The organism is Evansella sp. AB-rgal1, from assembly GCF_041820985.1.
Lineage (GTDB): Bacteria > Bacillota > Bacilli > Bacillales > Salisediminibacteriaceae > Evansella.
On the sequence record NZ_JBGUAU010000004.1, the window covers coordinates 1 to 115,343 of the forward strand.

Below are 115,343 nucleotides of genomic sequence, written 5' to 3' on the forward strand. Positions count from 1 at the left end.
TGCAAAGAGTTGTGTGTAGTTACATAGTAAAAGCGAGTGTCAGTAGGACCAACAAGGTTGAGGATACAAGGGTTAGAGACCCGGAATCGGCTATGCCCATGAGAATCGAGGAAGTACTGGAGACGAAGAGATTCCCAGGTCATCGTGATCCGAGTCTGAACAAGGAAGTTAAACTCGAACGCTAATGTCAAGGTTCATGGGTTCACAAGAGAATAGTGTAGCAGTAGAAATGCATTCATGAAGGTCTTATGAAGCCCCAACTCCGTTTATATTTGGAAGTTCGGTAACCATGAAAGTGTTAAAGTGACCGAACTTCGAGAAGAAGAGAAAAGAAAAGAAAGTTCAGCAAGATGAAGGTGTTAAAGTGACCGAACGGGAAAAAAAGGGGAAGTTGGGTAACATTGAAGGTGTTAAAGTGACCGAACGTGTAAGAAAAAGCGAAGTTGGGTAACAATGAAGGTGTTAAAGTGACCGAACGGGAAAAAAAGGGGAAGTTGGGTAACATTGAAGGTGTTAAAGTGACCGAACGTGTAAGAAAAGGTGAAGTTGGGTAACAATGAAGGTGTTAAAGTGACCGAACGGGGAAAAAAAGGGTAAGTTGGGTAACAATGAAGGTGTTAAAGTGACCGAACGGGGAAAAAAAAGGTGAAGTTGGGTAACATTGAAGGTGTTAAAGTGACCGAACGGGGAAAAAAAGGGGAAGTTGGGTAACAATGAAGGTGTTAAAGTGACCGAACAAGGAAGAAAAAGCGAAGTTCGGTAACAATGAAGGTGTTAAAGTGACCGAACGTGTAAGAAAAAGCGAAGTTGGGTAACAATGAAGGTGTTAAAGTGACCGAACGGGGAAAAAAAGGTGAAGTTGGGTAACATTGAAGGTGTTAAAGTGACCGAACGGGGAAAAAAAGGTGAAGTTGGGTAACAATGAAGGTGTTAAAGTGACCGAACAAGGAAGAAAAAGCGAAGTTCGGTAACAATGAAGGTGTTAAAGTGACCGAACGGGGAAAAAAGGTGAAGTTGGGTAACAATGAAAGTGTTAAAGTGACCGAACAAAGAAGAAAAGGAGAAATTGGAGATCCATGAAGCGTTCAGTAGCCCCAACGTAGATATAAATGAAGCAAGGCACTTAATTATAAGAGCTTCAGGATGTTCCAGATCTTTATTCTTTCTATTAAAACTGCAATCATACCTGATTTTATTTTATGCCAAACCTTATTTGTATGTCTAAAATTAGAGGGGGATTTTTGATTTAATAGACTCCTACAATTAATTTTTCATAGGCAAACAAGTTTCTTCTATCTCAAAAGAGGGTAAAATACCTTTTAGAATACCGTTATAGTTTTCCAAAGGAAATGCATATCTTATATATCCCACAAAAATCCGAATTAAGACTATTTGTCTTGGCTATACTGTGAAAAGTAGTATAGTTGCACATACACAAAACTACATATATAAAATTCCCTGGTGTTCTACTATAAGAAACTTATCTAACTGATTAGTATAAGATAAACTTGGTTTTTGCCATTATGGATTTTGTGGTAAGCCAAGTTTACCTAAATAAGATTTTTTCGCTTTTTTTCAAGTGTAAAGTGTTGCAGTAAGAAAAAAAATGGATATAATATAATTAAAGTCAAAGATAGTCAAAGTCAAAGTCAAAGTCAAAGTCAAAGTGAGTAAAATTTTGCGCCTTTTCATGAAAAATGTAGAGGGGGTATGGCATGAGAAATATATCTGATGTAATAGAAAGTTATTTAAAAGAAATTATTGATCGTAGCAACAGTGAGATCATTGAAATTAAGAGAAGTGAGCTTGCAGATCGTTTTGAATGTGTACCTTCACAAATTAATTATGTGATTAGTACACGGTTTACTGTGGAAAAAGGGTTTATGGTAGAAAGTAAACGTGGTGGTGGAGGGTATATACGTATTATTAAGGTGAAGCCGAATGACCAATTAGAATTGTTTGATCAAATAATAGCACTAATTGATGAAGGTATAGCTCAAAACTCGGCCATAAGTATCATATCTCGTTTATATGAAGAAGAAGCCATTTCTAAAAGAGAAGCAAATCTAATGCTAAGTGTCATTGATAGGTCAATCATTGGTCTAAAGTTGCCTTATCGAGATGAATTAAGAGCAAGGATGTTAAAGGCTATGATTACTACATTGAAATATAAAGATTCAAGGGAAAAAGATTAAAGGAGGGGAATATGATGCTCTGTCAGGAATGTCAACAGCGTCAAGCGACGTTGCATTTCACAAAAATAATTAATGGTGAAAAGACGGAATTTCATATATGTGAGACATGCGCGAAAGAAAAAGGAGAGTACATCCCTGGATCAAATAGTTTTTCAATTCACCAATTGCTTTCAGGCTTGTTAGATGTAGAACAGTCTATAAAGCCATCTTCTGAAGGGCTTATGCGTCCCAAAAAAGAGTTAAAATGTGAACATTGTGGACTGACATATCAGCAATTTGCTGAAATTGGACGTTTCGGTTGTTCCTCTTGTTATAAAACATTTAATGAGAAACTGGATCCTATTTTAAAGAGAATTCATAGCGGAAATGCCAATCATGGAGGGAAAATCCCGGTAAGAAAAGGGAAGGATCTCCATGTTCATAAAGAAATAGCAAGACTAAAGGAGAATATGCAGCAATATATTAGTGAAGAAGAGTTTGAACAAGCTGCAGAAGTCCGGGATAAAATTCGCTCCTTAGAGAAGAGCTTAAATGATAAAAAGGAGGGGTGAACATGTCACTTCAAAATTTTATTAGTAAAGCCATTAGTCCATGGATGAATAATGAAGGACCGGATTCTGACATTGTACTAAGTAGTCGTGTGCGGTTAGCAAGAAATATAAGTGATGCACCATTTCCAATCACAGCATCGAAAGAAAAACTAGAAGAAATCATTTCTCTTGTAAATACAACATTTGCAAAGAAGAATCATGAAAAATTTGGTGAATTAGAATTATTAAAAATGGAGGACATGAAACAAAATGAAAAACGTGTTCTTGTAGAAAAGCATTTAATAAGTCCTAATCTATCAGATGAGTCAAAAGCAGGTGCAGTTTTACTAAGTGAAGATGAATCTTTAAGTATTATGATTAATGAAGAGGACCATTTTCGCATACAAGTATTATTATCGGGTTTTCAATTGAGTGAAGGTTTAAAGTGTGCAAATGAAATTGATGACTGGATGGAAGACAAAGTTGATTTTGCTTTTGAAGAAAAAAGAGGATATTTAACAAGTTGTCCTACAAATGTAGGAACGGGCTTACGGGCATCCGTGATGATGCACCTTCCAGCATTAGTTATAACAAGACAAATGAACCGAATTCTACCAGCTATTAATCAATTAGGTTTAGTTGTTAGAGGAATTTACGGGGAAGGTAGCGAAGCTTTAGGTAACCTATTTCAAATATCTAACCAAATGACGTTAGGTAAATCGGAAGAGGATATTGTGGAAGACTTACGTAGTGTCGTTTCTCAACTGATCCAGCAAGAAAGAGCAGCTAGAGAAAGTTTGCTTGAACATTCCAAGCTTCAAATGGAGGATAGGGTGTATCGATCCTTTGGTATTCTTTCTTATAGCCGCAATATGGAATCAAAAGAAGCAACGCAACGTCTATCAGATGTGAGATTAGGAATAGACATGGGTTTGATAGATGACGTAAGTGGAAATATTTTAAACGAACTAATGATATTAACACAACCAGGATTTTTACAACAGTATGCAGGAGAAATTCTTTCAGCTGAAAAAAGAGATCAACGAAGAGCTACATTAATACGAGAGAGACTAATGTTAGAGAAAAAAAGGTAGAAACATTTCGGAGGTGGAGCTATTATGATGTTCGGTCGTTTTACAGAAAGAGCGCAAAAGGTATTAGCTTTAGCACAAGAAGAGGCTATGAGATTAGGCCACAATAATATAGGTACAGAGCACATTTTACTTGGATTAGTTCGAGAAGGGGAAGGAATAGCTGCAAAGGCACTTTCTGCTCTAGGATTAAGCCCAGAAAAAATACAAACAGAAGTAGAAAATTTAATAGGACGTGGAGAAGAAAAAACGAAACAAATTCATTACACTCCCCGTGCAAAAAAAGTAATTGAGTTGTCCATGGATGAAGCAAGAAAGTTAGGTCACTCTTATGTAGGAACCGAGCATATCCTTCTAGGGTTAATTCGTGAAGGGGAAGGTGTAGCAGCGAGAGTGCTAAACAATGTTGGTGTGAGTCTAAATAAAGCAAGACAGCAAGTACTCCAATTGTTAGGAAGTAATGAATCATCCAATAATCAACAGCAAACGACTGGTGGAGCTGGTAGTAATGTGAATACACCAACTTTAGATAGCTTAGCTCGTGATTTGACTGCGATTGCCAAGGAAGAACAAATTGATCCTGTTATTGGTAGATCCAAAGAAATTGAACGTGTAATTCAGGTCTTGAGTCGTCGCACAAAAAATAATCCAGTGCTTATTGGGGAGCCAGGTGTTGGTAAAACGGCTATTGCGGAAGGATTAGCACAACAAATCGTAAACAATGAAGTACCAGAAACATTACGTAACAAAAGAGTAATGACATTAGATATGGGAACAGTTGTTGCAGGTACAAAATATCGTGGTGAATTTGAGGACCGTTTGAAAAAGGTAATGGAGGAGATTCGTCAAGCAGGTAATGTTATCTTGTTTATTGATGAATTACACACATTAATCGGTGCAGGTGGTGCGGAAGGTGCGATTGATGCCTCTAATATCTTGAAGCCATCCTTAGCACGTGGAGAACTTCAATGTATCGGTGCAACTACTCTAGATGAGTATCGTAAATATATTGAGAAGGACGCAGCACTTGAAAGAAGGTTCCAACCAATTCAAGTAGACGAACCAACGACAGATGAATCTATCTTAATATTAAAAGGGTTACGAGATCGTTATGAGGCACACCATCGCGTAGAAATCACAGATGACGCTATCGAAGCAGCTGTAAAACTATCAGACCGTTATATTTCCGATAGATTTTTACCAGATAAAGCGATTGATTTAATAGATGAAGCTGCGTCAAAAGTTAGGTTACGTTCTTACACAGCCCCTCCAAACTTAAAAGAGATGGAGCAAAAGCTGGAAGAGACGAGAAAAGAAAAAGATGCAGCAGTACAAAGTCAAGAATTCGAAAAAGCTGCGTCATTACGAGATAGTGAGCAACGTGTACGTGAAGAACTTGAGGCAATGAAGAAAGAATGGAAAGAGAAACAGGGACAGGAAAATTCAGAGGTTACTACCGAGGATATTGCACAAGTTGTAGGAAGCTGGACTGGAATACCCGTTAGCAAATTAGAAGAAGAAGAAACAGATCGACTTTTACGTATGGAAGAAATTCTTCATGATCGTGTAATTGGTCAAGACGAAGCTGTAAAGGCTGTATCAAAGGCAATTCGTAGAGCTCGGGCTGGTTTGAAAGATCCAAAACGTCCTATAGGATCCTTTATTTTCTTAGGACCTACAGGTGTTGGGAAAACGGAACTTGCAAGAGCTGTCGCGGAATCTCTGTTTGGAGATGAAGATGCAATTATCCGAATCGATATGTCTGAGTATATGGAAAAGCACAATACATCTCGACTTGTTGGATCACCTCCAGGATATGTGGGTCATGAAGAAGGTGGACAATTAACAGAGAAAGTACGTAGAAAACCATATTCTGTTATCTTATTAGATGAAATTGAAAAAGCACATCCAGAAGTATTTAATATATTATTACAAGTGCTAGAAGACGGATTCTTAACAGACTCAAAAGGACGTCGTGTTGACTTTAGAAATACTGCTATCATCATGACTTCTAATGTTGGTGCTAGTGTCCTCCGTCAATCAAAGACCTTAGGATTTACAGCACAATTAGATGGTCAAGAGTATAAGGATATGAAAGGGAAAGTGATGGCTGAGTTGAAAAAAGCTTTCCGTCCAGAATTCTTGAACAGAATTGATGAAACTATTGTATTCCATTCCTTAGAAAAAGAGCATATTAAACAAATTGTTTCCCTTATGGCAAACGAATTAACAAAACGTTTGTCCGAACAGGGAATTGAGTTTAAGTTAACGGATGAGGCAATGGCAAAAATCGCAGATGAAGGATTTGATCCTGAGTATGGAGCAAGGCCACTTCGTCGAGCACTACAAAAAGAAGTAGAAGATCGATTATCAGAAGAGCTACTACGAGGATCCATTGTCAAAGGACAAAATGTAGTAATGGATGTAAAAGACGGCGATTATACTGTCTCTTCTAAATAAATAGAAGTACAAAATTGCTAAGTAAGATGCCGGAATAAGTCCATACTAGGACTATTCCGGTTTTTCTCATATTACTTTTTAAAAACTCGAAACATGGTAAAATAAAGAATAGAGTGAGATTCGGGGAGAGTGTTTACATGGTGAAGCGGAAGACGAAATTTGTTTGTCAAGATTGTGGGTATGAGTCTACAAAATGGATGGGAAAATGTCCAGGTTGTCAGAATTGGAATACGATGGTGGAGGAGTTTGAGGCAGCGCCATCAAAAAAAGAAAGAGGTTTTGTTACTTCGTCTTCTACTAGTGTCGCTAAACCCCAACCTATTACAAAGATTGAGAGCAAGGAAGAGGATCGTTACGATACATATATTACTGAGTTAAATCGTGTTCTAGGTGGAGGAATTGTCCCAGGTTCCTTAGTTCTCGTCGGCGGTGACCCCGGTATAGGAAAGTCCACACTCCTTCTTCAAGTTTCAGGAGAAATTGCAAAAAGAGAACATCGAGTTTTATATATTTCAGGCGAAGAATCTGTAAAACAAACGAAACTCCGAGCAGATCGGTTAAACATTGGAGCAGACGAATTATTTGTTTTAGCAGAAACAGATGTTGAGATTATAGAGAAAATGATATCCGAAATCCAGCCAACATTAGTTGTAATTGATTCCATTCAAACTGTTTATCTTGATAGTGTAACAAGCGCACCAGGAAGCGTTTCTCAAGTTAGAGAGTCCACTGCTGCTTTTATGAGGATTGCAAAGACAAAAGGAATAGCTATTTTTATCGTAGGTCATGTAACAAAACAAGGAGCAATAGCAGGTCCAAGGTTGTTAGAGCATATGGTAGACTGTGTGCTTTATTTTGAAGGAGAGCGTCACCACACGTTTCGGATATTGCGAGCTGTAAAAAACAGGTTTGGGTCAACCAATGAAATAGGTATATTTGAAATGAAGGAAGTTGGTCTAGAAGAAGTATTGAACCCTTCCGAAATTTTCCTAGAAGAACGAACAGAAGGCGCAGCTGGATCCGCAGTGGTGGCATCGATGGAAGGTACGAGGACAGTTCTCGTTGAAATTCAATCGCTCATTTCTCCTACAAGCTTTGGTAATCCTAGAAGGATGGCAACGGGAATTGATCATAATCGTATATCCTTAATCATGGCAGTACTTGAAAAGAGGGTAGGGATGATGCTTCAAAACCAAGACGCATATATTAAAGTTGCAGGTGGAGTAAAACTCGATGAACCATCGATAGATTTAGCAATTGCAGTTGCTATTGCATCTAGTTTTCGAGATGCCGCAACTCCACCTACAGATGTCATTATTGGAGAAGTAGGTTTGACTGGAGAAGTGCGACGAGTGTCTAGAGTAGAACAGCGCGTCATAGAGGCGAGTAAACTTGGTTTTAAAAGAGTTATTTTACCGGAGAAAAACCTTGGTGGTTGGACTGTTCCAAAAGGAATTGAAGTTATTGGAGTAAATACAGTTAATGAGGCATTGGAAGTAACGTTAGGAGGTACGACTAGTGGAGCACCACGATTCGAATTATGATTCTACTTTCATTAGTGAGGTTTTACAGCTAGTATCACCTGGGACCCCTTTGCGTGAAGGTATAGACAATGTTTTACGCGCAAAAACCGGAGGGCTAATCGTTCTAGGTTACAGCAACAATATGATGGATATTGTTGATGGTGGATTTTTTATTAATTGTGATTTTTCACCTGCATATTTATATGAATTAGCAAAAATGGACGGAGCTATTATTTTAAGTGAAACAGGTGATCGTATTTTATATGCTAACACACAGTTAGTACCAAATAATGCAATAGAATCAACAGAAACAGGTATTAGACATCGTACTGCTCAGCGTGTTGCAAGGCAGACAGGAAATCTTGTTATCTCTATTTCACAACGAAGAAATGTCATTACCTTATATCAGGGAGAATACAGATATGCTTTAAAGGATATTGGTGTTATATTGACGAAAGCCAATCAAGCGATTCAGACATTAGATAAATACAAGTCTGTATTGGACCAAGGTGTAACCAACCTAGGAGCGTTAGAATTTGAAGAACTTGTTACCTTTCAAGAGGTTTCACAAGTAATGCATCGAATCGAAATGGTTTTACGGATTAAAACGGAAATATTGAATTATGTAAACGAACTAGGAAATGAAGGTCGCTTAATCTCTATGCAATTAGAAGAATTAGTATCGAACACAGAGAAAGAAGCAGTTTTACTCATTAAGGATTATATGAAGGATGGTAATCAAGATCCTAAACAATTACTTAGAAAATTAAAGCGTTTGTCTAATGAAGAATTACTTGATGATCAAGTGATTGTAAAACTATTAGGTTATAGTAAAACAACCAATCTAGCGGAATTCGCAGTTTGTCCTAGAGGGTTCCGAATCTTGAATAAAATCCCGAGAATACCGCCATTAGTTGTCGAAAATTTAATACAAAAATTTGAAGACCTCCCTCAAATTATGAGGGCCACTACAGAGGAATTAGATGAGGTAGATGGTATTGGAGAAGCAAGAGCTAGAAAAATAAAGGAAGGGTTGACTAGAATACAAGAACAGCTTTTCATTGACAGACATATATAGTTTGTCAAATAAACTCAACCCTTGACGAAGAGACTTGTTTAAAGTTATAATAGTAAATTTGCTTCAATTGACATTGGGAAATACCTCTGATAAGGTGTTATTATTCCTTTAAAATCACAAAAAGTGTGTAACTTTTTGTGATTTATCTAGAAGTATGTTTGAATTCCGTACAGTTGTCTATAATTAATAAAGGAGGTGAAGTAGATGCTTCGAAGAATAGTACAATTATTTATCTTGTTGGTTGGCGGAACTCTTGGATTTTTATATTTACCATATTTAATTGACTTATTGAATTTTGGAAGTATCCCTAGTTGGTTAGCGAGCTCCTACGCAGGAGTATTTATAGGTGCACTTATTTTATTTTTATCTACTTTTTGGTTAGTGGATAATATCGTAGGGTTGATCCGTTTAGTAGAGGAAACGTTAGTAAAAGCACCTGTCACAGATTTATTATTTGGAACGATGGGTTTAGGGATAGGGTTACTATTAGCATATCTAATAGGTCTACCTCTAGAAGCTGTAGCGATCCCTGTTTTTAGTACGATATTACCACTATTTTTAACGATATTATTAGGATATTTAGGATTCCAAGTTGGATTTAAAAAACGTGATGAATTAGTAAATCTATTTCCTATGGGAAATCGTTCTATGAAGGACAAAAAACAAGATTCGCTGGAGGAAGAAGAACGCGGCTCACTTAAGATTTTAGACACAAGCGTTATTATCGATGGACGTATTGCTGATATATGTCAAACGGGATTCTTAGAAGGAACGTTAATGATTCCAGAATTTGTACTAGAAGAATTACAACATATTGCAGATTCTTCCGACGTTTTAAAACGTAATAGAGGTAGACGTGGTCTAGATATTTTGAATAAGATCCAAAAGGAGTTACCTGTAAATGTAGAAATATATGAAGGTGACTTTGAAGAGATACAAGAAGTAGACAGTAAGCTTGTAAAATTGGCAAAGGTATTAAACGGATATGTTGTAACAAATGATTTTAATTTAAATAAAGTTTGTGATTTACAAGGTGTTTCTGTTTTAAACATTAATGATTTGGCTAACGCAGTAAAACCGGTAGTTCTTCCAGGGGAAGAAATGGCCGTTCAGGTTATAAAAGACGGGAAAGAACAAAATCAAGGTATTGCATATCTGGATGATGGAACAATGATTGTCGTTGAAGAAGGAAGAAATTATATTGGTAAAAATATAGAAGTCGTTGTTACGAGTGTTTTACAAACATCTGCAGGTAGAATGATTTTTGCAAAACCTAAACTATTAGAAAAAGCACTTTAATTTATAATATAAAGAAATAATAGTTTTTTATATAGTCTTAATTAAAGTGAGAGTGCGCAAATGGTTATGTTTGTGAACGAAAAGCAATGATGGGTAAAGAGGCCGTAATAAAAGACCCATTATATAAAGGAACGGTATTCTTATGGAAAATTACTATGTCGTAATACCAGCAGCAGGCCAAGGAAAACGAATGAAGGCTGGGATAAATAAACAATTTTTATTAATGGATAAAACCCCCCTCCTCATACACACGCTCCGTGTGTTTGAGGAGGATCTTCTTTGTATTTCTATCATTTTAGTCGTCAACAAGGACGAAAAAGAGATAGTACAAGCTTTAGTAGCTAAATACAATATTTCAAAAGTAGATCATGTTGTTGAGGGTGGAGCGGAAAGACAGCAGAGTGTATTTGAAGGATTAAAGGTGTTGAAAGGAAACCCGATTGTATTAGTTCATGATGGAGCAAGACCTTTCATCAATCAATCTAGTATTCATACGCTTGTAACCTCTGTTTTAACAAAAGGATCTTCCATAATAGCTACACCTGTGAAAGATACAATAAAGCAAGTTATCAATGGAGTAGTTGCAGAAACGGTTGATCGTAGCAGCTTGTGGGCGGTCCAAACTCCACAGGCTTTTCGTCTTGAAACTTTATTATACGCTCACAGACAGGCGGAACTTACAAGTTATTTAGGAACGGACGACGCATCTTTACTAGAATATGTTGGTGAAATGGTTCATGTTGTGGAGGGTGATTATGAAAATATTAAAATAACCACTCCTGAAGATATGTTGTTTGGTGAAGCAATTTTACAGAAAAGAAGGGATGGAAAGTCATGATTAGAATTGGACAAGGATTCGATGTACATCAGCTTGTTGAAGGTCGACCACTAATCATGGGTGGAATTAATATCCCTTATGAGAAAGGGTTATTAGGCCATTCAGATGCAGATGTTTTATTACATACCATTGCTGATGCATGCTTAGGTGCTATCGGTGAAGGTGATATAGGAAAACACTTTCCTGACACAGATGAAGCATATAGAGGTGCTGATTCGGCAGAATTACTAAAGCATGTTTGGAAGCTTGTTCAGGAGAGAGGATTTACATTAGGGAATATTGATTGTACTATTATGGCTCAAAAGCCAAAAATGGCACCATACATAAGTGAGATGAATCATAGGATTGCAGAACTTTTAGGAGCGGAAGTAAGTCAAGTGAATGTGAAAGCAACTACTACGGAAAAACTAGGTTTTACGGGAAGAGAAGAAGGAATAGCTTCAATGGCTGTCGTTTTATTAGTACAAGAATAAAAGGGTAGTCTCCCATGTATAATGAATAATAACCAACAAAGTTAGTATTACAATATAGTGCTGGTAGTCGTATTTTCAGAGGATAGACGTCTAATTCAGTAATAGTAATCCTGGAAAACTTGACCACAAGTGTACGAATGATAAAATAATGAGAAATGAACAAAAGATTGGAAGGTGTCATAAAATGACTCAAGAAGTTCGTGTAAGATTTGCACCTAGCCCAACAGGGCACTTGCACATAGGTGGAGCGCGTTCCGCGTTATTTAATTATTTATTTGCAAGAAATCGAAATGGTAAATTTATCGTTCGAATTGAAGATACAGACCAAGCAAGAAATGTGGAAACTGCAACAGAAAAGCTACTTGATAGCTTAAAATGGTTAGGAATTGAATGGGATGAAAGTGTCGATATTGGCGGACCACATGCTCCATATCAAAGCATGGAACGTTTAGATATTTATAAAAAATATATTGACGAGCTAATTGAAAATGGTAAAGCATATTACTGTTATATGTCGGAAGAAGAACTGGAAGCAGAGCGAGAAGAACAAAGATCCCGAGGTTTGACTCCGAAATATAGTGGTAGAGATCGTAATTTAACAAAAGAACAAAGGGATGCATATGAAAAAGAAGGGCGTAAACCTGTCGTGCGATTTTTAGTTCCTGAGTACCAATCCGTTGTTGTGGATGATATTGTCCGTGGTAAAGTAACATTCGATACGGATGGTATTGGTGATTTCGTTATTGCACGTAAAGACGGTATTCCCACATATAATTTTGCAGTAGTTATTGACGATTACCTAATGCAAATTAGCCATGTTATTCGTGGAGAAGAACATCTATCTAATGCACCTCGACAAGTTCTTTTGTTTGAGGCATTTGGATGGGAAACTCCAACATTTGCTCACGCATCTCTCATACTGAATGAGGATCATAAAAAAATGAGTAAACGGGATGAGTCTATCATTCAGTTTGTTGAGCAGTATCGGGATTTAGGTTACTTGCCAGAAGCCATTGTTAATTTTATTTCCTTATTAGGATGGTCTCCAGGTGGGGAAGAAGAAATCCTTTCTATGGATCAATTAATTGAGCAGTTTAGTCTTGAGCGAGTAATTAAAGCACCTGCTGTTTTTGATACAAAAAAATTAGCTTGGATGAACAATCAATATATGAAAGAAGCCAGTGTAGATAAAGCTGTGGATGTGGCTCTCCCTCATTTAATAAAGGCTGGGCGGTTACCAGTGGATATGGATGGGATGGAGCGGCAGTGGGCGCAAGCTCTCATCGCGCTTCATCAAGAAAAAATGAGCTATGGTGCAGAGATAGTTGAGTTAACAGAGTTGTTCTTTATGGATGAAATAGATTATAATGAAGAAGCGAAAGAAGTGCTAGCGGAAGAGCAAGTACCAGAAGTCCTAACTTCATTTAAAGAAATAGTAGAAGGGCTTGCAACTTTCTCTTCAGAGGAAATAAAAAAAGCAATGAAAGACGTTCAAAAAGCTACTGGACATAAAGGTAAAAAGTTGTTTATGCCAATTCGTGTAGCAGTAACAGGCCAGACTCATGGACCGGATCTTCCTCAAGCGATTACACTTATTGGGAAAGAAACAGTAGCGAGCCGTATCGATAAATTACTAAAATAAGTCAATATAAAGAAAACGAAGATGAGGAAAAGTAAGAAGGTTTTATTCCTAGATAGAGAGAGCTGCCATCGGCTGAAAGCAGCTTGAGGATACTCTTCTGAAAATGCACCTCTGAGTTTCTTTCTGAACACTTTTTAAATAAGTTAGTAGGTAAGGACGGATAAGAAGCCGTTATTTTCTTTTGAGTGGAGCAATGGATATAGTTGCTCAAACAGGGTGGAACCACGTGTAGGCGTCTCTGTGTCGTAAAGGCACAGAGACGCTTTTTCTAATGAGAGGAGGCAGTACTATGTTTCGAACATTAAAAAATGATATTGACGTTGTGTTAGAACAAGATCCAGCAGCTCGGAATAGGTTAGAAGTCTTTATAACTTATTCAGGTGTTCATGCTATATGGAATCATCGATTCGCTCATTGGTTATGGAAAAAACGGTTTTATTTTATAGCAAGATTTATTTCACAAGTAAGTCGTTTTTTTACTGGAATTGAAATCCACCCAGGAGCAAAAATTGGGCAAAGATTGTTCATCGACCACGGGATGGGTGTTGTTATCGGAGAAACATGTGAAATTGGTGATAATGTTACTATTTTTCAAGGAGTAACGCTCGGTGGAACGGGAAAAGAAAAAGGTAAACGTCATCCAACAATAGAAGATAATGTTCTTATTGCGACTGGTGCAAAGGTATTAGGTTCCATGCGTATTGGGAAAAATTCTCGTATAGGGGCTGGATCGGTTGTATTGAAAGAGGTGCCACCAAACTCCACTGTTGTTGGTATTCCAGGGAGAGTGGTCATTCAAGATGGTGTAAAAGTAGGGCATGATCTAGATCATATAAATTTGCCAGATCCAATTGCGGATAAGTTCCGGGAGTTAGAAGGAGAGCTACTCCGTTTGAAAAAAGAAATCTCCGAATTGAAAAAAGAGAAAGTAAAATAGATCCTTATAAATGTAAATTACAGGAGGGAAAAAAGAGATGAGTATTAAACTTTATAATACACTAAATAGAAAAATAGAGCCCTTTGTTCCATTAGAAGAAGGAAAAGTTAAGATGTATGTATGCGGACCAACTGTATACAACTACATTCATATAGGCAATGCAAGACCTGCAGTGGTATTTGATATGGTAAGACGTTATCTGGAATATCGAGGATACGAAGTTACTTATGTCTCTAATTTTACAGATGTAGACGATAAGATAATTAAAGCTGCCGAGGAAATGGGTGAGGACGTACAAACACTTGCGGAGCGCTTTATTGAAGCTTATCACGAAGATACAGGAAAATTAGGGGTGAAAAAGGCAGATGTTCACCCAAGGGTGACAGATACAATGCCAGAAATTATCTCTTTTATTGAGCGACTTGTTGAAAAAGGTTTTGCATATGAAGCGGAAGGAGATGTATATTTCCGAACAAGGAAATTTGATGATTATGGAAAACTGTCTCATCAGTCAATAGATGATTTACAATTAGGAACGCGTATCCAAGTAGGAGAGAAAAAAGAGGACGCCCTCGATTTTGTTCTATGGAAAAGTGCGAAACCAGGTGAAATTTATTGGGATAGCCCTTGGGGAAATGGACGTCCGGGATGGCATATTGAATGCTCTGCAATGGTAAAGAAGTATTTAGGGAACACAATTGATATTCATGCAGGTGGTCAAGATTTGTCATTTCCACATCATGAAAATGAAATAGCTCAATCAGAAGCATTAAATGAGAAGCAAATGGCTAACTATTGGATTCACAATGGGTATATTAATATCGATAATGAGAAAATGTCAAAGTCCTTAGGTAATTTTATTCTAGTACATGACATAATAAAAAAATTCGACCCGGAAGTAGTTCGTTTCTTTATTGTTAATGCTCATTATAGAAGCCCAATTAATTTCAGTGACGACCAGTTAACTAGTGCAGCGAGTGGTCTTGAAAGAATGAGAACAACGTATAAAAATCTTCAACACAGATTACAGGAAACTGTTAATTTAGCGGAAGATAATGATAAATGGGTTAAAGATATTAAAAAGTATCACGACGAGTTTATTGAAGCGATGGACGATGATTTTAATAGTGCGAACGCAGTAGCGGTAATGTTTGAGCTTGTTAAGCTTGGAAATATCTATTTAAGAGAAAAGCATACAAATAAAGAAGTTTTACAGTACTTTTTAAAACAACTAGATGAAATGTCTCTCGTATTAGGAATTCATCTAAAAGAAGTGGCCACACTTCTTGATGAAGAGATTGAAACGCTCATTCAGGAAAGAATTGATGCAAGGAAAAATCGTGACTTCCATCGTGCAGATGAAATAAGAGACACACTCAAGGATAAGGGTATAATCCTTGAAGATACACCTCAAGGTACTCGCTGGAAGAGGGTGTAGATGTGAAACTCAATATGTTAGTGAATGAACCAGAGCAGTTAAATGCTTTAGCTCTAGCGTATATGGGGGATGCGGTATTGGAAACCTATGTCCGATACCGCCTCATATCAAAAGGTCAAGTAAGACCGAATAAACTTCATAAAGAAGCAACAAATTATGTTTCGGCTAAATCGCAAGCAAAAGTTCTGCATATCTTCTTCGAAACAGACCGTTTAACTAAAGAGGAAAAGTCAGTTGCATTAAGAGGGCGAAATGCAAAATCGGGTACTATTCCTAAGAATACTGACCATGCTACTTACAGATATAGTACTGCTTTAGAGGCCTTATTTGGCTATTTGTATCTTACAGATCAACATAATCGATTAGACGAACTAATTCAAGAAACCTTTGATATTGTAGAAGGAAGGGAGGGTGAAAAATGAGTAATGAGTTTGAATTTATTTATGGGAAAAATCCAATCATAGAAGCATTAAAAGGAGAGCGACCTATAAACAAAATCTGGATTGCAGAAGGTTCTCAAAAGGGGCAAATGTCATCTGTAACACAGCTAGCCAAACAGGCACAAGTGAATGTTCAAATAGCTCCTAGAAAAAAGCTCGATCAATTAGTTGATACTCAGAATCATCAAGGAGTAGTAGCACAAATTGCTGCTTATGAATATCAGGATTTATCTGTTTTATTCCAAAGAGCAGAAGAAAGAAACGAGGCCCCATTTTTCTTACTACTGGACGAGTTAGAGGATCCTCATAATTTAGGATCGATATTACGAACTGCCGATGCAGTAGGTGCTCACGGAGTTATCGTTCCGAAAAGAAGACAAGTAGGTTTAACTTATACAGTAGCTAAAGCATCAGCTGGTGCTATGGAACATATACCAGTAACAAGAGTGACGAATTTGGCAAGAACAATGGACGAGCTAAAAAAAGAAGGTCTTTGGTTTATTGGAACTGATGCAAAAGGTTCACAAGATTATCGCGAAGTAGACCTCGATATGCCCTTAGTACTTGTAATCGGTAGTGAAGGTAAAGGAATAAGCCGTTTGGTAAAAGAAAAATGTGATTTTCTTGTTAGCATTCCGCTTGCGGGGAAAGTGACTTCACTCAATGCTTCTGTAGCGGCAAGTTTACTTATGTATGAAGTATACAGAAAACGAAAACCTCAAGGAAGAGGTTAATATGCGTCGGGTTCTATTGGTTGATGGGTACAACATGATTGGGGATTGGCCAGAACTAAGGACTCTTCAATTAACAGATCTAGAAAATGCAAGGGACCTGCTTATTGAGAAGATGGCTGAGTATCAAGCATATACAGGAATAGAAGTAATGATCATTTTTGACGCACATATGGTACCAGGACTTGGTAAGAAATATCATAACTTTCGAATGAATATAGTATATACTCGCGAAAAGGAAACTGCTGATGAACGAATTGAGCGTCTAGTGAAAGAGTTAAAGCGAGTGGATACACAAATATATGTGGCAACATCTGATTTTGTTGAACAGAGAGTAATTTTTGCGAGTGGAGCATATCGTAAATCAGCTAGAGAGTTACGAAATGAAGTAATTACTATTGAAAAAGGTATAAAGAAGGAAGTAAATGAAAGAATTAATAAAAAAGTAAAAACGAAATTGCCAATTACAGATGAAATGGCAGAACTATTCGAAAAATGGCGTCGAGGAAAAGAATAGCATCTTGACGCTTTTTATTGATTTCCTGTATACTATTTCTATATTTAGACAATTCCATTTGTATAAAAAAAACGTAAAATAAAATCTATAGAGTGATTCTTAAAATAACTCTATTAATGGAGAAAAAAGTCAGGGGCGGAGGGATCGCATGACTTTAGACCTTATCGAGATAGCTAAATATGAAGGTATTGAAGATGAAAATCTCGTAGAATACGTACGTGAAGGGGATAGTTCTGCTCTTGAATACTTAATTACTAAGTACAAAAATTTTGTTCGTGCAAAAGCGCGATCCTACTTTTTAATTGGGGCAGACCATGAAGATATCGTACAAGAAGGAATGATTGGTCTATACAAAGCGATTCGTGATTTTAAAGGAGACAAGCTTTCATCCTTTAAAGCATTTGCTGAGCTGTGTATTACAAGACAAATTATTACAGCAATTAAGACTGCGACACGGCAGAAGCATATACCGTTAAATTCGTATGTGTCGCTCGATAAGCCTATCTATGATGAAGAATCAGATCGTACACTTTTAGATGTAATAATTGGTACTAAAGTAAGTGATCCAGAAGAATTATTAATAAATCAGGAAGAATTTGATGATATAGAATTGAAAATGGGCGAGATTTTAAGTGATCTAGAACGGAAGGTCTTAATGCTCTATTTGGATGGACGTAGTTATCAAGAAATTTCTGGTGATTTAAATAGACATGTAAAATCTATAGATAATGCATTACAACGAGTAAAAAGAAAACTTGAGAGATACGTAGAATTAAAAGGCGTAAAGCTATAAAACAGGGAGAACCCCTGTTTTATTTTATCTCTAAAAAAGTTGTCTGATTTGTGAAAAACAGTGAGCATACTTCTTATTCTAGAAAGCTTATGAATCAATTTGTAAGCGCATTTACAGGCGACTTTAGTTTAACTTTTGGTGATATCAAAAAAAGTACTTATGAAAATAGGGAAATTCGTCTACAATGAAGATGGCTAGCAGTGATTGACACTTCCCAATCCCTATGATAAGTTTTAACAGTGTGTATTGTTTTTTAGTGAAAAGGAGTTTGGTTATGTCACAAAAAGCGGTTCTCTCATGTGACGTATGTAAATCTAGAAATTATTCTACTACCAAAACAGAGCAAAATAGGACAACCCGCTTACAAATGAATAAATTTTGTAAAACGTGCGGAAAGCATACAGCCCATGTAGAAACAAAGTGATGTTAAATAGATAATTTAGAGGATTAATGATGGAGGTGCAAATCATGGCTAGTGCGATCAAAAACACGACGAAGTTTTTAAAAGATGTATCTACGGAAATGAAGCGAGTATCTTGGCCAAAACGTAAAGAACTTACAAGGTATACAATTGTGGTTGTAGCAACAGTATTATTTATTGCAGTTTTCTTTGCGATTGTTGATTCTGGAATTTCTGCTCTTATCCGCGGAATTTTAAATTAATATATTAGGATCAAAAACAGTTATAATTCTTATGAATGTTTAGCTTAAGGCTCTGTCTAGAGACCTGTGCTTTTCTATTTTGAGTGAAAATCTAGTTTTGCAAGAGGAGGGAAAGGACAAACTTGTCCCATATGTAATGGAAAAAAATTGGTACGTTGTTCACACTTATTCTGGTTATGAGAATAAAGTGAAGACAAATTTGGAAAAACGTGTAGAATCAATGGACATGACAGATAAAATTTTTCGTGTTCTTGTTCCAGTTGAAGAAGAAACAGAAATCAAAAATGGAAAAAGTAAACAAGTTACAAAGAAAGTTTTTCCAGGGTATGTTATCGTAGAAATGGTGATGACGGATGATTCGTGGTATGTAGTTCGTAATACTCCCGGTGTGACTGGTTTTGTAGGTTCAGCAGGTGCAGGTTCTAAACCGACTGCACTATTACCTGAAGAGGTAGATAACATTTTGAAACAAATGGGAGTAGAAGCTCCAAGAGCAGAAATTGATTTTGAACTGAAGGAATCTGTCAAGGTTAAAGAAGGACCATTTGCCAATTTTATCGGAACGGTAGAAGATATTTATACGGATAAACATAAGATTAAAGTTCATGTAAATATGTTTGGTCGTGAAACTCCTGTAGAATTAGATTTTACTCAAGTAGAAAAATTATGATTATCTAATTTGAAAAAAACTTGCTATCTTATTGGCGAAGTGATAAAATCTTAATGTTGTTAATGTACGTGAACACTTCGTTCACGTTTTTTCCTGCAAAAATGCAGATATTGAGTGGGAGAGCAATTAAAACTAATAAATTGCTCGGTTTACCACATCACGGACTTAAGGAGGTGTGTCGCGTGGCTAAAAAGGTCATTAAAGTTGTAAAATTGCAAATTCCTGCTGGTAAAGCTAATCCAGCACCGCCGGTAGGTCCAGCATTGGGTCAAGCTGGTGTTAATATCATGGGATTCTGTAAAGAATTTAACGCTCGTACACAAGAACAAGCGGGCTTAATTATTCCAGTAGAGATCACGGTATTTGAAGACCGTTCATTTACATTTATCACTAAAACTCCACCTGCAGCAGTTCTTTTAAAGAAAGCAGCTGGAATTGAAACAGCATCCGGTGAACCTAATACTAAAAAGGTTGCAACACTGAAGCGTGATAAAGTTCGAGAAATCGCAGAAACAAAAATGCCAGACCTTAACGCAGCTGATGTAGAAGCAGCGATGCGTATGGTTGAAGGTACTGCACGTAGCATGGGTATTGTTATTGAAGACTAATACACATGTGTATAACGAGGTTGCGAGAAAAGGATAATATCCTACCTACTTTTTGTAGGTTCGCAACCTTTATTAGTGGGAGGTATAACCGCTAAAACCACAATGAGGAGGAAATGAAATGGCTAAGAAGGGTAAAAAATACGTTGACGCGTTAAAACTCGTTGATCGTGAAAAAGTATATGAAGTTTCTGAAGCTGTTGAATTAGTGAAAAAAACAGCTACAGCTAAATTTGATGAAACAGTAGAATTCGCTGCTAGATTAGGTGTTGATCCTAAGAAAGCGGATCAACAAATCCGTGGAGCGGTAGTTCTTCCAAATGGTACTGGTAAAACTCAAAAAGTACTTGTTTTTGCTAAGGGAGATAAAGCGAAAGAAGCTGAAGCTGCAGGTGCAGATTTTGTTGGGGAAGAGGACTTAATCAACAAAGTAAGTCAAGGTTGGTTTGACTTTGACGTTGTTGTTGCTACTCCTGACATGATGGCGCAAGTAGGTAAATTAGGTCGTACACTTGGACCAAAAGGCTTAATGCCAAACCCTAAAACAGGAACAGTAACATTTGATGTTACAAAAGCTGTTAATGAAATCAAAGCTGGTAAAGTAGAATACCGCGTTGATAAATCTGGTAATATTCATGTGCCAATTGGAAAAGTTTCTTTTGATGAGCAAAAACTTGTTGAAAACTTCAATACTATCGTTGAGACATTACTAAAAGCTAAACCAGCTGCTGCTAAAGGTACTTATATGAGAAACGTAGCAATCGCATCTACTATGGGTCCTGGTATGAAGGTAAATGTTTCCGGTATTAAACTTTAATAAATAGTTGACTTCAATAATTTGAAGTTATATACTAATGATTGTAAATTTTATATAACTCATACCGTAGACAGTAGGAGCAAGGAATTGCTTAATTCCCTACCGAGGTTCGTAATGTAATGAAACCTATTTTGATATAATAGGTACTATATATTACTGCCTTCATGTCTTGCATGAAGGCATTTATTATGCCAACGGTATGTTTAACCATTTAACAGGAGGTGTCAAAATGGGTGCAGTAATTGAAAAGAAAAAACAAGTTGTACACGAAATTGCAGAAAAATTACAAGCTAGCCAATCAACAATTGTTGTTGACTACCGTGGACTTGATGTTGCTGAGGTAACTGAACTTCGTAAGCAACTACGTGAAGCAGGCGTAGACTTCAAAGTTTATAAAAATACATTAGCTCGTCGTGCCACTGAAATAGCTGGTCTTACAGACCTTGATGCAAATTTAGTTGGTCCAACTGCAATTGCATTCAGTAACGAAGATGTTATTGCTCCAGCAAAAGTACTAGCTGGATTCGCAAAAAAACATGATGCTTTAGAAATTAAAGCTGGTGTTATTGAAGGTAAAGTAGTTTCTGTTGATGAAGTTAAAGCTATTGCTGATCTTCCATCACGCGAAGGATTACTATCTATGCTACTCAGCGTTTTACAAGCTCCAATCCGAAACTTTGCATTGGCTACAAAAGCTGTTGCAGATCAAAAGGAAGAGCAAGGAGCATAAGAGTTCCAAGCATTTTTTCAAACATAGCCTAATGGCTAACACTTAAAAAACCAATAATGGGAGGAAACATAAAATGACTAAAGAGCAAATTATTGAAGCTGTAAAAGAAATGACTGTTTTAGAATTAAACGATCTTGTAAAAGCAATTGAGGAAGAGTTTGGCGTAACTGCTGCTGCACCTGTTGCTGTAGCTGGTGGCGGAGCTGCTGAAGCTGTAGAAGAAAAAACTGAGTTTGACGTAGTTCTTGCATCTGCTGGTGGTTCTAAAATCAACGTAATCAAAGTGGTTCGTGAGATCACTGGTTTAGGATTAAAAGATGCAAAAGCTCTTGTTGATGGTGCTCCTGCTGCAGTTAAAGAAGGCGTATCTAAAGATGAAGCTGAAGAAATGAAAGCTAAACTTGAAGAAGCTGGTGCTTCTGTAGAAGTTAAGTAATTTTGACAAAAACCTCCAAAACTCGCTTTGTTAGCAAAGCGAGTTTTTTGCACTATCTATAAATAAGTTTTTCACACAAAACGATCATAAGAGAAAATAAAAATTTATAAATAAAGAATGGAACTAGTAAAACTTGGTAATGCTGTTAAGGTGTTTTCAGAAATGCATTTGTGAGACTGTTTCATTATAAGTAAGAGGGTGTTGTGTATATGGGGGATCATTACTATAATGAGAAGCCGACAGTAGAAAGTGATCGTAAAAAAATCACGGAGACAATAGCAGGAGAAACTTTACATTTTACAGTAGATTCAGGTGTTTTCTCAAAGAAGGGTATAGACTATGGTTCGAAACTATTAGTGGAATCCTTTCAATTTCATGGATTGGAAGGTTCATTATGTGATGTTGGTTGCGGTTGGGGTCCTATTGGACTAACGTTAGCAAAAAAATATCCTTCTAAAAAAGTTTCGATGATAGATATTAATGAAAGAGCAGTAGAGTTGACCAAGTTGAATGCACAGCGTAATAACATTAATAATGTATCAGTCTTCCAAAATGATCTGTTAAAAGGTCAAAAAGAGGAAAGTTTCGCAGTTATTCTAACAAACCCTCCAATTCGAGCAGGGAAAGAAGTTATTTTTCATCTGTACGAACAAGCTTTTCGTTGTCTTAAGCCCGATGGAGAGTTGTGGATTGTTATTCAAAAGAAACAAGGGGCGCCATCTACAATTAATAAATTAGAGACTATAGGCTTAGATACGGAAATAGTAAAAAAGTCAAAGGGATATTTTATTCTAAAAGGAAAAAAATGTTGACTCTGTTTATGTGTTGTGTTAATGTTATTTAATGCGTATGAACTGTTAAAATGAAAATAGGGTTAATATGCTTAAAATATAGGAGATGTGTATAAAAAGGGTAATTTTGGACAAACTAGTTAACGTCTTTTATGCCTTTCTGATGGTACGAGGCTTTATGCCCTTTTTTTATTTTTAAAAAAGGAAGTGTTTTTTTATACTTATATCTCTATTAGAAGTAAATCTGTAGGAACGTATTATTAAAATGTCTGTCAAAGAGTTGTTTTATACAATTCTTATGATGATAAAAACGCTAGTTTTGAGGGGTGAAGCAGTTGACAGGTCAACTAGTTCAGTATGGACGCCACCGCCAGAGAAGAAGTTATGCCAGAATCAGTGAAGTATTGGACCTTCCAAACTTGATTGAAATTCAAACAGCTTCTTATCAATGGTTTCTTGATGAGGGAATACGTGAGATGTTTCAGGATATCTCTCCAATTGAAGATTTCACTGGTAATTTGGTACTTGAGTTTATTGATTATAGCTTAGGTGAACCAAAATATTCAGTAGAAGAATCGAAGGAACGCGATGTAACATATTCTGCACCACTTCGTGTAAAAGTCCGTCTAATTAATAAGGAGACGGGGGAAGTGAAGGAACAAGAAGTTTTCATGGGAGACTTCCCATTGATGACTGATACAGGTACCTTTGTTATTAACGGTGCTGAACGTGTTATTGTATCACAGTTAGTTCGTTCTCCAAGTGTGTATTACAGCCAGAAGATGGATAAAAACGGTAAAAAAGGATTTACCGCTACTGTTATCCCTAATCGTGGTGCATGGTTGGAACTTGAAACGGATGCCAAGGATATTGTGTATGTAAGAATAGATCGTACACGTAAAATCCCAGTAACCGTTCTTTTACGTGCTCTTGGCTTTGGAACTGATCAAGAGATCATTGAGCTCTTAGGGGAAGATGAATATCTCCGCAATACGCTCGAAAAAGATAATACAGATAGTAGCGAAAAAGCATTGCTAGAAATTTATGAGCGTTTACGACCAGGAGAACCTCCAACGGTTGATAATGCGAAAAGTTTGTTAGAGTCTCGTTTTTTTGACCCGAAACGTTATGATTTAGCAAATGTGGGTCGTTATAAAATGAATAAAAAGCTTCATATAAAAGATCGATTATTTAACCAACGATTAGCAGAGACTCTAGTAGATCCTGAGACAGGGGAAGTGCTTGCTGAAGAAGGTGCACTCATTGACCGACGTTTGTTAGATCGATTAATTCCATACTTAGAAAACAATGTAGGGTTTAAACACTACACGTTACATGGTGGAGTTATAGAAGAAGAAGATGTAGAGTTACAATCTATTTTAATAAATGATCCAACTGCTCCGAATGATCAACCAATTCGTGTACTAGGTAACGGAATAGTAGAAAAAGCGGTGAAAAATATTACACCAGCAGATATTATTGCATCCATTAACTATTTCTTTAACTTGTTACATGGAGTAGGAAACACGGATGATATTGATCACTTAGGTAATCGACGCCTTCGTTCTGTTGGGGAATTACTTCAAAATCAATTCCGAATCGGATTATCAAGAATGGAACGTGTTGTGCGAGAGCGTATGTCTATTCAAGATGCTAACGTGATTACACCACAAGCCTTGATTAACATTCGACCGGTTATTGCGTCGATTAAAGAGTTCTTTGGATCCTCTCAGCTTTCACAATTTATGGACCAAACGAATCCATTGGCGGAACTTACACATAAACGTCGTTTATCAGCTCTTGGGCCAGGTGGATTGACACGTGAACGTGCGGGGTTTGAAGTGCGAGACGTTCACTACTCTCACTATGGTCGTATGTGTCCGATTGAAACTCCAGAGGGGCCGAACATTGGGTTAATTAACTCATTATCTAGTTTTGCGAAGGTAAATGAATTTGGATTCATGGAAACACCTTATCGTAAGGTAGATCATGAAACTGGACGAGTGAGTGCACAATTTGATTACTTAACAGCAGATGAAGAGGATAATTACGTTGTGGCACAGGCTAATGCTAGATTAGATGAAGACGGTGGATTTATTGATGAGAATATAATTTGTCGTTTCCGTGGTGAAAACATTATTGTGTCGAGAGATCGTGTAGACTACATGGACGTATCTCCAAAACAAGTAGTTTCTGCGGCAACTGCATGTATTCCATTCTTAGAAAATGATGACTCTAACCGTGCATTAATGGGAGCGAACATGCAACGTCAAGCTGTTCCATTACTTCAACCAGAATCACCACTTGTAGGTACTGGTATGGAGTATGTTTCTGCAAAAGATTCTGGTGCGGCAGTAGTTTCAAAACATAATGGACGCGTCGAAAGAGTAACAGCTAAATACGTTGAGATACGTTTAATAGAAGAGATTGACGGGAAACCGGTTGAAGGAGATAAAGTTCGATACAACCTTCAAAAGTTTGAACGATCTAACCAGGGAACTTGCTATAACCAACGCCCAATTGTTAGTGAAGGTAATATAGTTAAAAAAGGTGAAATTCTAGCAGACGGACCTTCTATGGAAGTAGGGGAGATGGCTCTAGGTCGAAACGTAATGGTTGGCTTTATGACATGGGAAGGTTATAACTATGAAGATGCGATTATCTTAAGTGAAAGACTTGTGAAAGATGATGTTTATACATCTGTTCATATTGAAGAATATGAGTCTGAAGCTCGTGATACCAAACTAGGACCTGAAGAAATAACAAGAGACATACCTAATGTTGGTGAAGATGCACTGAAGAACCTTGATGAGCGTGGAATTATCCGAGTTGGTGCGGAAGTAAAAGACGGTGATATTCTTGTAGGAAAAGTAACCCCTAAGGGTGTTACAGAGCTTACTGCAGAAGAACGTTTATTACATGCTATCTTTGGTGAGAAAGCTCGTGAAGTTCGAGACACATCTTTACGTGCACCACATGGTGGTGATGGAATTGTCCTAGATGTTAAAGTGTTCAACCGTGAAGATGGGGATGAATTGCCACCAGGAGTGAATCAACTTGTACGTGTTTATATCGTTCAAAAGAGAAAGATTCACGAAGGAGATAAAATGGCAGGTCGTCACGGTAACAAGGGTGTAATTTCTCGAATTCTCCCTGAAGAAGATATGCCATATTTACCAGATGGAACTCCTATTGATATCATGTTAAATCCATTAGGTGTACCGTCTCGTATGAACATCGGTCAAGTTTTAGAGTTGCATTTAGGTATGGCAGCTAGAAAATTAGGCATTCATGTAGCGAGTCCGGTATTTGACGGCGCCCGAGAAGAAGATGTTTGGGGTACTCTTGCAGAAGCAGGTATGGCCCGTGATGGGAAGACGGTTCTATATGATGGAAGAACGGGAGAACCGTTTGATAACCGAGTTTCTGTTGGTATTATGTATATGATCAAATTAGCTCACATGGTAGATGACAAATTGCACGCTAGATCTACAGGACCTTACTCCTTAGTTACACAACAACCGCTAGGTGGTAAAGCTCAATTTGGAGGACAACGATTTGGTGAGATGGAGGTTTGGGCGCTAGAAGCATATGGTGCTGCATATACACTTCAGGAAATTCTAACTGTAAAATCGGATGACGTTGTTGGACGTGTAAAAACATACGAAGCCATTGTTAAAGGTGAAAATGTGCCTGAACCAGGTGTTCCTGAGTCTTTCAAAGTACTAATTAAAGAACTTCAAAGCTTAGGTATGGACGTTAAAATGCTCTCCAGTAATGAGGAAGAGATTGAAATGCTCGAATTAGATGATGACGAAGAGCAAGGAAACGACAAATTAAACCTAAACTTAGAGTCAAGTGAATCTAACGTATAATGGCTGAACATGAATGCTGAAAGGGAGGTTAGCCCCTTGATAGATGTTAATAATTTTGAATATATGAAAATTGGTTTGGCATCACCAGATAAAATTCGTTCATGGTCTCGCGGAGAAGTGAAAAAACCTGAAACGATTAACTATCGTACGTTAAAGCCTGAAAAAGATGGTTTATTCTGTGAGCGAATCTTTGGTCCAACGAAAGACTGGGAATGTCATTGTGGTAAATACAAACGAGTTCGCTACAAAGGTGTCGTTTGTGACCGTTGTGGAGTAGAAGTAACAAGAGCAAAAGTACGTCGTGAGCGTATGGGGCATATTGAGTTAGCTGCCCCTGTCTCTCACATATGGTACTTCAAAGGTATCCCAAGTAGAATGGGTCTTGTTCTAGACATGTCGCCTAGATCATTAGAAGAAGTAATTTACTTTGCATCCTATGTTGTAACGGAGACGGGAGAAACTCCGTTAGAATTAAAGCAACTTCTCTCTGAAAAAGAGTATCGTACGTACCGAGAAAAATATGGACGTTCGTTTACAGCGCAGATGGGTGCAGAAGCTATTCGTAAATTATTACAAGATATAGATTTAGACAAAGAAGTTAATATGCTAAAAGAAGAGCTTTTAACTGCTCAAGGACAGCGACGCACAAGAGCTATTAAAAGATTAGAAGTACTCGAAGCTTTCCGTCACTCAGGGAACAGCCCTGCATGGATGATACTAGATGTACTTCCAGTAATTCCACCTGAGCTAAGACCGATGGTTCAACTTGATGGTGGTCGTTTTGCAACATCTGATTTAAATGATTTGTATCGTCGTGTTATTAATCGAAATAATCGTTTAAAGCGTTTATTAGATCTTGGAGCTCCTAACATTATTGTTCAAAACGAGAAACGTATGCTACAAGAAGCTGTTGATGCACTAATTGATAATGGGCGCCGTGGTCGACCTGTTACAGGTCCAGGAAACCGTCCATTAAAATCTCTTTCTCATATGTTAAAAGGGAAGCAAGGTCGTTTCCGTCAAAACTTATTAGGTAAACGTGTGGATTATTCTGGGCGTTCCGTTATCGTAGTAGGTCCACATTTAAAGATGTATCAATGTGGTTTACCAAAGGAAATGGCGTTAGAGCTATTTAAACCTTTCGTTATGAAAGAACTTGTTAGCCGAGGGCTTGCGCACAATATTAAAAGTGCAAAGCGTAAAGTTGAACGAGTTCAACCAGAGGTATGGGATGTATTAGAAGAAGTAATTAGAGAGCACCCAGTTCTATTGAACCGTGCACCTACATTGCACAGACTAGGTATTCAAGCATTTGAGCCTACTTTAGTAGAGGGTCGTGCTATTAAGCTTCATCCACTTGTTTGTACTGCATATAACGCAGACTTTGATGGAGACCAAATGGCAGTTCACGTTCCTCTATCTGCGGAAGCACAAGCAGAATCACGTCTATTAATGCTTGCTGCTCAAAATATCTTGAATCCGAAAGATGGTAAACCGGTTGTTACTCCTTCACAAGATATGGTTTTAGGTAACTATTACTTAACTCTTGAACGAGAGGGAGCTGTTGGTGAAGGGAATATATATAAAGATCCAAACGAAGCTCTTACTGCATACCGTTGTGGATATGTTCATCTTCACACGAGAATTGCGATTCCTGTTTCATCACTTAATAAAACCAACTTTAAACCGGAACACGAAGGTAAATTAATTTTAACTTCAGTAGGGAAAGTTATTTTCAACGAGATATTACCAGAATCGTTCCCGTATATGAACGAACCATCTATTGAGAATTTAGAAGTAGCAACACCAGATAAATATATTGTCCCTATGACAACAAATATTAAAGAAGAGTTCAAAAAGAGAGATGTCGTACTTCCATTTAAGAAAGGCTTCTTAGGGGACATCATAGCAGAAGTGTTTAAGAAATTTAAAGTTTCTGAAACATCTGTCATGCTTGATAAAATGAAAGACCTTGGTTTCCATTATTCAACGAAAGCAGGTATTACCATTGGTGTAGCTGACATCGTTGTATTAAAGGAGAAAAAGGAAATTCTAGAAGAAGCAGATTTAAAGGTTGAACGTATCTTGAAACAATTCCGCCGTGGTTTAATTACGGAAGAAGAGCGTTATGACAAAGTAATCGAAGTTTGGAGCTCCTCCAAAGACGTTATTCAAAATAAATTAATGGGAACATTAGAGAAATTAAATCCAATCTTTATGATGAGTGACTCTGGTGCCCGTGGTAATGCTTCGAACTTTACCCAGCTAGCTGGTATGCGTGGTTTGATGGCCAATCCTTCTGGACGTATCATTGAACTTCCTATTAAATCTAGCTTCCGTGAAGGTTTAACAGTATTAGAGTACTTTATTTCTACTCACGGTGCCCGTAAAGGTCTTGCAGATACTGCTCTAAAAACTGCCGATTCAGGATACTTAACTCGTCGATTAGTAGACGTGGCACAAGATGTAATTGTCCGTCAAGATGATTGTGGAACTGATCGCGGCCTAAAGGTTGCTGCAATTAAAGAAGGAAATGAAGTAATTGAACCATTATTTGATCGCTTAGTTGGTCGTGTCGTTCATGAAACAATCTATCATCCAGAAACGAATGATGTATTGGTTGCTAGAAATGAGCAAATTAATGAAGACATGGCTAAAGTCATCGAAGATTTAGGTATTCAAACTGTAGTTATTCGTTCCGCTTTCACATGTGATACGAAACACGGTGTATGCAAAGCATGTTATGGTAGAAACCTTGCAACAGGTGCTGAGGTTGAGGTGGGTGAAGCAGTGGGTATTATTGCTGCACAATCTATCGGTGAACCAGGTACTCAGTTAACGATGCGTACTTTCCATACAGGTGGGGTAGCCGGAGATGATATTACTCAAGGTTTACCTCGTATCCAAGAACTTTTTGAAGCCCGTAATCCAAAAGGTCAAGCAGTTATTTCAGAAATTGAAGGTACTGTCTCCGATATTAAAGAAGTGAATGAAAAGAAAGAAATTGTCGTTCAAGGTGTAATAGAGTCAAGAAATTATGTAGCTCCTTATGGATCAAGACTAAAAGTCGAGATTGGTGAAAATGTTCGCCCGGGGCAAGAATTGACCGAAGGCTCTATTGATCCTAAAGAATTGCTCACGGTTTCTGGTGTTCAAGGAGTTCAAGAATACTTACTACGTGAAGTACAAAAAGTATACCGTATGCAAGGGGTAGAAATTGGTGATAAACACGTTGAGGTAATGGTTCGTCAAATGCTTCGGAAAATTCGCGTTATTGACGCTGGAGATACTGAAGTATTACCTGGATCACTTGTGGAAGTTCATCAATTTAATGACGCAAATCGTGATATTTTATTACGTGGTGGAATGCCAGCTTCTGGTAGACCGGTATTGTTGGGTATTACGAAAGCTTCTCTTGAAACAGATTCATTCTTATCTGCAGCATCTTTCCAAGAAACTACTCGAGTTTTAACAGATGCAGCAATTAAAGGTAAGAAAGATGAACTTGTGGGGCTAAAAGAGAATGTTATTATCGGAAAGCTTGTACCAGCTGGTACGGGAATGCAACGATATAGACAGATGTCTCCTGCTGGACAAAATCAAGAGGAACATGATGAGGTTATCTTAGAAGAAGCCACTGTACAAGATTAATTTATTTGTGAATAATGGCACTGTAAAGCACCTTCTATATCAGATTGTATTATGATAAGAATTTGTGAAACTTCAGTGGATTGGTGAAATAGGAAGTCTTTACAGAATACATTGTAAGGATTTCCTTAACCAACACGAAGATTGAGTACATTCACAAGCTATACCCATTATTAAAACAAACACTTTTAAAAAGGTGTTGACACGAGTTATTCATGGTGGTAATATATCTAAGTGTGCCAAATACCTGTTGCTTTGGAGGATGAAGAATGTCTTATGAAAAAGTAGTCCAGGCGACAAATAAAGTCGTGGGCACGAAACAGACGCTTAAAGCACTGGAAGATGAGCAGGTCGAAGAGATTATTGTAGCAGCAGATGCAGATCCAAAAGTAATCCAAAAGATTATAATCCAAGCTGAAAAACATAGTGTGTTACTTACTAAAGTAGATTCTATGAAGAAGTTAGGTAAGGCTTGTGGTATAGAAGTGAGTGCAGCTACTGTGGCAATTAAAAAGTAAAAATAGTTTTTGTCGATGGCTTGCCCAGATGGCAAAAACTTTCCTTTTACAGTTTTATGAACCACCTGGACCAGTGGACTTACACATTGTTGATATAGAAAGGAGGAAAACCATGCCTACTATTAACCAATTAGTACGTAAAGGTCGTGAATCTAAGATTCAAAAATCAGATTCACCAGCATTAAATAAAGGTTACAACAGTTTCATTAAATCTCAGACTAATCAAAGTTCACCGCAAAAACGTGGAGTTTGTACTCGTGTAGGAACTATGACACCGAAAAAACCAAACTCAGCATTACGTAAGTATGCGCGTGTACGTTTGACAAATGGTATTGAGGTAACAGCTTATATTCCTGGTATTGGACACAACCTTCAAGAACACAGTGTTGTCTTGATTCGTGGTGGACGAGTAAAAGACTTACCAGGGGTACGTTATCACATTGTTCGTGGTGCGTTAGATACAGCTGGTGTTGATGGTCGTATGCAAGGTCGTTCTAAATACGGAACAAAGAGACCTAAAGCAGCAAAAAAATAAAATTGCGTTGGTAACAACGTTTCGTATATTTTTAGAAAGGAGGAAAACTGATGCCTCGTAAAGGACCTGTACCTCGCAGAGATGTATTACCTGATCCAATTTACAATTCTAAGCTTGTAACTCGTTTAATCAACCGCATCATGATTGATGGAAAAAGAGGGGTTGCACAAACGATTTTATATAGAGCGTTTGAATTAGTTCAAGAGCGTAGTGGTAATGACCCACAAGAAGTTTTTGAACAAGCGTTAAAGAACATCATGCCAGTTCTTGAAGTTAAAGCTCGTCGTGTTGGTGGTGCAAACTATCAAGTGCCGATCGAAGTTAAACCTGAACGTCGTACTACTTTAGGACTTCGTTGGTTAGTAAGCTATGCTCGTCTTCGTGGAGAAAAAACAATGGAAGAGCGTTTAGCTAACGAAATCTTAGACGCAGCGAACAACACTGGTGCTGCTGTTAAAAAGCGTGAAGACACTCACCGTATGGCTGAAGCAAATAAAGCATTTGCTCACTATCGTTGGTAGAATTTTCACAACCAATGTAGCTTAATGCTAATAATTGGATAAGATATAACTGGGATTACAGTCTTTGGAAGAATTCTTCCGGGACTGTAGGCCAAAACACATAAATCACTTAAAGTATAGGAAGGAGAAAGACCAATGGGAAGAGAATTCTCCTTAGAAAATACTCGTAATATTGGTATCATGGCTCATATTGATGCTGGTAAAACAACAACAACTGAACGAGTACTTTTCTATACAGGGCGTATTCATAAAATTGGTGAAACTCACGAAGGTGCTTCACAGATGGACTGGATGGAGCAAGAGCAAGAGCGTGGGATCACAATTACGTCCGCAGCAACAACTGCACAATGGAAAGGACATCGAGTAAATATTATCGATACTCCTGGACACGTAGACTTTACTGTTGAGGTTGAACGTTCTTTACGTGTACTTGACGGTGCCGTTGCAGTATTAGACGCACAATCTGGTGTTGAACCTCAAACAGAAACTGTATGGCGTCAAGCAACAACATACGGAGTACCAAGAGTTGTATTCGTAAATAAGATGGATAAAATTGGTGCTGACTTCATTTATTCTTTAGGAACTTTACATGATCGTCTAGGGGCTAATGCTCACGCAATTCAATTACCAATCGGTGCTGAAGACGAGTTCGAGGGTATCATTGACCTTGTTGAAATGAAAGCATACTTCTATGAAGATGATCTTGGAACTCGTACTGATGCACGTGAGATTCCTGAAGAGTATAAAGCTCAAGCAGAAGAGTATCACGATAAGCTTGTTGAAGCAGTATCTGAATTAGATGAAGAATTAACAATGAAGTATCTTGAAGGTGAAGAGATTACAGTGGAAGAACTAAAAGCTGGAATCCGTAAAGGTACAATCAATGTTGAATTCTACCCAGTAATATGTGGATCTGCTTTCAAAAACAAAGGGGTACAATTAATGTTAGATGCTGTTATTGATTACCTACCAGCTCCAACAGATGTACCTTCAATAAAAGGTATTTTACCTGATTCTGAAGAAGAAGTTATCCGTCGTTCAAGTGACGATGAGCCTTTTTCTGCTCTTGCTTTCAAAGTTATGACAGATCCGTTCGTAGGTAAACTTACATTCTTCCGTGTTTACTCCGGTACTGTAAACTCAGGTTCCTATGTACAAAACTCAAGTAAAGGTAAGCGTGAGCGTATGGGGCGTATCCTTCAAATGCATGCAAACCACCGTGAAGAGATTTCAACTGTTTATGCAGGTGATATCGCAGCAGGTGTTGGTCTGAAGGAAACAACTACAGGGGACACAATTTGTGATGAAAAGAATCTTGTAATTCTTGAATCTATGGAATTCCCTGAGCCAGTTATCTCATTATCTGTTGAGCCTAAATCTAAGGCTGACCAAGATAAGATGGGTATGGCATTAGCGAAGCTTGCAGAAGAAGACCCTACTTTCCGTACACATACTGATGAAGAAACTGGTCAAACGATTATCGCAGGAATGGGTGAACTTCACCTTGATATCCTAGTAGATCGTATGAAACGTGAATTCAAAGTAGAAGCAAACGTAGGTGCTCCTCAAGTATCTTACCGTGAAACAATTCGTGAAGCTGCGAAATGTGAAGGTAAGTTTGTACGTCAATCTGGTGGTCGTGGACAATACGGACACGTATGGATTGAATTTGCTCCAAATGAAGAGGGAGCAGGTTTTGAATTCGAAGATGCGGTAGTCGGTGGTGTAGTTCCTCGTGAATATATCGGTTCCGTTAAAGCTGGTTTAGAGGATTCATTAGATAATGGTCTTCTTGCTGGATTCCCATTAATCGATATCAAGGCTAAATTATACGATGGATCATATCACGATGTTGACTCCAACGAAATGGCTTTTAAAATTGCAGCGTCAATGGCATTAAAGGCAGCTAAGAATAAGTGTAAGCCTGTTATTCTTGAGCCACTTATGCGTGTAGAAGTTGTAATTCCAGAAGAATACATGGGAGATATCATGGGTGATATCACTTCTCGTCGTGGACGTGTAGAAGGTATGGATGCTCGTGGTAATGCTCAAATCGTAAAAGCGATGGTGCCTTTAGCTGAAATGTTCGGTTATGCAACATCATTACGTTCTAATACACAAGGACGTGGACAATATACAATGCACTTTGATCACTATGAAGAAGTACCAAAGAGTATTTCTGAAGAAATCGCGAAAAAACACGGTGGTCAGTAGTCTAAAACATTGTGTAACAAACGATTTTATTGTAAGCTAAGAAAGGTGAAAAGGACGAGGTTGTTCCAGAGCCTTTCTTCTAAAATAATTATAAAAAAACTTTTTTCTCAAATTAAGGAGGAATTCAACATGGGTAAAGAAAAATTTGACCGTTCCAAGACGCATGCCAATATTGGTACAATTGGACACGTTGACCATGGTAAAACTACATTAACTGCAGCAATTTCTACTGTATTACACAAGAAATCTGGTAAAGGTACTGCAATGGCATATGACCAAATTGACGGTGCTCCAGAAGAGCGTGAGCGTGGAATTACAATTTCTACAGCACACGTTGAGTATGAAACAGATGCACGTCACTATGCACACGTTGACTGCCCAGGACATGCTGACTATGTTAAAAACATGATTACTGGTGCTGCACAAATGGACGGAGCTATCTTAGTAGTATCTGCTGCTGATGGCCCTATGCCACAAACTCGTGAGCACATTCTTCTTTCTCGTCAAGTAGGTGTACCATACATCGTTGTTTTCTTAAACAAAGTAGACATGGTAGACGACGAAGAGCTTTTAGAATTAGTAGAAATGGAAGTGCGTGACCTTCTATCTGAGTACGACTTCCCAGGAGACGACATTCCAGTTATCTCTGGTTCTGCTCTTAGAGCTTTAGAAGGTGACGCTGATTATGAAGCAAAAATCTTTGAATTAATGGATGCTGTTGATAGCTATATCCCAACTCCAGAACGTGACAAAGATAAGCCTTTCATGATGCCTGTTGAGGATGTATTCTCAATCACTGGTCGTGGAACAGTTGCAACTGGTCGTGTTGAGCGTGGACAATTAAACGTTGGTGACGAAATTGCTATCATTGGTTTAACTGAAGAACCAAAGAAATCTACTGTTACAGGTGTTGAAATGTTCCGTAAGCTTCTTGACTATGCAGAAGCTGGAGACAACATTGGTGCATTATTACGTGGTATTTCTCGTGATGACATCAACCGTGGTCAAGTACTTGCTAAGCCAGGTACTATCACTCCACATACAAAATTCAAAGCGGAAGTTTATGTTCTTTCTAAAGAAGAGGGTGGACGTCACACTCCATTCTTCACTAACTACCGCCCACAATTCTATTTCCGTACAACGGACGTAACTGGTATTTGCCAACTTCCTGAAGGTGTGGAAATGGTTATGCCTGGAGACAACGTTGAGATGACTGTAGAATTAATCGCTCCAATCGCAATCGAAGAAGGTACTAAGTTCTCTATCCGTGAAGGTGGACGTACTGTAGGTGCTGGAGTAGTTGCTACTATTCAAGAGTAGTAAGTACTTATTAAAATAAAAGTGCTTTAGGATCATCCTAAGGCACTTTTTTACATGTCAGTACGTTGCAACTGACGGTTATATTATGAGTATGTAACTACGAATATATATATGCTTACCAATACACATATATAATAGAAGAAACATGTCATTTTTTATTCAAAGATAAACTAAAATAAGTGTATTTTCGAATAGAATATAGAAACGAATATATAATAAAAAATTAATGTTTCCAAAAATCTTTAATTTCTACTATTCTTATATAACAATGTTAGGTTATATAACATAAAAAAATAGTATGTAAATGGGATATTTAAGTGTAGCTACCAAATTATAACTTAAGTAAAAAACTATTCTTTTTGTTAAAGATTAGTCCAATCGGGAAAATCTTACAATCAATACAATAATTTATAAAAAAAATGTTGAATTATGTATAAATTTTACTTGAAAACTACATTGATGTAACTTAATATAGTAATTAGTTCGTAAAACGAATAAATAATATTCAAAATATTGTTGATTTACAAGGTAATTCGAAGATATATCGTGTTCTGATCCGACGAAATATTCTGTAAACAGATAGGTTTAACATTATATTAAAAAATATTTATAGTTGCTTTTCACGGAAGGTTCACTTATAATTACAAATTAGTGGCACGTCTAATTGGGGATAGATAAAAGCAATAAAAATTCATCCCATAAAGTTTTAAGAATTTACTACTATTATTTATTCAATAATAGAAAATATATGAATATTGTTTCACAAAGTAATATCAGTATAACTTCAAATGTCTAATTATTTCCACATTTGAAATATTCAGATAAATCGGAATAAATTCTTAAAAGTTTACAAGGATCTTATGAGATTATCAGAAGTGAGTGAAATAGAATTCTCACAAATAACTTCTATGTCTTATGTTTAAATTTAGAACAATATTCAAATTACTATCAAGAACTAACTTTTATATAAAATTCTTCTTTGTAAGGGTGATTATTTTGACTGAAGAGTTATTAAAAATAAAAAATCTTAAAACATCTTTTAGAATTAAAGATGACTATTATGCGGCAGTGGACGATGTGACCCTTACCGTTAATAAAAATGAAGTATTAGCAATCGTTGGTGAATCTGGTTCAGGAAAAAGTGCTTTTGCCTTCTCCCTTATGGGTTTGCACAATAGAGCAAAAATTGAAGGTGAAATCATTTTTAAAGGTGAGAATATCGCAAATGCGTCACCTGCGAAGTTAAGTAAATTAAGAGGGAAAGAAATGGGTATGATCTTCCAAGATTCTCTCTCTGCTTTAAATCCTCTTATGGTAGTAGGCTCGCAAATAGACGAAACAATCTTCCTTCATAATCCTAAGATTTCAGTGAAGGAAAGAAGGGCAAGAGTTATTGATCTATTAAATAAAGTTGGTATTCCTAGACCAGAAAAAGTATACAATCAATATCCTCATGAACTTTCAGGAGGAATGAGACAACGTGTTGTTATTGCAATTGCAATTGCAAATCAACCAGAGTTATTAATTGCAGACGAGCCTACAACAGCGCTGGACGTTACAATTCAATCGCAAATTTTAGACTTATTAGGACAACTTAAGGATGATATGCGTGCTGGAATTATTTTAATAACCCACGATCTTGGTGTAGTTGCGGAAATGGCGGATAGAGTTGCAGTTATGTATGCAGGACAAATTGTAGAGGTTGCGGATGTTTATTCACTAATAGAAAATCCTCAGCATCCTTATACAAGATCTTTGTTAAATTCAGTACCATCGCAAGCGGAAAAAGGTTCTAAGCTACATGTAATTCAAGGAGTAGTACCAGCTTTACAAAACCTTCCTCGTGAAGGGTGTCGATTTAAAACAAGGATTCCATGGATTGATGAGTCAGCTCACGAGGAGAATCCAACATTACATGAAATTAAACCAGGGCATTTTGTCCGTTGTACATGCTATAAGCATTTTGACTTCCCTGATAAAAGCAAGGAGGTATAGGAGTCATGTCGCTACTAGAAGTTAATGATTTAAAAGTATACTTCCCCATACGTGGCGGAATATTACGAAGAGTACAGGAACATGTAAAAGCAGTAGATGGTGTTTCCTTATCGATAGAAGCTGGTCAAACTTATGGTTTAGTTGGTGAATCTGGATCTGGAAAAACTACTACAGGGAGAGCGATTATTGGATTAAATGAAATCACTTCTGGAGATGTAATATTTAATGGTAATAACATTGCAAAATCTGGAAGGAAATCATTCTTGGATGCTCGTAGAGATATTCAAATGATATTTCAAGATCCATATTCTTCATTAAATCCTAAGAAACGTGTTGTTGATATTGTTGCAGAACCATTACGTAATTTTGAAAAACTTTCTGCAAAAGAAGAAAGAAGAAAAGTACAGGAGCTAATGGATTTTGTAGGATTGAGTCCGGAAGCTATTCTTAAATATCCACATGAGTTTTCAGGTGGACAACGTCAACGAATTGGAATTGCAAGAGCGATCGCTTTAAAGCCGAAATTAATCATTGCGGACGAGCCGGTATCTGCACTTGACGTATCAGTCCAAGCCCAGGTATTGAACTTTATGCAAGATATACAAAAAGAACTAAATTTGACTTATTTATTTATTAGTCATGATTTAGGGATAATTAGACATGTTTGTGACAAAATTGGGATCATGTATAAAGGTCGCTATGTCGAGGAAGGTACAACTGAAGATATATTTGAAAATCCTCAGCATATTTACACAAAACGACTTATTTCAGCGATACCTGATATTAATCCAAGGCAAAGAGAGGTACTTATTGAGAACCGTCGCAAAGTAAAAGAACAATTCGATGGTCTTTCGAAAGATTACTTCGATGATGAAGGTCTAGCCTACCCTTTAAAACCAATTTCCGAGACACATCAAGTGGCTTTGCCTGAGAGAGGTTGAATGATATGTGGAAATTAATTGTAAGAAGAATCATGATAATGATTCCTCAAATATTTATATTAAGTATTTTTGTATTCTTATTAGCAAAAGCAATGCCTGGTGATGCGCTATCTGGTTTGATTGATCCGAACTTAGATCCTGCTGCTATAGAAGCAATGCGAGATCGTCTTGGGTTAAATAATCCTTGGTATATACAATATCGTGATTGGATTTATGGTGTTGCTCAAGGAGATTTTGGTAGATCTTTTAGATACAAGATGGATGTTACTGAGTTAATTGGACAGCGTATGACAAATACGGTATATTTATCAGCTTTAACATTAATCTTTACTTATGCAATCGCAATTCCTTTAGGTATCACAAGTGGTCGTTTTAATGACACATGGCTTGATCGTACAATTACGGGGTACACTTATTTAGGTTTTGCGGCACCATTATTCATTTTCGCTTTATTAATGTTATGGGTGTTCGGTTTCCAGTTAGGCTGGTTTCCTACAAGTGGTAGTGTAAGACCAGGTTTATCTCCAGGATCATTAGACTATGTTATTAGTAAATTATACCACTTGATATTACCGTCACTCTCTATGGCACTAATAACAACCGTTGGTACTGTACAGTATTTACGAAGTGAAATCATTGATACAAAACAGAAAGATTTCATCATTACAGCAAGAGCAAAGGGCGCATCTGAACAACGTGTGTATAACCGACACATTCTTCGTAACTCCCTTTTACCGATAGCAGCATTCTTTGGATTTGAAATTACAGGTTTGTTGGGTGGTACTATTTTCATTGAGAATATCTTTAACTATCCAGGGATGGGTGAATTGTTCTTAAGGTCTATTACATTACGAGATTTCACTGTAATGACAGCACTAGTTCTATTATATGGTGTTACATCCATCATAGGGGCATTGTTATCTGACATTATCTTAAGTCTGGTAGACCCGCGTATTCGTATAAAATAAGAAACGGACAACTTGAGGTGAAAAAAATGGGTATAAAGAATGAAAACATTAGCCCGCCAAAGGATTTAGAAAAGAGTCCGTCTGGTTTTACCATCCTCTGGCGTGAAATTGTTAGAGATAAAGTAGCTTTATTCTCTTTAATATTATTAATAATAGTTATAACAGGAGTATTTGGGGTTTCGCTACTCTTAGACGAAAAACAAATTGTTACTGTTGATCTATTTGCATTGTATCAACCTCCATCATCTGACTTTTGGTTAGGAACAGACTATGGTGGACGAGATATATTTGGTCAACTAATTATCGGTACTAGAAATTCTTTGGCGATCGGAATTGTTGTAACACTAGCTTCAGGCTTTATTGGTATATTAGTAGGTGTTATTTCTGGTTATTTTGGTGGTACAATCGATAATATAATGATGCGTGTGGTAGATTTCTTCTTGATTTTACCTACGTTAATGATTGTTATAGCATTCGTTACAGCAGTACCAAGATATACGATATGGTCATTTTCGTTCATTATGACAGCATTTCTTTGGATGGGGATTGCAAGGTTAATAAGATCCAAAGCACTGCAAGAAAAGGAACTTGAATATATACAGGCTTCAAAAACGTTAGGATCTTCTCATACAAAAATTATATTTAAACAACTTCTTCCGAACCTAAGTTCATTAATAATCGTAACGATGACTTTAAACTTAGCTGCAAACATCGGTATTGAATCAGGACTTTCTTTTTTAGGGTTTGGATTTCCGGAAGAGACTCCAAGTTTAGGGACATTAGTAAGTTATGCTACGAACCCACAAACGTTAGAGTTTAGATGGTGGATATGGTTACCTGCATCAATTCTAATTTTAGTATTGATGTTGAGTATAAATAATGTTGGTCAAGCGTTAAAACGCGCGACTGACGCAAGACAAAGAAGAGGATAAAAAAGGGAGGGTATTTATTATGAGTAAAGCAACAAAAGTTTTATTCGCGCTTATGCTAGTTCTTATGTTAGTTCTTGCGGCTTGTGGTGGCAACAACAACAACAACAACAACAACAATGAAGGCGGCAACGATACTAACAACGACAACAACAATGAGGATGTAGCAGAGAATAACAATGACGCTGAAGACGATGGGTTATACTCTATCAGTGATTTCAGTAAGTTTAAGGAAAATGAAGGTACAGCAATTGATGGAGGAACTATTACTTTCGGTTTAGTTTCTGATACACCTTTTGAAGGTACTTTAAACTGGAACTTCTACGGAGGTAATCCAGATGCTCAAGTTTTAACATGGTTTGATGAGGGTCTATTAACTTGGGATGAAAACTTTGTTTACACTCAAGATGGTGCAGCTACTTATGAAACTAATGAAGAAGGAAATATTTTTACATTCACTATCCGTGACAATGTTAATTGGCATGATGGCGAACCTGTAACTGCAGAAGATTGGTTATTTGCTCATGAGGTAATTAGTCACCCTGATTATGATGGTGTTCGTTGGGGTCCAGATTTCCAAAATATCGTAGGTGCGCAAGAATACCATGATGGTGAAGCTGATACGATTTCTGGTATTACAGTTTTAAGTGAAAAAGAATTACAAATTGAATTTATTAATGTATCGCCATCACTTGTAACAGGTTCTATTTGGACATATCCATTGGCGAAGCATATCTTCGAAGACATCCCTGTAGCTGATATGTCTTCATCTGATGCAGTTCGTCGTAATCCAGTTGGATTTGGTCCATTTGTAGTAGACGTAATTGTTCCAGGTGAGTCAGTAACCTTCAACAAGAACGAAGATTACTGGAGAGGTGAGCCTAATTTAGATGGTGTAGTTTTACGTGTTATCAATCCTAATACTGTAGTACAAGAGTTAAAAACAGGTGGAGTTGACATGGTGAGTGCATTCCCTGTTGACCAATTCCCTGATAACGCTGATATGTCTAACGTTGAGTGGTTAGGTGATATTGATCGTGCATACACTTACATTGGATTTAAACTAGGTGAGTGGGATGCAGAATCAGAAGATGGTCCTGTTATAATGAAAGATGATAAGAAAATGGCTGATGTGAATTTACGTCGTGCTATGTGGCACGCTGTTGATAATGATGCTGTAGGTGAAAGATTCTACCATGGTCTTAGATGGGGAGCTACAACTTTAATTCCTCCATCTCATCCTGAATTCCATGATGATACTAACGAAGGATTAAAGTTTGATCCTGAAAAAGCGAAGCAAATCTTAGCTGATGCTGGTTATGAAGACACTAATGATGACGGATTTGTTGAAACTCCAGAAGGAGAAGAATTAGTTATTAATTTCGCTTCTATGACTGGTGGAGATATCGCTGAGCCATTAGCTCGTTATTATGTACAATCTTGGAATAATATCGGTCTAAATGTTGAATTACAAATGGAAGAATTCAATAACTTCTACGATCGTGTTGGTAACGGTGGTAATGATGACCCTGAACTAGATGTATTTATGGGTGCTTGGGGTGTAGGTATTGACGTAGATCCTTCTGGTCTTTACGGAAACGTAATGTTCAACTTCCCACGTTGGAGAAATGCTGAGAATGATCGTCTATTAGCAGAAGGTGTTTCTGAAGAAGCATTTGATGTTGATTATCGTCAAGGGATTTATAAAGAATGGCAACAATTAATGGTTGATGAAGTTCCTGTATTCCCAACTCTTTACCGTGCAGTTCTTAGCCCGGTTAATAACCGAGTTCTTAACTACGCGATTGGTGATGGAACTGGAGTTTACCTATATGAACTTGCTGTAACTCAAGAAGAAGCAATTGTAGCTGAGTAATAAATATATTCTTTCTAAAGAAGTGCCGTTTTGGCACTTCTTTTTTTGGCAATATTTATACTGAAAAGAACATTTGATATATGGAGAAACGCCCTGTATAATAGAAAAAGTGTGATTCACAAAAAAAATGTATAAAAAGCCTTGCATTGAGCATTGGTTTTCGATATAATGTTGAATGTTGGTCAAATGACAGGCTACGATGCGGAAGGTTGCTGACACACCCGGCCCCTTTGCCATGGCTAGTGTGAAAATTTCCGAGGAGCAAGTCTATTTCCAAAAATGGGCGAAAAAGGAGGTAATAAAATGGCAAAACAGAAAATTCGCATTCGTTTAAAAGCATACGATCACAGAATCTTAGATCAATCTGCAGAGAAAATTGTAGAGACAGCTAAACGTTCTGGTGCAGGAGTAGCTGGACCGGTTCCGTTACCAACTGAAAAATCTATTTATACGATTCTTCGTGCGGTACACAAGTATAAAGATTCTCGCGAACAGTTCGAAATGAGAACTCATAAGCGTTTGATCGATATCTTAAATCCGACTCCACAAACTGTGGATGCTTTAATGCGTTTAGACCTGCCATCAGGTGTAGACATTGAAATCAAGTTATAATAAATGAAAATTAAATGATTAATAGGAGGTGTGACTCATGGCCAAAGGAATCTTAGGTAGAAAAATAGGTATGACTCAAATTTTTGCTGAAAATGGTGAAGTTATTCCTGTAACAGTTATCGAAGCTACTCCAAACGTTGTTCTTCAAAAGAAGACAGTTGAGGGGGAAGGGTACGAAGCAATCCAGCTTGGTTTTGCAGACAAGAAAGAAAGTCTTATAAACAAGCCAGCAAAAGGTCATGCTGAAAAAGCGAAGACAACCCCTAAGCGCTTCGTAAAAGAATTCCGTGAGTTAAATGGTGCGGAATATGAAATTGGTCAAGAAGTCAAAGTAGATACATTTGCAGAAGGTGACATCGTAGACGTTACTGGTACATCAAAAGGGAAAGGTTTTGCTGGTTCTATCAAACGCCACAACCAATCTCGTGGACCAATGTCTCACGGTTCTCGTTACCACCGTCGCCCTGGTTCAATGGGTCCTGTAGATCCGAACCGAGTTATGAAAGGTAAAGCATTACCTGGACGTATGGGTGGAGAGCAAGTGACTATGCAAAATCTTGAAATCGTTCGTGTTGATACAGAGCGTAATATATTATTAGTAAAAGGGAACGTACCTGGTGCTAGAAAAAGCTACGTTACCATAAAAACTGCTGTGAAAGCGACAGCTGAATAAGATCGATATAGAAAGGAGGAGCCTAGATGCCTAAAGTTACTTTGTACAATCAAACTGGCTCGCAAGTAGGCGATATTGAACTTTCAGACAGCGTATTCGGTATTGAACCAAATAAAAGTGTTCTTTATGACGCTGTTGTGATGCAACAAGCATCTCAACGACAAGGTACACATGCTACAAAAGGTCGTTCTGATGTTCGTGGTGGTGGACGTAAGCCTTGGCGACAAAAAGGAACAGGTCGTGCTCGACAAGGATCTATCCGCTCGCCACAATGGGTTGGTGGTGGAGTAGTGTTCGGACCACAACCACGTAGCTATGCATATAATTTACCAAAAAAACAACGTCGTTTGGCGTTAAGATCTGCTCTTTCTTCTAAGGTGAACGCAGAAGAAATTAGAGTATTAGAAGGTTTAAACTTAGAAACTCCAAAAACAAAAGATATGCTTAATGTACTTAGCGGTCTTTCTGTGGAGAGAAAAGCATTAGTAGTTACTGCGGATTATAACGAAGCAGTTGCTTTATCTGCTCGTAATATCCCTGGTGTAAAATTCGTCACAGCAGAAGGTGTTAACGTATTAGATGTATTAAAATACGATAACCTTGTTATCACACAAGATGCTGTGAAAAAGGTAGAGGAGGTGCTTGCATAATGGCAGATGCACGTGATGTTATTAAGCGCCCCGTTATTACTGAACGTTCAACAGATCTTATGGCAGAGCAAAAGTACACGTTTGAAGTAGACCCTCGCGCTAATAAGACACAAATTAAAAATGCAATTGAAGAAATTTTTGGTGTTACAGTTGCTAAAGTGAACACGATGAACTACAAAGGTAAGTTCCGTCGTTTCGGACGCTACACTGGTTATACTAGCAAGCGCAAGAAAGCCATTGTACAACTCACACCAGATAGCAAAGAATTAGAATTCTTTGAAGGTGTTTAATAAGTTTGCAGTGAAAGGAGGAAAAACGAATGCCTATTAAAAAGTATAAACCGACCACTAACGGACGTCGTGGAATGTCTGTATTAGACTTTCAAGAAATCACTACGGATAAGCCGGAAAAATCTTTACTTGAACCAGTAAAGAGAAAAGGTGGAAGAAATAATCAAGGAAGATTGACTGTTCGTCATCAAGGTGGTGGACACAAACGTCAATATCGCGTAATAGATTTCAAACGTGACAAAGATGGAATTCCAGGACGCGTTGCTACGATCGAATACGATCCAAACCGTACTGCGAATATCGCTTTGATTAACTATGTTGATGGTGAGAAACGTTACATTCTAGCTCCTAAAAACTTAAAAGTTGGTATGGAGATTATGTCTGGTAAAGATGCCGACATTAAAGTAGGTAACGCACTTCAATTAAAAGATATCCCAGTAGGTACTGTTATTCATAACATTGAGTTACGTCCTGGGAAAGGTGGACAGCTTGTACGTTCAGCTGGTGCTGAAGCGCAACTTCTTGGTAAAGAAGGAGATTACGTACTAGTTCGTTTACGTTCTGGTGAAACTCGTTTAATTCTAGCAACTTGTCGTGCATCAATCGGTCAAGTTGGAAATGTAGAACATGAACTTGTTAACATCGGGAAAGCTGGTCGTTCTCGTTGGATGGGTAAGCGCCCTACAGTTCGTGGTTCTGTTATGAACCCTGTTGATCACCCACACGGTGGTGGTGAAGGTCGCGCTCCAATCGGACGTAAATCACCAATGTCACCTTGGGGTAAACCAACTCTTGGATTTAAAACTCGTAAGAAAAACAAAGACACGGATAAATATATTGTGCGTCGTCGTAAAAAATAACGGGATTGCTCTACGGTTCTCGTTTGGAAGAACCGTAGCTCAATCGCGAAGGGAGGTACAATCATGGGTCGTAGTCTAAAAAAAGGACCTTTCGTCGATGATCATTTAATGAAAAAAGTTGAAGCGATGGGTGATGACAAGAGAGTAATTAAAACTTGGTCTCGTCGTTCAACAATTTTCCCGGAATTCATCGGACATACTATTGCGGTATACGATGGTCGTAAACACGTACCAGTTTACATTTCAGAAGATATGGTTGGACATAAACTCGGTGAGTTCGCACCAACTAGAACGTATAAAGGCCATGCTGCCGACGACAAGAAAACTCGACGTTAATAAAGAGGGGAGGTACTTACCATGGAAGCAAAAGCAGTTGTAAAACAAGTGCGTATTGCTCCTCGTAAAGTTCGCCTAGTGGTTGACTTAATTCGTGGAAAAAAAGTAGGAGAAGCTATCTCCATACTACGCCATACACCAAAAGCAGCATCTCCAGTAGTAGAAAAGTTGCTTAACTCAGCTATTGCGAACGCAGAGCACAACTATGAAATGGAAGCTGACAGCTTAGTAGTTAGTAAAGTATTTGTAGATGAAGGTGTTACTTTAAAAAGATTTCGCCCGCGTGCAATGGGTCGTGCGAGCAGAATCAACAAAAGAACTAGTCATATAACTCTAGTTCTGACAGAGAAGAAGGAGGGATAAGTGTGGGTCAAAAAGTAAATCCAATCGGACTACGTGTCGGTATCATTAAAGACTGGGAGTCTAAATGGTATTCTGACAAAGACTATGCGGACCTACTTCACGAAGATATTAAAATTCGTGAATACCTGGAAAAGCGTCTTAAAGAAGCTTCATTATCCACTGTTGAAATTGAGCGTGCTGCTAATCGCGTGAACGTTACAATTTTCACTGCTAAACCAGGAATGGTTATCGGTAAAGGTGGTTCTGAAGTAGAAGCATTAAGAAAAGCATTGAATCAATTAACAGGCAAGCGTGTGCACATTAATATCAATGAAGTGAAAAATCCAGACATGGATGCTCGCTTAGTTGCTGATAATATCGCTCGTCAATTAGAAAACCGCATTTCATTCCGCCGTGCGATGAAGCAAGTTATTCAACGTACAATGCGTTCAGGAGCTAAAGGTATCAAAACTCAAGTTTCTGGTCGATTAGGTGGAGCAGACATTGCTCGTTCTGAATCATACAGTGAAGGTACGGTTCCATTACACACATTAAGAGCTGACATAGATTATGGTACAGCAGAAGCTGATACTACTTATGGTAAGCTTGGTGTGAAAGTATGGATTTACCGTGGTGAAATCCTTCCAACGAAAGGAACGAAACAAGAGGAAGGAGGAAAATAATCATGCTAATGCCTAAACGTGTGAAATTCCGCCGTGAACACCGTGGAAAAATGAGAGGCCGTGCTAAAGGTGGTACTGAAGTCACTTTCGGTGAATACGGATTACAAGCGCTTGAAGCATCTTGGATTACTAACCGTCAAATTGAGTCAGCGCGTATTGCTATGACACGTTATATGAAACGTGGAGGTAAAGTATGGATTAAAATTTTCCCAGATAAGCCGTATACGGCAAAACCTTTAGAAGTACGAATGGGTTCCGGTAAAGGGGCACCTGAAGGTTGGGTAGCAGTAGTAAAACCAGGGAAAATTATGTTTGAAATTGCCGGAGTTTCTGATGAAGTGGCACGTGAAGCTTTACGTCTTGCTTCTCATAAATTACCGATTAAATGTAAAGTTGTAAAACGTGAAGAAGTGGGTGGTGACGCAAATGAAAGCTAATGAGATTCGCAACCTTACCACTGCCGAGATTGAACAAAAATCTAAGTCTTTAAAAGAAGAGCTATTTAACCTTCGCTTTCAACTTGCGACTGGACAGTTAGATAATCCAGCCCGTATTCGCGAAGTGAAAAAAGCTATTGCTCGTGCAAAAACGGTATTGCGTGAAAGAGAACTAGGAATAGTTGGTGAATAATCCTGGGAGGAGGCCTGCACAGTGACAGATCGTAATAATCGCAAGAGTTACACTGGACGTGTTGTATCAGATAAAATGGATAAAACAATCACAGTTCTTGTAGAAACGTATAAAACACATCCGCTTTATGGAAAGCGTGTTAAGTACTCTAAAAAGCTAAAAGCTCATGACGAGAATAACACTGCTAAGGTAAACGACGTAGTTCGAATCATGGAAACTCGTCCATTATCTAAGGATAAGCGTTTCCGTCTTTTGGAAGTTGTTGAAACAGCGGTAGTAATTTAATAGAAAGTTTGCTTACCTGAAGGGAGGTAAAGAGATCTATGATCCAACAAGAAAGTCGTTTAAAAGTAGCTGATAATTCAGGAGCACGTGAAGTACTTTGTATTAAAGTGCTTGGTGGAACAGGTCGTAAAACTGCGAACATTGGAGACATTATTGTCTGTTCTGTAAAGCAAGCAACACCTGGGGGCGTTGTCAAGAAAGGTGACGTTGTTCGTGCGGTAATCGTTCGTACGAAAAGTGGTGTTCGCCGTCCTGATGGTTCTTACATTAAGTTTGATGAAAATGCAGCAGTAATCGTACGTGATGATAAGAGCCCGCGTGGAACACGTATCTTCGGACCGGTTGCACGAGAACTACGTGATAATCAATTTATGAAGATCGTTTCTTTAGCTCCTGAAGTACTTTAATAATATATGAACGGAAATTTAGGTGTTAAGGAGGTGCCCTCATGTCACAAACAAAATTACATGTAAAAAAAGGGGATACGGTTAAAGTCATCTCTGGAAAAGATAAAGGAAAAGAAGGAAAAATCCTAGAAGCTTATCCAAGCCAATCCCGAGTGCTAGTAGAAGGTGTGAACCTTATTCATAAGCATGCAAAACCATCGCAAGCTAATCCACAAGGTGGAATTGTAAATCAAGAAGCGCCAATTCATGTTTCTAACGTGATGCCGATTGATCCGAAAACGAGTGAACCAACTCGTATTGGGTATAAAGTGGAGAACGGTAAGAAAGTAAGAATAGCGAAAAAATCTGGCGAAGTATTAGATAAGTAGTAGTCAGTGGGTGAAAGGAGGTTTACTCAATGAATCGTCTGCAAGAAAGATATAGAAATGAGATCGTTCCTGCTATGACAGGGAAATTTAACTATTCTTCCATTATGGAAGTACCAAAAGTTGAAAAGATCGTTATTAATATGGGTGTTGGTGAAGCTGTACAAAACTCTAAAGTTTTAGATAAAGCAGTTGAAGAGCTTACAGTTATCTCAGGTCAAAAGCCTTTAATTACGAAAGCTAAAAAATCAATCGCAGGTTTCAAACTACGTGAAGGTATGCCAATCGGTGCGAAAGTTACTTTACGTGGTGAGCGTATGTTCGATTTTCTTGATAAATTAGTTTCTGTTTCATTACCACGTGTTCGTGACTTCCGTGGTGTTTCTAAAAAAGCATTTGACGGACGTGGAAACTATACATTGGGAGTTAAAGAACAATTAATTTTCCCAGAAATTGAGTACGACAAAGTTGATAAAGTTCGCGGTATGGATATCGTTATCGTAACGACAGCAAATACGGACGAAGAAGCACGTGAACTTCTCACTCAAATGGGCATGCCGTTCCAAAAATAACAACGTGCTAAAAGAGAGGAGTGAAGACCTTGGCTAAAAAATCAATGATCGCAAAATCAAAAAGGCCTAAAAAGTTCCAAGTGCAAGAATATACTCGATGCGAACGCTGCGGCCGACCGCACAGTGTAATCCGTAAGTTTAAGCTATGCCGAATCTGCTTCCGAGAACTTGCTTATAAAGGTCAAATTCCGGGCGTCAAAAAAGCTAGCTGGTAATTCCGTTTAGGGAAGGAGGTAAATACGATGGTCATGACAGATCCAATTGCTGATATGCTGACTCGTATTCGCAACGCGAATACTGTAAGACACAATAGCTTGGAGCTTCCAGCATCCAAGATCAAGCGTGAAGTAGCTGACATTTTAAAACGCGAAGGATTCATTCGCGATTTCGAATATATTGAAGATAACAAACAAGGTATAATTCGTATTTTCCTTAAGTATGGTGCAAACAACGAGCGTGTTATCACTGGACTTAAGAGAATTAGTAAACCAGGACTACGTGTATATGCGAAAGCAGACCAAATGCCACGTGTACTTGGCGGTTTAGGAATTGCAATTGTTTCATCTTCGAATGGAATGATTACAGATAAAGAAGCTCGCCAACAACAAATTGGTGGAGAAGTTTTAGCTTACATTTGGTAATTTGATTGACAGAATGGAGGTGTAAGGTATGTCTCGTGTTGGTTTAAAACCAGTTGAGATTCCTTCAGGTGTAGAAGTAAAACTTGATGGAAACAACATTACAGTAAAAGGACCAAAAGGCGAATTAACTCGTGTGCTTCATGTTGACATGATTGTTAAGCAAGAAGAAAACACAATCGTTGTTGAACGTCCTTCGGATCATAAAACTCATCGTGCACTTCACGGTACAACTCGCAGTGTTATAAATAACATGGTTGAAGGTGTAACGAAAGGGTATGAAAGAACACTTGAATTAGTGGGTGTTGGTTATAGAGCGACAAAAACAGGAAATAAGCTTGTATTAAACGTGGGTCTTTCCCATCAGGTGGAATTCACTCCTGAACAAGGTTTAGAAATCGATGTACCTGCTAATACAAAAATTATCGTTAAAGGTATAGACAAAGAACGTGTTGGAGCACTTGCTTCAAACATTCGCGCTGTAAGAAAACCTGAACCTTACAAAGGAAAAGGAATTCGCTATGAAGGCGAAAAAGTTCGACGTAAGGAAGGTAAAACAGGTAAATAGTAAATAACGGAAAGAAAGGACTGACGTTCAATGATCACGAAGACTAACAAGAACGCGGTACGTAAGAAAAGACACGCACACGTTCGTCGCACGATCACTGGTACTGCTGAACGTCCTCGTTTAAATGTTTTCCGTTCTAATAAGCAAATTTACGCACAATTAATTGATGACGTATCAGGCGTTACATTAGTAAGTGCGTCAAGCTTAGATAAAGAACTAAAACTTGAAAACGGCGGAAATAAAGAAGCAGCGCGCCAAGTAGGCGAACTTGTAGCTAAGCGTGCCCTTGAAAAAGGTCATGAAACAATCGTATTTGATCGTGGTGGATATTTATATCATGGTCGTATACAAGTGCTTGCAGATGCAGCCCGTGAAGCTGGTCTGAAGTTCTAATCAAGACTAGAAGGAGGGAAATAAACTCATGCGTATCGATCCAAATAAATTGGAACTTGAAGAAAGAGTCGTTACTGTCAACCGTGTTGCAAAAGTGGTTAAAGGTGGACGTCGCTTCCGCTTTTCTGCACTAGTTGTAGTTGGAGATAAAAACGGACACGTAGGTTTCGGTATGGGTAAAGCCCTAGAAGTACCTGAAGCAATCCGTAAAGCAATTGAAGATGCAAAGAAAAATTTAATTCACGTACCAATTCAAGGTACAACGATTCCTCATACAATTACAGGACGATTTGGAGCAGGAAGTGTTTTCTTAAAACCTGCATCTGAAGGTACTGGAGTTATCGCTGGTGGACCTGTTCGTGCAGTATTGGAGTTAGCTGGTGTTGGTGATATTCTTTCAAAATCACTAGGATCAAATAATCCAATCAACATGGTACGTGCAACAATTCAAGGACTTGATTCAGTAAAGAGTCCAGAAGATGTAGCGAAACTACGTGGAAAATCAGTAGAAGAGCTATTAGGTTAAGGAGGGAATTGACATGGCAAAGAAATTAGAGATCACCCTCAAACGTAGCTTGATCGGACGCCCAGAAGATCAGCGCGTCACTGTGAAGACTCTTGGTCTTCGTAAAGTGAATCACACTGTCGTTCAAGAGGACAATTCAGCAATTCGCGGAATGGTAACAAAAGTTTCTCATCTCGTCAGTGTCAAAGAAATCGAAGCGTAATTGATATAAACAGTTGAGGAGGTGCCAACATGAAACTTCACGAATTGAAACCTACTGAAGGTTCCCGTAAAACACGTAATCGTGTAGGACGTGGTATCGGTTCTGGTAATGGTAAAACTGCAGGAAAAGGACATAAGGGTCAAAATGCCCGTTCTGGTGGCGGTGTTCGTCCAGGATTTGAAGGTGGACAAATGCCTATCTTCCGTCGTTTACCAAAACGTGGATTTACAAATCCAACTCGTAAAGAGTTTGCAATTGTAAATTTAGAAACGTTAAATCGTTTTGAAGATGGAGCAGAAGTTACTCCAGAACTTTTAATCGAATCTGGCGTTGTTAGCAACGAAAAAGATGGGATTAAAATTCTTGGTAACGGAGGATTAGAGCGTAAGTTAACAGTAAAAGCTCATAAATTCTCAGCTTCTGCAAAGGAAGCTATTGAGGCTGCTGGCGGAACGACTGAGGTGGTTTAATGTTTCAAACGATTTCCAATATCATGCGAATTGGTGACTTAAGGAATAAAATCCTTTTTACTTTAGCGATACTGATCGTCTTTCGCATTGGCGCTCATATACCTGCACCAGGTGTAGATGCCGATAGGTTGGATTTTGCAGGAGAAATGAATGCTTTTGGGTTTATTAATACCTTTGGTGGCGGTGCTTTAGAAAACTTTTCGATATTTGCAACAGGTATCATGCCATATATCACAGCATCCATTATCGTACAACTTCTAAGATTAGATGTAGTACCTAAGTTTGCAGAGTGGTCAAAACAAGGAGAAGCAGGACGTAGAAAGCTAGCTCAAGTTACAAGGTATGGTACAATTGGAATTGCATTTTTCCAAGCTTTAGGGATGTCTATTGGATTTAATAATCTATTCCCTATGCTTGTACCGAATCCTACCGTTACAACATATTTAATGATTGCATTAACGTTAACAGCAGGTACAGCGTTTTTGATGTGGTTAGGGGAGCAAATAACTGCAAAAGGTGTAGGTAATGGAATCTCCATTATTATCTTTGGTGGTATTGCTGCAGGTATTCCTAATGCAGTAAATCAAATTTCTGCTACTCATATCCAAGATGCTGGGGATCAATTGTTTTTAAACATTGTGATTATCCTTATACTATTGTTAGCTGTGTTAGCAATTATTGTTGGAGTAGTATTCGTTCAGCAGGCTTTAAGGAAAATTCCTGTTCAATATGCAAAACGATTAGTTGCTGGGAAGCCGCAAGGAGGTCAATCTACCCACTTGCCTTTAAAAGTTAATGCAGCCGGGGTAATTCCTGTTATTTTCGCTATGGCACTCTTTATCTTTCCGCCTACTGTGGCAGGATTTATAGGAGATGGTAATACGATTGCAACATGGATTACACAAAACTTTGATTATACAAGACCTTTTGGTCTCGTTGTATTTGCAACACTAATCATCGGTTTTACGTATTTCTATACGTTTGTACAAGTGAATCCAGAACAAATGGCTGATAACCTTAAAAAACAAGGTGGCTATATACCTGGTATTCGCCCCGGTCATACGACGCAAGTATATATCACTCGAATCCTTTATCGTTTGACATTCGTCGGAGCACTATTCCTAGCAACTATATCAACAATTCCGGTATTTTTCACTGAACTTGCAGGATTACCACCAGCAGTTCAAATTGGGGGTACAGGGTTACTGATTGTTGTTGGGGTAGCGTTAGATACGATGAAACAAATTGAAAGCCAATTAATTCAACGATCCTATAAAGGATTTATTAAGTAAGTAAGAGGGAGTGTGACTCCCTTGCTTTCAATGTATAAAAACGGTGGAGGGGTAGAAATGAATCTAATTTTAATGGGTCTTCCAGGTGCTGGAAAAGGAACTCAAGCAGATAAAATTGTTGATAAATACAAAATTCCTCATATTTCCACTGGTGATATGTTCCGAGCTGCTATAAAAAATGGAACAGAACTAGGTTTAAAGGCAAAGGCTTTTATGGATGAGGGGAGCCTTGTACCAGATGAGGTTACGATCGGAATAGTCCGTGAACGATTAAGTAAAGAGGATTGTAACAATGGCTTTTTACTTGATGGTTTTCCAAGAACAGTTGCTCAAGCAACAGCATTGGATGAAATGTTAAATGGACTTGGTCGCCAAATTAATCACGTTTTATATATAAAAGTTCCTCAAGAGGATTTATTTAAAAGATTAACTGGTCGTTGGATCTGTCCAACATGTGGGTCATCCTACCATGAAATCTATAATCCGCCAAAGGTTCAAGGGAAATGTGATAAAGATGGTAGTGAGTTAATCCAACGTGATGATGATAAACCTGAAACCGTTGGAAAACGATTAGAAGTTAACTTAGAGCAAGTGAAACCATTGGTTAATTTCTATGAAAGTAAAGGTAACTTACGTAACTTAGATGGTAACAAGGAAATAAATGAAGTTTTCGAAGATATTGATGAAGTTCTAATTGGGAGCAATCAATGATTATTTGTAAAACGCAACGAGAAATAGAGATTATGCGAGTTGCAGGTAAGATTGTCGCATTAACTCATCAGGAATTACAAAAACATATTCAGCCTGGTATTACGACGAGGGAATTAGACAGCATTGCAGAAAATTTCATTCGACAACAAGGTGCGATTCCATCTTTTAAAGGCTATAATGGATTTACTGGAAGCATCTGTGCTTCAGTAAATAACGAGTTGGTGCACGGTATTCCAGGTGAAAGGGCACTCAAAGATGGTGACATTATCAGTATTGATATTGGAGCTAAATTTGATGGGTATCACGGAGATTCTGCTTGGACTTATCCAGTGGGTACGATAACGGAAGAAAACCGTAAGTTACTTGAAGTAACAGAAGAATCTCTTTACCTAGGGCTTGCGGAAGCAAAACCTGGTGAACGCTTATCTAACATATCTCACTCAATTCAAGTACATGTAGAAGAGCATGGATTTTCAGTTGTTCGGGAATATGTAGGGCACGGTGTTGGTCAGGAATTGCATGAAGACCCGCAAATACCTCATTTTGGACCACCGGGGAAAGGTCCTCGGTTAAAACCGGGAATGGTATTAGCCATTGAACCAATGGTTAATGCTGGATCGCGACATGTCAAAACCTTAAGGGATAATTGGACGGTCGTAACAACGGATGGAAAAATGTGCGCCCATTTTGAACACACCATTGCTATTACAGATACAGGATATGAAATTTTGACGAAAAGCCCTAATGATTGAAGGTGGTCATGATATGAAAGATCCTGAATCGGTTCCACAAGTTGGGGAACTTGTGCGAATTATAAGTGGAAGGGACAAAGGTCAATATGCGTGTGTAATTGATGTGTTGGACGAAAAATTTGTTCGAATTGCTGATGGTGATAAACGAAAAGTAGATCGAGCAAAGAAGAAAAATATTCAACATATCGAGAATCTTCATATTGTTGTTCCTGAAGTAAAAAATAGCATTGCTGAAACGGGTCGTGTAACCAATGCAAAATTGCGATTTGCAATTTCCACATATATTGATGATAATTTACTGAAGGAAGGAGAGTAAATTCATGGCCAAAGAAGATGTAATTGAAGTAGAAGGAACGGTCATTGAGCCGCTTCCAAATGCTATGTTCCGAGTTGAACTAGAGAATGGACACAAAATTTTGGCTCACGTCTCCGGTAAAATTCGTATGCATTTCATTCGTATATTACCTGGTGACAAAGTAACTGTAGAATTGTCTCCGTATGATTTAACTCGTGGTCGTATCACGTATCGATATAAATAAAAATAAAAAAAGTTTAGTACCACTCCGAAACATAAGGAGGTAGAAAGCATGAAGGTAAGACCGTCAGTCAAACCAATTTGCGAAAAATGTAAGGTTATTCGCCGAAAAGGTACCGTCATGGTAATTTGCGAAAATCCGAAGCACAAACAAAAACAAGGCTAATTCACAGGAGGTGTTATAATATGGCACGTATAGCTGGTGTCGACATTCCTCGTGACAAACGAGTTGTCGTTTCATTAACGTACGTTTTCGGAATCGGTACATCAAGAGCAAAAGAGATTCTTAAATCAGCTGGTGTATCAGAGGAAACACGCGTAAGAGATTTAACGGAAGATGAGTTAGGTAAAATCCGTGAAACTATTGATCAGTTTAAAGTAGAAGGTGACCTTCGTCGTGAAATTTCATTAAATATCAAACGTTTAATCGAAATTGGTTCATACCGTGGTATTCGTCATCGTCGTGGACTTCCTGTTCGCGGTCAAAAAACGAAGAACAACGCACGTACAAGAAAAGGTCCACGTCGTACTGTAGCAAACAAGAAGAAGTAAAGGAGGTAATGGTCGATTATGGCTAAACCGAAAACGACTCGCACAAAACGTCGTCAACGTAAAAATATTGAATCCGGTGTTGCGCACATTCGTTCCACTTTTAATAATACAATTGTAACGATTACTGACACACGCGGAAATGCCATTTCATGGGCAAGTGCAGGTGCGTTAGGATTTAGAGGTTCTCGTAAATCCACACCATTCGCTGCACAAACAGCTGCAGAAACAGCTGCAAAAGCTGCTATGGAGCATGGAATGAAGACTGTAGAAGTATCGGTTAAAGGACCTGGCGCTGGACGTGAAGCTGCAATCCGTTCGCTTCAAGCTACTGGCTTAGAAGTAAATATGATTAAAGATGTAACTCCAGTTCCGCATAATGGTTGCCGTCCACCAAAACGTCGTAGAGTATAGTCGCATCAGAGGTATGGAAGAACATACCCTTGTCAATAATGGTGTAAGAGTATATATTTTATAAAAGCTCTTTAGAAAAAATATTGACGGTTTCGTGACAGGTCGGGATGTGCCCAATAAGGGATTCCGGTTGAACGAAAAGATTCAACCGGGGTTTCGACGTTTTGAAGGAGGGTTTGTTTAATGATCGAAATAGAAAAGCCAAAGATTGAAGCAGTGGAATTAAGTGAAGATGCATCATACGGGAAATTTGTTGTTGAACCATTAGAGCGAGGTTATGGAACTACGTTGGGGAATTCTCTTCGTCGTATTCTATTATCATCTCTGCCAGGTGCTGCGGTTACTAGTGTGCAGTTTGATGGGGTTCTTCATGAGTTTTCAACAATTGAAGGTGTCGTAGAAGACGTAACTTCTATTATTCTGAACTTAAAGAAGCTTGCATTAAAGATTTACTCTGAAGAAGAGAAAACGCTAGAAATTGATGCGCAAGGAGAAGGTGTGATCACTGCTGCTGATTTTATGCATGACAGTGATGTGGAGGTTTTAAACCCTGATCTTCATATTGCAACTCTCTCAAAGGGAGCTCATTTTCATATGAAAGTAACAGCAAGCCGTGGCCGTGGATATGTTCCTGCCGAAGGAAACAAATCTGATGAGTTGCCTATTGGTGTTATCCCAGTGGATTCTATCTATACTCCTGTTTCTCGTGTAAACTATCAAGTGGAAAATACTCGTGTTGGTCAAATTACTAACTATGATAAATTAACTCTTGATGTTTGGACAGATGGTAGTATTAGACCAGAAGAAGCTGTTTCATTAGGCGCAAGAATTCTTACAGAACACTTAAATATTTTTGTTGGCTTGACTGATCAAGCTCAACATGCAGAAATTATGGTCGAAAAAGAAGAAGACCAAAAAGAAAAAGTGCTTGAAATGACGATCGAAGAATTAGATTTGTCTGTGCGTTCTTATAACTGTTTGAAGAGAGCTGGCATTAACACAGTTCAAGAGCTAACACACAAATCTGAAGAAGATATGATGAAGGTTCGTAACCTCGGAAGAAAATCATTGGAAGAGGTACAAGAGAAGCTAGGAGAATTAGGACTAGGACTTCGCAAGGAAGAATAGAAGTAAGTGTTCAAAAAGATATGTCTTTTTGAACTGCCTATCCATATTTTTTCCCATTCTTTCATCTCATTTAGAAGTATTAGCAGAAATATGGACTTGAGAAGGAGGGACACTCATGGGCTATAGAAAATTAGGTCGTGACAGCAGTGCACGTAAAGCATTATTCCGTGACTTAGCTACAGATTTAATCATCAATGAGCGTATTGAAACAACAGTACCGAAAGCGAAAGAGCTTCGTTCTATCGTAGATCAAATGATCACTCTTGGTAAACGTGGAGACTTACATGCTCGTCGTCAAGTAGCTGCATTTGTTCGTAACGAGGTTGCGGATGCAGAAGCTGGTACAAGTGCAGTTCAAAAGTTATTTGATGATATCGCACCTCGTTATGAGGAGCGCCAAGGTGGTTATACACGCGTACTTAAGCTTGGACCACGCCGTGGTGACGGTGCGGAAATGGCTATTATTGAGCTTGTGTAATTAATACAGATTAATTCTTCAAAGGGCGAGACACCAAATCTGCTTAGATTAGGTTCTGTGCCCTTTTTTTGTACATATATAGGTGGTGATTGTTATGAAAGAAGTTATAAAGATTAATAACCTATCGTTTCAATACCGGAAATCAGAGCCACATGTTCTGAAAAATATAAATGTAAGCATTAAACCCAATGAATGGGTCTCGATCGTAGGCCATAACGGTTCAGGTAAATCTACATTGGCCAAATTTATGAATGCTTTGTTTTACCCAATAGATCAAGGGGATGTTCTGATAAACGGGATAAATACTAGAGAAGAAGAAACGCATCAAGATATCCGTAAAAATGTAGCGATGGTATTTCAAAATCCGGATAATCAAATCGTTGCCCCAACAGTAGAAGATGATGTAGCATTTGGCCTAGAAAATGCAGGAGTACCTCACGAAGAGATGGTCAAGATCGTACAAGAAAGCATTGATATAATGAATTTAACTGGTTTAGAACGAAAGGAACCTCATCATTTATCTGGTGGTCAAAAACAGCGTGTGGCTCTAGCTGGTGCTCTAGCGTTGAGACCGAGCATATTAGTATTGGATGAAGCTACTTCCATGCTTGATCCTGTTGGAAGAAAGGAAGTTCTTCAGCATGTTCAAAAACTAAGAAAGAAGAAAGATATGACACTGATTACAATTACTCACGATTTAAATGAAGCCATCCTTGCAGATCGTATGCTAGTAATGAAACAAGGAGAAATAATTGCGGATGGACAACCTTTAGAAATTGTTCAAAATCAAGAACTATTAGAAAGTGCTAATTTAACCCAGCCTTTTTTTATTAAAGTAATTCATGCTTTAAAAAATAACGGGGTAGAACTCCCAAATTCATTTACGTCTGAACTAGAATTGGTGGATTATCTATGGAAATTAAAGCAGAAGATATAGGTTACACTTATATGGCGGGAACTCCGTTTGAAAAAAAAGCGATCGATAACATCAATATACATATAAAACATCATTCTTATACAGCTATCATTGGTCACACAGGTTCTGGAAAATCTACCTTTGTTCAATTATTAAATGGTTTATTAAAGCCATCAAGGGGTAGTTTGCATGTAGGAAATTGGGTTATTACAAAGGAAACAAAACAAAAACAGATGTATGACTTACGAAAGCATGTAGGGATGGTTTTTCAATACCCTGAGCATCAGCTATTTCATGAAACCGTTATACAGGATGTCGCCTATGGTCCAATAAACTTTGGTTTTTCAAAGAAGGAAGCGAGAGAAAAAGCAGAAGAAATGCTATTAAACGTAGGGATTGGAAAAGATTTATTTGACAGGTCTCCATTTGAGCTCAGTGGAGGACAAATGAGAAGAGTTGCTATTGCAGGTGTCTTAGCTATAGAACCTCATATACTGGTCTTAGATGAGCCGACAGCAGGCTTAGATCCTAAAGGTCAGGTTGAGATCATGAATTTGTTTTATAGTTGGTATTTAGAGAAGGAAGAACGGTCTATTGTTCTTGTAACACATCATATGGAGGATGCAGCTTTGTATGGAGATCATATTATCGTTATGAACAATGGAGAAGTTCATTTTCAAGGAGAACCCACTCATGTTTTTCAACAAAAAGAGATGTTATATGACCTTGATCTATCTGTTCCGGAAACAGTAGCCTTATTAGAAAGACTAAAGGAGATAAGTGGAGAAGCTATGAACACGCAACGATATACGTTTGATGAAACAGTCCAAGAGATTATATCCTTTTTAAGGAAGGTACAATAGGAAATGCTAGATAATATAATTATAGGTCAATATGTACCAGGGAATTCTTATGTGCACCGAATGGATCCTCGTGCAAAGATGATATGCTTACTTCTATTTATGTTCTTCCTATTTTTAAGTCGCCATCCTATCGTACTATTTGCATCTATTACAATTGCTGTACTTTCCTTTCTCTTTGCAAAAGTACCTTTACGATTTTATTTAAAGGGAATGCGTTTTATCGCAATCTTAATTTTATTTACGTTTATCCTGCATCTATTTATGACGAGAGAAGGTCCTGTTCTATTAGATACTCCTATTATAACTATTTATGTAGGGGGAGTAATTGAGGGATCCATCGTAGCAATCCGACTGTTAACACTCATTACAATGGCTACATTACTAACATTAACAACAACACCGGTTACTTTGACGGATGGATTAGAGCAATTACTGAAACCATTCCAAAAGCTAGGTTTTCCAACGCATGAACTAGCTTTTATGATGTCGATTGCACTCCGATTCATACCAACCTTATTACAAGAAACGGTGAAAATTATAAAAGCACAGATGGCAAGAGGAGCAAACTTTACAAAAGGTTCGCTGTGGAAAAGAGTCCGTGCTTTCGTTCCTATTCTTGTTCCTTTGTTTGTACAGTCATTTAAGAGAGCCGAAGAATTGGCAATAGCAATGGAGGCTAGAGGGTATGCTGGAGGGGAAGGACGGACAAAATTTAGACTATTACGATGGACAAAAATTGATACGATTGCAGTCATTATTTTTTCCATCTATTCTATAGTAACAATTGTCACAATTTGGTTGTAAGGAGGTCGGGGCTTATGCAACGAGTGAAAGGGATTATCTCTTATGACGGAACTCATTTTTCAGGATATCAGGTACAGCCAGCAAGTAGAACCGTCCAGGGTGAACTTGAAAAAGCGTTAGCAAAAATACATAAAGTAGATCATTGGAAGGTACATGGTTCTGGTCGTACAGATGCAGGAGTACATGGAATCGGCCAAACAATCCACTTTGACACCCCTTTATCTATCCCTGTTGAGCGTTGGCCGAGAGCTTTAAATAGTCTTTTGCCTGATGATATATATATACGAGAAGTAGAGTATGTGGATATGGAATTTCAAGCAAGATATAGTGCCATAGGTAAGGAATACAAGTATATTGTCCATACTAGTAAAGAAAAAGATGTTTTTAATAGACATTATAAGTATCACCTTTCAGAAAGACTTTCATATAATACTATGTTGGAGGCAGCAAAGTTGCTGGAAGGAACACATGACTTTACAAGCTTTTCATCGCCGAAAACTTCGGTAATAAATAAAGTAAGAACGATTTACTCTATCAGTATTGAGAAACAGGAAGACGACTTGATATTTCGGTATATTGGTAGTGGGTTCTTATATCAGATGGTTCGTATTCTAACAGGAACTTTGTTGGAGGTTGGAAAAGGAAATCTTGCTGTTGAAGAGATATCTCGCATATTAGAAGCGAAGGACCGATTCCAATCAGGACCAACAATACCAGGAAATGGACTCTATTTAGTTCAAGTATTTTATGAAGAGGAAGAGTTAAAGAGAGTGTTAAGTAATGGATCAGGAGGGTAATATTGTCTTTTTGATGATGCTGTGGTGAGACACTGTAGTGACGGGAGCAAGGATGGTGACATGATACCATTGCTCAAAAGACTTGGGCAAGTACTTAGGCGGAATTGATGAAGGTGGCTTGGTAGCTCCCCACAGGACAGCGAGCAGGCAGAAGCGAATGGAATACAAACCAACAATATTAGTAATGCCATATAGTTTTAATCCACTTGCTAACACGTATTTTCAGTGTAGACAGATACAAAAGCTGAAAAAAATTTAAAAAGACAACGAATCCTGGTGTAACATTTTATTGACATGGGAATCTAGATGTTATATGATGATCTATGGTATTCTATGCCCACTAGCCCCGGGTACGGAATCGAATGAATGAAAAGTTGAAATGACAGAATGTTTTTGTGATAGTTAATTAGGAGGGAAAAATAAATGCGTACGACATATATGGCAAAGCCAAACGAAGTAGAACGTAAGTGGTATGTTGTGGACGCAGAAGGAAAAACACTTGGTCGCTTAGCGAGTGAGGTTGCAAGCATCCTTCGCGGAAAAAACAAACCAACATACACTCCGCATATTGATACAGGAGATCACGTTATCTTAATCAATGCGGAAAAGATTCATTTAACAGGAAACAAATTAGCTGGAAAGATTTATTACCGTCATAGCCAACACCCAGGTGGACTTAAATCAATGACAGCTGGAGAAATGTTAGACAAAAGCCCTGTAAAAATGCTTGAATTAGCGATTAAAGGTATGCTTCCAAAGAATACTTTAGGTCGTAAACAAGGTATGAAATTACACGTTTATACAGGAAGCGAACACCCACACCAAGCACAAAAGCCGGAAGTTTACGAGCTACGCGGTTAATATAGAAGGAGGTAATTTACTTGGCACAAGTTCAATATTATGGAACAGGTCGTCGTAAGCACTCTGTTGCGCGTGTGCGTTTAGTTCCTGGAGACGGACGCATTACAATCAACAAAAGAGACATCGACGAATACTTTAACCTAGAAACTTTAAAATTAATTGTTAAACAACCACTTGTTGAAACTCAAACAGAGGGCACTTATGATCTTCTTGTTACTGTTGAAGGTGGAGGATACACAGGACAAGCGGGAGCAATCCGTCATGGTGTTGCACGTGCACTTTTAGGTGCAGACCCTGAGTACCGTGGATCTCTTAAGAAAGCTGGCTTCTTGACTCGTGATGCTCGTATGAAAGAGCGTAAGAAATACGGTCTTAAAGCAGCTCGTCGTGCTCCTCAGTTCTCAAAACGTTAATATTGCTATTGTGGAGTTCAAGACTCTCAACCATTTATGGTTGGGGGTCTTTTTGTTTTGTCGTTTGTTGTGGGAGGGCGCCGAGAGTGTGTTGCGCGACAGTTGGGGTAAGAATAGCTGAAAATTGTCAATCAAGCGCGTGATATTTGACAAAACAGGGTTGAAGAAGTGTTAAATTGTCAATCAAGCGCGTGATATTTGACAAAACCAAGGTGCAGAAGCGATGAGTTGTCAATCAAACGAGTCTTATTTGACAAAACAGGGTTGAAGAAGTGTTAAATTGTCAATCAAGCGCGTGATATTTGACAAAACCAAGGTGCAGAAGCGATGAGTTGTCAATCAAACGAGTCTTATTTGACAGAACAGGGTTGAAGAAGCGTTAAATTGTCAATCAAGCGCGTGATATTTGACAAAACCAAGGTGCAGAAGCGATGAGTTGTCAATCAAACGAGTCTTATTTGACAAAACAGGGTTGAAGAAGCGTTAAATTGTCAATCAAGCGCGTGATATTTGACAAAACCAAGGTGCAGAAGCGATGAGTTGTCAATCAAACGAGTCTTATTTGACAAAACAGGGTTGAAGAAGTGTCATTTTGTCAATCAAACGAGTATTATTTGACAAAACCAAGGTGCAGAAGGGATGAGTTGTCAATCAAGCGCGTCTTATTTGACAAAACTAGGTTGGAGCAGCCTCGAGTTGTCAAGAAAGCGCGGTTAGAAATCCCCTAGCTTCATCAATCACTTCTCTAACACAATATCAACTTGCATCAGCATTTTCTTAACTTGTTTGCGATCTAACTCTTCTAGAAGGCTTTCATCAAACTTTCCTGTTACGTACTCTATAAATGCCTTTATCTCCATTCTTATTTTATGACTACTATGGTTGGCAACAAAAATCAGTGTATCCAATATAGCTAAGAGGATAGATACATCTTGTCTTCCATAATGACTAATTTGGTAAAAGGTCGTATAGAGTAACTGTTCGGTGCTCTCTTGTTTTTTGATAAGACGATCTCTTTCTTTTTCATCGAGGAAAACGATGTAGTTACTTCTTTCATTTAAGGCCTCCGTTAAGGGAGTTCTAAGAAAACGAATACAATCAATTGCTGTGTTAGGGTCATTAATGCCTGGGGAAATAGCTCGTAAGGCTATTTCTACGATCTTCAGTAAGCAGAATTCAACATCTTGAACGGATGTTCGATCATCCCCTATAGTAATGTAATCATGAATATCAAAATCGATTTTACCTCCATGGTGGTGTATCGTTAGCAACTTGCTTTTGTTAGTCACATAATGCCCGATGTGCTGATTTAGTTCTATCAGATATCCATTTTCAACGGCTAAAGAGAACAATCCTTGAAAATCTATTAGCTGAATATACCCAAAGGTTTTTCCATTCACTTCAAGACTATCAGGATAGTCCACAGATTTGGAGATTATATTGACCGTTTTAGTCTTGTAGCTTTTATAAGCATCTTTTTCTCTTTGGACTGTATTGATAGCGTCTATGGAAAGTTGATTAAGTAAATTGTTTACTTGGATTGAGGAAGCCACATTATGTATGAAATAGGCGAAAAATCCTAAGCAAATAAATGCCACGAGCACTCCTATCGTTGCTGATATAACTTCATTATCAATGGTTGAATTTCTCATGAATAGTAAGGAGAGAATAGAATAAACGAAGCCACCAAGAAAAATTCCCAACACTCGCATGGTAGATGGTTTTGTTAAAAAGCCCTTCAAAATTCTTGGAGAAAATTGTGACGTATACGTAGTTAAGACAACCATGATCGTTGAAAAGGTTATTGTTGTCATGGTTACTAAAGCTGCAGAAATTGTACCAAGGATAACGTGAGCTAAATCTACACTAGTTAATAAATATCTAGGAATATGGTTGTTTAGAAAGTCATTTAATTCTACATCTACATAAATTACTAAAAGTGAAATAGCGAGTGAAATTATGCAATATACTAAAGGGCGTACCCAGATACTATCTTTCAGTTGTAATGTTATTCTTTTTAACAAATAAATCTCTCCTAACAAGTGCTAAATCTATTTTAACCATGTTTTTTGTGTGACACTTCTAAAAATTATGACCTAATAAAAATACTTGTTTTGATTCCACCTTATTTTTGCCGTTTTAATTTGCTTCATACTGTTTGTTGAATAGTCGTGTGAAATAATACTAATTGTATCGTTTCCATGAACATCTTCTTACTAAATTGTGTCTAACTTTCCGTATCTTCTTTGTATGTGATATTAATCACAATGAAACTCTATCCCATGTGGTATTTTAAAAACAGAAAACAAATTGTGAAACTATTCACAATTGGGAGAGGGGATCATAGTGATGAAAAAGCTAGTAATGATCGGTAATGGAATGGCTGGAATACGTTGTTTAGAAGAAATTCTGAAAATTGATAGAGATAGTTTTGAGATTACTGTAATAGGTGATGAGAAGCATCCTAATTATAATCGCATTATGCTTTCCAATGTTTTACAGGGGAAAACGACATTTGATGAAATAAACATAAACGATTGGAATTGGTACGATCAAAATAATGTCACATTACACTCTGGAGAAAGAGTGACGAAAATAGATACAGAAATGAAACATGTGGAAACGGATAAAGGAAATATTGTACCGTATGATGAGTTAATTATCGCAACTGGCTCTAGTGCGTTTATTTTACCTTTACCTGGAAAGGATCTAGAAGGAGTAATTGGATTCCGCACAATAGAAGATACACAAAAAATGATGGATATAGCAAAAATGAAGAAAAAAGCAGTAGTAATTGGGGGTGGATTACTAGGTCTAGAAGCGGCAAGGGGCTTGATTGATAGAGGGATGGAGGTTCATGTTGTTCATCTACTTCCTACATTAATGGAGCAACAGCTAGATGCCGCCGCAGCAAGATTACTAAAAAAAGATTTAGAGGCTCAAGGTATGAAGTTTTTAATGGAAAAACAAACAACGGAGATACTAGGAACAGATTATGTTGAAGGCATATCATTCTCCGATGGAACATCGTTGCAATGTGATTTGGTTGTTATGGCTGTTGGAATTCGCCCGAATATAGCATTGGCAAAAGAAGCGGGATTAGCAACTAATTCTGGTATTATCGTAAATGATTATATGGAAACATCCTGTCCATCTATTTATGCAGTTGGTGAGTGTGCGGAACATAATGGTATTGCATACGGACTAGTTGCACCATTGTATGAACAAGGTGTGGAGTTAGCGAGATTTCTCACTCATACTCTCTCAGGGGGATACAAAGGAAGTATTCTGGCCACACAATTAAAAGTAGCAGGCTGTGATTTGTTCTCTGCTGGAAAAATCCATGAGGATGATGAAACAGAAGCAATTATTGTTCATGATCAATTTGCTAGAGTGTATAAAAAAATTCTCGTAACAGACAAAAAAATCATAGGTATTGTTTTATATGGAGATGCATCGGATGGGAATCGCTTATTCTCCATGTTAAAAAAGGGAACAGATATAAGTGAATATACAAGCGTATCTGTTATTCAAAAAGCAGGGGAAGTTGCAAGTGAAGCGGCTATGGTAGCAGAAATGGCAGCTGATGAAACTGTTTGTGGATGTAATGGAATCACAAAAGGCACCATTGTTCAAGCAATCAAAGAGGAGGAGCTTACCACTTTTGACCAGGTAAAAACGTGTACAAAAGCAGGTGCATCTTGCGGAAAATGTAAAGTAACAGTAGAAGCAATTTTAGCCCATACGTTAGGAGATAGTTTTGATGCAAGTGCACAGAAAACAGGGATGTGTTCTTGTACAACATTATCAAGAGACGAAGTGGTAGCAGAAATACAAGCAAAAGGACTACAACATCCAAGTGAAGTACGTCATGTGTTAGGGTTTACACAATTGGAAGGCTGTTCGAAATGCCGACCTGCATTGAACTACTATATGAGAATGCTATATCCAAATGACTATGAAGATGATAAAGCATCGAGGTTCGTGAATGAAAGAATGGAAGGAAATATTCAAAATGATGGAACGTTTTCTGTTATTCCTAGAATGTATGGGGGAACAACAACTGCAGATGACCTAATTCGTTTCGGAGAAGTTGCTAAAAAATACGAAGTTCCTTTAGTAAAAATTACTGGCGCATCACGGATTGGATTATATGGGGTTAAAAAAGAAGATGTACCTCATGTATGGAAAGACCTTGGTATGAGATCGGGGTATGCATATTCGAAATCACTTCGAAATGTAAAATCTTGTGTTGGATCCCAATTTTGTCGTTTTGGTACACAAGACTCCTTACAATTAGGAATTGATTTAGAAAAGGCGATTGAGATGGTCGATACTCCACACAAAATGAAGATGGGCGTAACTGGTTGTCCACGTAACTGTGCAGAAGTACTTACAAAAGACTTCGGAATTGTCTGTGTGGAAAACGGGTTTCAATTATACTTCGGTGGTAATGGTGGTACAGAAGTGAGAGAATGTGACTTCTTAACAACGGTAACAACAGAAGAGGAAGTTATCGCATTTGCTAAAGCTTATGTACAATACTATCGAAAAACTGGTGTTTATGGAGAACGTACATCTACTTGGACGGAGCGCTTAGGAGTAAACGTCATTGTTGATACGATCATGGACGAGGAAAGAAGAGTAACTCTCGTTGAGGAGTTTGACATTGCAAAAGGAACGTATCAGGAAGCGTGGAGTAGTGTTTTAACGAATGATAAGAAACAAAAGCTGTATGAAGTTGCGAGAGTATAGGAGGTTATTTAGATGATTGCGACGAAAGAGCGAATAAAAGTAATGAAGGTAAATGATCTTCCGAAACAAATAGGTAAGGAATTGCATATAAAGGATAAGTCTATCGCCTTGTTTCACTTAACGAATGGTGAAGTATATGCGATCGGAAGTAGATGTCCACATACTAATGGACCTTTAGCAGAAGGAATTGTCTCTGGAGACTATGTGTATTGTCCATTGCAGGATTGGAAAGTATCACTTAGAACAGGCGAAGTGCAAAAACCGGATGATGGAAAAGTAGAAACGTATGAAACTGAGATATTTAATGACTACGTTTATGTGAAGGTGTAAACAATGGGTACAAAAAATGGGTATGTATCTTTTGTGGGAGCAGGCCCTGGTGATATGGGGCTAGTGACACAAAAGTGTTTGGACAGATTAAACAAAGCAGATGTCATTCTTTATGACCGGTTAGCTAATCCAAGACTACTACGCCATGCAAAAGATACTTGTGAATTTATATACTGTGGCAAGCTTCCTGATAGACACACGTTAAGACAAGAGAAAATCAATGAGCAGATCATTTACCATGCTTTATCAGGAAAATACGTTGTTCGTTTAAAAGGGGGAGACCCTTCGATATTTGGGAGAGTGGGAGAAGAAGCGGAAGCTGTTTCAAATTACAACATCCCATTTGAGATTGTTCCTGGAGTAACATCAAGCGTTGCTGCTGCGGCCTATGCAGGTATTCCAGTGACACACCGAGATTACAGTAATTGTTTCACGATAAGAACAGGCCATCGTTCCGATAAAAATTGCATGTATGATGCCAAAAGTGAAAATCTAGGAGACACGATTGCTTATTATATGGGTGTCAAAAATATAGAGGTAAATTGTAGGCAGTTAATGGATGAGGGAAAAGATCCAGATACTCCGGTTGCAGTAATAGAGTGGGCAACACTAGGGAAGCAAAGGGTTGCCGTAGCAACCCTTAAAACAATAAGTGATACTATTGCTAAGGAGGGAATCAAGAACCCAGCTATGACCATTGTTGGTGATGTTGTAAAACTACGTTCGAAATTGTCGTGGTTTGAAAAACAAGAATTCTTTAATAAAAAGGTACTAATTGTGGACGATACTTCTACTGGTCAAGAGATAGAAGCATATTTTTCAAATAAAGGTGCTGAAGCGTATACAATTCCAACGATATTAAAAAAGGAACTTGTTTTATCGAAAGAAAAGATAGAGGAGATTATATCATCGGAACAACTTGTTTTTTCAACCGCAGAAACGGTCACTTCATTTTTACAGCAGTTAGTAAAAAATGACTACACAACTTGGGAATTGCCACGTAAACTTGGTTTTGTAGAGGAGTGTGCGAGTACAGTTTTATCTCAAGTTGGTTTGAAAGGTAGAAAAGAAATCGAAAGTAAATCTTCAGCTTCAATACTTCAGACAAAACCTGTAGGAAGCATCAGTGGGGGAACATCTAATATTTATTATATACATGAGTTAGTTCAAGATAATAGATTTACGGAAGTTAATGAGAGGATGTTAAGAGAAGAGGACTGGAATACTGTTATATTTACTACAGAGACGTCTGTGGATTTTTATTTAAATGAAAGAAAGCGATTAGGTCTAGAGTACCAATCAACTCCTTTTGCGTATATAGGAGAATCAGTAAAAGAGTATGCTAATGCTCGTGGGGTTCTATCAATCGACCAGTCTATCCAATCGGAGTTATGTAATTACTGTATAAGGTGTGAAAAAGAATGAAAGAAGTTATAGTAGGATTTAGTGAAGCGGCTAAAAGTCGAGTTGATCAATATAATTCAAGTAAAAGTAGGTATTTTGTATCAACGATGCTAGCTGGATTTTTTGTGGGTTTGGGAATTATTCTTATTTTTACAATAGGTGGTATTCTTGAACCTACTGGTTTTGCAGGTACGAGAATTGTTATGGGAATTTCATTTGGTATTGCCTTAAGCTTAGTATTGATGGCAGGTGCGGACTTATTTACTGGGAATAACATGATCATGACGATTGGTACATTAGAGAAAAAAACGACATGGCCTGAGACGTACCGAATATGGACATATAGTTTTTTGGGAAATTTCGCGGGTTCCATAGTTGTTGCTGTGTTATATTTTTATTCAGGATTAGCTACAGGTAACACAGCTACTTTTATTACGAATATAGCTAGTGATAAAATGACTGCTCCGTTTATGGAATTACTTATTCGCGGTATACTTTGTAATATTCTTGTTTGTTTAGCGATTTGGTGTTCTATGAAATTAAAGAGTGAAACAGCGAAGTTAGTCATGATTTTCTGGTGCTTGTTTGCTTTTATTACTTCTGGCTTCGAACATAGTATTGCGAATATGACACTTTTCTCCGTTGCTTTACTAGTGCCAAGTCCTGAGTCAGTTTCTTTGATGGGTATGGGTGCAAATTTAATACCGGTTACTATTGGAAATATGATTGGTGGAATTGTGTTTGTAGGAGCGGCATATTGGTATAGTATTTCAGCACCAGCAGAGAAAACGAAAGAAAAATTTTCTATTAGTACTAATAAAAACTCTCTAGAAAAAGCACAATAAAAGAAACCACCATAAGATAATAAGGAACTCTCAACTAATATAAGTTGAGAGCTTTTTTTATGAAATATAAATTTGAAGAAAATAATATGGCAAGGTCTACTAATGTATGATCATTAATTGATTTGTTCTTTACTTTTTATGGCAGTGGAACAGGGATGCTATATGATATAATTACCTAAAATTATATTGGAGAGACTACATTTACACTACAGCTTGGAGAATTGCTATGAAGAAATTTATTTTTTTATTATTTATACTTAGTTTTATTGGATGTTCTTCAATTTCTGAGGAAGAGGAACCAATGGAAGTAGAGACAATGGCCGAACTTCAAGAAGAAGTTTTAAACATTACTATTACAGAGAACCTTCTTTCTTTAGAAAACTCAGAAGAGAGATCAGAAAATATCACACATGTAGTGATTCATTTTATGAATAACGCATCTAGAAATCAACAAGACCCCTTTAATTTAAAGGAAATTCATTCGATATTTATGGAGTATGGGGTTTCAGCCCATTATGTAATCGACAGAGATGGTGAAATCATTCAATTAGTGGAAGAAGGTCGTGTAGCTTATCATGCAGGAGCGGGGTTTCTGTTTGATTATCCCTTGTATGAAAATAGTTTAAATGCGTATTCAATAGGAATCGAGCTTCTTGCTATAGGAACAGAAGAAGAAATGCTTCCTGTTATGACTAGTGAGGCATACCAAACAATTCATCCAGAATTTATTGGATATACAGAGGAGCAATATGTTTCGCTAAATAATTTATTAGAAGTTCTATATGTAAGGTATCCAGATATTAAACAAGATAGACGACATATCATTGGTCATGATGAATATGCTCCTGGAAGAAAGCAGGATCCAGGAAGTTTGTTTGATTGGACTAAGATCGGGTTTAGTGAGTAGTAAACGGAAATAATGATTTAGTCTAACCTGAAAATACATGTATTATTAGAAGTCATAATATAATGATTTGCTAATTTTATTGGCTTGTATTCCATTTGCTGCTACTTTCTCTTCGCTTAGTAAGATATCTTTTATACAATAGAATAATTTCCATGGACACAATTCACTATGCGTTCCAAGTATTTGTCCTTATGAAATACTCTAGACAATAAACAATAAGAGTAAAAAAAGGACAGAGGCGATGCGGAGATGAACGTGGTAACAGACTTAGGTGAAAGAAGGCGAAAGAAGCAATGGAAATTTGAACGGAGTATGCTTCGAACATTATCCATTGATGATATGAGAAAAGATGTACACGATCAATTTTTCCATAATCTCGTGGGTCAGTCAGTTGGTAAACTGTATCTGATTGATTACTGTCTAGACATTGGAATAGACGCGTATCTTTTAGGCTCAGAATATGGACGTTTTGGTTATTTCGGTGAATCACAAGAACGCGTACAAGAACGCTGTAAAGAGGAGCTAGAGACGTATATAGGACAAACAACAAGTCAGTTCTCCTCTTGGTTTTCCTTAACGGAAGAAGAGGAACGGATACAGTGGGAAAAAAGTAGAGTATTTATTTTACGATGGTGGAATAAGGGCTTCCAAGAAGGCGAGAAAAAATTCCGACTTCGCTTACATTAAAACAATCATAAAAAAAGACTCGTCCCATATATATAGAAAGTAGAACAAAGGGGGACGAGCTTATGAAACGGGTTTGGAAGCTAATTGCTATTGCATTTGGAATAGGATTAATTATTGCTGTTATAGAGATGCAATTTATCAGTAAAAACTCCACTGGATGGCATTTACCACTCTCGGGGAAAGTCATTGTAATTGACCCTGGTCATGGAGGAATAGATGGAGGTGCGTCTTCTAAAACAGGTACGTTAGAGAAAGATGTTACACTACAAATCAGCTTTTTGTTACGGGACTATTTGCAGCAATCAGGAGCATTAGTTCTCATGACAAGAGAAGGTGATCATGATTTAGCCTCGGAAAGTACCAAACGAGTCAGATCCCGTAAGGTTGAGGATTTACGGAGGCGAGCATCCTTAATTAATGAATCAAATGGGGATTTATTTGTATCAATCCATTTAAATGCAATTCCATCACCAAAATGGCGTGGTGCGCAAACATTTTATAATCGATCTGTCGAAGGTAGTGAAACACTTTCTAAGCAAATTCAAGGCGAATTAAGAAGAAATTTGGAAAACACAAATAGAGAAGCTAAACCGATTAACAGTGTATATATTTTACAACAAGCAAATATTCCTGGTTCTTTAGTAGAAGTTGGTTTTTTATCAAATCCTTCAGAAGCGGAATTGTTAAAGTCAGAGGATTACCAACAAAGTGTTGCTGCATCCATCTATGAAGGCATATTACGATATATGAGTGAAGACCCTTTACCTGATGCAGGGTAAGGGTTTTTTTCCTTTATAGTCCTCCCTAGGAAAAGGGAACTGGCTGGAGCGAATGGAAATACAATTGAACAAAGTTTGTAATACTAGATAAGGTAACCACTAAGGAGAGGTCGAATTATAAGGATAGGTCTGAACAAAGTTTTAATTTGAGCACGTTGAGAAAGCGCCTGTCCAAAAGGTATGTGATATAAATCAACATGATTAGAAATGGAATATGATATACTATACAAGTAGTGAGAACGAATACATATTTGGTATAAAGGGCGGTGTTACTATGATAACAGAAGAACAAGTGCTTCAGGCGTTGAAAAGCGTCCAAGAGCCTGTTTTAAAAAAGAGCCTCATTGAACTTCAGGCAGTAAAAGAACTTAAAATTAAAGAAAATATGGTAAGTCTTAAATTAGCAATAGCACAACCAGGTACTGCGGAACAAATGCAGCTTCAACAGGAAGTAGTAACTGCAGTAAAAGGTGCTGGAGCAGAGTCTGTAGGCTTGCGCTTTGAAAAAATGGCGGATGAAGATATCCAACAATATGGTGGACAGGCAACAGAGCAGAAAAAGTCATTATTAGAGCAAACAGATAGAACTGCTTTCATCGCTGTTACAAGTGGAAAAGGTGGAGTAGGAAAATCGACAGTATCTGTTAATTTAGCAACTTCATTGGCTCGTAAAGGCAAGAAAGTAGGAATTATTGATGCAGATATATATGGTTTTAGCGTTCCAGATATGATGGGAATTGAAGAACGTCCGAAAGTGGTGGATCAACGTATTTATCCAGTAAACCGTTTTGGTGTTCAGGTTATTTCTATGGGCTTCTTCGTAGAAGATAACTCACCAATTATCTGGCGTGGTCCAATGCTTGGAAAAATGCTCAACAACTTCTTCTCTGAAGTGGAATGGGATGATCTTGATTATCTTATTTTAGATTTACCGCCAGGAACAGGAGATGTAGCATTAGATGTTCATTCCATGCTTCCTACATCCAAAGAAATAATTGTTACAACACCACACGCAACTGCCGCTTTCGTTGCAGCAAGAGCTGGTGCGATGGCTATTAAGACTGAGCATGAAATTTTAGGTGTTGTTGAAAACATGGCTTATTTCGAAAGCCAAGTATCTGGTGAAAAAGAATATGTTTTTGGTAAAGGTGGAGGAGAAAAGCTTGCTAAAGAGTTAAATAGTGAAGTCTTGGCTCAAATTCCATTAGGTCAACCTGAAATAGAGGAAGAAAACTTTGCGCCTTCTATTTATGCCGAAGATCACCCAATTGGTAAAATATATTTAGAAATGGCACAAAAAGTAATTAACAGCGTAGGGAAGTAAATCTATATAAACAAATTATGTAAAAAAGGCGCTTCCCATAAGGAACGCCTTTTTTACCTTGGTATATGGAGTGATCTATCTACACTATAGTGTAAGTTACTCACTACCATCTTCACCTTCTTTTTGTTTTTCTGGATCCTGTTTTTTCATTTGTTCTTCCGCTACTCTGGACAATATCTCATTGATTTTAGCAACGAAAAAAGGACTTTCAAAAGCCTCTGTCATAACAGTCATCACTTGCTGTCGGTATTCCTTGCTCTTCATTAAGTTTAGGTATTCTTCTTCCATTTCAGGATCCTGTAAAACCTCAATCATCATTCCTTGATATTCAGGGTCTTTCATCAGACTTTTGAGGATTTTTTCATTTTCGTTCTGCATACTTTCAGCAAACGACTTTGCAAACTCTGGATCTTGCATCACACGTTGCCAATATTCTTTTCCTTCTTCAGAAGTCAATGTTGTTTGAATAGTTTCTCTTACGTAATCTTGATCCATCACTAATGCAGTTTTTACTTCATCATCTTTTAAAACCTCTTGGATTGCTTTTTTTCCCTCTTCTGTCTGAAGCATATCAACCATCATTTTTTTTGTGCTTTCATAACTAGGTTGAGAAGAGTTTTGCTCTTCCATTGCTGCACAACCGGAAATAAACAAAATGAAAATGAGCCCAAATGAAAGCAATATTCGTTTGATCGGATATCTCACAGTAGTCGGCTCCTTTCCCGAAAAGTTATATCTATAACAAATGCAAGGCACTTGGTTCATTTGTTGAATTAGTCACTAATAATATGGTTATTTTTATGTCAAATTATGCAGTTTAGTTTTACCTAATAGGGAGATATAAAAGATTATGTAGAAAAAACTAGCGGAGGAATTTGTTTTTTTGATAAAATAAAAGATGGACTGAATTATCTAGGAGGATAAACATTGAATACACGAAAAGTTGTTTTTTTATTTTATACAACATTGCTAATTGGCACTTTTTCTGGGTTTCTAATTGCGTTTATTTTAGATTGGAGAACTCACATTAACGATCTTTCAAATGGGCAAATTGGTGGGTTTATAATGATTTTAATAACCCCGGCAATTTGGACTGTTATTGCACAGATGGGCTTTTTTGCATACTTAACTATCCATAGGTTCGGGTTGGGGATTTTTAAATCAGTAAAGCTTTGGAATAAAATCCAAGTAGTTCTCATTGCGTTTGTGTTATTTGATTTAATGTTTTTTCGACATTTACTATTTGCTGAAGATGGACAAACGATGTTTAGTTTTGTAGGATTGCCTCTCTTGTTGCTAATGTATGGACTTATAGTGGCATATCTTAAAAGTAAGGATACTAATGCAAGTGCATTCATTCCTACTTTGTTTTTTATGGTTTGTGTGACAACAATAGAATGGATACCAGCTTTACGGGAGAATGATACAATCTTTTTAATATCAGCTATTGTCCCATTATTGGTGGCAAACACATGGCAAGTTTTGGTATTGCATAGATTGCATGAACCTGAGGATAAAGTGAGTAAGGGCAAAAATACGAAAGTAAAAACACAACCAGTAAAATAATACTCACAAGGCGACTAGTTAGGGATATTCCAACTAATCGCCTTTTCTTATTATTGAACCTCTTTTGTAGAGACTTCTGCTCCAGATAAAAGGTCGGAAACAGAACTAAACGTAAATCCTTGTTTTTTTAAATTATTAATTAATTCAGGCAATGCTTCATTCGTTTGTTTTGCAGAATCAGATGCGTGCATTAAGACAATATCCCCATTCGTTACATTAGAAACCACATTATCGATAATTTTATCAACCCCTGGATTCGTCCAGTCTTCTGAATTTATGCTCCAATGAATAATGTCGTAATGTAACGTATCTGCTACCCTTAATACTCTTTCATCAAAACTTCCGTTTGGCGGACGTAAATATTTTGTCGTTTGTTTACTAACTTCTTGAAGGATTCGATTTGCTGTTTGAATGTCTTTCTTAATTTTTTCTTCATCCCATTTTGTATAATGATCATGCTCAAACCCGTGGCTTCCGAGTTCATGTCCATCTTCTAAAATGCGTTCAATAATTTCTGAATGTCTTTCTGCCCAATCAGCAGATACAAAAAATGTTGATGTCACATTACATTCTTTTAGCGTATCTAAGATTGGAATTGCTCTTTCCTCTCCCCAACTAATATTAAAAGTAAGGGCAATTTTTTTCTCATCCGAGTCAACTTTGTAAATTGCCACAGGCTTATCATCTGTGGAAAAAACAGGTATCTGAGATCGTTCCACATATAGTATACCTGCTGTAAAAAAAGCTGCAATTGCAATGATCATGTATCGTTTTAGCGTCTTTGCGTTCCACACCCAAATGAAATTCATAACTTCTCCTCCTTGTCCACTCTTTACTTCATATGTATTCAGTGGACAGGCATGTATGAATAAAATTTTGGAAAAAGGAAAATAATTTCTTGTATGGCAAGTAATTAAGAGTATATATTTTGTATTATTTATCGATAAGCTTTTTACATGAAGGTTTAAAAAAGAGCGTATATGAGAACAGTTGATGTTAGAGAAAAACAAATCGTATATAAAGCTTTATACAACATTCAGTAGGGGGTACATACATTCATGATAGGAATGATGTTAACGAATAAAGAATCTCAAGAGATGGAATATTTACTTAAAAGAGAGCTTGAAGAGCTTCTATTAGATCTAACTGATTCACGAATAGATGGTGTTGTAAAACGAGCAATGGAAGAACGATATCAAATGATATTTAAACTTTATAAGCGATTTACACCTCAAAAAGAATACTTAAAATACGTTCGAAATAAACAGTATTCTAATCAATATAAAACGTCTGAAGATTAAGCGATCAACGGAATTACTTTACTTTAACCAATAATATACGGGCTATCTTAAAATAAATGATTAACCTCTTGCATTTTTCGAGAAAAAATAGTATTATAGCAAATGTCCTAAATAACGGACCTTAAGAAAAGGATTCAGTTTTTTATGAGCAAGGGAGTTTTTTATAATTTTAACATTCCACAGTAGCTCAGTTGGTAGAGCAATCGGCTGTTAACCGATCGGTCGTAGGTTCGAGTCCTACCTGTGGAGCCATGCTTCCTTAGCTCAGTAGGTAGAGCGCATCCATGGTAAGGATGAGGTCAGCGGTTCAAGCCCGCTAGGAAGCTCCAAGATGGCCCGTTGGTCAAGTGGTTAAGACACCGCCCTTTCACGGCGGTAACACGGGTTCGAATCCCGTACGGGTCACCAATGTGATCTGACTTGAGCAGGTTACAAAGTTAATATCCTCGATGGGCTATAGCCAAGCGGTAAGGCAACGGATTTTGATTCCGTCATGCGAAGGTTCGAATCCTTCTAGCCCAGCCATTTTTTGTTTGACTTTGCAGCCAGACACCGTCGGAAGATATCATGAATCATCATCGTAGAATACGCTACGAGCTATTAGCTCAGTTACGAGCGGTTACATCGTCGAATGTGAAAAGGCATCGAAGCATGAGCTACAACTGCGAGTTGTTTTGACGCACAAAGCATCAAAGTGATACTAGCAGAGGAAAAACAGGTAAGACATCGGAGCATTACATCGTCCGAAAGCATCATGAATCATCATCGTAGAATACGCTACGAGCCATTAGCTCAGTTGGTAGAGCATCTGACTTTTAATCAGAGGGTCGAAGGTTCGAGTCCTTCATGGCTCACCATTTTCATTTTTTAGTCACCATTGAATAATTGAAAGCATATGTTCTATAGAGGAGAAACAGGGAACTACGGAGCGTTTACATCGTCCGTAAGCTACATGAAATACATCCTCGAATAAACTACGGGGCCTTAGCTCAGCTACGAGCAAAGCATCACCGAGTAAGCTGCGAGTTGTTTCGACGCAAAAAGCACCAAAGCATAAGCAAGAAGAGGAGAAACAGGGAACTTCGGAGCGTTTACATCGTCCGTAAGCTACATGAAATACATCCTCGAATAAACTACGGGGCCTTAGCTCAGCTGGGAGAGCGCCTGCCTTGCACGCAGGAGGTCAGCGGTTCGATCCCGCTAGGCTCCACCAATACATAAAAAACTACCTCCTTGGGTTTAATTTATCTAGGAGGTTTTTATATGAAAAAAAAAGCCGCAATGCGACTTTTTTAAAAGATAAGAATTTATAAGTTTTTTTGAACTTAGAAAGGTGTCTAGCTCCAGGCGCCAGGACCTCGTGTCAATAACCTGGAGGATTAAAAGTAAAAAGCACTTTTTATCGTCTAGAACATTTGCATTTCGGTCAAAAGGGCGCCTTGGGCTTTTCTTATATAGTGTATTAATTTGATTTTTTTTCATATGAGATTACATAGTACTTATTAAGGAGTTTGTCCAAGTGAGTGCTAACTTCTACAACCTCATTTGAGGTTCTACTCATTTTATTTGATAGTTTATGCATTTCATCCCTCGCTGTTTCAATCTCTACCAAAAGCCTTTTCTGAGATACTGTGTTATTCATAGCAAGTCCTCCCTTATATTGAATGAACAGTTTCTCTCCTCTTTATGTACATGTTACCCACTAGGATCTATCATGAAACCTTTCTTGTTAAATAATAGTGAACAAAACAGGTGTTATTAAGACATTCTCTTCCTTTTTTTGAAAATTATAATGGAATTTTCACTTTCCAATGATAAAATAATTATATTGTGAAACCTTGTAGGGGTTGTTTTCGTATAGAAGGTGACCGTGGGGAAGCGGAGGTAGTACGGTTATGGATGCAGTAGTAAAAAAAATAATATTAGAAGTGAAAAAAGGGAATCAAAATGCCTTTTCAGAACTAGTAGAATTGTATAAGGATAAAGTGTATCAAGTTTCTTACCGAATGCTAGGCAATGTTCACGAGGCACAGGATGTATCACAGGAAGCTTTCTTACGAGCATATATTAATATAGAGACGTATGATATGAACCGTAAATTTTCTACATGGTTATTTCGAATCGCGACAAATCTGGCGATAGATCGAATACGGAAGAAAAAGCCAGATTTTCATTTAGAAGACCAAGTAGCAGGTACGGAAGACCTTACATACTATTCTCAATTTGCTTCGGATGATGAATTGCCAGAGGACCAAGTAGTACAGCTAGAAATGCAAGAATGGATACAGCACGAGATTATGTTGTTACCACCTAAATATCGTTCTGCTATCATTTTAAAGTATATGCAAGATCTCTCTTTAAAAGAGATTAGTGACATATTAAACTTGCCAGTAGCAACAGTGAAAACAAGAATACATCGTGGCAGGGAAGCATTACGAAAGAGGCTAAATGACTCATGAGTCGTGGAGAGGAGGATTAATGATGGCATGTAATAAAGAATTCGCGGAGAAAGTTCACAAGTATCTAGATGAAGATGTTACTTTACTAGAGAAAAAACAACTAGAAAGTCATATTATAAAGTGTGAAAAGTGTGAAAAGCAGTTAAGGGACCTAAAGAAAACCATAGCCATTATACAAAGCGCCTCCCACATGGAAGCGCCAAATAATTTCACGGCAAATGTGATGAGTCAACTTCCCAAACAATCTTATAAAAATAAGTGGAAAACATGGATGAGAAGACATCCGTTTGTTCTGACTGCTGCAGTTTTCTTCTTAATGTTTGTAATTAGTGTTCATTCTGTCTGGACAGAAGGTAATAAGGAGATAATTGTAAAGGGAGATGGCCACTTTATCGTAGATGAACAACGCAGAGTGGTGGTTATACCAGAAGGGCAAACCATTTCAGGAGATTTAGTTGTGAAAAATGGGAATGTAGAGGTTAATGGTGAAGTGTTAGGGAACATCACGGTTATAAAAGGAGAACAATATTTGGCATCTGCTGGTCATGTTGCAGGTGAAATTCAGGAAATCAACCAAGTATTAGAGTGGCTGTGGTTTCAAACAAAATCATTTTTCTCCGATGTAATAAGTTTTATTGATAGTAACGATGATAAAAGTATTAATGACTAAAAACACATAGGAGATTCTCCTATGTGTTTTACTTAGGGTTCTAAAACATAAACAAATATATTTTGTGTTATAATGTTAAAGTTACGAAAACTGTGGAATAAATGATAATGTATATAGTTCGACTTAACCAAAGTCCATTTTGGGGGAAAGAAACATGCTTGAAAATATTTCGTTACTAGCAATGTTTGTTATTGTCATAGATATAGTGCTTGTAGCTTATGTGATCTATAAGCTTATAATGGTAATTCGAGGTACACGTGCCGTGCAGCTCGTAAAAGGGATTACTGTCATTTTAGTTGTATGGATACTAAGTAGATTTTTCGGATTGATCACCTTAGAGTGGGTTACGCAACAGGCAGTAGTTTATGGTCCGTTAGCGATTATTATTATATTCCAACCGGAGCTGAGACGAGCACTGGAGCAATTGGGGCGAGGACGTTTATTTGCTAAGAGCTCTGTGGCAGAGGAAGAAGAATTGAAAAATTCTATTGAACATATTATTAAAGCCTCTAGTTATATGGGGAAACGTAGAATTGGAGCATTAATCTCACTTGAACGTGAGACTGGTATGAACGATTATATTGAAACTGGAATTTCCATGAACGCTCGTCTTACATCTGAGCTACTGATTAATGTTTTTATTCCCAATACACCGTTGCATGATGGGGCAGTTATTTTAAAAAATAATGAAATTATGGCAGCTGGCTGTTATTTACCTTTATCAGAGAATCCATTTATCTCAAAAGAACTAGGAACGAGACACCGTGCGGCATTGGGAGTTAGTGAGGTAACAGATTCCATTACATTAGTTGTTTCAGAGGAAACTGGGGGCATTTCGGTAACAAAGAATGGAGAACTACACCGAAATCTAGATGAAGACGCACTACGGACTTTATTAGAAAATGAACTTTTGAATAGAGATCAACAAAATGGAACTTCTCTCTGGCAGTGGGGAGGTAAGAAAAATGGATAAATGGTTTCATAATACATGGTTTATTAAAGGAATATCCTTGTTAATTGCAATTATGTTATATCTCGTAGTGAATATGGAAAGTGGAACAAATCAACCTGGGGGGCTTCCCATCACTCATGGGACAAAGTATCTTGGAGAAGTGGAATTAAATGTCCTATATGATGAAGAAAATTATGTGATTACAGATGTGTCATCAGAAACGGTCGAAGTTAACTTACGAGGACCACAAGCTATACTAACAAGCTTATCTCTTGAGAGACCAGTAAGATATGAATTATTTGTAGATGTTAGAGATATGGAGCCAGGAGAATATTATGTAGAAGTACAACACCGAAATTTTCCTAGCGATATTTCTGTAAATATACAGCCTAGAAATGTTAGAGTTATTATCCAAGAGCGACAAACAATTTCAGTACCTGTCCAAATAGAACTGGTAAATGAAGGTGATATTGAAGCTGGATATACCATAGGTACTCCAACATCATCACCTTCGAATGTGGATATTACAGCAGCTAGAGGTATTATTGATCAAATTGCTTATGTCCGTGCTAGTGTAGATGTAGCAGGGAGAAATGCTACATTCCAAGAAACGGCAAGAATCGTTGTACTAGATCGAAACGGAAATGAGTTGAATCTCAATACTGATCCACCTGCAGTAGATGTAACAGTTCCTATTACAAGCCCTAATAAGGAAGTACCGTTACGGATTGGAAGAGGGGGAGAACTTCCAAGTGGAATTGCTATAGACTCTATTACACCGGAACCAGCAACAGTGACGATTTACGGTCCAGTTCCTGTAATTAATGAGATTTCTTTTATTGATCTAGAAGAGATTAATTTGGATTCAATCACGGAAGATACAACTCTTGAAGTAGAAGTTCCTATACCGAATGGGGTCGAACGTGTAGAGCCTGAGGTAGTTACAATAACAATTGATGTAACCCAAGAAGAAACAAGAGTGTTCTCAGATTTTGTCATAGATGTTACTGGAGTACCTGAAGATTATACTTACTCATTTTTATCTCCAGAAGAAGGAACACTTAACCTTAATGTTATGGGAAGTCCAACAGTATTAGGAAGATTAGAAAGAAGTGATTTACAATTATACGTAAATCTGGAAGGATTATCTGCAGGAGAGCACGAAGTTCCACTCCAATTTAGTGGACCACAGAATGTTTGGATGAACACAGAGCGTGCAACTGTTCAAGTTCTAATCTCCGATACTGAATCTCAAGAAAGTATGTCATTCAATGATGAAAGTGAAGTAGAAGAAGACGAACAAGAAGTAGAGGATACTTCTTGAGAATATGTGGGAGTTTTCAAAGTAATAAGGAAATGAAACCTTAAGGAGAGATTGAAATGGGAAAGTTTTTCGGAACAGATGGTGTGAGAGGGGTTGCCAATAAAGAATTAACGCCAGAATTAGCATTTAAACTTGGTAGATTTGGTGGATACGTGCTTACAAAGGAAACAACAAAACCAAAAATTCTAATTGGTCGAGATACTCGAATTTCGGGGCATATGTTAGAAGGGGCGTTAGTAGCAGGTTTATTATCAATAGGAGCAGAAGTTATGCGATTAGGTGTAATCTCGACTCCTGGAGTAGCGTTCTTAACGAAGGCTCTAAGTGCAGATGCAGGGGTTATGATTTCTGCATCCCATAACCCAGTAGAAGACAATGGTATTAAGTTTTTCGGCTCAGATGGTTTTAAGCTTCTTGACAGTCAAGAAGCTGAAATAGAGAAGCTACTCCACTTGGAAGATAATATGGAGGATGACCTCCCAAGACCGGTCGGTGCGGACATTGGGCAGGTAAATGATTACTTTGAGGGTGGACAGAAATATCTCCAATTTTTAAAGCAAACGATCGCTGGAGATCTTTCAGGACTTCATATTGTGTTAGACTGTGCCCATGGTGCTGCATCTCCATTGGCAGCGCATCTGTTTGCTGATTTAGAAGCAGAACAAATCTGTACGATAGGATCTTCTCCAAATGGAGTAAATATAAACGATGGAGTAGGATCTACGCATCCTGATATACTAGCTTCTGTTGTTCTTGAGAAAAATGCAGACATTGGTCTTGCCTTTGACGGAGATGCGGACAGATTAATCGCTGTTGACGAAAAAGGTAATGTGATAGATGGCGACCAAATTATGTTTATTTGTGCGAAATATATGAAGGAACAAGGTCGTCTAAAGCATAATACTGTTGTTACAACGGTAATGAGTAACCTAGGTTTTTACAAAGCATTAGAGCAAAATAATATCGATACAGCCCAGACTGCTGTAGGTGACCGATACGTAATGGAAGAGATGCGTAAAGGTGGATACAATCTTGGTGGAGAGCAATCAGGGCACATTATTTTCCTGGACTATTCAACGACAGGAGATGGTTTGTTAACAGGTATTCAGCTATGCAGTATTGTAAAGGCTACTGGGAAGCCACTATCGGAGTTAGCAGCTGAAATGCCTAAGTATCCGCAAAAACTTGTAAATGTTCGAGTTGCAGATAAGCATGCACTTACAAACAATGAAGTAATTGCAGCGGAAATAGATCAGGTTGAAGCAGAAATGCAAGGAGAAGGCAGAATTTTAGTTCGTCCATCAGGTACAGAACCACTTGTACGTGTCATGGCAGAAGCACCTACGGAAGAAATGTGTAACAAATATGTGGAAAAGATCGTCAATGTTGTGAAAAGAGAATTAGGATCTATCGAATAGGTAAAAGTTTTATGCATGAATAGCACATAAATGTTATTCATGCATATTTTAATTTTAAGAAATGTAAGTATTAGTAAGTTTTAAGGAGGTGATGAAGGATAAACAATTGTAAAAAATTAGGATTGACCTTATTTCTTACGATGTAGTATGATAAGTAAGATTCAAAAATAAGGAAGGAGGATAGAAGAGAAAAAATAGTTTTACTATAATAAGCGCCTGGACTATCCAACGGACGGACAAATGGATAGTTGACGAGGAGGAGGATTATCGAGAGTTTCGGCGGATACCTCCCGGTTGAATCATCACAACCGAAAGCAATTACCTAAAACGAAGAGGTGACTTTTCGAACAAAAGTAATTGTATTGTTGATAAATTCAAAACCAATACTATTTATAAAGAGTGGGGCAAGAATGCCCCAAAGGCATTTCTTGCCCTGCTGAGGGAGGAAATGTATATGTGTGGAATCGTTGGATATATAGGAACGGAAGATGCGAAAGAAATTTTGTTACGAGGATTAGAGAAATTAGAATATAGAGGGTATGACTCTGCTGGGATAGCACTTGTAAATGATGAAGGAGTTCATGTTTATAAAGAAAAAGGACGTATTGCTACATTACGTGACGTTGTGGATTCTAGTGAAGAAGGATCAGTTGGTATAGGTCATACTCGCTGGGCAACTCATGGACCACCTAGTAAAGTAAACGCACATCCACACCGTAGTGTAACAGAGCGTTATACAATGGTGCATAACGGAGTCATTGAGAATTACGAGCAATTGCGACGAGAATATCTTGCAAATGTAGAGATGATAAGTGACACAGATACAGAAATCGTTGTTCAGCTTATTGATCGATTTGCGAAAGAGGGAAGTAGTACAGAAGAAGCTTTCCGAAAAGTGTTAAGCCTATTGAAAGGTTCTTACGCAATCGCATTGCTTGATAATAATGATGCGGAAACAATTTATGTAGGAAAAAATAAAAGTCCATTACTTGTTGGTTTAAGCGATGGAGTAAATGTTGTTGCTAGTGATGCAATGGCAATGCTTCATGTGACGAACGAGTTTGTTGAATTAATGGATAAAGAAATTGTTGTCGTTACTCGTGACAATGCAACGATTAAATCATTAGATGGCGATGTTATTTCCCGTGATTCCTATATTGCAGAGCTAGATGCTAGTGATATTGAAAAGGGAACATACCCTCACTATATGTTGAAAGAAATTGACGAGCAACCATATGTTATTCGTAACATTATCTCAAAATATAAAACAGATGATGAAACAATCAAGCTTGAAGAAGACATTCGTCAAGCTATGTTAGATGCAGACCGAATATATATTATCGCTGCGGGAACGAGTTATCATGCGGGATTAGTTGGTAAACAGTTAATTGAACGTATTGCTAACAAGCCAGTAGAAACTCATATCGCAAGTGAATTCTTATATAACATGCCGTTATTAAGTGAAAACCCACTCTTTATATTTATTTCACAAAGTGGAGAAACTGCAGACAGCCGTGGCGTATTAGTAGCTGTGAAAGAACTAGGCTACAAGACGTTAACTATTACGAACGTTCCTGGTTCTACATTATCCAGAGAAGCGGATCACACGTTACACACGTATGCTGGGCCTGAAATCGCAGTTGCTTCAACAAAAGCATATACAGCTCAAATGGCTGTATTAGCAATTCTTGCTGTAGATACAGCAAAAGCAGCAGGTATTACAATGAACTTTGATCCTCTCCAAGAGCTTGCGATCGTAGCAAACGCAATGGAGACGTTAACGGATAAAAAAGATGTGATGGAGCAAATTGCTCGTGATTATTTAAGTGTTAGTAGAAACTGCTTCTTTATTGGTCGTGCTGCTGACTATTATGTATGTCTTGAAGGAGCATTAAAGCTTAAAGAGATTTCATATATTCAAGCGGAAGGTTTTGCAGGTGGAGAATTAAAGCATGGTACCATTGCGTTAATTGAAGATGGAACACCTGTAATTGGAATTGCAACGCAAGAGCATGTAAATCTAAGTATCCGTGGGAACATGAAGGAAGTTGTGGCTCGTGGCGCATCTCCTTGTATGATCAGCATGGAGGGTCAAGAGGAAGAAGACGATCAACTCGTGATTCCTCACGTGCATGAATACCTTACTCCATTAGTAAGTGTCATTCCGTTACAATTAATTTCTTATTACGCTGCATTGCACCGTGATTGCGACGTAGATAAACCAAGAAATTTAGCGAAGTCCGTAACGGTGGAGTAGTCGTTGAAATAGAAAATAAAATTTTTGTGGATTTAAAAGAAAGATGTACCGTTTTACCCCTTTAGATATGATTATCTAAAGGGGTATTTTTATGTCAAAACAAAAAGAACATCTGAGATTGAACTTATCCCCCTGCTAAATTCTCTTTCCTATTTCCCTGCTAAAAAGTTGGTTCCCATGCTAAAAAGTCGGTACCTACTGCTAAATAGTTGGTATCCGGAGCAGAAGGAAGAATGACGAAATAAGAGCAGGCGAACAATATGTACTCAATTAATAATCAATCGTAAAATCAATATCAATCAAGGCTGGATCCAATACGGGTTCAGTCTTTTTTCTTTTATCCAATCTACCTCTAATCCCTTTTCCAGTAAGGCCTTCAGTCGTTTCCCAATCCATAAATCAGTAGGATTTCCAATCTCTATTCAATTTGTTTCCTAACTGTAACACCATCCCAAAATTGCTACACTTCCCTTCTTTTCTCCTGTCTCTTTCCTCCATTTTGGGTACCAACTTTTTAACATTGTCAGAATATTCTATACAACTAGGAACGGAAAAAAGAGGGGGGAAACGGGGGTTTTGGGGAAGAACTTAATAACATTGCCTGTGGGTCTAAAAACGGCGAGAAGCCTTGGGGGAGAAGGGATGGGAAGGGGTTGGGGGAGAAACCGACAAAGTAACAGGTGCATAAATCCCTTGTCCAATAAGGGTTTCATCGGTATTTCAACTCTAGAACCGTAGGATATTCAATCTCTATTCAGTGTGTTTCCTAACTGTAAAACCATCCTAGTATAGCAGCATTTCCTTTCTTTTCTCCTAATTCTTCTCTCCATTACGGAACAACTTTTTAACATTGTCCGAATATTCCGTACAACCCAGAACAGAAAAAAGAGGGAAAAATGGCGAAAAAGAAGCCTTTTGAGGGAAGGACTATTTAGCATAATGGAATGAAGAAAAAAGGCGAGAAAAGAGGGGGAGGGCTTAGAGATGCAAGGGTTTGAGGGGAGTGAGGGAGGGCGAGGAGATGGGGAAAGACTTTTTAGCAGGGGAATATAGTAGAGGAAAGAAAAATGAAGAGAAAAGGGAAAAATCGTTTTTCATCAATCTCTTACTTAATAAAAAACAATATAGTTTAAAAATAATCTGTTTTTCTTCTCAGCATATCTAGTATATTGGTCTATATTCATGCAAAGGAATAATAATCTCTCCAGTTTGAATGGTAGAACAGGCTTCGACTTCTGGATAGATTCCTGGTTAGTGACAGTATGATTGAAAGTAAGGATAAAGCTATTCGTTCTAGGCTAAGTAAAGCAAGAAAGATAGAAGTTGAATTTCGTGTTAATCTGGATGAAATAGTAAGAGAAGATGAGAAAATGTTTAATACGTTGATACCAATAAAGAAGTAATTTACTGATTCCAATGGATCAATACAGAATGCCTTACGAAAGTATTATATCTTTGTTAACAAAACTGAATTTCCTAGAATAAATCAATATGAAAAGATTCATGCTAGGTGAGAATATAAGAGGAGTGAATACGGACACAAACATACCACCAGTTCACTAATCCTATATAACTAAAAAGCCCAGTTATGCATAAAATACTGCATATTTGGGCTTTTTGAAATATAAGGTTATGTCACTAACGCTCGCCGTTTGTGCCACAGCAGCGACAACGACCTGTAGTGAACGTTAAAGGAACGTGTAGTAGATAATTCCCGAAATCACTATCAGTGGAATAAAGAAAATACAAATAAACAGTAGAGACTTCTTATAAGCCTTGATATAAGAACGTATATTCATCCCCTTATCTTCATTTGTAGCTAATTCCATTGCTAAGTAGACAATGACTAGCAACGCTATTCCAATACCAATTACCCAACTGATTTCTACCACCTCCAGTTGTTGTGGAATTCTCCCCGTTAGAACCACAACGAAAAACGACAGATTATGATGCTATCGCAACCCCGTTTGTTAACTTCATTAATTTACAAATTGAAACCTTATTCAAATGATTCTGCAATAACAATTAAGCTCTCTTCATCTAAAGTAGCACCTGAATTTAATTCATACGTTAGCCCGTCATCTTCCCATTTGATTGTTGTTTCGTTTTCACGGCGAGAAATAAGAGCATTTTTGTCTTCTAACTTAATTTCTTCCCAATCGAAATTTTCACTATGAGATAACTCAACCTTGGATGCATAATAGTCAAACCCTTTTCCATTACTTGAACTGCCATGAACATGAGCAATCACTTGTTCCTCATCATGTGTAATTATATTAATTCCTCGTATTTTTATTTCTTCTGGAAAATAAGTAGGTTGTTTAATTTCAAATTCCAGCTCATTAAAACCTTCCTTTAAATCACTCTCACCGTACATTGTCTCATCAATTTCAACTGATTGAGTATCGAAATAAATATAAGTCCCAATTAAAAAAATAATGATACCGATGATGGAATATTTTTTCATGACTACCTCCTAAGAAGTGATTGAATCATTTATAGCTCTTCTCCCCGTTTAGTGCAATATGAATCCTAAAAAGCAATGTATAATTATAACTTTACATACAAAACATTCCAATACTAATTATACACTATTTACAGCCCTAAATTGCAGTAAACATGATGTCATTTTAAAAAGTATTGAAACTACGACGGTCTTTCAATACACATCCAATAGTGATTCAGTATATTTTGTACAGTAACTCTTCAATCTTGTATCCATTATTGCTCAGTTATTACTCATCGTATTATTCCAGATTTTCCTCAACCTCTTTTCAGAGTGATACCCAACTGTAACCACCATGCCAAAATTACTATACTTCCAATCTGTTGATAAGAAAAGGTAGAACTAGAATAGACCATATTAAACGTCATTAAACGTCGCTTCAATCCACAGCGATTGTCGTCCGTTAGAGGGACATTACTTTATTCAGTCAGAGACATTGTAGTCTTGCCTGTCCTGTTGTAGCTTGCTACTAGAGGTTAATTGTGGATACTGGGAGGAAAATGAAAGTCCTTACAATATCAAATTACCATTTCCAGTTTTACCCACCTACTATATAATTAGTTTAACTATTATTAGATTATTCTAGTAACTATCTTCCCGATAAGGAAGAGAATCAAGATGAAACAATAAGTTTTTCGAATTGGAACGATAATAAAAGAGGTGGCATATTGAAGAACTATTATTGGATTGTAAGTGCGATAGTTAACTATGTGTTAGGAATCGTATTTGTTATTCCCGGTGGATTCTTGTTTATTTTTATCCTCTATCTGTTGGAAGAGACAGTGGGGTGGGTAATAGATCCCACTTTGGAGCCGGATTTTCTACTAGGGGCGTTGTTTTTTGCAACAATAACTGGTCTTTTCTATTTTCCTATTTTAATTGTAGTTAATGTCTTTATATATAAGCGACTACTTGCTAAGAAGTATTTGTATTATCTATTTGTTGTTCTCTTTTTGGCATTGGGTGTTTTTTCGTTTCTCTATTACAAACAGTAATTAAGAAACCAATAGATTTAATGCGATTAGACTTTGAAAGGATTAGTAAGATCAAACCAGAGGAGGTTGCTACCATAGCTAAGTTTTCAGGAACGTGGGATACTACAAAAAAAAACCCCAGCAACTTCATAAATAGTTATTTCCATTTTAATTCCACCTCGTATATAATAATATTATACATAGATATTCTAGGTATTCTAACTTAAAAAGAGTAGTGAAATTCTCTAGAAATAGTGGAAAAATAATGATGTGACCATGAAATCAGGAAATTTATTCTTGTGATGGGAGTGGAATATAGAATGAGTTTCATAAAAGGGGGAGGATTCTTACATTGAGGAAGCACAGTGACTTTGAAAAGTAGCAATGATACCATAAAAGTTTCCATACATGAAGGTGCTTCACTACAGGAACATGAGATCCATATTCGATGGGAAAATGATGAAGAAGCAACGATTAACATACTAGATGTGTATGTTATTTCATTTAATAAAAGTAATAGTTTGTTGGAGAAGTCGTTCAAGGTTGTTGAGTAACAAGTGCTATTTAATTTCTAATAGAGCTGCGATAAATGAAGCGAAAAGAGATTAGAGGTGTTTCACATGGAGAACTCTTATGAGGAAGAGAAAGACAATAGACTTAGGAAAGAAACTATAAAGAAAACCTATAAAGGATGTTTCATAGGATTTATAGCAGCAACATGTGCTTTACTCGTTTTAATCTCAATTCCAATCGTTATATGGGGAATGAAAGTATACGAAGAACTAAATGAAGAAACAGTCTTGCTAATAAGTGAGTCACCTAATTCCACCAATACAATAGAAGTTGTTGAAAAAGGGTATGTTGGGGGTGAAACGGATTCTAAAGTCATTATTAAATCTCAGGGTAACTCCATTGAACGGAGGGTTTTAAATGACGGATACAGACTTGAATCATCCAATGTAATAGTGGAATGGAAAAATGAACAGGAAGCATATATTACCCTTTATGGAAAGAAACAAGAGCCGGAGATAATAGCATTTAAAGAATCTGAACTTGAAACTCCTTTTAAAGTTTTGGAATAATAACGAAGTGGAAACTACCACCACTTTTTTAGATTTCATGCAAGTAGTTAAGGAGACTGTGCTTGTAAGTCAATCTCCAAACAAGGTCACTACGAATGAAATAGGAGGATTATTTTGAATAAAACTGCGGTTATTGTCGGACCAATTGCTAATATTCTGTTTGGGTATATCCTAGCCAAATACGTTCTCATAGTATATCTATTGTTTTTTCTGTCATTTACGCAGCTAATTGGTTGGAATCTTGATCCAACTATGGAAGAAGGATTATTTTTTCCTATACTTGTCATTAGTCTCTTGGTCACAGCATTGTATTTTATACCGCTAACTCTGTTGAATATTAAAGTCTACCGAGTCCTTAAAGTTACAAAAGTAAACTACATCATGGGAGTAGTCTTACTGATAATTATTGGTGGGATAATAGGGTTTGACTTCGATAAATTTTAACGTGGGAGAGACGATGTATGAAACCTCATTTTTGGGTGCTAAGTGCGATCTTGAATTTTGTGTTAGGAATAGCTTTTCATTATTTTCATATTTCCTTATATTTATATTTGTCTGTTGCTTACGTATCGGAAGCTGTTTTTGGAATAATTATAGATTCTATGTTAGAACCAGACTTCTTTATAATGGCATTTCTTATTGCTTTTCTACTATGTCTCTTTTATATTCCTATATCAATCTTGCTAAATGTTTTTGTATATAAAAAATTACTTTCAAAGAAATATTTGTATGTCCTTTTTGCCTTATTCTTTTGGTGTCTCGGGTTTGTTTACTATGTTTATGATAAATTGTAGTTTGTTACCAAGAAAGCTAGGGAACATTATAGGAATTTATTGAAACATATATATTTGGTCGAACTATTTGAAGCACCACAGGATCGGGATATTAAGCTATTTATAGGAAAAACGTATGATTTTTAAGGAGAGGAAAGATGATGGGTATGTTAAAAGAAGACTTCCCTATCTTAACGCACATTGTCTACTATAAGAAATGGGGCATGATATGATTGATCGAAGTTTCGTTCATGGTGTTGGAGTTATTCTACTTATTATTTATATTGTGTTTGATCTTGTAAAAAACAAAAAGAGGAAAGAACTTTTGCTTCGGAGGGTAGTTTTTTATAGTTTTCTCTATTACCTTATCAATTTGATAAATCTAACAATCTTCCCTATTGATCCATACAATTTTGGGTTTATTTTAGATACACAACTTATTCCGTTTTACTTTGTATATGAGTCGTTTACTTATGGTTTGGATATGGCGTATGTTAATAATTTGTTAATGTTGCTCCCTCTTGGGATATACATCCCATTACTTTTCCCACGTTTTAGAAAACTGTCTTATACGCTAATGATATGTTTTCTATTTTCTCTTTCAATAGAAGTAACACAATTGATATTGAATCAAACTTGGGGAGTAATGCGACAGTTTAATGTAGACGACTTAATTTTAAATACAGCTGGTGCAGCTATTGGTTTCGTTGGTTACAAGTTAAGTTGGTTAGTATTAAAGAAGAACAACATTCCTTTTGATCAATCAGGGCACGGTAGGCTGACTTAAGCCATCTTATACTCTATTCAGTTTGTTTCCTAACTGTAAGACCTGCCCAATCATACACATTTTTACTTAACTTAATATCAATATGAACACTATGTATAATACCCTTTAAAAAGATGTCTAATGGCCAGGATTTAAGATATTAATCCATAGCAAAAGACTAAATAATCAAATGAGTAGATGTTGAATTATCAAGAGATGGTTAACCAATCTAATTTTCAATCAAAAACAATCCTGAGCCAATCGTTTTACTCCAATTTTTATTATCCGATCAAGTTGATATCCTCACTGTATAGGTCGTACGATTTGCATTCCTTCATAATGAAGTTATCTATTAAAATTCAGTATCATTTTGTCTAAAAGGTTATTAAAATGTAGTAAAATTAAAACAAGGACAATAGTTGTTGCGGAATAAATATTAAGAATGATTGATTTAGAAAGAACAGTAAACGGATTGAAAGGGTAGATTTATGTATACTATAGGACGGTTTTCGAAAATATGTAATGTACCGGTAAAAACATTAAGGTATTATGATGACATTGATTTACTAAAACCCTCATACATAGACTATGAAACGAATTATCGCTACTATGATTATGACAAAATGGAAGCTGTTAAAATAATAATGCTTTTAAAGAGTTTGGATATTCCATTAGCAGATATTAAGAAAATAATAGTGAGTGCTGATCAAATACAGTGGAATAACATTTTTGAACAAAAAATTTCTGAACTAGAAAAGCAAAAAGAACAAATAACTAGAGAAATAGAAGAAATCAAACACTTGAAATTACAAAGCAATGCAAATGGTTGGATTATTCAGGGGCGTATTTTATCTGAGTGCTTTTTTGAAAATCGGGAGGAGACATTAGTTTATACTCTCCGTAGAAAAATTAAGATTCAATATGTGGATATGCTTGTCAAAAATTTATATGATCAAGTTTATGCTTTTAATCTTGAAGTAAATGGCCACCTCATGGCTATATTTCATGATAGAAATTTGAAGGATAAAGAGGCTGATGTAGAAATGCTAATACCGGTAAAAAATTCAAATGACATAGACGGATGCAAAATAATAGCGAAAGGGAATTATGCCTGCGTTTCAGTTAAAGGCCCATACACAGAGTTGGCGGCAGGATATGACGCACTGAAATTGTGGATTGTTCAGGAGAACCTGACTCAAAATGGAGATATGATAGAAATATACGAAAAGGGACTTATTCCTGCCAATTTGGATTTACGGAATTTGCGACCAGATTTAACGAGACATCCAGCAGACTTTATTACCAAAATATGTGTACCTGTTCATTAGTATTATGTAAGTATATTTTTTATAAAAACTAGCTAAACTCTCCACCTACTGGAGGGTTTATTATTTTTACTATAACCAGAAATTTTGAAAAATTAAGGAGGAAGTGATTATGTACCATCCGAGATTGAAAGGGGATCCGTACGAGGCGGGTAAAAATTATGCGGAAATTCTTTATAAAAATGGGTTTCGATTCCCTCAAGTAACGGAAGAACAGTTAAATTACGGTAAATTATCCATCCCTATTTTGACTGAGTTTGATGCAGATATTGTAAAAGAAATTCAAGGCTTTGCTGATGGTTGTCATGCTTCATTTGAAGAAGTAAGTTCATTTCTATTAAGTATAGGAGTTTTCGGACAGTCCAGCCAATGTAGTATTTTTGCAGCATTTAATGGGAGTGAAGTCATCATTGGACGCAATTATGATATGCTCTTTAGTTTGAAAAATATAACTGAATCGTCTTTAGTTTGTTTGAAGGATAAAAATAAATATCTAGGTCACTCCGATTGTTTTATTGGAAAAGTGGATGGCATTAACGAACACGGTCTCTTTGTAGGTATTACAGCGGTTCCTCATGAAGGAAAGAAACCTGGTTTAAACTTTTATTTTGCATGTAAAAAAATCCTGGAAAATTGTTGTAATGTAGAAGAAGGAATGGAAGTTTTAAAAAGATTTCCAAGTTCAGTTGCAAATAATTACTTATTGGCTGATCCATCTGGAAGCATGGTGGTGGTAGAAGTAACACCTACTTCTTTCCAAGTTCGCCTGCCCAATAGCAATTATATTCATTGTACAAACCATCATATGGGTGCAGCCATTGTAGAGAACTGGAATTGGAGCAAATCTATAGAGCGTTTTCAAACTTTAGATAGAGTTCTTGCAGAAAATGTTCATATTATGGAACTTTCCATTGCTCAATCCATCATGTCAGATACGAAGGGTCATGTCTGTTTAAATGTAAGGGAACATCAATTTGGAACGCTTTTTTCGGTAGTAGCCAACTTAAATACATTAGAATTAACTAGAGCTGAAGGACAGCCGAATAAAGCAAAATATAGAACAGATCAGAGAATGATAGATGCTATTTTAAAAGAAAAGAAACAAAACATTATTCGATAGAATGAATGGAAGGATGTTAGAAGTGAAAGGAGTTAAAGCCTATTACTCATTTATTGAAGGTAGCAGTCACGATATTGGGAGAATGCAAGGTGAGGAAATAAAAAAGACTCCTGATGGAATAAATAGAATGGAGAAGAAAGAGCTGGCGAATCAATAGTAGTCAATCAAAGAGAAATAGTATAAATTGTCTTATTACAGGCTGGATTCATTATGGATTCAGTCCTTACTTGTTGTCTAAATATACTAACTATTTAAAATTATTCTTTACATACATAATTGAATATTGCATAATATTAGTAAATAGTAATAATTACGATTTGTAAAAGATAGAACTGTACTTTAAATATCATTCACGAGGAGGCCGATACATGGATATTCAATTACTTCCTTTAGATAGTCAGGATAAAGAATTGGTTTACACTCTTTACAATGATGAAAATATTATTAAAAATGCGGTGTTAGGGAGCTGGAAGCCTCATAGTATAGAGTATGCTGAAACTAGAATTGAACGTTGGAATAGCGATGACAAGCAACAACATTTTAAGATCGCTCATAACGGAGAGGGAGTTGGTTTAGCTCAAATATATCAAATAAATCCAGTGAATCGAAAGTGTGTGTTAGGCATTTTAATTTTAAGTAAGTATCAAAGTGCAGGGGTTGGTCAAAATGTTCTAACAACATTGATTGATGTGTGTTTTCAACAGTTAAATTTACGTAAGATAGAGGTTTCCATATTAAGTTATAATGATAAATCGATTCGATTAGTTGAGAAAAATCAATTTAAGAAAGAAGGTGTTTTGAGAAAGTCAGTGTTTAAAGATGGGACTTACTATGATGTCTATCTTTACGGACTATTAAAAGAAGAAATTGGTTTATTAGATAAGAGATAAAGTAATTGTCTGCAGTTTCTAAATTTCAGTAGGATAATATACCTTATAAAACGTAATGATTACTATTATCATAAACTCATAACATCAGTGGAGGATGATAAAGTGGCACATCTATTAATGATTGAAAGCTGGGTAGGAGCAAGTGGTAATCTGCTTCCTCCCTTATTAAATACCTTAGGGCATACGTATACATTTGTGACTCGAAAGCCCGAACATTATCAGAGTTCGCTCAGTACAGAGAAGCATCCAGTGTTTCGTTATGCTTACAACGTAATAGAAACCGAAACAAATGACATTCCAGGTTTGATTTCAAGTCTACGTTCTAGTCGTTTTGATGGTGTCATTACGGTTTGTGATTACTATATTGAAACGGTAAGAGAAGTTGCAAAGCACCTTAACATTCCTTGTCCATTTCCTGCGGAAGTAAAAACAGTACGGCATAAACATCTTATGCGACAAGCACTGGATAAAGCGCACCTTACCAATCCGAAATATAACCTAGCTCAAAGTTGGGATGAAGTAAAAAAAGCTGCAGAGATGATTGGTTATCCGCTAGTGATAAAGCCTGTCGATCTTGCATCGAGTGCATATGTAAGTTTCATTCAGAATGTGAAAGATTTAGAAAAGGCTTATCAAGCACTTGAAGATTTCCCGCTGAATTTTAGAGAACAGGAAAGAGACTGCACCTATTTGTTAGAAGAATTCATGAAAGGTGAAGAGGTAAGTGTGGAAAGCGTCTCATACAATGGTGAGACTACAATTTTAGGTGTTACTGATAAATCAATTACTGGAACACCTTATTTCATTGAGAGTGGTCACATGTTCCCAACCCAACTTAGTGAAAAAACGCATACTGTGGTTACACAATTTGTTCGTGATTCACTGAAAGCTGTAGGTTTTGACCATGGCATTGCCCATACTGAAGTGAAAATTACAGATAAGGGACCACGTATTGTCGAAATTAATCCTAGAACTGCTGGTAACTACATAGTAGAACTTATCCAACGAGTGACAGGCATTGATTTATTGGAAGCATTTGTTAATCTTGCTTTAGGAAAGAAACCTGAGATTACATCAAAGGATAGTGGTATTGCTAGTGCGGCTGTGATGTTTATTGTCCCTCCTCAAAGTGGAACAATTTCCCAGCTTAAGGGGATTGAATCGCTTAAGTCGGATGAACATATTGCACGCTATAAGGTTGAAAGCTGTATAGGAAAACATATTGCTCCTCCTATTGATAACGCCTGCTACCTAGGGCATGTGATCACACAAGATACAGAGGGGTTAAATGCTAGACTGTATGCAGAAAAAGCTATTAATCGCATTACTTTAAGTTTTGATAAAGAGGAATGAATATGAAGCAAATGAAAACAATTCCTTTAACTTTAGTGTCTGATTTACATAAAGCCATTTTAGAAGGCAAACTAGGCCCTAAGCCAGACACGTTAACGGTCACTGGAGCTTCATATATTTACCAAACGACTCAGTTCCCATCTTCAAAGACTAAATATCACAATTATTATCTGCTAATGAGAGTGGAATCCTATTTTGGTGCGTGCTCTCATGCACCAGATCAACTAGATATGGAAGCAGCAGAACAGTTGTCAGGACTTACTGTTGGTACAGTGTTACGAGACAAAAGGCTTCCCGTACAAATTGCAGCAATGGATGGATATCTTGGTGTAGTACATTCACACCAAAGTTTTTGTGATAAAGTAGTTAATCTTTCTGCAGGAACTCCAATTGAAAGAGCAAAGCTACGTGATGCACTAATTGCTGATGCAGCTAATATTAAAGCATCTCAAAAAGTGGCGCTTATCGGAGTCGTCAATCCTTTAGTAGAGGCAATTAAACAACGTGGTGGAGTTTGTTTACCTTGTGATTTATCACTAACAGAAACTCAATGGGGAGAAGCGATTGAAAGAGATATGGAAAAAGTCCTTGATCAAGCTGACAATGTCATCTGTACTGCAATGACTTTAAGCAATGGTACATTTGATCGAATTTTGACAAGAGTAAGACAAAAACAGGTTCCTTTAACGGTATATGCACAAACTGGGAGTGCTGTCATTGCACAATTTATGAACAATGGTGTGTCCGCACTTGTTGCAGAGCCTTTTCCTTTTTCTCAGTTTAGTGCTTCTGTATCAGAAGTCTATTGCTATACAAGGAGAAAGGGGAACGAAGATGTCAATTAATTTGAAAACAGATACTAAAAACTTTTTACATGATAATCCAGCTCTCTATTCAGCTTTTAATGGTGACTATCATCAAAGTATGGCGAAGTTTATGCATAAGCTTTTAACAGAATATAACGGAGGGAAAAAAGTTCTGGATATTGGCTCAGGACTAGGTCGTGAAGTTGCCTATCTAAATAGTGTGGAATATGAAGCTACCGGTTTAGATAACTCTAAAGAAATGTTTTCCTGGGCGAAGGAGCACTACCCTGATTCTCCATTTGTATTTGGCGATCAAGTAGATTTTTCACTTAACGAGAAAGAGGGGCAACGCTGGCTTTCAGAAGATCTGTTGGATCAGACCGTTTTTGAAGATATGGTTGTTACTCTAAAAACACGCTTTAGTATTGATCTTGCAAGTCAAATGTTAGAGCGCAGCTATAGTTGCTCGGTGACAGGCTATGAGCCTATTTTGGAACATGTAAGACATCGTCTATTTTTCCCGCAAGAGTTAGTACATTATCTCTCAAATTCAGGTTTTCGCTTATTACAGCTCTTTGATCAACCATCACCACATGTTAAAAAGTATTCCCTACATACTCCTTTGGCATTTAGCACTGATATGCAAGGAACACGAATGCAAGTGGTTGCGCAAGCAATATAGGATAATCTATGGCTAAATCGTCTAGAAAGGAACGCCGTGGTTTATTAATCCTTCTTTTCTTCACTTTCTTCATGGTAGTGGGCTTTGGGATGATCATGCCATTGATTGTTGGTCATTATGTAAATGCCATGGGCTTTTCAGCGACAGCAGTAGCAATCGCTCTCGCAACGAGACAATTCTCGCAGCAAGGACTAGCGTTGGTTGGAGGAGCGCTAGCCGACCGCTTTGAACTAAGAATGCTGATCAGTATTGGCGTATTATTACGTTCGGTCGGCTTTGTTACATTGGCGTTTGCAAGTGATTACTCTATTCTTTTAGTTGCGATGATTGTTATTGGCCTCGGTGGAGTATTGTTTGAGATGCCTTATCAGACCGCTATAGCAACCTTAACGAATAGTGAAAATCGCTCCCGGTACTATTCTTTAAACAATACAGTAACGGGTATCGCAAGTACAGTAGGGCCGCTCTTGGGGGTATTATTATTGAGTTTTGACTTTAAAATCGTTTGTATAGGGGCTGCGATTTGTTTTATGGTAACCTTTGTTATTTCTCGTTTTGCGATGCCGCCAATTACTCGTACGGAGCCTTCGTATTCTGTAAAAGATTCGATTAAGGCTGTGGCAAATGATCGACCATACTTGATGTTTACATTTTTTATGATTATTTTTTGGCTAGCAGCTTCGCAGATTAACATTATTTTTCCGCTGCAAATTCAAGAGATTTCAGGAAGTGCCGGAAGTGTAGGAGTAATGTTTGCAGTTTATGCAGCTGTCACAGCGGTCTTGCAATATCATCTTGTATCTTTACTGTTACGCAAATATTCTTCTCTTCAGAGTGTAGTAATGGGAATTTTTATTATTGCAATCGCACTACTACTTATAGCTTTTGTAGGGACAACTTTTATGTTTCTAGCCGTAGTCGTCCTGTTTACTTTGGGGATGCTCATAGCTAGGCCGAATCAGCAGACGATTGTCGTTAGTATAGCTGACCCAAAAGCAATAGGAATGTATTTAGGTGTAAACTCTTTAGGTTTTGCTCTTGGGAGCGGTATAGGTGCGATTATCGGAGGGATATTTTTTGATTTGTCTAAAAAGACAGGTTTACACATGCTCCCTTGGTTTTTCTTTAGCGTATTATCCATTGTCTCAATGCTTGGCTTTATGCACATGAAAAAAGTAAGTCAGTCGCAAGTTGCTATAAGTGAAAGAAAACATATAAATTAATGTACCAAAGTGAATTTGGTACTAGGAGGTTAACATGAAAAAGTTTTTATTTACTGTTTTAGTAATAGGGATAGTCGTTATAGTGTTGGGGTGCAGTAACTCGGATGCGATGAGTACAGAAACGGAAAATGATAATGATGAAAATCAAGAACTAGTTATTGTCGGTCAAGAAATTGCTACAAGTCTAGACCCTGTGGAACCACTCACGGCAAGCTATTTGCGAAGTGTAGGGGTTGCAGAAGCACTTTTTATAGTTAATTCAGAAGGGGAGGTTGAACCATCTCTTGCAAAAAGTGCAACAGAAATTGATGCTACAACTTGGGAAATAAAGTTAAGACCTAATATAGCATTTTGGAGCGGAAAAGCTATCGACGCAAATGCAGTAATTGCTTCTTTAGAACGTTCAAGATCACTTGATTTACAAGCTTTACCGTTCTTGGATGATCTTACTTTTCATGAAGTTGATGAATACACAATACAGGTAAAAACGACACGTGAACATCTGAATGTTCCACTTAATCTTTCATACTACCAAACTGTGATACATAATGCAGAGGCAAAGCAAGACTCGATAGAGACCATGGATTTCTCTGGTATGTATAAAGTAGTAGAATTTGATTCGAAACAAAAAATGGTACTGGAATTAAACGAGAATTATTGGGGAGAGAAGCCGAAAATTAATAGGATTATTCATGAAGAAATAAGTGATGGTCAAACGAGGGTACTGTCTGCACTAAATGGAAGTAGCCATGTGGCATTAAACATCCCTGTAACTAGTATGGATCAATTTAAAGATAATAAAGAGGTAGAAATAGTTGCTGCGCCAGCAGCAAATACTCAAACTATTTATTTGAATTTAAATCAACCTCAGTTTCAGGACGTTCGAGTAAGACAGGCACTTTCTTGGGCGTTAGATCGCGAAGAATTAGTGCTGCTGGGTGCAGAAGGACAGAGTACTCCTGTTACAACATGGTTAGGATCTAACCCAGCATTTGCAGAAGCTAAAAATGCGGTATATACCAAGTTTGATGCAGAAAAGGCATCACAGCTATTAGAAGAAGCTGGATGGGTGGAAGAAGCTGATGGGATTAGATATAAAGACGGAAATCCCTTAACGCTTCGTCTTATGACTTGGGGCGGTGATAAAGCGTTAGGAGAAACATTACAACATCAATGGACACGTATTGGGGTTAAAGCAGAGGTACAGCACGGTGATTATAGTTTAATCCAAACAGCTCGTGAGTCAGGGGAGTGGGATGCTTCTATTGAGGCATGGAGTACGTTTGGTGAACCACTTTCCTTATTATCAGGTCAATTTTCACCTGAAGGTAGCGGTAATTATGGTGGTTATAATGATGAAGTAACGAACGAGTTACTTGAGCAATTAGCTGAAGCATCTGATGAGGAAAATCGACATCAGCTAGCACTTAAGATCAATGAGAGAGTGGCAGAGCAAGCTCCCGTAATTTGTTTGTTTCCAAGGCCTCAAATCACTGCTGTAAGCAAATCACTTAATGGATTTGAGGAACATTTTAGACAATTTGAGAATGTAGTGAATGCAAACTTGTTATTTAGCTCCTCTCATTCGAATTAGTTGCATTTACAATGTACAAAATCATACTCCAAAAATTGTTACAAGCATTCATTACGTTATTTTGTGCAACGCTTGTTCTATTTATATTAACCCATTTAGCTCCTGGCGATCCTGTTAAATTGCGTTTAGGATTGCCAACAGAGGTTGCCATGAGCAATACAAAGGTCTATGAGGATAGAGTCAATGAATTACGTTCGCAATTGGGACTGGATCAAACTATTTTCGTACAATATGTGAGATGGGTCAAACAGTTACTTCGTTTTGAATTGGGCAACTCTATCCATACAGGAAGATCAGTAAGTTCAGAAATTGCTGCAAGACTCCCTGCAACGATCCTGCTTTCCATTCCTGCATTGCTTATTCAAATAGTGCTTGGACTACTTTTTGGTACGATCTCTGCGCTTAAAGCAGGAAAAACGTACGATAGTGTAATTAGAATCATTTGCGTTTCTTTAGCATCTACTCCAGCTTTTGTTTTAGGATTATTTTTATTATGGCTTTTTGCCGTGACTTTTAATGTGTATGAAATCAGTAGTGAGGCTAGCTTAAAAAGGATGTGGCTTCCTTCCATATTATTAGGGCTGTTAGCTGCACCACAGTTAATAAGGATAGTTAGGGCAAACATGCTTTCTGAATTTGGTCAAATCTATGTGCTTGCTGCACTATCAAGAGGTTTTGGAACAAAACGGGTAGTCAAGCACGCATTGCGAAATGCTCTACTTCCAGTCATAACAGTAGTAGCCATTTCTTTTACGACATTGATAAGCGGTGCAGTAGTAATTGAAAGTATTTTTTCTTGGCCAGGCATTGGGAAATACGCTCTTGATAGTGTGATACTACATGATTATCCAGTTATCCAAGGTTATGCCTTTATAATGGTAACATTGGTGATCTTCATCAATCTGTTTGTTGATTTAGTTTATTTTCTCATTGATCCTAGAATCCGTCGTAAAGGGGAAACCGGAATTGAAGATTATGCATAATTCCAAATACCCGATAAGTCTTGTTTGTGGTATTCTATTACTTTTTTGGATTGCTATTCTTATAATGGGAGCACCTTTCTTAACTCCTTTTGATCCACTGGAACAAAACTCGTCACTTCGTCTAGAAAAACCGAGTTTGACACATCCTTTGGGAACCGACCGATATGGAAGAGATGTGCTATCACGAACACTTCATGGAGGGAGAACTACATTAATATCATCGGTTTTAGCTCTTAGTTCTACACTATTTATTGGTCTTATTGTAGGTTTAGTTGCTGGAATGTATCATCGCTCGATCATCGATACCATTCTCATGAGAGTCATTGATGTACTTTTAGCCTTTCCTTTCATGGTGCTAGCTATGGTTATAGCAACTCTATTTGGCACAAGTTTTATTCATCTCCTTATTGCGGTCGTATCAGTATGGTGGATATCATTTGCTCGTTTAACAAGAAGTGTGGTCTTACAAGCGAAAAATGACACATCGATTGCTGCAGCAACTGTACTTGGGGCCAAAAGATATGTGATCATGTTTCAAGAATTACTTCCTAAAGCGGTTGGTCCAGTGCTCGTTTTGGCAACATTTGAGTTAGGTAGTTTAATTCTATCGATCTCAGCCCTTTCGTTTTTAGGTTTAGGCTCACAACCTCCGACTCCTGAATGGGGGAGCATGTTAGCTGATGGACGAGATCACTTTTTCCAAGCTCCGCATATTTTATTAGGACCAACTCTGTTTATCATGCTCACTGTATTAGCATTTAATTTAATTGGTGAGGGACTTAGGGATTGGTTTGACCCAAATGAAATAACAAAATTTTAGGAGAGTATAACATGGTAAAAAGAGAGCGAGAACGATGATTCTGCAAGTGGAAAATTTACATGTTAGCTACAGAAAAAACTTTCATTCGAGCGAGATACTGAACAATATCTCTTTTGAATTAAAAAAAGGGGAAATCCTTGCTCTATTAGGAGAAAGTGGTTCGGGAAAATCAACGCTTGCAAAGGCACTTACTGGATTACTTCCCCCTTCGGCTCATATAGGCAGTGGTACCTTGCATATTGGTTCTACGCTTGTTAAAGACCTTGGAAGCACATCGATTCAATGGGATAAAATCCGGGGAAGGATGCTCAGCATGATCTTTCAGGATGCACAACAAGCATTTAATCCTCTCCTAACAATGAAAGAAAATTTTAAAGAAATTCTTCTCTATCATGGAATTGCGTCTTCTGCTGAAGTAATCCCAGTAAGTACAAGGTTACTACGTATGCTCAATTTTCAAGACGTAAATAGTATCTTACATTCTTATCCATTTCAACTAAGTGGAGGTATGTGTCAGCGCATTTGTCTTGCTTTGAGTCTGTGTCTTAAACCAACAGTACTTATAGCGGATGAACCAACTTCTGCTTTAGATACTATCAATCAAATAGAAGTGCTTAATTTAATGAAAAAAATGCAGAAGGAATTTGACCTAACCGTTCTTCTGATTACTCATGATATAGCTGTTGCCAATGCAATTAGTGACCGAGTTATTGTCTTAAATAAGGGCGTTATTGTAGAGGAAGGTGATACGAATACGGTACTTACTAATCCTAAAGCCCCGTATACTCGCAAATTATTATTATCCCGCTCTCTTATCGCAAAAGGTTCCAGAGATAGTGAACATTTGCAAAGTAATGTACCAATCCTTGAAATTATCCAACTCGAAAAGACATTCTCTCACAAGAAGCGTGTATTGCAAGAGGTAAACCTTACCTTACATAAACAGGAGATCATAGGGATTATAGGACAAAGCGGTTGTGGGAAATCAACGTTAGCTAAGTGTATTACGGGCCTAGAAGCCCCTAGCCGAGGACGTATTTTGTATCGTGGTACTGATATTAGTCGTTTACAAGGCAAGGAAAAGCGTGAAGTTTGTAAACATATTCAATTGGTTTTTCAAGATGCTAGAGCAAGCCTAAACCCTCGGCGTACTGCTTTAGAATTAGTGCAAGAACCACTTCGTTACTTAAAAATAGGGAAGAAAAACGAGAAAAAAGTTATCGCCGAATATTATCTTAATGAAGTTGGGCTCCATACGGAGTTACACAATAGAAGACCTCCTCAATTAAGTACGGGTCAATGTCAACGTATTGCTATTGCTAGAGCGTTGGTGTTAAAACCGGAAATTCTTATTTGTGACGAAGCAGTATCTGCATTAGATATGAGAGTTCAATCACAGATATTATTGCTATTACAACGTTTGCACAAACAATTTGAGTTTTCTATTCTTATAATCTCACATGATATTAGAGTTGTTCGTAGTTTTTGTCATAAAATTGCAGTAATGAAAGATGGGAGTTTTTGTGAAATAAGAAATGCAGGATCCTTACTTGATAAAACTAAACAGTCTTATACACAAATATTGCTTAAAAGTGCAAATGAGATCGAAGGAAACCTTACATTATTGGAGGAGGTTGAGGACGATGATTACAAGTATTCTTGAGACTATTGGTAATACACCACTCATAACAATACCAAATAGTAACAAAGCGAATGAAGGACAAGTGCTGTTTAAATATGAAAGGTACAATCCCGGTGGAAGTATTAAGGATCGTGCTGCAATTTATATTATAGAAGAGGCTGAGAAAAGGGGATTACTTAAACCTGGTGGCACTCTCATTGAGTCTTCAAGTGGCAACTTTGGCATTTCGCTTGCAATGATTGGTGCTGCTAAAGGCTATCATGTAATTGTACTCGTTGATCCTAAAACGACAAGTGCTAATTTGGCTCTCTTAAAATGTTTTGGAGCAGAAGTTATCGTTGTAACGGAACAAGATGATTGTGGTAGTTATCATAAAACAAGGATCTCACTTGCAAACAAACTGGCCAAGGAGATTAAAAACTCTTTTCGTCCTGACCAGTGCTTTAATCTTCTTAATAGTGAAGCGCATTATAAAAGTACAGCCAAGGAAATTATGGATAATTGTCCAAAAAAATTAACAACCTTCATTACAGCTGTTAGTACTGGCGGACAATTGGGCGGTATTTCAAAATATTTAAAAACCTTTGCACCAGAAGTCCAAATCATCGGAGTGGATGCTGAAGGCTCTGTAATCTTTGGAGGAAATGCAGATTCTTATCGAATCCCTGGGATAGGTCTTGGTTGGACACCAGTTAATCTGAACATGGAGTATATCGATTGTGCTTATAAGATTTCTGATGAGCAGGCATTTATTACAGCTCGAGCGTTTGCTCGAAATGAAGGTATACTTATGGGCCCCTCAAGTGGAGCTTGCGCATTAGTTGCTCTTAAAGTTGCTCAACATCTTACACCAGAAGATCGCATTGTCTGTATGATTTCTGATGGTGGAGAACGGTATATTCAAACCCTATTTAATGATGAATGGATGGAACAACAAGGTTTTGTAACAAAGGTTGATAGGGAAGCGATACGGACTATGGCACAGCAATTGCAACCTTGGAGTCGCCACCCTGCTGCTAGTGCAAATTATAGAACAGACTTAATGGATAGCTTAGAAGTTCCGGATTCTACAATACAGTTGAATTCAGAAGTGCGTAACTAAGGGTATGAAGGTAGTTCCATCTATATTGATTAAACTTTAAATTTCTTTGTTATAGTTAGTAGAAATGGTGGTTCTGTTGTTATAAAAATACTTGCTATACTCATATTGTAGAATTCATTTTGACTTTTTTTTTCAAAATGAATTCTTTTTATTGTTCTATAAAAGAAGTTATTAGTTTGTTGTGTTTTTTTGAAGATAGGTGAATAGCATAGAAGCTTCTTTCAACAGGTAACTCCGCAATAATACAAATTTTTTTATATGTTAAAGCTTTTTTAGCAGCGATGTCGGATACGATGGAATATCCTAGTCCACCTTCTACCATTGCAATTGCTCCCTCTGTGTTAGGAACAGTAGCAATACAATTCAAATCATCTATAGAGTAACCCAATAATTGAAAGCCTTTTTGAGCTGCTTTCCATGTGCCTGATTGCTTACTTCGAAAGATGAAAGGTTCTTCTCTAAGCTCGTCTAAACTTACGATTGCTTCACTTTCTGTTGGTCCTATTACGACAAGCTTGTCTTTTGCAATAAATTGATTTGTTATTTGACTATTATGAACTTCACTTCCAACAAAACCTACATCTAATTTTTCCTCCATAATTTGTTGCACTACCTCTTCGGATTCAGTAATGGAGAGTTGAATTTCCACTCGTGGAAATGCATGTAAGAAGTTTTTCGCGATACTAGGAACAAAGTATGTTCCAGGAATAGAACTAGCGCCAACCCTAAGTTGACCGGATAGTTCATTATGAAAATTGCGACATTCCTCAACTAGTTCCTCCCATGATTCTAGAAATTGTTTTCCTTTCCGATAAACAATACGACCAGCTTCTGTAGGTTCAAAGGAGTCTCGATGTAAGAGAGGAACACCTAGCGTTTTCTCTAAACTTTTTATTTGCTTACTAACAGCAGGTTGAGAAATCTCTAAGATTTCCGCAACGCTAGAAAAACTTTTATTATCAATTACCATCATAAATGCTTTGATTTTTTTTATATCCATACTATCCCTCAATCCCTTATGTTACATAATAGTTTACGGTAAAAAGGGTACAAAGGAAAGGTGGATAACTTTTATTTATTACTGGCATAACCTTGTGTTATAGTTAGTAGACTGAAGTAATGGCTAAGTAAATAAAGAAGAGATAAGGGGAACGGATATGAAAATGGTTACTATTTTTATCATGACAATATGTTTACTTCTTGTTGGGTGTAGCGGCGAAGATACTTCAGCGAATCCTGATAATCAGGGAGTCTTAAAGGTAGCGGCTATCCCTGCACAAACTACCGGTGTGGTGGAAGAAGGATATAAAAAGTTGGAAGATGAGCTAGCTGAAAAGCTAAATAGAGAAGTGACTCTAGAAATATATCCAAATTATAACGCGGTTGTAGAGGCAATCAATTACAGCCATATTGATTTAGCTTTTCTTGGACCTACTACATACTTAATAGCTCATGAGCAAAGTGGAGCAGAAGCAATTCTCACCCCTTTAATAAATGGAGAACCATATTATTATTCTTACATTGTTACCCACATAGATAGTCCATGGGAAAACTTAGATGAATTATTGGAGGAAAGGGAGAAAGTAGACTTTGCTTTCGGAAGTATAAGTTCTACATCAGGTTCGATTATTCCATCATATGAGTTGGTACAAAGAGAAGTATTTGTATCTGAGGATGATCATGAATTCCAGTCTGTCGTATATACAGGATCTCATGATATAACAGCGCAGCAAGTTCAGAATAAGCTAGTAGATGCAGGGGCAATAGACAGTGCTATTTTCCATTCTTTAGTGGACAAAGGGGAAATAGATGAATCTCAATTTAACATTATATGGAAGTCTGAACAATTATACCAATATCCTTGGGTTGTTCCCGCGGGCACAGACGAGGAAACAATTTCTCAAATCCAAGAAGTATTTTTAAATATATCAGATGAAGAAATTTTAAATGTGTTTGGTGGAGCATCAGGGTTTGTCGTGGCTGAACCAGAAAACTACGCGAATGTACTCCATGCGATCTATGCTGTTCGTCCAGAAATGCTTAATCCTAAAGAAGACTAATAGGGGAAAAAATATGATTTGGTTTAAACCGAAATACGTGTTATATCTACTTGCTATTATTTTAATAACGTGGTGGAGTATGAATGTCACTGGAATTGATTTGAGAAACTTTGCTCAGATCGGTAATGCTATTGATTTCGTTATGAACCGATTTTTCCCTATAGAATGGTCCTTGTTCCCCAGGGTGCTTCAAGCAAGCTTTGTAACACTTGCAGTCGCTTTTTTAGGAGCGTTTATCGCGTTACTGCTTGCACTACCATTAAGCTTTATGGCTGCTCGAAATACGAGTAGTCATTCATTTTTCTATGGTTTTACAAGAATCTCTTTAAGTGGGTTACGATCTGTTCCGGAAATTGTATTTGGTATTATTTTTGTAGTAGCCCTTGGGTTAGGCCCATTTCCTGCAGTTCTTGCTATTATGTTACATAACATTGGGGTGCTAGGAAAACTTATTTCAGAACTAATTGAAGCGGCAGACCTTGGCCCACAAGAAGCAATGAAAACAGTCGGTGCCACAAGATGGGTGTCTGTTTTATTTTCTATTTTGCCGCAAATTTGGCCCAATGTACTGTCGCATTATTTCTATCGATTTGAAGTTGCCATACGTACATCTCTTATACTAGGATTTATCGGTGGTGGAGGGATAGGTCAATTATTGTTTAATCACTTTCATAGTTTTTACTATACAGCTGTTGCATTAGATATCTTGATGATCATGGCTTTGGTTATTGCCATTGATTTTATAGGAAGCTTTGTGAGGAAAAGAGTCATTTAAGGAGTGAAACCCATGATAGTATTGGAGGATGTTTCTGTTCAATATAAGGGAGTTGACGAAGACGCTATAAAAAGAGTTTCGATCACCATAACTGAAGGTGAATTTGTATGTGTTCTTGGGAAGAGTGGGGCAGGTAAATCTACCTTTCTACGTAGTTTAAATGGACTCCAATCGCTATCATCGGGAGAAATAATCGTTAACAATATAGCACTTAGTAACTTAAAAGAAAGGGAACTTCGGTTAATTCGTTGTAATATTGGAATGATCTTTCAACATTTCCATTTAATACCGAGACTAACTGTTTTACAAAATGCATTAACAGGCACATTTGGGAAACGGAAACCATGGAAAAACCTAATCGGTCTATTTTCAGCTGAAGAAAAACAAGTTGCGATGAATGCACTTAGAGCTGTAGAATTAGAAGATTTTTGGAACCGACGAGTGGAAGAATTAAGTGGAGGACAGAAACAAAGGGTAGGAATTGCTAGGACGTTGGTCCAAAATCCAAAAATTTTTCTAGGTGATGAACCAGTATCAAGTCTTGATCCAAGCACGGCAATTAAAATATTTAAGCTGTTAAAGCAAATTCATGAAGAAAAGAAATTAGTGACGATTATTAATGTTCATGATGTACAACTAGCAAAGCGCTTTGCCACTAGAATATTGGGTTTGAAAAATGGCGAATTAGTTTTTGATGGAACATCAGATGAAATGTCAGAGGATGTAATGAAACAAATATACGGAAGTGAATACGAAAAACAGCTATACTATTAAATTCATAATGCTATTAGATATATGATAATTTTTCCTTTTGGGATGATCAACAATCAATGTATATCAATCTCAAGAGATACCTCTGCTAGAGCGGTCATGTCAAAACGAGTGTTACATCGAAGAGAGACTTAAATAAGCGAAAAGGAAAAGTGTCCTTTAGACCTAACCTGTACAAGCTGTAGTTATACTCAGTCTGTACAGGTTTTTCGTCTTACTGGAGTTTTCCTGCTCCTATCCCTATACTAATCTTGATAGAATAATTTCGATTTAAGGGAGACTGCGCGGATGAAACTGTTAGTTGGAATAGAGCACGAATTACTTCGAAATGGCTTGATACAGTTATTAAAGGATGTAGAGCCTATAGAGTATATGACACTTGTTTCCTCCACTGAGGAGTTTATAGAGGCAGCACGTACCTATCATTTTGATATGGTCATTATCGATGTAAATATAAGAGGAGCTGGAGGGTGGAGAAGTATTGTTACGATTTTAGAATTATTCCCTCCTTCTGCAAAAAAACTCTTTATGTATAACGAGAAACAACGTGAGATAGAGGAGTTGTATAGAAGAAGAGAAATCGAGGGTCTCTTTTATGAAAAAGCTTCATTAGAACAGCTTATGGATTTTTTTCAGAGAATATTGGAAGGGGAGAGATTGTATTTATCATCAGATACTCAGAGTGGAAACTCCATAGAAGGAAGTCATGAAGGGTTTGATTTAACGAAGCGGGAGGAAGAGGTATTTTATATGAAGGTTCGTGGCTACACTGTGAAAGATACGGCAAAAATATTAAAAATATCTCCAAAGACGGTGGAAAATCATCGTAGGAATATAAGAAAGAAACTTCATATACAAACAAACAGTGAATGGTTTGTTTGGGGAAAGCGACTTGGTGCGCTGTAAAAAGAAAGTGTCATGAAATAGTCATGATGTTTGACTATATACGCCAGAAAAATCAATTACAATAACAGTAAGTTAACACTATGATTGTGGTGTTTATCTGTGGAGGAAGGTCTGGCTTTTGAGTGGAGGTAGAGAGAGATATGAAGCAATTAAAAGAGATTGCCCGTGCACAGCGTGGGAAAATGTATGCACTTGTTATGATTTCGATCTTATTAGGCGTGGTTATTGTTGCTCAAGCGTATTTCATCGTGGCAATAGTAGATTCTGTATTTCTTCAAAGAGAATCCTTTCAAGCAGTTCTACCATTATTAATTGGATTAATCGTTGTTCTTATTGGAAGGGCGGTGTTTTCCTATTTAAATGGACGTATTGGTGTAAACATGGCTGCCAAAGTGAAGAAGGACTTTCGTGAATCACTTCTTAGGAAGTATGCAAAAAATCCAATTCAGGCAGCTTTAAAAGGTCAATCAGGGGAGAAAGTTAGTATATTAATGGATGCGGTTGACGAAATAGATAGCTATTTTAGTAAATATTATCCACAAATAATTCAAACAAGTGTGGTTCCGCTTATTATACTAGTTACTGTTTTTTACTATAATTGGGTATCAGGTCTCATCATGCTGATCACTGCGCCTTTCATTCCTATCTTTATGATAATTATTGGAATGGCAACTCAAAAAAAGTCAGAGGAACAGCTAGAAAAGCTTGCTGCGTTTTCTGGTCAATTTCTAGATAAGTTACAAGGACTTGCGACGTTAAAATTATTTGGTCGCGCAAAAGAACAACGAGAAGTAATCCAAAAAAGTAGCCTAGAATATCGTGATGCAACCATGACGGTGTTAAAGACTGCATTTACCCAATCATTAATGCTTGAATTCATATCCATGCTCAGCATTGCACTAATCGCTTTAGAAGTTGGTTTAAGACTTGTGATTTATGAACAGCTCACCTTTTTCATTGCTTTCATCGTATTGGTGTTGGCACCTGAATTTTATAATTCACTGAAAGAATTAGGGAGTGCCTTTCATACAGGAAGAGGAAGTATGGGAGCGGCCAAGAAGGTGACAGAGGAATTAGAAGAAAAGGATAAGCCAATTTCATGGGGAGAACGCTCCTTAGTGAAACACCAACCGATCGCTATATCCCTACAAAATGTTAGTTTTAGTTATGAAAATAGTGGGTTCTCCTTACAAGAAATAAAGGGAGAGTTTCCTTCCACGAGAGAGGTTGCGATTATAGGTCGTAGTGGTTCAGGAAAAACAACATTACTTCATATTTTATCAGGTCTTTTGAACCCTTTGGATGGAGCTGTCTTAGTAAATGGGCATCCTCTCTTTGAATATAAGGAGAAGGATTGGTTTGACCAGTTAAGTTATATTTCACAAGATCCTTATTTGTTTGCGGGAACGATTCGAGACAACATTGCTATTGGTGGAACAGGAAACGAATCAGACCAGGAGATCGAACTAGCCGCAGAAAAAGCAGGAATTTCGGAAATGGTAAGGAATTTGGAAAAAGGTTTTAATACGGCTGTAGGAGAAGCGGGGCGAGGACTATCTGGAGGAGAGAAACAACGAATTGCCCTTGCTCGTGCTTTTTTAAAACAACCTTCCCTCATCTTGTTTGATGAACCTACTGTGGGTCTTGACTTAAAAACAGAACAAATATTACAACAATCTATGAAGGAACTTGCGAAAACATCAACTATTATCACAGTCGCCCATCGACTTCATACGATTAGAAAAGCAGATCAAATCCTTTTGCTAGAGAAAGGACAATTGCTAGCAACAGGTACGCATGAGGAACTTTTATCTACAAATCCACATTACCGAGAAATGGTTTCGGCTCAAGGAGGTGAAGCTCAATGAGAGAGTTAACTACCGTTATAAAACTTATCATGCTAGAGAGAAAAGATATCTTTCTCTCTATATTATTCGGGTTTCTCGCTGGGATGGGGGCTGTTAGTTTATTTGCAAACAGTGGGTATTTAATCTCCATGGCAGCTATAAATCCCCCATTGTATGTATTGACCACTAGTATCGCTCTGTTAAAATTATTTAGTGCAACAAGGGCAGCAAGTAAGTACGGGGAACGTTACTTTTCTCATCGAGCTACCTTTACCATGCTTAGTAATTTACGTGTCCACTTTTTTGAAAAATTGGAACCATTAGCTCCTAGAATATTTCATCGTTTTCGAAGTGGGGATCTTTTATCTAGAATCGTTGGGGATGTAGAAAGCTTGCAGAATTTTTTTCTGCGAGTGTATTATCCTCCTATCGTAATGATGATTGTATTTTTAAGTACCATCGCGTTTACTACGTTCTTTTCAGTCCATGTTGCGGTTACTCTCCTAGTAGGTCTTGTCCTCACAGGATTTGTCATTCCAGCATGGTTTGCGTTAAAACAATACAAGATCATGAGCCAACTTCGAGAAAAACGAGGAGTAGTCTCAACAGAAGCTACGGAATTTTTCTACGGATTTCGTGATCTGAAATTGTATCAGAAATTGGATACTCAAGAAAAAAATGTTCGAACGACAGCTGATCAATATGTGAAGGAGCAACGTCGTGACAGTATCCACGAGTTATACAGTACTTCTATCATTCAAATGATTTCCCTTTCAGTATCATGGTTTGTATTAGGTTTAGGTGCCTATTTAGTAGGCACAGGGGAATTAGAGGGAGTATTTCTTGCTATGCTCGTAATGATTTCCTTGACCGTCTTTGAAAATGCTACTCCGATGGCTATTTTTCCAGCGTATTATGAAGATAGCCGTAGAGCAGCCACCCGACTTTTTTCTGTTATCAACGATGAAAGTGAGAACAAGGGTGTAGTAGAGGAAGAGCTGTTGACAAAGGAATTACAGGAGAAGGACCCAATATCGATAAACATGAATAATATTTCCTTTTCTTACCCTGGAGAAGCTAGAAAAACCCTTTCCGAGATAAATATTGATATTCCATCAGGTACGAAAACTGCAATTGTAGGTCCTAGTGGATCTGGAAAGTCTACATTAATTCAACTTTTGTTAAAGTTTTATGATGAGTATGATGGTGATATCGTAGTTAATGGGTCGACGCTAGCTCAAGTGAGGAAAGAGTCAGTCTGGAAGGCAACGAACACTGTTTTACAAAGTAATCATTTCTTTTATGGTACAATTCGAGACAATTTACTTCTTGCAAGAGATACTGTAACGGATGAAGAAATGAAACAAGCATTAGAGATGGTAGACCTTAATGAGTTTTCCTTAGATGACAAGGTGATAGAAAAAGGGGGAAACTTGTCTGGAGGAGAAAAACAGAGATTAGCTATTGCAAGAGCCATATTAAAAGGATCTCGGCTTTGGTTATTGGATGAACCAACTTCATCTGTAGACTTTGTTACGGAGAAAAAGATTTATTCTCATCTTTTCGATTTAGGAAAAGAAGACACAGTCGTTCTTATTAGTCATCGATTGACAGGGTTAGAACAAATGGATCAAATCATTGTAATGGAACATGGCAGAGTGGTAGAAACGGGAACATATGATGAGTTAATGGAACGGAAAGGATACTTTTATCAACTGAAGGAAATAGAAAAGAGTGTATTGATGTAAGTAGCGGTTGAAAATGTAAGTAGAAAAGACCATCAAATTGGATTTTTGTGGTCTTTTTTTTATGCTGTTTGTGCGATTGAGCCGTGTTTCTGTGCGATACTCGGGATTTGTGTGCGAACGAACCGTGTTTCTGTGCGATACTCGTGATTTGTGTGCGAACGAACCGTGTTTCTGTGCGATGCTCGGGATTTGTGTGCGATTGAACCATGTTTCTGTGCGATACTCGTGATTTGTGTGCGAACGAACCATGTTTCTGTGCGATACTCGTGATTTGTGTGCGAACGAACCGTGTTTCTGTGCGATGCTCGGGATTTGTGTGCGAACGAACCGTGTTTCTGTGCGATGCTCGGGATTTGTGTGCGAACGAACCATGTTTCTGTGCGATGCTCGTGATTTGTGTGCGAACGAACCATGTTTCTGTGCGATACTCGGGATTTGTGTGCGAACGAACCGTGTTTCTGTGCGATGCTCGTGATTTGTGTGCGAACGAACCGTGTTTCTGTGCGATCCTCATGATTTTTCCGAGGTTCGCCCTATTTTATGCTGATATGAAAAATTGTACTATTTTTCAACAAATTTCCTATTGTTCTTTTTCCATTTCGAGTACCCTCGAATTTGTTTATATAGAACTATCATGTTTTTTCTGTAATTCAATTAAATTTCGTTCAATCTTCTCTATTAAGATATTGTCGCAAAACAACTAATATTAGGGAGGTTCGAGGGAAGAAATAAATTCTAGACAAAAATACCGGACACATTTTATAAGATGTGCCGATTCTTATCTATATGTGAAAGAATTTGATTAACGGTTTTCAAAAATCGCTATTTTCCTTATGCTACAATGAACTCACTTAGAACAGGACAAACTTATTATTCTAAAAGGAGATGTTATTTTTGAAGATCTACGATAACACAAAAGAGAGAGGAAATGTTTCAGTAGAGGTTACTATATTAAGTTTGGTCTTAACATTCACCATTTATAATCTAATGAATGTTCATTTGTGGAGTGTCAGCTTTAATGCTATTGATTATGTTCTTAAACCGTTTATGCTACTGCCTTTTACACTCCCATTACTAATAGTATTATTACATCGAGGAATTTATGCATGGAATAATGTCAGAAGTTTGCGATTTATTTTACAATGGAAGCAAGGTGTTTTCATCCCTAGAATTGTAGAAAAGAGATTACCAATCTACATAGTAGATGATCGTAGTTTTAAGAGTGAATTACCGTTACGGAAAAATACAATTGTAGATATGAGATTGAAAAATAGGAATAATCCAGTTTTGAATCACAATGTGGATGTAATTAAACTAACACCTAATTCGAATCAAGTCAGTATTCACTATTTAATTGAGCGAGCAAATCTGATGGTGAAGGACACGGCACTGAAAGATAAACCAATTACCTTCTTAGTTGATAGCAAAGATGATAGAAATAGAATGATATCGAAAATATGGCTTCGATTGATCCGTAATCCTTATTGCAAATCTGCAGAGGATGACATTCATACTATTTCAAAGTTAGTCTATTAACATATTAAGATTACTTTATATAAATACTAATAAATCGATGGGCAAAGGAGCTTGTGGATTTATATAAAGGAGGAGCTGGTACTTTCCCTCTCAGTGGGGGGGCAGATACTTTATAACATTAAAAAGTAGGTGAGGTTATTCTGATAATTTATTTCATATTACGGTAAAGATGAAGCAGCCATTTTTACCGCTATGGTTTTCTTTGAAGTGCATAATTGCGTCCTAAAACTACTACACTTTTTTCTAGCGAGAAAGAATCTTCCCCCACCTAGAACTGGAACTAGGTGCCAATGGATCAGCTTGTTGTGCGCCTAAAATGAGAATCCCCACTCATAGTAGGTTTTGGAAAGGTACAACGGCTATGACATTGTTGGATTACTGAAAAAAGAAACGTGCCCTATTTTTCAGTGGTCCACTTCTTTCTCGTTAGCTTTTTTTATACATCTCAATCAAAAAACTCCCACAAAAAAAGGGCAACTTAAAAGTACCCCTTTTAAATCACCCGTCAAACTTAGATATTATTCATTTACTGTTTTTTTAGTATTATTACGTTCCTGTTCTTCACTATTTTCTAAAATAAATGCTGGAGTTTTCCCATATGTAGCCCATAGGAAAACGAGTGCAACACAAGCAATTAACACAAGAGGTGGAGCTATTGTAATGAAAAACCAAGTTACATTCATGTTCATACAACTCCTTTAATAGATGCTGGATTATTTTTTTCCTTCCACATAATCAGCATCAAATAAGAATAGTTTCATTAGTAAAAATAAAGATGGAATTAGTAGAAACAATCCCGCGATAAATGCAATAATGAGCGCTAGTGCCATAGATTCGTTTGTAAACCCATCGTAGATCGTTAAATATGGATAAAGTAAATAAGGGAAGTGCGATACTCCATATCCAAAAAACGCACTAAAATATTGAATCATTACCAATACAAAGGCAGTTCCATAATTTCTTTTTTTCCAAATTAGATATGCGGCTACTCCAAAGGAAGCTAAGGAAATTCCGAATACCCACCATATA

At 37.4% G+C, this 115,343-nt stretch carries 126 protein-coding genes, 6 tRNA genes and 2 other annotated features (1 of these 134 running past the window's edge); of the genes, 124 read left to right on the forward strand and 8 right to left on the reverse strand.

Annotated elements, in window-relative coordinates:
- The 74 genes from ACERII_RS03905 to rpsI all read left to right on the forward strand — a co-directional run.
- Positions 1-185, forward strand: a 185-nt coding sequence (locus tag ACERII_RS03905) for a hypothetical protein (RefSeq protein WP_373640219.1), incomplete at its 5' end; no start/stop codon positions are given.
- A 1,530-nt stretch (positions 186-1,715) separates the two neighbouring features.
- The gene (locus ACERII_RS03910) at positions 1,716-2,195 is read left to right on the forward strand and encodes a CtsR family transcriptional regulator (RefSeq protein ID WP_373640220.1); all 480 of its coding nucleotides are present in this window, start codon (positions 1,716-1,718) and stop codon (positions 2,193-2,195) included.
- 14 nt (positions 2,196-2,209) lie between these two features.
- Complete coding sequence (gene mcsA / locus ACERII_RS03915) at positions 2,210-2,746, forward strand: protein-arginine kinase activator protein McsA (RefSeq protein WP_373640222.1); 537 nt, start codon at positions 2,210-2,212, stop codon at positions 2,744-2,746.
- Between the two features lie 2 nt (positions 2,747-2,748).
- Positions 2,749-3,819 (forward strand): protein-arginine kinase McsB, encoded by a 1,071-nt coding sequence (mcsB, locus tag ACERII_RS03920; protein ID WP_373640224.1) that lies wholly within the window; start codon positions 2,749-2,751, stop codon positions 3,817-3,819.
- A 24-nt stretch (positions 3,820-3,843) separates the two neighbouring features.
- On the forward strand, positions 3,844-6,276 hold the full coding sequence (clpC, locus tag ACERII_RS03925) for an ATP-dependent protease ATP-binding subunit ClpC (protein ID WP_373640225.1): 2,433 nt from the start codon (positions 3,844-3,846) through the stop codon (positions 6,274-6,276).
- Between the two features lie 137 nt (positions 6,277-6,413).
- The gene (gene radA, locus ACERII_RS03930; protein ID WP_373640227.1) at positions 6,414-7,820 is read left to right on the forward strand and encodes a DNA repair protein RadA; all 1,407 of its coding nucleotides are present in this window, start codon (positions 6,414-6,416) and stop codon (positions 7,818-7,820) included.
- A complete protein-coding gene (gene disA, locus ACERII_RS03935; protein ID WP_373640229.1) occupies positions 7,795-8,877 on the forward strand; it encodes a DNA integrity scanning diadenylate cyclase DisA in 1,083 nt (360 codons plus the stop codon). The genes radA and disA overlap by 26 nt, the downstream gene beginning before the upstream one ends.
- Positions 8,878-9,081: 204 nt before the next feature.
- Positions 9,082-10,176 (forward strand): PIN/TRAM domain-containing protein, encoded by a 1,095-nt coding sequence (locus tag ACERII_RS03940; RefSeq protein ID WP_373640231.1) that lies wholly within the window; start codon positions 9,082-9,084, stop codon positions 10,174-10,176.
- 142 nt (positions 10,177-10,318) lie between these two features.
- On the forward strand, positions 10,319-11,014 hold the full coding sequence (ispD, locus tag ACERII_RS03945; protein WP_373640232.1) for a 2-C-methyl-D-erythritol 4-phosphate cytidylyltransferase: 696 nt from the start codon (positions 10,319-10,321) through the stop codon (positions 11,012-11,014).
- Positions 11,011-11,487: a 2-C-methyl-D-erythritol 2,4-cyclodiphosphate synthase gene (ispF, locus tag ACERII_RS03950; protein ID WP_373640233.1), complete on the forward strand. Its 477-nt coding sequence runs from the start codon at positions 11,011-11,013 to the stop codon at positions 11,485-11,487. The genes ispD and ispF overlap by 4 nt, the downstream gene beginning before the upstream one ends.
- A gap of 184 nt (positions 11,488-11,671) precedes the next feature.
- Positions 11,672-13,129: a glutamate--tRNA ligase gene (gene gltX / locus ACERII_RS03955; RefSeq protein ID WP_373640235.1), complete on the forward strand. Its 1,458-nt coding sequence runs from the start codon at positions 11,672-11,674 to the stop codon at positions 13,127-13,129.
- Between the two features lie 9 nt (positions 13,130-13,138).
- Positions 13,139-13,372, forward strand: a binding site (T-box leader).
- Positions 13,373-13,418: 46 nt separating this feature from the next.
- Positions 13,419-14,066 (forward strand): serine O-acetyltransferase, encoded by a 648-nt coding sequence (gene cysE / locus ACERII_RS03960; protein ID WP_373640237.1) that lies wholly within the window; start codon positions 13,419-13,421, stop codon positions 14,064-14,066.
- Positions 14,067-14,103: 37 nt separating this feature from the next.
- Positions 14,104-15,504 (forward strand): cysteine--tRNA ligase, encoded by a 1,401-nt coding sequence (gene cysS / locus ACERII_RS03965; RefSeq protein WP_373640238.1) that lies wholly within the window; start codon positions 14,104-14,106, stop codon positions 15,502-15,504.
- A 2-nt stretch (positions 15,505-15,506) separates the two neighbouring features.
- Positions 15,507-15,926 carry a Mini-ribonuclease 3 gene (locus ACERII_RS03970; RefSeq protein WP_373640239.1) on the forward strand — a complete coding sequence of 140 codons (420 nt, stop codon included), beginning with the start codon at positions 15,507-15,509 and terminating at the stop codon, positions 15,924-15,926.
- Complete coding sequence (rlmB, locus tag ACERII_RS03975) at positions 15,923-16,678, forward strand: 23S rRNA (guanosine(2251)-2'-O)-methyltransferase RlmB (RefSeq protein WP_373640241.1); 756 nt, start codon at positions 15,923-15,925, stop codon at positions 16,676-16,678. The genes ACERII_RS03970 and rlmB overlap by 4 nt, the downstream gene beginning before the upstream one ends.
- A gap of 1 nt (position 16,679) precedes the next feature.
- Positions 16,680-17,192 carry an NYN domain-containing protein gene (locus tag ACERII_RS03980; protein WP_373640242.1) on the forward strand — a complete coding sequence of 171 codons (513 nt, stop codon included), beginning with the start codon at positions 16,680-16,682 and terminating at the stop codon, positions 17,190-17,192.
- 148 nt (positions 17,193-17,340) lie between these two features.
- Complete coding sequence (gene sigH, locus ACERII_RS03985) at positions 17,341-17,985, forward strand: RNA polymerase sporulation sigma factor SigH (RefSeq protein WP_373640243.1); 645 nt, start codon at positions 17,341-17,343, stop codon at positions 17,983-17,985.
- Positions 17,986-18,259: 274 nt separating this feature from the next.
- Positions 18,260-18,409: a 50S ribosomal protein L33 gene (rpmG, locus tag ACERII_RS03990; RefSeq protein WP_373640245.1), complete on the forward strand. Its 150-nt coding sequence runs from the start codon at positions 18,260-18,262 to the stop codon at positions 18,407-18,409.
- Between the two features lie 44 nt (positions 18,410-18,453).
- Positions 18,454-18,648 (forward strand): preprotein translocase subunit SecE, encoded by a 195-nt coding sequence (secE, locus tag ACERII_RS03995; RefSeq protein ID WP_373640247.1) that lies wholly within the window; start codon positions 18,454-18,456, stop codon positions 18,646-18,648.
- A 136-nt stretch (positions 18,649-18,784) separates the two neighbouring features.
- Complete coding sequence (gene nusG, locus ACERII_RS04000; RefSeq protein ID WP_373640531.1) at positions 18,785-19,318, forward strand: transcription termination/antitermination protein NusG; 534 nt, start codon at positions 18,785-18,787, stop codon at positions 19,316-19,318.
- Between the two features lie 182 nt (positions 19,319-19,500).
- Positions 19,501-19,926, forward strand: a complete 426-nt coding sequence (gene rplK / locus ACERII_RS04005; protein ID WP_013486737.1) for a 50S ribosomal protein L11 — start codon at positions 19,501-19,503, stop codon at positions 19,924-19,926.
- A gap of 118 nt (positions 19,927-20,044) precedes the next feature.
- Positions 20,045-20,740, forward strand: coding sequence for a 50S ribosomal protein L1 (gene rplA, locus ACERII_RS04010; protein WP_373640249.1), 696 nt, complete (start codon positions 20,045-20,047; stop codon positions 20,738-20,740).
- A 46-nt stretch (positions 20,741-20,786) separates the two neighbouring features.
- Positions 20,787-20,936 (forward strand) — a sequence feature (ribosomal protein L10 leader region).
- 33 nt (positions 20,937-20,969) lie between these two features.
- Complete coding sequence (gene rplJ, locus ACERII_RS04015; protein WP_373640251.1) at positions 20,970-21,470, forward strand: 50S ribosomal protein L10; 501 nt, start codon at positions 20,970-20,972, stop codon at positions 21,468-21,470.
- A gap of 73 nt (positions 21,471-21,543) precedes the next feature.
- Positions 21,544-21,906, forward strand: coding sequence for a 50S ribosomal protein L7/L12 (rplL, locus tag ACERII_RS04020; protein WP_373640252.1), 363 nt, complete (start codon positions 21,544-21,546; stop codon positions 21,904-21,906).
- 209 nt (positions 21,907-22,115) lie between these two features.
- A complete protein-coding gene (locus ACERII_RS04025) occupies positions 22,116-22,718 on the forward strand; it encodes a class I SAM-dependent methyltransferase (protein WP_373640253.1) in 603 nt (200 codons plus the stop codon).
- Between the two features lie 314 nt (positions 22,719-23,032).
- Positions 23,033-26,572 carry a DNA-directed RNA polymerase subunit beta gene (gene rpoB, locus ACERII_RS04030; protein WP_373640254.1) on the forward strand — a complete coding sequence of 1,180 codons (3,540 nt, stop codon included), beginning with the start codon at positions 23,033-23,035 and terminating at the stop codon, positions 26,570-26,572.
- 36 nt (positions 26,573-26,608) lie between these two features.
- Entirely contained in the window at positions 26,609-30,223 is a 3,615-nt protein-coding gene (gene rpoC, locus ACERII_RS04035) for a DNA-directed RNA polymerase subunit beta' (RefSeq protein WP_373640255.1), read from the forward strand.
- Positions 30,224-30,489: 266 nt separating this feature from the next.
- On the forward strand, positions 30,490-30,738 hold the full coding sequence (locus tag ACERII_RS04040; RefSeq protein WP_373640257.1) for a 50S ribosomal protein L7ae-like protein: 249 nt from the start codon (positions 30,490-30,492) through the stop codon (positions 30,736-30,738).
- Positions 30,739-30,850: 112 nt separating this feature from the next.
- Positions 30,851-31,273 carry a 30S ribosomal protein S12 gene (rpsL, locus tag ACERII_RS04045; RefSeq protein ID WP_373640258.1) on the forward strand — a complete coding sequence of 141 codons (423 nt, stop codon included), beginning with the start codon at positions 30,851-30,853 and terminating at the stop codon, positions 31,271-31,273.
- Between the two features lie 50 nt (positions 31,274-31,323).
- The gene (rpsG, locus tag ACERII_RS04050; protein WP_278283964.1) at positions 31,324-31,794 is read left to right on the forward strand and encodes a 30S ribosomal protein S7; all 471 of its coding nucleotides are present in this window, start codon (positions 31,324-31,326) and stop codon (positions 31,792-31,794) included.
- Positions 31,795-31,929: 135 nt separating this feature from the next.
- Entirely contained in the window at positions 31,930-34,008 is a 2,079-nt protein-coding gene (gene fusA / locus ACERII_RS04055) for an elongation factor G (protein WP_373640260.1), read from the forward strand.
- A 129-nt stretch (positions 34,009-34,137) separates the two neighbouring features.
- Positions 34,138-35,328: an elongation factor Tu gene (tuf, locus tag ACERII_RS04060; protein WP_373640262.1), complete on the forward strand. Its 1,191-nt coding sequence runs from the start codon at positions 34,138-34,140 to the stop codon at positions 35,326-35,328.
- A 996-nt stretch (positions 35,329-36,324) separates the two neighbouring features.
- Positions 36,325-37,323: an ABC transporter ATP-binding protein gene (locus ACERII_RS04065; RefSeq protein WP_373640264.1), complete on the forward strand. Its 999-nt coding sequence runs from the start codon at positions 36,325-36,327 to the stop codon at positions 37,321-37,323.
- Positions 37,324-37,328: 5 nt separating this feature from the next.
- Positions 37,329-38,264, forward strand: coding sequence for an ABC transporter ATP-binding protein (locus tag ACERII_RS04070; protein ID WP_373640265.1), 936 nt, complete (start codon positions 37,329-37,331; stop codon positions 38,262-38,264).
- A gap of 5 nt (positions 38,265-38,269) precedes the next feature.
- Positions 38,270-39,232 carry an oligopeptide ABC transporter permease gene (opp4B, locus tag ACERII_RS04075; RefSeq protein WP_373640267.1) on the forward strand — a complete coding sequence of 321 codons (963 nt, stop codon included), beginning with the start codon at positions 38,270-38,272 and terminating at the stop codon, positions 39,230-39,232.
- 26 nt (positions 39,233-39,258) lie between these two features.
- Complete coding sequence (locus ACERII_RS04080) at positions 39,259-40,164, forward strand: ABC transporter permease (RefSeq protein WP_373640270.1); 906 nt, start codon at positions 39,259-39,261, stop codon at positions 40,162-40,164.
- 19 nt (positions 40,165-40,183) lie between these two features.
- The gene (locus ACERII_RS04085; protein ID WP_373640272.1) at positions 40,184-42,037 is read left to right on the forward strand and encodes an oligopeptide ABC transporter substrate-binding protein; all 1,854 of its coding nucleotides are present in this window, start codon (positions 40,184-40,186) and stop codon (positions 42,035-42,037) included.
- 303 nt (positions 42,038-42,340) lie between these two features.
- A complete protein-coding gene (rpsJ, locus tag ACERII_RS04090) occupies positions 42,341-42,649 on the forward strand; it encodes a 30S ribosomal protein S10 (RefSeq protein ID WP_307327829.1) in 309 nt (102 codons plus the stop codon).
- Positions 42,650-42,686: 37 nt separating this feature from the next.
- Complete coding sequence (rplC, locus tag ACERII_RS04095; protein ID WP_373640274.1) at positions 42,687-43,322, forward strand: 50S ribosomal protein L3; 636 nt, start codon at positions 42,687-42,689, stop codon at positions 43,320-43,322.
- A 26-nt stretch (positions 43,323-43,348) separates the two neighbouring features.
- The gene (rplD, locus tag ACERII_RS04100) at positions 43,349-43,972 is read left to right on the forward strand and encodes a 50S ribosomal protein L4 (protein WP_373640275.1); all 624 of its coding nucleotides are present in this window, start codon (positions 43,349-43,351) and stop codon (positions 43,970-43,972) included.
- The gene (gene rplW, locus ACERII_RS04105) at positions 43,972-44,262 is read left to right on the forward strand and encodes a 50S ribosomal protein L23 (RefSeq protein ID WP_373640276.1); all 291 of its coding nucleotides are present in this window, start codon (positions 43,972-43,974) and stop codon (positions 44,260-44,262) included. Before rplD ends, rplW begins: the two co-directional genes overlap by 1 nt.
- A 29-nt stretch (positions 44,263-44,291) precedes the next feature.
- The gene (gene rplB / locus ACERII_RS04110; protein ID WP_373640277.1) at positions 44,292-45,122 is read left to right on the forward strand and encodes a 50S ribosomal protein L2; all 831 of its coding nucleotides are present in this window, start codon (positions 44,292-44,294) and stop codon (positions 45,120-45,122) included.
- Positions 45,123-45,185: 63 nt separating this feature from the next.
- Entirely contained in the window at positions 45,186-45,458 is a 273-nt protein-coding gene (rpsS, locus tag ACERII_RS04115) for a 30S ribosomal protein S19 (protein ID WP_278283954.1), read from the forward strand.
- Positions 45,459-45,479: 21 nt separating this feature from the next.
- Entirely contained in the window at positions 45,480-45,821 is a 342-nt protein-coding gene (gene rplV, locus ACERII_RS04120; protein ID WP_373640278.1) for a 50S ribosomal protein L22, read from the forward strand.
- Between the two features lie 2 nt (positions 45,822-45,823).
- The gene (rpsC, locus tag ACERII_RS04125; RefSeq protein WP_373640279.1) at positions 45,824-46,483 is read left to right on the forward strand and encodes a 30S ribosomal protein S3; all 660 of its coding nucleotides are present in this window, start codon (positions 45,824-45,826) and stop codon (positions 46,481-46,483) included.
- Positions 46,484-46,485: 2 nt separating this feature from the next.
- Positions 46,486-46,920 (forward strand): 50S ribosomal protein L16, encoded by a 435-nt coding sequence (gene rplP / locus ACERII_RS04130; RefSeq protein ID WP_373640281.1) that lies wholly within the window; start codon positions 46,486-46,488, stop codon positions 46,918-46,920.
- Complete coding sequence (rpmC, locus tag ACERII_RS04135) at positions 46,910-47,113, forward strand: 50S ribosomal protein L29 (protein ID WP_373640282.1); 204 nt, start codon at positions 46,910-46,912, stop codon at positions 47,111-47,113. The genes rplP and rpmC overlap by 11 nt, the downstream gene beginning before the upstream one ends.
- Before the next feature lie 21 nt (positions 47,114-47,134).
- Positions 47,135-47,398 carry a 30S ribosomal protein S17 gene (rpsQ, locus tag ACERII_RS04140; protein ID WP_373640283.1) on the forward strand — a complete coding sequence of 88 codons (264 nt, stop codon included), beginning with the start codon at positions 47,135-47,137 and terminating at the stop codon, positions 47,396-47,398.
- Positions 47,399-47,436: 38 nt separating this feature from the next.
- Complete coding sequence (gene rplN, locus ACERII_RS04145) at positions 47,437-47,805, forward strand: 50S ribosomal protein L14 (RefSeq protein WP_373640285.1); 369 nt, start codon at positions 47,437-47,439, stop codon at positions 47,803-47,805.
- A 41-nt stretch (positions 47,806-47,846) separates the two neighbouring features.
- The gene (gene rplX, locus ACERII_RS04150; RefSeq protein ID WP_373640287.1) at positions 47,847-48,173 is read left to right on the forward strand and encodes a 50S ribosomal protein L24; all 327 of its coding nucleotides are present in this window, start codon (positions 47,847-47,849) and stop codon (positions 48,171-48,173) included.
- A 29-nt stretch (positions 48,174-48,202) separates the two neighbouring features.
- Positions 48,203-48,742 (forward strand): 50S ribosomal protein L5, encoded by a 540-nt coding sequence (rplE, locus tag ACERII_RS04155; RefSeq protein ID WP_373640289.1) that lies wholly within the window; start codon positions 48,203-48,205, stop codon positions 48,740-48,742.
- 29 nt (positions 48,743-48,771) lie between these two features.
- Positions 48,772-48,957, forward strand: coding sequence for a type Z 30S ribosomal protein S14 (locus tag ACERII_RS04160; protein WP_373640290.1), 186 nt, complete (start codon positions 48,772-48,774; stop codon positions 48,955-48,957).
- Positions 48,958-48,984: 27 nt separating this feature from the next.
- The gene (rpsH, locus tag ACERII_RS04165) at positions 48,985-49,383 is read left to right on the forward strand and encodes a 30S ribosomal protein S8 (RefSeq protein WP_373640291.1); all 399 of its coding nucleotides are present in this window, start codon (positions 48,985-48,987) and stop codon (positions 49,381-49,383) included.
- Positions 49,384-49,411: 28 nt separating this feature from the next.
- A complete protein-coding gene (gene rplF / locus ACERII_RS04170) occupies positions 49,412-49,948 on the forward strand; it encodes a 50S ribosomal protein L6 (RefSeq protein ID WP_373640292.1) in 537 nt (178 codons plus the stop codon).
- Positions 49,949-49,978: 30 nt separating this feature from the next.
- Positions 49,979-50,341 carry a 50S ribosomal protein L18 gene (gene rplR / locus ACERII_RS04175; protein ID WP_373640294.1) on the forward strand — a complete coding sequence of 121 codons (363 nt, stop codon included), beginning with the start codon at positions 49,979-49,981 and terminating at the stop codon, positions 50,339-50,341.
- Positions 50,342-50,369: 28 nt separating this feature from the next.
- Positions 50,370-50,867, forward strand: a complete 498-nt coding sequence (rpsE, locus tag ACERII_RS04180; RefSeq protein WP_373640295.1) for a 30S ribosomal protein S5 — start codon at positions 50,370-50,372, stop codon at positions 50,865-50,867.
- Positions 50,868-50,880: 13 nt separating this feature from the next.
- Complete coding sequence (gene rpmD / locus ACERII_RS04185; protein ID WP_373640296.1) at positions 50,881-51,069, forward strand: 50S ribosomal protein L30; 189 nt, start codon at positions 50,881-50,883, stop codon at positions 51,067-51,069.
- 29 nt (positions 51,070-51,098) lie between these two features.
- A complete protein-coding gene (rplO, locus tag ACERII_RS04190; RefSeq protein WP_373640298.1) occupies positions 51,099-51,539 on the forward strand; it encodes a 50S ribosomal protein L15 in 441 nt (146 codons plus the stop codon).
- Positions 51,539-52,831 carry a preprotein translocase subunit SecY gene (gene secY, locus ACERII_RS04195; RefSeq protein WP_373640300.1) on the forward strand — a complete coding sequence of 431 codons (1,293 nt, stop codon included), beginning with the start codon at positions 51,539-51,541 and terminating at the stop codon, positions 52,829-52,831. Before rplO ends, secY begins: the two co-directional genes overlap by 1 nt.
- A 57-nt stretch (positions 52,832-52,888) precedes the next feature.
- Positions 52,889-53,542 (forward strand): adenylate kinase, encoded by a 654-nt coding sequence (locus ACERII_RS04200; RefSeq protein ID WP_373640302.1) that lies wholly within the window; start codon positions 52,889-52,891, stop codon positions 53,540-53,542.
- The gene (gene map / locus ACERII_RS04205; RefSeq protein WP_373640303.1) at positions 53,539-54,294 is read left to right on the forward strand and encodes a type I methionyl aminopeptidase; all 756 of its coding nucleotides are present in this window, start codon (positions 53,539-53,541) and stop codon (positions 54,292-54,294) included. The genes ACERII_RS04200 and map overlap by 4 nt, the downstream gene beginning before the upstream one ends.
- A gap of 13 nt (positions 54,295-54,307) precedes the next feature.
- The gene (locus ACERII_RS04210) at positions 54,308-54,610 is read left to right on the forward strand and encodes a KOW motif-containing protein (RefSeq protein ID WP_373640305.1); all 303 of its coding nucleotides are present in this window, start codon (positions 54,308-54,310) and stop codon (positions 54,608-54,610) included.
- Positions 54,611-54,614: 4 nt separating this feature from the next.
- A complete protein-coding gene (gene infA / locus ACERII_RS04215; RefSeq protein WP_010896341.1) occupies positions 54,615-54,833 on the forward strand; it encodes a translation initiation factor IF-1 in 219 nt (72 codons plus the stop codon).
- Positions 54,834-54,881: 48 nt separating this feature from the next.
- Positions 54,882-54,995 (forward strand): 50S ribosomal protein L36, encoded by a 114-nt coding sequence (rpmJ, locus tag ACERII_RS04220; RefSeq protein ID WP_003322638.1) that lies wholly within the window; start codon positions 54,882-54,884, stop codon positions 54,993-54,995.
- 20 nt (positions 54,996-55,015) lie between these two features.
- Positions 55,016-55,381, forward strand: a complete 366-nt coding sequence (gene rpsM / locus ACERII_RS04225) for a 30S ribosomal protein S13 (protein WP_373640306.1) — start codon at positions 55,016-55,018, stop codon at positions 55,379-55,381.
- 18 nt (positions 55,382-55,399) lie between these two features.
- Complete coding sequence (gene rpsK, locus ACERII_RS04230; RefSeq protein ID WP_373640307.1) at positions 55,400-55,792, forward strand: 30S ribosomal protein S11; 393 nt, start codon at positions 55,400-55,402, stop codon at positions 55,790-55,792.
- 183 nt (positions 55,793-55,975) lie between these two features.
- Positions 55,976-56,920 carry a DNA-directed RNA polymerase subunit alpha gene (locus ACERII_RS04235; protein WP_373640308.1) on the forward strand — a complete coding sequence of 315 codons (945 nt, stop codon included), beginning with the start codon at positions 55,976-55,978 and terminating at the stop codon, positions 56,918-56,920.
- Positions 56,921-57,035: 115 nt separating this feature from the next.
- Positions 57,036-57,398 carry a 50S ribosomal protein L17 gene (gene rplQ, locus ACERII_RS04240; RefSeq protein WP_373640310.1) on the forward strand — a complete coding sequence of 121 codons (363 nt, stop codon included), beginning with the start codon at positions 57,036-57,038 and terminating at the stop codon, positions 57,396-57,398.
- 94 nt (positions 57,399-57,492) lie between these two features.
- Entirely contained in the window at positions 57,493-58,335 is an 843-nt protein-coding gene (locus tag ACERII_RS04245) for an energy-coupling factor transporter ATPase (RefSeq protein WP_373640311.1), read from the forward strand.
- Positions 58,311-59,177 carry an energy-coupling factor transporter ATPase gene (locus ACERII_RS04250; RefSeq protein ID WP_373640313.1) on the forward strand — a complete coding sequence of 289 codons (867 nt, stop codon included), beginning with the start codon at positions 58,311-58,313 and terminating at the stop codon, positions 59,175-59,177. Before ACERII_RS04245 ends, ACERII_RS04250 begins: the two co-directional genes overlap by 25 nt.
- Before the next feature lie 3 nt (positions 59,178-59,180).
- Positions 59,181-59,981, forward strand: coding sequence for an energy-coupling factor transporter transmembrane component T family protein (locus ACERII_RS04255; RefSeq protein ID WP_373640315.1), 801 nt, complete (start codon positions 59,181-59,183; stop codon positions 59,979-59,981).
- 14 nt (positions 59,982-59,995) lie between these two features.
- Positions 59,996-60,778 (forward strand): tRNA pseudouridine(38-40) synthase TruA, encoded by a 783-nt coding sequence (truA, locus tag ACERII_RS04260; RefSeq protein ID WP_373640317.1) that lies wholly within the window; start codon positions 59,996-59,998, stop codon positions 60,776-60,778.
- A 423-nt stretch (positions 60,779-61,201) separates the two neighbouring features.
- Positions 61,202-61,639, forward strand: coding sequence for a 50S ribosomal protein L13 (rplM, locus tag ACERII_RS04265; protein ID WP_373640319.1), 438 nt, complete (start codon positions 61,202-61,204; stop codon positions 61,637-61,639).
- A gap of 20 nt (positions 61,640-61,659) precedes the next feature.
- A complete protein-coding gene (gene rpsI, locus ACERII_RS04270) occupies positions 61,660-62,052 on the forward strand; it encodes a 30S ribosomal protein S9 (RefSeq protein WP_373640320.1) in 393 nt (130 codons plus the stop codon).
- A gap of 737 nt (positions 62,053-62,789) precedes the next feature.
- Here rpsI and ACERII_RS04275 read toward each other — a convergent pair.
- The gene (locus ACERII_RS04275; protein WP_373640321.1) at positions 62,790-64,076 is read right to left on the reverse strand and encodes a DUF2254 domain-containing protein; all 1,287 of its coding nucleotides are present in this window, start codon (positions 64,074-64,076) and stop codon (positions 62,790-62,792) included.
- A gap of 322 nt (positions 64,077-64,398) precedes the next feature.
- Here ACERII_RS04275 and nirB point away from each other — a divergent pair, with 322 nt between their 5' ends.
- The 8 genes from nirB (at position 64,399) to ACERII_RS04315 (ending at position 73,083) form a co-directional block, all read left to right on the forward strand.
- Positions 64,399-66,807 carry a nitrite reductase large subunit NirB gene (nirB, locus tag ACERII_RS04280; RefSeq protein ID WP_373640324.1) on the forward strand — a complete coding sequence of 803 codons (2,409 nt, stop codon included), beginning with the start codon at positions 64,399-64,401 and terminating at the stop codon, positions 66,805-66,807.
- A 12-nt stretch (positions 66,808-66,819) separates the two neighbouring features.
- Positions 66,820-67,137, forward strand: a complete 318-nt coding sequence (gene nirD, locus ACERII_RS04285; RefSeq protein WP_373640326.1) for a nitrite reductase small subunit NirD — start codon at positions 66,820-66,822, stop codon at positions 67,135-67,137.
- A gap of 3 nt (positions 67,138-67,140) precedes the next feature.
- Complete coding sequence (gene cobA, locus ACERII_RS04290; protein ID WP_373640327.1) at positions 67,141-68,562, forward strand: uroporphyrinogen-III C-methyltransferase; 1,422 nt, start codon at positions 67,141-67,143, stop codon at positions 68,560-68,562.
- Complete coding sequence (locus tag ACERII_RS04295) at positions 68,559-69,386, forward strand: formate/nitrite transporter family protein (protein WP_373640328.1); 828 nt, start codon at positions 68,559-68,561, stop codon at positions 69,384-69,386. Before cobA ends, ACERII_RS04295 begins: the two co-directional genes overlap by 4 nt.
- A gap of 226 nt (positions 69,387-69,612) precedes the next feature.
- Positions 69,613-70,293 (forward strand): N-acetylmuramoyl-L-alanine amidase, encoded by a 681-nt coding sequence (locus ACERII_RS04300; RefSeq protein WP_373640329.1) that lies wholly within the window; start codon positions 69,613-69,615, stop codon positions 70,291-70,293.
- A gap of 249 nt (positions 70,294-70,542) precedes the next feature.
- Positions 70,543-70,980, forward strand: a complete 438-nt coding sequence (locus ACERII_RS04305; protein WP_373640331.1) for a DUF2521 family protein — start codon at positions 70,543-70,545, stop codon at positions 70,978-70,980.
- Between the two features lie 62 nt (positions 70,981-71,042).
- Positions 71,043-71,759 (forward strand): N-acetylmuramoyl-L-alanine amidase CwlD, encoded by a 717-nt coding sequence (cwlD, locus tag ACERII_RS04310; protein ID WP_373640333.1) that lies wholly within the window; start codon positions 71,043-71,045, stop codon positions 71,757-71,759.
- 274 nt (positions 71,760-72,033) lie between these two features.
- Positions 72,034-73,083 (forward strand): Mrp/NBP35 family ATP-binding protein, encoded by a 1,050-nt coding sequence (locus tag ACERII_RS04315; RefSeq protein WP_373640335.1) that lies wholly within the window; start codon positions 72,034-72,036, stop codon positions 73,081-73,083.
- Between the two features lie 96 nt (positions 73,084-73,179).
- On the opposite strand, the gene gerD is transcribed toward ACERII_RS04315, so the two are convergent.
- Positions 73,180-73,788 carry a spore germination lipoprotein GerD gene (gene gerD / locus ACERII_RS04320; RefSeq protein WP_373640337.1) on the reverse strand — a complete coding sequence of 203 codons (609 nt, stop codon included), beginning with the start codon at positions 73,786-73,788 and terminating at the stop codon, positions 73,180-73,182.
- A 222-nt stretch (positions 73,789-74,010) separates the two neighbouring features.
- Between gerD and ACERII_RS04325 the strand changes: the two genes are divergently transcribed.
- A complete protein-coding gene (locus ACERII_RS04325) occupies positions 74,011-74,649 on the forward strand; it encodes a KinB-signaling pathway activation protein (protein WP_373640339.1) in 639 nt (212 codons plus the stop codon).
- 50 nt (positions 74,650-74,699) lie between these two features.
- On the opposite strand, the gene pdaB is transcribed toward ACERII_RS04325, so the two are convergent.
- The gene (pdaB, locus tag ACERII_RS04330; RefSeq protein ID WP_373640341.1) at positions 74,700-75,458 is read right to left on the reverse strand and encodes a polysaccharide deacetylase family sporulation protein PdaB; all 759 of its coding nucleotides are present in this window, start codon (positions 75,456-75,458) and stop codon (positions 74,700-74,702) included.
- Positions 75,459-75,707: 249 nt separating this feature from the next.
- On the opposite strand from pdaB, the gene ACERII_RS04335 reads away from it, so the two are divergent.
- The 7 genes from ACERII_RS04335 to ACERII_RS04365 all read left to right on the forward strand — a co-directional run bounded on the left by ACERII_RS04335 (position 75,708) and on the right by ACERII_RS04365 (position 77,163).
- Positions 75,708-75,950 carry a hypothetical protein gene (locus tag ACERII_RS04335; RefSeq protein ID WP_373640342.1) on the forward strand — a complete coding sequence of 81 codons (243 nt, stop codon included), beginning with the start codon at positions 75,708-75,710 and terminating at the stop codon, positions 75,948-75,950.
- Positions 75,951-76,126: 176 nt separating this feature from the next.
- Positions 76,127-76,202: transfer RNA gene (locus ACERII_RS04340), tRNA-Asn, on the forward strand.
- Position 76,203: 1 nt separating this feature from the next.
- Positions 76,204-76,279: transfer RNA gene (locus ACERII_RS04345), tRNA-Thr, on the forward strand.
- Between the two features lie 4 nt (positions 76,280-76,283).
- Positions 76,284-76,358: transfer RNA gene (locus ACERII_RS04350), tRNA-Glu, on the forward strand.
- Between the two features lie 42 nt (positions 76,359-76,400).
- Positions 76,401-76,475: transfer RNA gene (locus tag ACERII_RS04355), tRNA-Gln, on the forward strand.
- A gap of 256 nt (positions 76,476-76,731) precedes the next feature.
- Positions 76,732-76,807 (forward strand) — tRNA-Lys (locus ACERII_RS04360).
- A 280-nt stretch (positions 76,808-77,087) separates the two neighbouring features.
- A tRNA-Ala gene (locus ACERII_RS04365) sits at positions 77,088-77,163 on the forward strand.
- A 249-nt stretch (positions 77,164-77,412) separates the two neighbouring features.
- Here ACERII_RS04365 and ACERII_RS04370 read toward each other — a convergent pair.
- The gene (locus ACERII_RS04370) at positions 77,413-77,592 is read right to left on the reverse strand and encodes an aspartyl-phosphate phosphatase Spo0E family protein (RefSeq protein ID WP_373640343.1); all 180 of its coding nucleotides are present in this window, start codon (positions 77,590-77,592) and stop codon (positions 77,413-77,415) included.
- 253 nt (positions 77,593-77,845) lie between these two features.
- Between ACERII_RS04370 and sigW the strand changes: the two genes are divergently transcribed.
- The 8 genes from sigW to ACERII_RS04410 all read left to right on the forward strand — a co-directional run bounded on the left by sigW (position 77,846) and on the right by ACERII_RS04410 (position 86,433).
- Positions 77,846-78,409 carry an RNA polymerase sigma factor SigW gene (gene sigW / locus ACERII_RS04375; RefSeq protein WP_373640345.1) on the forward strand — a complete coding sequence of 188 codons (564 nt, stop codon included), beginning with the start codon at positions 77,846-77,848 and terminating at the stop codon, positions 78,407-78,409.
- 22 nt (positions 78,410-78,431) lie between these two features.
- Entirely contained in the window at positions 78,432-79,079 is a 648-nt protein-coding gene (locus ACERII_RS04380) for an anti-sigma factor (RefSeq protein WP_373640346.1), read from the forward strand.
- A gap of 154 nt (positions 79,080-79,233) precedes the next feature.
- On the forward strand, positions 79,234-80,052 hold the full coding sequence (gene cdaA, locus ACERII_RS04385) for a diadenylate cyclase CdaA (RefSeq protein ID WP_373640347.1): 819 nt from the start codon (positions 79,234-79,236) through the stop codon (positions 80,050-80,052).
- Positions 80,045-81,355 (forward strand): CdaR family protein, encoded by a 1,311-nt coding sequence (locus ACERII_RS04390; protein ID WP_373640348.1) that lies wholly within the window; start codon positions 80,045-80,047, stop codon positions 81,353-81,355. The genes cdaA and ACERII_RS04390 overlap by 8 nt, the downstream gene beginning before the upstream one ends.
- Positions 81,356-81,411: 56 nt before the next feature.
- Positions 81,412-82,773, forward strand: a complete 1,362-nt coding sequence (glmM, locus tag ACERII_RS04395; RefSeq protein ID WP_373640349.1) for a phosphoglucosamine mutase — start codon at positions 81,412-81,414, stop codon at positions 82,771-82,773.
- Positions 82,774-83,227: 454 nt separating this feature from the next.
- Positions 83,228-85,030: a glutamine--fructose-6-phosphate transaminase (isomerizing) gene (gene glmS / locus ACERII_RS04400; RefSeq protein ID WP_373640351.1), complete on the forward strand. Its 1,803-nt coding sequence runs from the start codon at positions 83,228-83,230 to the stop codon at positions 85,028-85,030.
- Positions 85,031-86,051: 1,021 nt separating this feature from the next.
- Positions 86,052-86,195: a hypothetical protein gene (locus ACERII_RS04405; RefSeq protein WP_373640352.1), complete on the forward strand. Its 144-nt coding sequence runs from the start codon at positions 86,052-86,054 to the stop codon at positions 86,193-86,195.
- A 97-nt stretch (positions 86,196-86,292) separates the two neighbouring features.
- A complete protein-coding gene (locus ACERII_RS04410; RefSeq protein WP_373640354.1) occupies positions 86,293-86,433 on the forward strand; it encodes a hypothetical protein in 141 nt (46 codons plus the stop codon).
- 596 nt (positions 86,434-87,029) lie between these two features.
- On the opposite strand, the gene ACERII_RS04420 is transcribed toward ACERII_RS04410, so the two are convergent.
- Positions 87,030-87,497, reverse strand: a complete 468-nt coding sequence (locus ACERII_RS04420) for a DUF4367 domain-containing protein (protein WP_373640356.1) — start codon at positions 87,495-87,497, stop codon at positions 87,030-87,032.
- Between the two features lie 707 nt (positions 87,498-88,204).
- Here ACERII_RS04420 and ACERII_RS04425 point away from each other — a divergent pair.
- The 19 genes from ACERII_RS04425 (at position 88,205) to ACERII_RS04515 (ending at position 104,671) form a co-directional block, all read left to right on the forward strand.
- Entirely contained in the window at positions 88,205-88,531 is a 327-nt protein-coding gene (locus ACERII_RS04425) for a hypothetical protein (protein WP_373640358.1), read from the forward strand.
- 344 nt (positions 88,532-88,875) lie between these two features.
- The gene (locus tag ACERII_RS04430; RefSeq protein WP_373640359.1) at positions 88,876-89,064 is read left to right on the forward strand and encodes a hypothetical protein; all 189 of its coding nucleotides are present in this window, start codon (positions 88,876-88,878) and stop codon (positions 89,062-89,064) included.
- A 66-nt stretch (positions 89,065-89,130) separates the two neighbouring features.
- Positions 89,131-89,592: a hypothetical protein gene (locus ACERII_RS04435; RefSeq protein ID WP_373640361.1), complete on the forward strand. Its 462-nt coding sequence runs from the start codon at positions 89,131-89,133 to the stop codon at positions 89,590-89,592.
- A gap of 114 nt (positions 89,593-89,706) precedes the next feature.
- Entirely contained in the window at positions 89,707-90,036 is a 330-nt protein-coding gene (locus ACERII_RS04440; RefSeq protein WP_373640362.1) for a hypothetical protein, read from the forward strand.
- 17 nt (positions 90,037-90,053) lie between these two features.
- Positions 90,054-90,386, forward strand: a complete 333-nt coding sequence (locus tag ACERII_RS04445) for a hypothetical protein (protein ID WP_373640363.1) — start codon at positions 90,054-90,056, stop codon at positions 90,384-90,386.
- 208 nt (positions 90,387-90,594) lie between these two features.
- Complete coding sequence (locus tag ACERII_RS04450) at positions 90,595-91,152, forward strand: VanZ family protein (protein WP_373640365.1); 558 nt, start codon at positions 90,595-90,597, stop codon at positions 91,150-91,152.
- Positions 91,153-91,619: 467 nt separating this feature from the next.
- Positions 91,620-92,459 carry a MerR family transcriptional regulator gene (locus ACERII_RS04455; protein ID WP_373640366.1) on the forward strand — a complete coding sequence of 280 codons (840 nt, stop codon included), beginning with the start codon at positions 91,620-91,622 and terminating at the stop codon, positions 92,457-92,459.
- A gap of 109 nt (positions 92,460-92,568) precedes the next feature.
- Positions 92,569-93,576, forward strand: a complete 1,008-nt coding sequence (locus ACERII_RS04460; RefSeq protein ID WP_373640368.1) for a C45 family autoproteolytic acyltransferase/hydrolase — start codon at positions 92,569-92,571, stop codon at positions 93,574-93,576.
- Positions 93,577-93,598: 22 nt separating this feature from the next.
- Complete coding sequence (locus ACERII_RS04465; protein ID WP_373640369.1) at positions 93,599-93,733, forward strand: hypothetical protein; 135 nt, start codon at positions 93,599-93,601, stop codon at positions 93,731-93,733.
- A 211-nt stretch (positions 93,734-93,944) separates the two neighbouring features.
- Entirely contained in the window at positions 93,945-94,466 is a 522-nt protein-coding gene (locus ACERII_RS04470; RefSeq protein WP_373640371.1) for a GNAT family N-acetyltransferase, read from the forward strand.
- Positions 94,467-94,568: 102 nt separating this feature from the next.
- Positions 94,569-95,819 carry an ATP-grasp domain-containing protein gene (locus tag ACERII_RS04475; RefSeq protein ID WP_373640372.1) on the forward strand — a complete coding sequence of 417 codons (1,251 nt, stop codon included), beginning with the start codon at positions 94,569-94,571 and terminating at the stop codon, positions 95,817-95,819.
- Between the two features lie 2 nt (positions 95,820-95,821).
- Positions 95,822-96,664 carry a Rossmann-like domain-containing protein gene (locus ACERII_RS04480; protein WP_373640373.1) on the forward strand — a complete coding sequence of 281 codons (843 nt, stop codon included), beginning with the start codon at positions 95,822-95,824 and terminating at the stop codon, positions 96,662-96,664.
- Positions 96,654-97,307 carry a class I SAM-dependent methyltransferase gene (locus ACERII_RS04485; RefSeq protein ID WP_373640375.1) on the forward strand — a complete coding sequence of 218 codons (654 nt, stop codon included), beginning with the start codon at positions 96,654-96,656 and terminating at the stop codon, positions 97,305-97,307. The genes ACERII_RS04480 and ACERII_RS04485 overlap by 11 nt, the downstream gene beginning before the upstream one ends.
- Before the next feature lie 8 nt (positions 97,308-97,315).
- On the forward strand, positions 97,316-98,530 hold the full coding sequence (locus ACERII_RS04490) for an MFS transporter (protein WP_373640376.1): 1,215 nt from the start codon (positions 97,316-97,318) through the stop codon (positions 98,528-98,530).
- Between the two features lie 34 nt (positions 98,531-98,564).
- Entirely contained in the window at positions 98,565-100,124 is a 1,560-nt protein-coding gene (locus tag ACERII_RS04495) for an ABC transporter substrate-binding protein (protein WP_373640378.1), read from the forward strand.
- Between the two features lie 11 nt (positions 100,125-100,135).
- On the forward strand, positions 100,136-101,107 hold the full coding sequence (locus ACERII_RS04500; RefSeq protein ID WP_373640380.1) for an ABC transporter permease: 972 nt from the start codon (positions 100,136-100,138) through the stop codon (positions 101,105-101,107).
- Entirely contained in the window at positions 101,100-101,927 is an 828-nt protein-coding gene (locus ACERII_RS04505) for an ABC transporter permease (protein WP_373640533.1), read from the forward strand. The genes ACERII_RS04500 and ACERII_RS04505 overlap by 8 nt, the downstream gene beginning before the upstream one ends.
- Positions 101,928-101,961: 34 nt before the next feature.
- A complete protein-coding gene (locus tag ACERII_RS04510; protein WP_373640381.1) occupies positions 101,962-103,590 on the forward strand; it encodes an ABC transporter ATP-binding protein in 1,629 nt (542 codons plus the stop codon).
- The gene (locus ACERII_RS04515; RefSeq protein WP_373640382.1) at positions 103,571-104,671 is read left to right on the forward strand and encodes a cysteine synthase family protein; all 1,101 of its coding nucleotides are present in this window, start codon (positions 103,571-103,573) and stop codon (positions 104,669-104,671) included. Before ACERII_RS04510 ends, ACERII_RS04515 begins: the two co-directional genes overlap by 20 nt.
- A 148-nt stretch (positions 104,672-104,819) precedes the next feature.
- On the opposite strand, the gene ACERII_RS04520 is transcribed toward ACERII_RS04515, so the two are convergent.
- Positions 104,820-105,671 carry a selenium metabolism-associated LysR family transcriptional regulator gene (locus ACERII_RS04520; RefSeq protein ID WP_373640384.1) on the reverse strand — a complete coding sequence of 284 codons (852 nt, stop codon included), beginning with the start codon at positions 105,669-105,671 and terminating at the stop codon, positions 104,820-104,822.
- A gap of 157 nt (positions 105,672-105,828) precedes the next feature.
- Here ACERII_RS04520 and phnD point away from each other — a divergent pair, with 157 nt between their 5' ends.
- The 7 genes from phnD to ACERII_RS04555 all read left to right on the forward strand — a co-directional run bounded on the left by phnD (position 105,829) and on the right by ACERII_RS04555 (position 114,314).
- Positions 105,829-106,731 carry a phosphate/phosphite/phosphonate ABC transporter substrate-binding protein gene (gene phnD, locus ACERII_RS04525; protein WP_373640386.1) on the forward strand — a complete coding sequence of 301 codons (903 nt, stop codon included), beginning with the start codon at positions 105,829-105,831 and terminating at the stop codon, positions 106,729-106,731.
- A 13-nt stretch (positions 106,732-106,744) separates the two neighbouring features.
- Entirely contained in the window at positions 106,745-107,506 is a 762-nt protein-coding gene (gene phnE / locus ACERII_RS04530) for a phosphonate ABC transporter, permease protein PhnE (RefSeq protein ID WP_373640387.1), read from the forward strand.
- Between the two features lie 12 nt (positions 107,507-107,518).
- Complete coding sequence (gene phnC / locus ACERII_RS04535) at positions 107,519-108,280, forward strand: phosphonate ABC transporter ATP-binding protein (protein ID WP_373640389.1); 762 nt, start codon at positions 107,519-107,521, stop codon at positions 108,278-108,280.
- A 285-nt stretch (positions 108,281-108,565) separates the two neighbouring features.
- Entirely contained in the window at positions 108,566-109,183 is a 618-nt protein-coding gene (locus ACERII_RS04540; protein ID WP_373640390.1) for a response regulator transcription factor, read from the forward strand.
- Positions 109,184-109,323: 140 nt separating this feature from the next.
- A complete protein-coding gene (gene cydD / locus ACERII_RS04545; RefSeq protein WP_373640391.1) occupies positions 109,324-111,051 on the forward strand; it encodes a thiol reductant ABC exporter subunit CydD in 1,728 nt (575 codons plus the stop codon).
- Entirely contained in the window at positions 111,048-112,778 is a 1,731-nt protein-coding gene (cydC, locus tag ACERII_RS04550; RefSeq protein ID WP_373640392.1) for a thiol reductant ABC exporter subunit CydC, read from the forward strand. The genes cydD and cydC overlap by 4 nt, the downstream gene beginning before the upstream one ends.
- Positions 112,779-113,672: 894 nt before the next feature.
- Positions 113,673-114,314 carry a hypothetical protein gene (locus tag ACERII_RS04555; protein ID WP_373640394.1) on the forward strand — a complete coding sequence of 214 codons (642 nt, stop codon included), beginning with the start codon at positions 113,673-113,675 and terminating at the stop codon, positions 114,312-114,314.
- Between the two features lie 518 nt (positions 114,315-114,832).
- Here the strand turns inward: ACERII_RS04555 and cydS are convergent.
- Positions 114,833-114,997, reverse strand: coding sequence for a cytochrome bd oxidase small subunit CydS family protein (gene cydS / locus ACERII_RS04560; RefSeq protein ID WP_373640396.1), 165 nt, complete (start codon positions 114,995-114,997; stop codon positions 114,833-114,835).
- A gap of 30 nt (positions 114,998-115,027) precedes the next feature.
- Positions 115,028-115,343 carry the 3' portion of a cytochrome d ubiquinol oxidase subunit II gene (locus ACERII_RS04565; RefSeq protein WP_373640397.1) on the reverse strand. The gene runs 698 nt beyond the window's last position, so 316 of the gene's 1,014 nt are visible here — the last part of the coding sequence; its start codon lies beyond the right edge, outside the window; its stop codon occupies positions 115,028-115,030.

Coding starts and splice junctions, on each gene's coding strand:
- rpsK (WP_373640307.1), top strand. CDS start 55,400: ATGGCTAAACCGAAAACGACTCGCACAAAACGTCGTCAACGTAAAAAT.
- ACERII_RS04200 (WP_373640302.1), top strand. CDS start 52,889: ATGAATCTAATTTTAATGGGTCTTCCAGGTGCTGGAAAAGGAACTCAA.
- rplV (WP_373640278.1), top strand. CDS start 45,480: ATGGAAGCAAAAGCAGTTGTAAAACAAGTGCGTATTGCTCCTCGTAAA.
- opp4B (WP_373640267.1), top strand. CDS start 38,270: ATGTGGAAATTAATTGTAAGAAGAATCATGATAATGATTCCTCAAATA.
- ACERII_RS04255 (WP_373640315.1), top strand. CDS start 59,181: ATGCTAGATAATATAATTATAGGTCAATATGTACCAGGGAATTCTTAT.
- rplW (WP_373640276.1), top strand. CDS start 43,972: ATGGCAGATGCACGTGATGTTATTAAGCGCCCCGTTATTACTGAACGT.
- ACERII_RS04410 (WP_373640354.1), top strand. CDS start 86,293: ATGATTGAAAGTAAGGATAAAGCTATTCGTTCTAGGCTAAGTAAAGCA.
- cydD (WP_373640391.1), top strand. CDS start 109,324: ATGAAGCAATTAAAAGAGATTGCCCGTGCACAGCGTGGGAAAATGTAT.
- ACERII_RS04450 (WP_373640365.1), top strand. CDS start 90,595: ATGATTGATCGAAGTTTCGTTCATGGTGTTGGAGTTATTCTACTTATT.
- rplM (WP_373640319.1), top strand. CDS start 61,202: ATGCGTACGACATATATGGCAAAGCCAAACGAAGTAGAACGTAAGTGG.
- glmM (WP_373640349.1), top strand. CDS start 81,412: ATGGGAAAGTTTTTCGGAACAGATGGTGTGAGAGGGGTTGCCAATAAA.
- rplO (WP_373640298.1), top strand. CDS start 51,099: ATGAAACTTCACGAATTGAAACCTACTGAAGGTTCCCGTAAAACACGT.
- ACERII_RS04300 (WP_373640329.1), top strand. CDS start 69,613: ATGAAGAAATTTATTTTTTTATTATTTATACTTAGTTTTATTGGATGT.
- rplE (WP_373640289.1), top strand. CDS start 48,203: ATGAATCGTCTGCAAGAAAGATATAGAAATGAGATCGTTCCTGCTATG.
- cwlD (WP_373640333.1), top strand. CDS start 71,043: ATGAAACGGGTTTGGAAGCTAATTGCTATTGCATTTGGAATAGGATTA.
- ACERII_RS04520 (WP_373640384.1), bottom strand. CDS start 105,671: ATGGATATAAAAAAAATCAAAGCATTTATGATGGTAATTGATAATAAA.
- ACERII_RS04420 (WP_373640356.1), bottom strand. CDS start 87,497: ATGAAAAAATATTCCATCATCGGTATCATTATTTTTTTAATTGGGACT.
- ACERII_RS04515 (WP_373640382.1), top strand. CDS start 103,571: ATGATTACAAGTATTCTTGAGACTATTGGTAATACACCACTCATAACA.
- tuf (WP_373640262.1), top strand. CDS start 34,138: ATGGGTAAAGAAAAATTTGACCGTTCCAAGACGCATGCCAATATTGGT.
- ACERII_RS04025 (WP_373640253.1), top strand. CDS start 22,116: ATGGGGGATCATTACTATAATGAGAAGCCGACAGTAGAAAGTGATCGT.
- rpsJ (WP_307327829.1), top strand. CDS start 42,341: ATGGCAAAACAGAAAATTCGCATTCGTTTAAAAGCATACGATCACAGA.
- ACERII_RS04085 (WP_373640272.1), top strand. CDS start 40,184: ATGAGTAAAGCAACAAAAGTTTTATTCGCGCTTATGCTAGTTCTTATG.
- cydC (WP_373640392.1), top strand. CDS start 111,048: ATGAGAGAGTTAACTACCGTTATAAAACTTATCATGCTAGAGAGAAAA.
- rplL (WP_373640252.1), top strand. CDS start 21,544: ATGACTAAAGAGCAAATTATTGAAGCTGTAAAAGAAATGACTGTTTTA.
- rpsH (WP_373640291.1), top strand. CDS start 48,985: ATGGTCATGACAGATCCAATTGCTGATATGCTGACTCGTATTCGCAAC.
- rplC (WP_373640274.1), top strand. CDS start 42,687: ATGGCCAAAGGAATCTTAGGTAGAAAAATAGGTATGACTCAAATTTTT.
- rpsM (WP_373640306.1), top strand. CDS start 55,016: ATGGCACGTATAGCTGGTGTCGACATTCCTCGTGACAAACGAGTTGTC.
- rpsG (WP_278283964.1), top strand. CDS start 31,324: ATGCCTCGTAAAGGACCTGTACCTCGCAGAGATGTATTACCTGATCCA.
- rpsE (WP_373640295.1), top strand. CDS start 50,370: ATGCGTATCGATCCAAATAAATTGGAACTTGAAGAAAGAGTCGTTACT.
- secE (WP_373640247.1), top strand. CDS start 18,454: ATGGCTAGTGCGATCAAAAACACGACGAAGTTTTTAAAAGATGTATCT.
- phnE (WP_373640387.1), top strand. CDS start 106,745: ATGATTTGGTTTAAACCGAAATACGTGTTATATCTACTTGCTATTATT.
- rpsS (WP_278283954.1), top strand. CDS start 45,186: ATGGGTCGTAGTCTAAAAAAAGGACCTTTCGTCGATGATCATTTAATG.
- ACERII_RS04245 (WP_373640311.1), top strand. CDS start 57,493: ATGAAAGAAGTTATAAAGATTAATAACCTATCGTTTCAATACCGGAAA.
- phnC (WP_373640389.1), top strand. CDS start 107,519: ATGATAGTATTGGAGGATGTTTCTGTTCAATATAAGGGAGTTGACGAA.
- ACERII_RS04210 (WP_373640305.1), top strand. CDS start 54,308: ATGAAAGATCCTGAATCGGTTCCACAAGTTGGGGAACTTGTGCGAATT.
- pdaB (WP_373640341.1), bottom strand. CDS start 75,458: ATGAATTTCATTTGGGTGTGGAACGCAAAGACGCTAAAACGATACATG.
- ispD (WP_373640232.1), top strand. CDS start 10,319: ATGGAAAATTACTATGTCGTAATACCAGCAGCAGGCCAAGGAAAACGA.
- fusA (WP_373640260.1), top strand. CDS start 31,930: ATGGGAAGAGAATTCTCCTTAGAAAATACTCGTAATATTGGTATCATG.
- ACERII_RS04305 (WP_373640331.1), top strand. CDS start 70,543: ATGAACGTGGTAACAGACTTAGGTGAAAGAAGGCGAAAGAAGCAATGG.
- sigH (WP_373640243.1), top strand. CDS start 17,341: ATGACTTTAGACCTTATCGAGATAGCTAAATATGAAGGTATTGAAGAT.
- secY (WP_373640300.1), top strand. CDS start 51,539: ATGTTTCAAACGATTTCCAATATCATGCGAATTGGTGACTTAAGGAAT.
- ACERII_RS04495 (WP_373640378.1), top strand. CDS start 98,565: ATGAAAAAGTTTTTATTTACTGTTTTAGTAATAGGGATAGTCGTTATA.
- infA (WP_010896341.1), top strand. CDS start 54,615: ATGGCCAAAGAAGATGTAATTGAAGTAGAAGGAACGGTCATTGAGCCG.
- ACERII_RS04485 (WP_373640375.1), top strand. CDS start 96,654: ATGTCAATTAATTTGAAAACAGATACTAAAAACTTTTTACATGATAAT.
- radA (WP_373640227.1), top strand. CDS start 6,414: ATGGTGAAGCGGAAGACGAAATTTGTTTGTCAAGATTGTGGGTATGAG.
- rplF (WP_373640292.1), top strand. CDS start 49,412: ATGTCTCGTGTTGGTTTAAAACCAGTTGAGATTCCTTCAGGTGTAGAA.
- ACERII_RS04445 (WP_373640363.1), top strand. CDS start 90,054: ATGAAACCTCATTTTTGGGTGCTAAGTGCGATCTTGAATTTTGTGTTA.
- ACERII_RS04490 (WP_373640376.1), top strand. CDS start 97,316: ATGGCTAAATCGTCTAGAAAGGAACGCCGTGGTTTATTAATCCTTCTT.
- ACERII_RS04295 (WP_373640328.1), top strand. CDS start 68,559: ATGAAAGAAGTTATAGTAGGATTTAGTGAAGCGGCTAAAAGTCGAGTT.
- ACERII_RS04250 (WP_373640313.1), top strand. CDS start 58,311: ATGGAAATTAAAGCAGAAGATATAGGTTACACTTATATGGCGGGAACT.
- rlmB (WP_373640241.1), top strand. CDS start 15,923: ATGAGTAATGAGTTTGAATTTATTTATGGGAAAAATCCAATCATAGAA.
- gltX (WP_373640235.1), top strand. CDS start 11,672: ATGACTCAAGAAGTTCGTGTAAGATTTGCACCTAGCCCAACAGGGCAC.
- ACERII_RS04480 (WP_373640373.1), top strand. CDS start 95,822: ATGAAGCAAATGAAAACAATTCCTTTAACTTTAGTGTCTGATTTACAT.
- ACERII_RS04315 (WP_373640335.1), top strand. CDS start 72,034: ATGATAACAGAAGAACAAGTGCTTCAGGCGTTGAAAAGCGTCCAAGAG.
- ACERII_RS03980 (WP_373640242.1), top strand. CDS start 16,680: ATGCGTCGGGTTCTATTGGTTGATGGGTACAACATGATTGGGGATTGG.
- sigW (WP_373640345.1), top strand. CDS start 77,846: ATGGATGCAGTAGTAAAAAAAATAATATTAGAAGTGAAAAAAGGGAAT.
- ACERII_RS04335 (WP_373640342.1), top strand. CDS start 75,708: ATGATAGGAATGATGTTAACGAATAAAGAATCTCAAGAGATGGAATAT.
- ACERII_RS04080 (WP_373640270.1), top strand. CDS start 39,259: ATGGGTATAAAGAATGAAAACATTAGCCCGCCAAAGGATTTAGAAAAG.
- glmS (WP_373640351.1), top strand. CDS start 83,228: ATGTGTGGAATCGTTGGATATATAGGAACGGAAGATGCGAAAGAAATT.
- ACERII_RS04405 (WP_373640352.1), top strand. CDS start 86,052: ATGGGGAAAGACTTTTTAGCAGGGGAATATAGTAGAGGAAAGAAAAAT.
- ACERII_RS04460 (WP_373640368.1), top strand. CDS start 92,569: ATGTACCATCCGAGATTGAAAGGGGATCCGTACGAGGCGGGTAAAAAT.
- mcsA (WP_373640222.1), top strand. CDS start 2,210: ATGCTCTGTCAGGAATGTCAACAGCGTCAAGCGACGTTGCATTTCACA.
- ACERII_RS04540 (WP_373640390.1), top strand. CDS start 108,566: ATGAAACTGTTAGTTGGAATAGAGCACGAATTACTTCGAAATGGCTTG.
- ACERII_RS04370 (WP_373640343.1), bottom strand. CDS start 77,592: ATGAATAACACAGTATCTCAGAAAAGGCTTTTGGTAGAGATTGAAACA.
- rpmC (WP_373640282.1), top strand. CDS start 46,910: ATGAAAGCTAATGAGATTCGCAACCTTACCACTGCCGAGATTGAACAA.
- ispF (WP_373640233.1), top strand. CDS start 11,011: ATGATTAGAATTGGACAAGGATTCGATGTACATCAGCTTGTTGAAGGT.
- rplP (WP_373640281.1), top strand. CDS start 46,486: ATGCTAATGCCTAAACGTGTGAAATTCCGCCGTGAACACCGTGGAAAA.
- rplR (WP_373640294.1), top strand. CDS start 49,979: ATGATCACGAAGACTAACAAGAACGCGGTACGTAAGAAAAGACACGCA.
- ACERII_RS04390 (WP_373640348.1), top strand. CDS start 80,045: ATGGATAAATGGTTTCATAATACATGGTTTATTAAAGGAATATCCTTG.
- rpsL (WP_373640258.1), top strand. CDS start 30,851: ATGCCTACTATTAACCAATTAGTACGTAAAGGTCGTGAATCTAAGATT.
- cysS (WP_373640238.1), top strand. CDS start 14,104: ATGAGTATTAAACTTTATAATACACTAAATAGAAAAATAGAGCCCTTT.
- phnD (WP_373640386.1), top strand. CDS start 105,829: ATGAAAATGGTTACTATTTTTATCATGACAATATGTTTACTTCTTGTT.
- ACERII_RS03940 (WP_373640231.1), top strand. CDS start 9,082: ATGCTTCGAAGAATAGTACAATTATTTATCTTGTTGGTTGGCGGAACT.
- cysE (WP_373640237.1), top strand. CDS start 13,419: ATGTTTCGAACATTAAAAAATGATATTGACGTTGTGTTAGAACAAGAT.
- ACERII_RS04505 (WP_373640533.1), top strand. CDS start 101,100: ATGCATAATTCCAAATACCCGATAAGTCTTGTTTGTGGTATTCTATTA.
- clpC (WP_373640225.1), top strand. CDS start 3,844: ATGATGTTCGGTCGTTTTACAGAAAGAGCGCAAAAGGTATTAGCTTTA.
- ACERII_RS04470 (WP_373640371.1), top strand. CDS start 93,945: ATGGATATTCAATTACTTCCTTTAGATAGTCAGGATAAAGAATTGGTT.
- ACERII_RS04510 (WP_373640381.1), top strand. CDS start 101,962: ATGATTCTGCAAGTGGAAAATTTACATGTTAGCTACAGAAAAAACTTT.
- rplX (WP_373640287.1), top strand. CDS start 47,847: ATGTCACAAACAAAATTACATGTAAAAAAAGGGGATACGGTTAAAGTC.
- nusG (WP_373640531.1), top strand. CDS start 18,785: ATGGAAAAAAATTGGTACGTTGTTCACACTTATTCTGGTTATGAGAAT.
- ACERII_RS03910 (WP_373640220.1), top strand. CDS start 1,716: ATGAGAAATATATCTGATGTAATAGAAAGTTATTTAAAAGAAATTATT.
- rplQ (WP_373640310.1), top strand. CDS start 57,036: ATGGGCTATAGAAAATTAGGTCGTGACAGCAGTGCACGTAAAGCATTA.
- rplB (WP_373640277.1), top strand. CDS start 44,292: ATGCCTATTAAAAAGTATAAACCGACCACTAACGGACGTCGTGGAATG.
- ACERII_RS04380 (WP_373640346.1), top strand. CDS start 78,432: ATGGCATGTAATAAAGAATTCGCGGAGAAAGTTCACAAGTATCTAGAT.
- nirD (WP_373640326.1), top strand. CDS start 66,820: ATGATTGCGACGAAAGAGCGAATAAAAGTAATGAAGGTAAATGATCTT.
- ACERII_RS04455 (WP_373640366.1), top strand. CDS start 91,620: ATGTATACTATAGGACGGTTTTCGAAAATATGTAATGTACCGGTAAAA.
- rplA (WP_373640249.1), top strand. CDS start 20,045: ATGGCTAAGAAGGGTAAAAAATACGTTGACGCGTTAAAACTCGTTGAT.
- ACERII_RS04235 (WP_373640308.1), top strand. CDS start 55,976: ATGATCGAAATAGAAAAGCCAAAGATTGAAGCAGTGGAATTAAGTGAA.
- cobA (WP_373640327.1), top strand. CDS start 67,141: ATGGGTACAAAAAATGGGTATGTATCTTTTGTGGGAGCAGGCCCTGGT.
- ACERII_RS04070 (WP_373640265.1), top strand. CDS start 37,329: ATGTCGCTACTAGAAGTTAATGATTTAAAAGTATACTTCCCCATACGT.
- rplJ (WP_373640251.1), top strand. CDS start 20,970: ATGGGTGCAGTAATTGAAAAGAAAAAACAAGTTGTACACGAAATTGCA.
- ACERII_RS04435 (WP_373640361.1), top strand. CDS start 89,131: ATGGAGAACTCTTATGAGGAAGAGAAAGACAATAGACTTAGGAAAGAA.
- rpmD (WP_373640296.1), top strand. CDS start 50,881: ATGGCAAAGAAATTAGAGATCACCCTCAAACGTAGCTTGATCGGACGC.
- cydS (WP_373640396.1), bottom strand. CDS start 114,997: ATGAATGTAACTTGGTTTTTCATTACAATAGCTCCACCTCTTGTGTTA.
- ACERII_RS04040 (WP_373640257.1), top strand. CDS start 30,490: ATGTCTTATGAAAAAGTAGTCCAGGCGACAAATAAAGTCGTGGGCACG.
- rplD (WP_373640275.1), top strand. CDS start 43,349: ATGCCTAAAGTTACTTTGTACAATCAAACTGGCTCGCAAGTAGGCGAT.
- rpmG (WP_373640245.1), top strand. CDS start 18,260: ATGTCACAAAAAGCGGTTCTCTCATGTGACGTATGTAAATCTAGAAAT.
- mcsB (WP_373640224.1), top strand. CDS start 2,749: ATGTCACTTCAAAATTTTATTAGTAAAGCCATTAGTCCATGGATGAAT.
- truA (WP_373640317.1), top strand. CDS start 59,996: ATGCAACGAGTGAAAGGGATTATCTCTTATGACGGAACTCATTTTTCA.
- rplN (WP_373640285.1), top strand. CDS start 47,437: ATGATCCAACAAGAAAGTCGTTTAAAAGTAGCTGATAATTCAGGAGCA.
- ACERII_RS04500 (WP_373640380.1), top strand. CDS start 100,136: ATGTACAAAATCATACTCCAAAAATTGTTACAAGCATTCATTACGTTA.
- map (WP_373640303.1), top strand. CDS start 53,539: ATGATTATTTGTAAAACGCAACGAGAAATAGAGATTATGCGAGTTGCA.
- cdaA (WP_373640347.1), top strand. CDS start 79,234: ATGCTTGAAAATATTTCGTTACTAGCAATGTTTGTTATTGTCATAGAT.
- rpmJ (WP_003322638.1), top strand. CDS start 54,882: ATGAAGGTAAGACCGTCAGTCAAACCAATTTGCGAAAAATGTAAGGTT.